General features: G+C 48.1%; 77 protein-coding genes and 4 pseudogenes (1 of these 81 only partly in view). 32 read left to right on the top strand and 49 right to left on the bottom strand.

Features of this window, described 5'->3' with window-relative positions; all coding sequences use genetic code 11:
* Nucleotides 1–524 carry the start of a methyl-accepting chemotaxis protein gene (locus C0Q44_RS16940; RefSeq protein WP_105408407.1) on the bottom strand. It extends 754 nt beyond the left edge of the window, so the window shows 524 of its 1,278 coding nt (coding positions 1–524); it begins with the start codon at nucleotides 522–524; its stop codon lies off the left edge, out of view.
* A 322-nt stretch (nucleotides 525–846) separates the two neighbouring features.
* Between C0Q44_RS16940 and C0Q44_RS16945 the strand changes: the two genes are divergently transcribed.
* Entirely contained in the window at nucleotides 847–2,280 is a 1,434-nt protein-coding gene (locus C0Q44_RS16945; protein WP_105408408.1) for an aspartate ammonia-lyase, read from the top strand.
* Between the two features lie 160 nt (nucleotides 2,281–2,440).
* Here the strand turns inward: C0Q44_RS16945 and rpoN are convergent, their stop codons facing one another.
* Both rpoN and pruA read right to left on the bottom strand, forming a co-directional pair.
* Complete coding sequence (gene rpoN, locus C0Q44_RS16950) at nucleotides 2,441–3,745, bottom strand: RNA polymerase factor sigma-54 (protein WP_105408409.1); 1,305 nt, start codon at nucleotides 3,743–3,745, stop codon at nucleotides 2,441–2,443.
* 177 nt (nucleotides 3,746–3,922) lie between these two features.
* Nucleotides 3,923–5,470, bottom strand: coding sequence for an L-glutamate gamma-semialdehyde dehydrogenase (pruA, locus tag C0Q44_RS16955; RefSeq protein WP_105408410.1), 1,548 nt, complete (start codon nucleotides 5,468–5,470; stop codon nucleotides 3,923–3,925).
* 245 nt (nucleotides 5,471–5,715) lie between these two features.
* Between pruA and C0Q44_RS16960 the strand changes: the two genes are divergently transcribed.
* The 3 genes from C0Q44_RS16960 to C0Q44_RS16970 all read left to right on the top strand — a co-directional run bounded on the left by C0Q44_RS16960 (nucleotide 5,716) and on the right by C0Q44_RS16970 (nucleotide 11,236).
* A complete protein-coding gene (locus tag C0Q44_RS16960) occupies nucleotides 5,716–6,639 on the top strand; it encodes a proline dehydrogenase family protein (protein ID WP_105408411.1) in 924 nt (307 codons plus the stop codon).
* 754 nt (nucleotides 6,640–7,393) lie between these two features.
* A complete protein-coding gene (locus C0Q44_RS16965) occupies nucleotides 7,394–9,184 on the top strand; it encodes a sigma-54 interaction domain-containing protein (RefSeq protein WP_105408533.1) in 1,791 nt (596 codons plus the stop codon).
* Between the two features lie 81 nt (nucleotides 9,185–9,265).
* On the top strand, nucleotides 9,266–11,236 hold the full coding sequence (locus C0Q44_RS16970) for an AraC family transcriptional regulator (protein WP_105408412.1): 1,971 nt from the start codon (nucleotides 9,266–9,268) through the stop codon (nucleotides 11,234–11,236).
* Between the two features lie 134 nt (nucleotides 11,237–11,370).
* Here the strand turns inward: C0Q44_RS16970 and C0Q44_RS16975 are convergent, their stop codons facing one another.
* Nucleotides 11,371–13,440: an ATP-binding protein gene (locus tag C0Q44_RS16975; protein ID WP_105408413.1), complete on the bottom strand. Its 2,070-nt coding sequence runs from the start codon at nucleotides 13,438–13,440 to the stop codon at nucleotides 11,371–11,373.
* A 316-nt stretch (nucleotides 13,441–13,756) separates the two neighbouring features.
* Between C0Q44_RS16975 and C0Q44_RS29870 the strand changes: the two genes are divergently transcribed.
* Complete coding sequence (locus C0Q44_RS29870; protein ID WP_146113466.1) at nucleotides 13,757–14,047, top strand: hypothetical protein; 291 nt, start codon at nucleotides 13,757–13,759, stop codon at nucleotides 14,045–14,047.
* Between the two features lie 59 nt (nucleotides 14,048–14,106).
* On the opposite strand, the gene C0Q44_RS16980 is transcribed toward C0Q44_RS29870, so the two are convergent.
* A complete protein-coding gene (locus tag C0Q44_RS16980) occupies nucleotides 14,107–15,762 on the bottom strand; it encodes a PucR family transcriptional regulator (RefSeq protein WP_258166377.1) in 1,656 nt (551 codons plus the stop codon).
* A 204-nt stretch (nucleotides 15,763–15,966) separates the two neighbouring features.
* Here C0Q44_RS16980 and ald point away from each other — a divergent pair, with 204 nt between their 5' ends.
* Nucleotides 15,967–17,100 (top strand): alanine dehydrogenase, encoded by a 1,134-nt coding sequence (ald, locus tag C0Q44_RS16985; protein ID WP_105408415.1) that lies wholly within the window; start codon nucleotides 15,967–15,969, stop codon nucleotides 17,098–17,100.
* 164 nt (nucleotides 17,101–17,264) lie between these two features.
* Here the strand turns inward: ald and C0Q44_RS16990 are convergent, their stop codons facing one another.
* A complete protein-coding gene (locus C0Q44_RS16990) occupies nucleotides 17,265–18,182 on the bottom strand; it encodes a PD-(D/E)XK nuclease family protein (RefSeq protein ID WP_105408534.1) in 918 nt (305 codons plus the stop codon).
* Between the two features lie 712 nt (nucleotides 18,183–18,894).
* On the opposite strand from C0Q44_RS16990, the gene C0Q44_RS16995 reads away from it, so the two are divergent.
* Entirely contained in the window at nucleotides 18,895–19,578 is a 684-nt protein-coding gene (locus C0Q44_RS16995; protein WP_105408416.1) for a serine/threonine protein kinase, read from the top strand.
* Between the two features lie 20 nt (nucleotides 19,579–19,598).
* On the opposite strand, the gene sigJ is transcribed toward C0Q44_RS16995, so the two are convergent.
* From sigJ to C0Q44_RS17010, 3 genes are read right to left on the bottom strand one after another with little or no spacing between them, the layout of a single operon-like run.
* Nucleotides 19,599–20,510, bottom strand: coding sequence for an RNA polymerase sigma factor SigJ (sigJ, locus tag C0Q44_RS17000; RefSeq protein ID WP_105408417.1), 912 nt, complete (start codon nucleotides 20,508–20,510; stop codon nucleotides 19,599–19,601).
* Nucleotides 20,500–21,819, bottom strand: a complete 1,320-nt coding sequence (locus tag C0Q44_RS17005; protein WP_181151038.1) for a phytoene desaturase family protein — start codon at nucleotides 21,817–21,819, stop codon at nucleotides 20,500–20,502. The genes sigJ and C0Q44_RS17005 overlap by 11 nt, the downstream gene beginning before the upstream one ends.
* 58 nt (nucleotides 21,820–21,877) lie before the next feature.
* The gene (locus tag C0Q44_RS17010) at nucleotides 21,878–22,774 is read right to left on the bottom strand and encodes a helix-turn-helix transcriptional regulator (RefSeq protein WP_105408419.1); all 897 of its coding nucleotides are present in this window, start codon (nucleotides 22,772–22,774) and stop codon (nucleotides 21,878–21,880) included.
* Nucleotides 22,775–22,903: 129 nt separating this feature from the next.
* On the opposite strand from C0Q44_RS17010, the gene C0Q44_RS17015 reads away from it, so the two are divergent.
* A complete protein-coding gene (locus C0Q44_RS17015) occupies nucleotides 22,904–23,791 on the top strand; it encodes a sugar phosphate isomerase/epimerase family protein (protein ID WP_105408420.1) in 888 nt (295 codons plus the stop codon).
* Between the two features lie 48 nt (nucleotides 23,792–23,839).
* Nucleotides 23,840–24,895, top strand: a complete 1,056-nt coding sequence (locus C0Q44_RS17020) for a Gfo/Idh/MocA family protein (protein WP_105408421.1) — start codon at nucleotides 23,840–23,842, stop codon at nucleotides 24,893–24,895.
* A gap of 350 nt (nucleotides 24,896–25,245) precedes the next feature.
* Here C0Q44_RS17020 and C0Q44_RS17025 read toward each other — a convergent pair.
* Nucleotides 25,246–26,564 (bottom strand): annotated as a pseudogene (locus tag C0Q44_RS17025) (glycoside hydrolase family 125 protein).
* A 380-nt stretch (nucleotides 26,565–26,944) separates the two neighbouring features.
* Here C0Q44_RS17025 and C0Q44_RS17030 point away from each other — a divergent pair.
* Nucleotides 26,945–27,289 (top strand): LacI family DNA-binding transcriptional regulator, encoded by a 345-nt coding sequence (locus C0Q44_RS17030; RefSeq protein WP_105408422.1) that lies wholly within the window; start codon nucleotides 26,945–26,947, stop codon nucleotides 27,287–27,289.
* Entirely contained in the window at nucleotides 27,253–28,005 is a 753-nt protein-coding gene (locus C0Q44_RS17035; RefSeq protein WP_146113467.1) for a substrate-binding domain-containing protein, read from the top strand. Before C0Q44_RS17030 ends, C0Q44_RS17035 begins: the two co-directional genes overlap by 37 nt.
* Before the next feature lie 805 nt (nucleotides 28,006–28,810).
* Here the strand turns inward: C0Q44_RS17035 and C0Q44_RS17040 are convergent.
* The 3 genes from C0Q44_RS17040 to C0Q44_RS17050 form a co-directional block, all read right to left on the bottom strand.
* Nucleotides 28,811–30,433, bottom strand: a complete 1,623-nt coding sequence (locus tag C0Q44_RS17040; RefSeq protein ID WP_105408424.1) for a hypothetical protein — start codon at nucleotides 30,431–30,433, stop codon at nucleotides 28,811–28,813.
* A complete protein-coding gene (locus tag C0Q44_RS17045; protein ID WP_105408535.1) occupies nucleotides 30,414–30,986 on the bottom strand; it encodes an RNA polymerase sigma factor in 573 nt (190 codons plus the stop codon). Before C0Q44_RS17045 ends, C0Q44_RS17040 begins: the two co-directional genes overlap by 20 nt.
* A gap of 258 nt (nucleotides 30,987–31,244) precedes the next feature.
* On the bottom strand, nucleotides 31,245–31,763 hold the full coding sequence (locus C0Q44_RS17050) for a mismatch-specific DNA-glycosylase (protein WP_105408425.1): 519 nt from the start codon (nucleotides 31,761–31,763) through the stop codon (nucleotides 31,245–31,247).
* 193 nt (nucleotides 31,764–31,956) lie between these two features.
* Between C0Q44_RS17050 and C0Q44_RS17055 the strand changes: the two genes are divergently transcribed.
* A complete protein-coding gene (locus tag C0Q44_RS17055; RefSeq protein WP_105408426.1) occupies nucleotides 31,957–32,877 on the top strand; it encodes an AEC family transporter in 921 nt (306 codons plus the stop codon).
* Between the two features lie 202 nt (nucleotides 32,878–33,079).
* Here the strand turns inward: C0Q44_RS17055 and C0Q44_RS17060 are convergent, their stop codons facing one another.
* On the bottom strand, nucleotides 33,080–33,331 hold the full coding sequence (locus C0Q44_RS17060) for an RNA-binding protein (protein ID WP_105408427.1): 252 nt from the start codon (nucleotides 33,329–33,331) through the stop codon (nucleotides 33,080–33,082).
* Between the two features lie 436 nt (nucleotides 33,332–33,767).
* Here C0Q44_RS17060 and C0Q44_RS17065 point away from each other — a divergent pair, with 436 nt between their 5' ends.
* Complete coding sequence (locus tag C0Q44_RS17065; protein ID WP_105408428.1) at nucleotides 33,768–34,160, top strand: RidA family protein; 393 nt, start codon at nucleotides 33,768–33,770, stop codon at nucleotides 34,158–34,160.
* A 128-nt stretch (nucleotides 34,161–34,288) separates the two neighbouring features.
* Here the strand turns inward: C0Q44_RS17065 and C0Q44_RS17070 are convergent, their stop codons facing one another.
* Together C0Q44_RS17070 and C0Q44_RS17075 are read right to left on the bottom strand one after the other, a co-directional pair.
* Complete coding sequence (locus tag C0Q44_RS17070) at nucleotides 34,289–34,924, bottom strand: copper amine oxidase N-terminal domain-containing protein (protein ID WP_105408429.1); 636 nt, start codon at nucleotides 34,922–34,924, stop codon at nucleotides 34,289–34,291.
* Between the two features lie 119 nt (nucleotides 34,925–35,043).
* Nucleotides 35,044–35,862, bottom strand: coding sequence for a nucleotidyltransferase domain-containing protein (locus tag C0Q44_RS17075; protein ID WP_105408430.1), 819 nt, complete (start codon nucleotides 35,860–35,862; stop codon nucleotides 35,044–35,046).
* Nucleotides 35,863–36,079: 217 nt separating this feature from the next.
* Here C0Q44_RS17075 and C0Q44_RS17080 point away from each other — a divergent pair, with 217 nt between their 5' ends.
* Complete coding sequence (locus C0Q44_RS17080; RefSeq protein ID WP_105408431.1) at nucleotides 36,080–37,435, top strand: helix-turn-helix transcriptional regulator; 1,356 nt, start codon at nucleotides 36,080–36,082, stop codon at nucleotides 37,433–37,435.
* A complete protein-coding gene (locus C0Q44_RS17085; RefSeq protein WP_105408432.1) occupies nucleotides 37,383–38,276 on the top strand; it encodes a WYL domain-containing protein in 894 nt (297 codons plus the stop codon). Before C0Q44_RS17080 ends, C0Q44_RS17085 begins: the two co-directional genes overlap by 53 nt.
* A 189-nt stretch (nucleotides 38,277–38,465) precedes the next feature.
* On the opposite strand, the gene C0Q44_RS17090 is transcribed toward C0Q44_RS17085, so the two are convergent.
* The 6 genes and pseudogenes from C0Q44_RS17090 to C0Q44_RS17115 form a co-directional block, all read right to left on the bottom strand.
* Complete coding sequence (locus C0Q44_RS17090; RefSeq protein WP_105408433.1) at nucleotides 38,466–38,966, bottom strand: LURP-one-related family protein; 501 nt, start codon at nucleotides 38,964–38,966, stop codon at nucleotides 38,466–38,468.
* Between the two features lie 98 nt (nucleotides 38,967–39,064).
* Nucleotides 39,065–39,805: a hypothetical protein gene (locus C0Q44_RS17095; protein WP_105408434.1), complete on the bottom strand. Its 741-nt coding sequence runs from the start codon at nucleotides 39,803–39,805 to the stop codon at nucleotides 39,065–39,067.
* A complete protein-coding gene (locus tag C0Q44_RS17100) occupies nucleotides 39,802–40,500 on the bottom strand; it encodes an ABC transporter ATP-binding protein (protein ID WP_105408435.1) in 699 nt (232 codons plus the stop codon). Before C0Q44_RS17100 ends, C0Q44_RS17095 begins: the two co-directional genes overlap by 4 nt.
* Complete coding sequence (locus C0Q44_RS17105; protein ID WP_105408436.1) at nucleotides 40,493–40,879, bottom strand: GntR family transcriptional regulator; 387 nt, start codon at nucleotides 40,877–40,879, stop codon at nucleotides 40,493–40,495. The genes C0Q44_RS17100 and C0Q44_RS17105 overlap by 8 nt, the downstream gene beginning before the upstream one ends.
* Before the next feature lie 207 nt (nucleotides 40,880–41,086).
* Nucleotides 41,087–41,952: pseudogene (locus tag C0Q44_RS17110) on the bottom strand (aldo/keto reductase).
* Nucleotides 41,953–41,996: 44 nt separating this feature from the next.
* On the bottom strand, nucleotides 41,997–42,554 hold the full coding sequence (locus C0Q44_RS17115; RefSeq protein ID WP_105408437.1) for an STM3941 family protein: 558 nt from the start codon (nucleotides 42,552–42,554) through the stop codon (nucleotides 41,997–41,999).
* A 337-nt stretch (nucleotides 42,555–42,891) separates the two neighbouring features.
* On the opposite strand from C0Q44_RS17115, the gene C0Q44_RS31545 reads away from it, so the two are divergent.
* Both C0Q44_RS31545 and C0Q44_RS17120 read left to right on the top strand, forming a co-directional pair.
* Nucleotides 42,892–43,464 (top strand): TolB family protein, encoded by a 573-nt coding sequence (locus C0Q44_RS31545; protein WP_308737435.1) that lies wholly within the window; start codon nucleotides 42,892–42,894, stop codon nucleotides 43,462–43,464.
* A gap of 119 nt (nucleotides 43,465–43,583) precedes the next feature.
* On the top strand, nucleotides 43,584–44,909 hold the full coding sequence (locus C0Q44_RS17120) for a S9 family peptidase (protein WP_308737436.1): 1,326 nt from the start codon (nucleotides 43,584–43,586) through the stop codon (nucleotides 44,907–44,909).
* A 223-nt stretch (nucleotides 44,910–45,132) separates the two neighbouring features.
* Here the strand turns inward: C0Q44_RS17120 and C0Q44_RS17125 are convergent, their stop codons facing one another.
* The 12 genes from C0Q44_RS17125 to C0Q44_RS17180 all read right to left on the bottom strand — a co-directional run bounded on the left by C0Q44_RS17125 (nucleotide 45,133) and on the right by C0Q44_RS17180 (nucleotide 58,252).
* Nucleotides 45,133–45,822, bottom strand: a complete 690-nt coding sequence (locus C0Q44_RS17125; RefSeq protein WP_105408438.1) for a stalk domain-containing protein — start codon at nucleotides 45,820–45,822, stop codon at nucleotides 45,133–45,135.
* 423 nt (nucleotides 45,823–46,245) lie between these two features.
* The gene (locus tag C0Q44_RS17130) at nucleotides 46,246–46,851 is read right to left on the bottom strand and encodes an ABC transporter ATP-binding protein (RefSeq protein ID WP_105408536.1); all 606 of its coding nucleotides are present in this window, start codon (nucleotides 46,849–46,851) and stop codon (nucleotides 46,246–46,248) included.
* Complete coding sequence (locus tag C0Q44_RS17135) at nucleotides 46,841–47,797, bottom strand: ABC transporter ATP-binding protein (protein ID WP_105408439.1); 957 nt, start codon at nucleotides 47,795–47,797, stop codon at nucleotides 46,841–46,843. Before C0Q44_RS17135 ends, C0Q44_RS17130 begins: the two co-directional genes overlap by 11 nt.
* A gap of 2 nt (nucleotides 47,798–47,799) precedes the next feature.
* On the bottom strand, nucleotides 47,800–48,801 hold the full coding sequence (locus C0Q44_RS17140) for an ABC transporter permease (protein ID WP_105408440.1): 1,002 nt from the start codon (nucleotides 48,799–48,801) through the stop codon (nucleotides 47,800–47,802).
* A complete protein-coding gene (locus tag C0Q44_RS17145) occupies nucleotides 48,798–49,793 on the bottom strand; it encodes an ABC transporter permease (protein ID WP_105408441.1) in 996 nt (331 codons plus the stop codon). The genes C0Q44_RS17140 and C0Q44_RS17145 overlap by 4 nt, the downstream gene beginning before the upstream one ends.
* 36 nt (nucleotides 49,794–49,829) lie before the next feature.
* Complete coding sequence (locus C0Q44_RS17150; protein ID WP_105408442.1) at nucleotides 49,830–51,488, bottom strand: ABC transporter substrate-binding protein; 1,659 nt, start codon at nucleotides 51,486–51,488, stop codon at nucleotides 49,830–49,832.
* 322 nt (nucleotides 51,489–51,810) lie between these two features.
* Nucleotides 51,811–52,326: a nickel-responsive transcriptional regulator NikR gene (nikR, locus tag C0Q44_RS17155; protein ID WP_258166379.1), complete on the bottom strand. Its 516-nt coding sequence runs from the start codon at nucleotides 52,324–52,326 to the stop codon at nucleotides 51,811–51,813.
* Between the two features lie 52 nt (nucleotides 52,327–52,378).
* Nucleotides 52,379–53,404 carry an alpha/beta hydrolase gene (locus C0Q44_RS17160; protein WP_181151039.1) on the bottom strand — a complete coding sequence of 342 codons (1,026 nt, stop codon included), beginning with the start codon at nucleotides 53,402–53,404 and terminating at the stop codon, nucleotides 52,379–52,381.
* Between the two features lie 82 nt (nucleotides 53,405–53,486).
* Nucleotides 53,487–54,503: a hypothetical protein gene (locus C0Q44_RS17165; RefSeq protein WP_146113469.1), complete on the bottom strand. Its 1,017-nt coding sequence runs from the start codon at nucleotides 54,501–54,503 to the stop codon at nucleotides 53,487–53,489.
* A 465-nt stretch (nucleotides 54,504–54,968) separates the two neighbouring features.
* Nucleotides 54,969–56,993 (bottom strand): hypothetical protein, encoded by a 2,025-nt coding sequence (locus C0Q44_RS17170; RefSeq protein ID WP_105408445.1) that lies wholly within the window; start codon nucleotides 56,991–56,993, stop codon nucleotides 54,969–54,971.
* Nucleotides 56,968–57,870 (bottom strand): ABC transporter ATP-binding protein, encoded by a 903-nt coding sequence (locus tag C0Q44_RS17175; RefSeq protein ID WP_105408446.1) that lies wholly within the window; start codon nucleotides 57,868–57,870, stop codon nucleotides 56,968–56,970. The genes C0Q44_RS17170 and C0Q44_RS17175 overlap by 26 nt, the downstream gene beginning before the upstream one ends.
* Complete coding sequence (locus C0Q44_RS17180; protein ID WP_036606399.1) at nucleotides 57,863–58,252, bottom strand: GntR family transcriptional regulator; 390 nt, start codon at nucleotides 58,250–58,252, stop codon at nucleotides 57,863–57,865. Before C0Q44_RS17180 ends, C0Q44_RS17175 begins: the two co-directional genes overlap by 8 nt.
* Nucleotides 58,253–59,262: 1,010 nt before the next feature.
* Between C0Q44_RS17180 and C0Q44_RS17185 the strand changes: the two are divergent.
* Both C0Q44_RS17185 and C0Q44_RS17190 read left to right on the top strand, forming a co-directional pair.
* Nucleotides 59,263–60,061: pseudogene (locus C0Q44_RS17185) on the top strand (futalosine hydrolase).
* Nucleotides 60,058–60,900: a 1,4-dihydroxy-6-naphtoate synthase gene (locus C0Q44_RS17190; RefSeq protein WP_105408447.1), complete on the top strand. Its 843-nt coding sequence runs from the start codon at nucleotides 60,058–60,060 to the stop codon at nucleotides 60,898–60,900. The pseudogene C0Q44_RS17185 and the gene C0Q44_RS17190 overlap by 4 nt, the downstream one beginning before the upstream one ends.
* 934 nt (nucleotides 60,901–61,834) lie before the next feature.
* Here C0Q44_RS17190 and C0Q44_RS17195 read toward each other — a convergent pair.
* Together C0Q44_RS17195 and C0Q44_RS17200 are read right to left on the bottom strand one after the other, a co-directional pair.
* Nucleotides 61,835–62,458 (bottom strand): pyroglutamyl-peptidase I, encoded by a 624-nt coding sequence (locus C0Q44_RS17195; RefSeq protein ID WP_181151040.1) that lies wholly within the window; start codon nucleotides 62,456–62,458, stop codon nucleotides 61,835–61,837.
* A gap of 21 nt (nucleotides 62,459–62,479) precedes the next feature.
* Nucleotides 62,480–63,481, bottom strand: a complete 1,002-nt coding sequence (locus C0Q44_RS17200; RefSeq protein WP_105408448.1) for a Gfo/Idh/MocA family protein — start codon at nucleotides 63,479–63,481, stop codon at nucleotides 62,480–62,482.
* 427 nt (nucleotides 63,482–63,908) lie between these two features.
* On the opposite strand from C0Q44_RS17200, the gene C0Q44_RS17205 reads away from it, so the two are divergent.
* The 4 genes from C0Q44_RS17205 (at nucleotide 63,909) to C0Q44_RS17220 (ending at nucleotide 68,915) form a co-directional block, all read left to right on the top strand.
* Nucleotides 63,909–65,636 carry an AraC family transcriptional regulator gene (locus tag C0Q44_RS17205; protein WP_181151041.1) on the top strand — a complete coding sequence of 576 codons (1,728 nt, stop codon included), beginning with the start codon at nucleotides 63,909–63,911 and terminating at the stop codon, nucleotides 65,634–65,636.
* Between the two features lie 270 nt (nucleotides 65,637–65,906).
* Nucleotides 65,907–66,878: a FecCD family ABC transporter permease gene (locus tag C0Q44_RS17210; RefSeq protein WP_258166402.1), complete on the top strand. Its 972-nt coding sequence runs from the start codon at nucleotides 65,907–65,909 to the stop codon at nucleotides 66,876–66,878.
* 2 nt (nucleotides 66,879–66,880) lie between these two features.
* Nucleotides 66,881–67,900, top strand: coding sequence for a FecCD family ABC transporter permease (locus C0Q44_RS17215; RefSeq protein WP_105408451.1), 1,020 nt, complete (start codon nucleotides 66,881–66,883; stop codon nucleotides 67,898–67,900).
* A 61-nt stretch (nucleotides 67,901–67,961) separates the two neighbouring features.
* Entirely contained in the window at nucleotides 67,962–68,915 is a 954-nt protein-coding gene (locus C0Q44_RS17220; protein WP_105408452.1) for an iron-hydroxamate ABC transporter substrate-binding protein, read from the top strand.
* A 202-nt stretch (nucleotides 68,916–69,117) separates the two neighbouring features.
* Here the strand turns inward: C0Q44_RS17220 and C0Q44_RS17225 are convergent, their stop codons facing one another.
* Nucleotides 69,118–69,600 (bottom strand): riboflavin biosynthesis intermediates N-glycosidase, encoded by a 483-nt coding sequence (locus tag C0Q44_RS17225; RefSeq protein WP_105408453.1) that lies wholly within the window; start codon nucleotides 69,598–69,600, stop codon nucleotides 69,118–69,120.
* Between the two features lie 91 nt (nucleotides 69,601–69,691).
* Complete coding sequence (locus tag C0Q44_RS17230; RefSeq protein ID WP_219845183.1) at nucleotides 69,692–70,630, bottom strand: NUDIX domain-containing protein; 939 nt, start codon at nucleotides 70,628–70,630, stop codon at nucleotides 69,692–69,694.
* Nucleotides 70,631–70,915: 285 nt separating this feature from the next.
* Here C0Q44_RS17230 and C0Q44_RS17235 point away from each other — a divergent pair, with 285 nt between their 5' ends.
* The 3 genes from C0Q44_RS17235 to C0Q44_RS17245 all read left to right on the top strand — a co-directional run bounded on the left by C0Q44_RS17235 (nucleotide 70,916) and on the right by C0Q44_RS17245 (nucleotide 74,929).
* Nucleotides 70,916–71,251 (top strand): MarR family transcriptional regulator, encoded by a 336-nt coding sequence (locus C0Q44_RS17235; RefSeq protein ID WP_105408454.1) that lies wholly within the window; start codon nucleotides 70,916–70,918, stop codon nucleotides 71,249–71,251.
* A 95-nt stretch (nucleotides 71,252–71,346) separates the two neighbouring features.
* On the top strand, nucleotides 71,347–73,122 hold the full coding sequence (locus tag C0Q44_RS17240; protein ID WP_105408455.1) for an ABC transporter ATP-binding protein: 1,776 nt from the start codon (nucleotides 71,347–71,349) through the stop codon (nucleotides 73,120–73,122).
* Nucleotides 73,106–74,929: an ABC transporter ATP-binding protein gene (locus tag C0Q44_RS17245; protein ID WP_374955107.1), complete on the top strand. Its 1,824-nt coding sequence runs from the start codon at nucleotides 73,106–73,108 to the stop codon at nucleotides 74,927–74,929. Before C0Q44_RS17240 ends, C0Q44_RS17245 begins: the two co-directional genes overlap by 17 nt.
* Nucleotides 74,930–75,194: 265 nt before the next feature.
* On the opposite strand, the gene C0Q44_RS17250 is transcribed toward C0Q44_RS17245, so the two are convergent.
* Nucleotides 75,195–76,766, bottom strand: a complete 1,572-nt coding sequence (locus C0Q44_RS17250; RefSeq protein WP_258166381.1) for an ATP-binding protein — start codon at nucleotides 76,764–76,766, stop codon at nucleotides 75,195–75,197.
* 261 nt (nucleotides 76,767–77,027) lie between these two features.
* Here C0Q44_RS17250 and C0Q44_RS17255 point away from each other — a divergent pair, with 261 nt between their 5' ends.
* Nucleotides 77,028–77,363, top strand: coding sequence for a hypothetical protein (locus C0Q44_RS17255; protein ID WP_105408457.1), 336 nt, complete (start codon nucleotides 77,028–77,030; stop codon nucleotides 77,361–77,363).
* Nucleotides 77,364–77,456: 93 nt separating this feature from the next.
* Here C0Q44_RS17255 and mglC read toward each other — a convergent pair whose 3' ends face one another.
* From mglC to C0Q44_RS17285, 6 genes and pseudogenes are all read right to left on the bottom strand, one after another.
* Nucleotides 77,457–78,476 (bottom strand): galactose/methyl galactoside ABC transporter permease MglC, encoded by a 1,020-nt coding sequence (mglC, locus tag C0Q44_RS17260; RefSeq protein WP_105408458.1) that lies wholly within the window; start codon nucleotides 78,474–78,476, stop codon nucleotides 77,457–77,459.
* A gap of 15 nt (nucleotides 78,477–78,491) precedes the next feature.
* Nucleotides 78,492–79,996, bottom strand: a pseudogene (locus tag C0Q44_RS17265) (sugar ABC transporter ATP-binding protein).
* A gap of 76 nt (nucleotides 79,997–80,072) precedes the next feature.
* The gene (locus tag C0Q44_RS17270; protein ID WP_105408459.1) at nucleotides 80,073–81,134 is read right to left on the bottom strand and encodes a galactose ABC transporter substrate-binding protein; all 1,062 of its coding nucleotides are present in this window, start codon (nucleotides 81,132–81,134) and stop codon (nucleotides 80,073–80,075) included.
* A gap of 109 nt (nucleotides 81,135–81,243) precedes the next feature.
* Entirely contained in the window at nucleotides 81,244–82,410 is a 1,167-nt protein-coding gene (locus C0Q44_RS17275) for a substrate-binding domain-containing protein (protein ID WP_181151042.1), read from the bottom strand.
* Nucleotides 82,391–84,214 (bottom strand): cache domain-containing sensor histidine kinase, encoded by a 1,824-nt coding sequence (locus C0Q44_RS17280; protein ID WP_105408461.1) that lies wholly within the window; start codon nucleotides 84,212–84,214, stop codon nucleotides 82,391–82,393. Before C0Q44_RS17280 ends, C0Q44_RS17275 begins: the two co-directional genes overlap by 20 nt.
* Nucleotides 84,211–85,941 (bottom strand): response regulator transcription factor, encoded by a 1,731-nt coding sequence (locus C0Q44_RS17285; RefSeq protein ID WP_105408462.1) that lies wholly within the window; start codon nucleotides 85,939–85,941, stop codon nucleotides 84,211–84,213. Before C0Q44_RS17285 ends, C0Q44_RS17280 begins: the two co-directional genes overlap by 4 nt.
* Nucleotides 85,942–86,381: 440 nt before the next feature.
* On the opposite strand from C0Q44_RS17285, the gene C0Q44_RS17290 reads away from it, so the two are divergent.
* A complete protein-coding gene (locus C0Q44_RS17290; RefSeq protein ID WP_017690333.1) occupies nucleotides 86,382–86,582 on the top strand; it encodes a cold-shock protein in 201 nt (66 codons plus the stop codon).
* 107 nt (nucleotides 86,583–86,689) lie between these two features.
* On the top strand, nucleotides 86,690–86,962 hold the full coding sequence (locus C0Q44_RS17295; RefSeq protein WP_105408463.1) for an HU family DNA-binding protein: 273 nt from the start codon (nucleotides 86,690–86,692) through the stop codon (nucleotides 86,960–86,962).
* 403 nt (nucleotides 86,963–87,365) lie between these two features.
* Here C0Q44_RS17295 and C0Q44_RS17300 read toward each other — a convergent pair whose 3' ends face one another.
* On the bottom strand, nucleotides 87,366–88,016 hold the full coding sequence (locus C0Q44_RS17300; RefSeq protein WP_181151053.1) for a Vat family streptogramin A O-acetyltransferase: 651 nt from the start codon (nucleotides 88,014–88,016) through the stop codon (nucleotides 87,366–87,368).
* A gap of 283 nt (nucleotides 88,017–88,299) precedes the next feature.
* Nucleotides 88,300–90,696: a glycoside hydrolase family 95 protein gene (locus C0Q44_RS17305; RefSeq protein WP_105408465.1), complete on the bottom strand. Its 2,397-nt coding sequence runs from the start codon at nucleotides 90,694–90,696 to the stop codon at nucleotides 88,300–88,302.
* Nucleotides 90,697–90,967: 271 nt separating this feature from the next.
* Here C0Q44_RS17305 and C0Q44_RS17310 point away from each other — a divergent pair, with 271 nt between their 5' ends.
* The 3 genes from C0Q44_RS17310 (at nucleotide 90,968) to C0Q44_RS17320 (ending at nucleotide 93,166) form a co-directional block, all read left to right on the top strand.
* A complete protein-coding gene (locus C0Q44_RS17310) occupies nucleotides 90,968–91,489 on the top strand; it encodes a hypothetical protein (protein ID WP_105408466.1) in 522 nt (173 codons plus the stop codon).
* Nucleotides 91,490–91,560: 71 nt separating this feature from the next.
* Nucleotides 91,561–92,238, top strand: a complete 678-nt coding sequence (locus tag C0Q44_RS17315; RefSeq protein ID WP_105408467.1) for an ATP-binding cassette domain-containing protein — start codon at nucleotides 91,561–91,563, stop codon at nucleotides 92,236–92,238.
* Nucleotides 92,210–93,166 carry an ABC transporter permease subunit gene (locus C0Q44_RS17320; protein WP_105408468.1) on the top strand — a complete coding sequence of 319 codons (957 nt, stop codon included), beginning with the start codon at nucleotides 92,210–92,212 and terminating at the stop codon, nucleotides 93,164–93,166. The genes C0Q44_RS17315 and C0Q44_RS17320 overlap by 29 nt, the downstream gene beginning before the upstream one ends.
* Nucleotides 93,167–93,275: 109 nt before the next feature.
* Here the strand turns inward: C0Q44_RS17320 and C0Q44_RS17325 are convergent, their stop codons facing one another.
* Nucleotides 93,276–93,446 carry a copper amine oxidase N-terminal domain-containing protein gene (locus C0Q44_RS17325; protein WP_374955112.1) on the bottom strand — a complete coding sequence of 57 codons (171 nt, stop codon included), beginning with the start codon at nucleotides 93,444–93,446 and terminating at the stop codon, nucleotides 93,276–93,278.
* Between the two features lies 1 nt (nucleotide 93,447).
* A partial coding sequence (locus tag C0Q44_RS17330) for a CBM96 family carbohydrate-binding protein (RefSeq protein ID WP_105408469.1) occupies nucleotides 93,448–97,497 on the bottom strand: 4,050 nt, incomplete at its 5' end.

A 97,497-nucleotide genomic window follows, 5' to 3' on the forward strand; every position in this document is an offset into this window, starting at 1 on the left:
TCATCCGCTGTGATCAGGGACTGGGAGGATGTGACCTTCTGCTCTTCAACACCCACAGCAATATGATCCACCGCTTCCGACATCATCTCGATCTGTTCGGCAGCTTGGGTAATTGCAGCACTTAGAGCCTGGGCGTTCTGTGATGTTGTCCGTGTACTGTCCGCAATATCGTTCACAATACTTCTCAGATTAGAAACCATTACACGAAAAGCATCATATAATACAGTAAGTTCATCCTGTGTACGCCGCTGTGGAATCTCGGTCGTCAGATCCCCGGATGAAACTTGTTGTGCCGCACGGGACAGATCAACAATCGGACGAGTCAGCCAGCGAGAGGCGAACCATCCCAGAATCCCGTTCCAACACACCCCCATCAGCAGAATGATGGAGATATATAACCAGCTTGGTATATCAAGTGAAATCCAGTCTTTTACAAAAAATATAAAAAGGCCGCTAGTTCCGTATGTAATAATTGAGATCAGTACCAAACCCGCGACAGTCTTTGCGCCTATAGTCCATTTCATATTTACACCCCGTAGTCCTTTTTTCCTATTTTACCAATCATTAACCAGATATCATGTGACATATATCACTGAAAACGCTCTATTTCCCAATGACCAGCGGTTCATGCATGACTTCTATACCATAAAGCTCATAATGAATAAGACAAGCTATGCCCCCTTGAATGATGAACTGCGTGTAAATTAAATCCCTAATTTTAATTATTATCGGCAAATCATGCAAAATGATTTAGCTTGGCATTCATTTTGCTTAAATGATATACTGAGTGCGTTTCAGCAACGCTGAAATTGACCTATTTATTGGATGCCACTGGAGGCGAACGAAATGTCTACAATGTCCACACGGACGGAGAAAGATTTTATCGGCGAAAAAGAAATCCCGGCTTATGCTTATTACGGAATTCAGACGGTGCGGGCCGTGGAGAACTTCCCCATTACCGGCGTTCCGGTACACCGGGAGCTGATCACAGCTCTGGCTGCGGTGAAAAAGGCTGCGGCAGTTACCAATATGGAGCTGAAGATGCTGCCAAGCAAGATTGGCGATGTGATTGTCATGGCGGCTGAAGAAATGATGAAAGGCCATCATCTGGATCATTTTATTGTGGACTCCATTCAGGGCGGTGCAGGCACCTCCATGAATATGAATATGAACGAAATTCTTGCCAATCGCGGACTGGAACTGTTATTGCATAACAAGGGAGATTACTTCCACTGTAACCCCAATAATCATGTGAATATGTCCCAATCAACCAATGATGTCGTGCCAACAGCACTGCGCATTGCGGCGTACCAACTGTCGGAGACGTTACTGTCTACCATGAAGAGACTGCAGGATGCGTACCGTAAAAAAGAAGTGGAATTCAACGATGTGGTCAAGGTTGGCCGTACCCATCTTCAGGATGCTGTGCCGATTCGTCTGGGACAAGAGTTCGGAGCTTATGCGCGAGTAATCGGACGGGATATCGAGCGTCTTGAATTCGCCAATCGCCGTCTGCTTACCATTAACATGGGCGCAACTGCTGTAGGTACAGGACTTAATGCCAAGCCTGAGTACATTATCAAGGTTACGGAGCATCTGTCTGATGTGACCGGGCTACCCTTGCAAACCGCTGAGGATCTCGTGGATGCCACGCAGAATACGGATGCCTATCTGGAACTTTCCGCAGCGCTGAAGGTATGTGCGGTCAGTCTGTCCAAAATCTGTAATGACATTCGCATGATGGCTTCAGGTCCGCGTGCTGGATTCAACGAATTACGCCTGCCACCACGTCAGCCAGGTTCTTCCATCATGCCAGGAAAGGTGAATCCGGTTATGGCGGAAGTGATTAACCAGGTTTCCTTCCAGGTGATGGGGAACGATCATACGATCTGCATGGCATGTGAAGCCGGACAATTCGAGCTGAATGTCATGGGTCCGGTTATTGCGTTCAACTTGCTGCAATCGCTGAAAATTATGAATAACGGCATCGACGTCTTCACGCGTTATGCGGTTGAAGAGATGGAAGCGAACCGCGAGCGCTGTGAATTAATCATGAAGCAGAGCTTCAGTGTTATTACCGCGCTGAATCCGCATCTGGGCTACGATGTGGCAGCCTCCATTGTGAAGGAAGCACTCAAGACAGGACTCACCTTGCAGGAAATCATTCTCGAACGCGGACTGCTGACACCGGAAGAACTGGAAGAAATTCTTCACCCGGAGCAGATGACCACACCAGGAATTGCAGGAGAACACTTCCTGCGTAATATGGAACGCTTGTAGACTATATCTGTTGTACAACATTCAATCTCAACATACACAATCAACTTCTTGACACGAGATCACACGACTCACGATATCCAAATAAATAACCCCCTTGAACCGTTCACCCGGTTCAAGGGGGTTATTGTGTTCTGATCTAATACGCCAGATACATCCTGCGTTAAATCCATCGTTTTCGCTCAAGGGACGGCAGAATCTGAAGCTCCTCCCTGTACTTGGCGACCGTTCTGCGCGAGATAACAATCCCCTCTTCGGCAAGCAGTGCAGCCAAATGACTGTCCGAGTGCGGCCTATGGGACTGTTCCTTACGAATTAATGCTTTCAATCTCCGTTTCACTGCCGACGCTGATGTTTGATCCCCCGAAGTTGTACCAATCCCCGAGTCAAAAAAAGCTCTGAGTTCATATACACCATACGGTGTGTGAATATATTTGCCACTGACGGCACGGCTTACCGTTGATTCATGCATGCCAATCTTCTCTGCAACAACAGACAGATTAAGCGGCCTTAGTGCGGATGGTCCTTCGACCAAAAAGGTATTCTGCTCTTCCATGACTGCCGCCAGCACACGCATTAGTGTTCTGCGCCGCAGGTGTACACTGCGAATGATGGCCCTCGCCTCTGCCGCTCGGGTAGACCAAATGTTGTCTGGAGCTGCATCCCTGATCCAGCGGGAGCACATTTGATTGATCGATATCCCGGGGTTCCCAGCAGCATGTAGCCTGAAACACGCCTCCCCGTTACGTAATTCAACAATAGCATCCGGAAGAATGTAATGCGGACGTTCGGTACATCCGAGCGATCGACAGGGTTTGGGATCAAGTCTCGTAATATAATCATAGGCCGCCTGAGCTTCCCGTGAAGTGATCGCTAACCGTGTTGCCGTTCTGCCTGGATGAAAAGGAACCAGTGCTTCCAGTCCCGCTTCCACCATCCGCTCCGCATACAGCATGGCCGATGGATCACGCCTGATCTGGAGTAACAAACATTCCCGCAGATTCCGCGCCCCTACACCTGCGGGGTCAAGAGACTGAAGAAGTTCCAGTCCTGCTGTAACCTCACACATAGACAGCCCCAGTGCTGCTTGCACCTCTGTCAGTTCAATCGTCAGATATCCATCATCATTGATGCATCCTGCCAGGTATACCGCTATATATTCCATTCCGTCCGGAAGGGTCATCACCCGAATCTGTGCAGCCAGTAATTGTTCTAATGTAGGCTCAGCACCTTGTGCCTGAAGCAGCGGATCATAGGAAGCATACCTTCGCTGATCCATTCGCCGCGGAATTCGGACCAGAGGTGCAACTTCTTCTTCCAGTTCAAGTACTGGATTCTCTTCCGCGGCATCCTGCAAGTAACGGGTGAGATCCTGTCCAGACAAGGTTAGCAAATGAAAGGATTGTTTCATCTCCGGCGTGATGGACAGCCGAATACGTTGTTCCTGTACCAACTGAACACCTAACATCCGTTTTCCTCCTTATACGCTGCTGGCGATAAACGTTAATGATTCTTATAGACAGTCTGGTACGCGCATTTGGATATAAACAAAAAGATTTGCAGAGATAATAACATACGAACCCGAACATGTCAGCAGAATATAGTTGAGTAAGAGCAAATCCCAGGAGTAACCCTTCGTATTTTCCTAGTATTTCTCCGATACCAGCTTCGCCTGTGTAAATAGCAATAGATAGTCTCTTCCACCTGCCTTGGAATCCGTGCCCGACATGTTAAATCCGCCAAATGGATGAGTGCCTACCAAGGCCCCGGTACATTTCCGGTTGAAGTATAGATTACCCGTGAAATACTCACGTCTTGCCTGTTCCAGATGTTCTCGATTACGCGAGATCACCGCACCAGTCAGACCATAATCGGTATTATTCGCAATATCCAGTGCGTCCTGGAAGGATTCAGCTTTGATAAAAGCAAGCACCGGTCCAAATATCTCATCCTGTGCAATCCGGGCCTTCGGGTCTACGTCAGCGATGATGGTTGGTTCAATGAAATAACCTTCGACGTTTCCGGTACCCCCACCGTGCACAAGACGCCCTTCCCCTTTGCCCAGTTCGATATATTCCGTGATCTTCTTATATGCCTTGTCATCGATGACGGGTCCCACCTGACTGCCGACCTCAAGCGGGCTACCCATCGTCAGCTTTTGCGTCCGTTCAATCACTTTTTGTAATACTTCATCATATACATCCCTATGAACAATGGCACGGGAACACGCAGAACATTTCTGTCCTGAGAAACCAAATGCTGAAGCCGTAATGGATTCGGCTGCCAGTTCCAGATCACTGTCGCTGTCTACAACGATGGAATCCTTGCCGCCCATCTCGGCAATAACCCGCTTGATCCATTTCTGACCTGGAGCGGTACGGGCTGCACGTTCATTGATTCGCAGTCCCACATCTCTGGAACCGGTGAAGCTGATAAACCGGGTAAGTGCATGATCCACAAGATAATCACCGACTTCACTGCCTGGTCCCGGTAGGAAGTTCACGACGCCATCCGGCAGACCCACTTCGGCAAGCAACTCCATGAATTTGGCGGCAATCACTGGTGTGGTGCTGGCAGGCTTCAATACCACCGTGTTTCCAGATACCAGTGCAGCCGAGGTCATACCTGCCATAATAGCCAGCGGGAAGTTCCAAGGTGGAATCACAACGCCAACGCCCAGTGGGATATAACTCAATTCATTATCTTCTCCTGCAACCCGGACGAGGGGCTGAGGTTCACTCAGACGTTGCATGTCTCGTGCATAAAACTCCATAAAATCAATGGCTTCGGCTGTATCCGCATCTGCTTCGGGCCAGGTCTTGCCTGCTTCATACACCATCCATGCCGAGAATTCATGCTTGCGTCGGCGCATAATCGCTGCGGCTTTGTACAGATAACGAGCCCGTTCATTCGGTTCGGTATGTTTCCAGGTGTGGAATGTTTCCGCTGCCATCTGAATGGCCTTTTCGGCCAGTTCCTGAGTAGCCTGATGGATCGTGCCGACCACCTGATTCTTCGCTGCCGGGTTCACGGACGTTACCGTGCGGTCACTTGTTATTTTTTGGCCCCCAATAATCATCGGGTATTCCTGCCCAAGTTCAGCTTCGACCTGACGAAGTGCGTCTTTGAATGCTTCCCGGTTCGCCGGGAGCGAAAAAGATGTGAATGGTTCGTTAACAAATGGGATATTCATGAATGATTCCTCCTTCAGGATGTGGGATTCACTGGCTGCTCGCCTGAATTGCCTTACATGTTACTCCTCATCCAATATATGAAGCAAAATCCGTGCCAACTCCGCTTGGAATTGAAATATTTTTTTGGAAAATAAAAAATGGGATCTCGACTGTGCTGGCACGCTTCTTGCTTCTATAAGGGATAAATAGCAAGATTCAACCGAGTTGGATTGAATGATGCACAATGCTGAAGGAGGAAACCAAGATGAGCGTGGGAACGGAGATATATCGTAAAACCTTGTTGACTGTGGCAGGCAACAAAGCTGTAGAGAACCTGTCCATCAAATACGGCAAAAAGCTGGCAGGCAAGTTTATTGCAGGAAACACTTTGGAAGAAGCTCTCGAAGAGATCCGCATACTCAACAACAAGGGCATCATGGCTACGCTCGATCATCTGGGCGAAGGCATCACCCGCCTGAGCGAGGCGGCATTATACAGAGATGAGTATGTGCGATTGGTAGAAGGCATTGCACGTGAGAAGGCAGATTCTAACGTCTCGTTGAAGCCTACCCAGATGGGCCTTGCCCTCGATCCCGAAGAGGGATATCAGAATATACGCACCGTTGCTGCACAAGCCAAACAACATGATCTATATGTCAGAATTGATATGGAGGATAGTCCTTTCACCCAAGCTACGCTGGACTTCGTGCGAAGACTGCACAAGGAGGGATTGGACAATACTGGTACGGTATTACAGGCTTATCTGCATCGTACCGAAGAAGATACACGGGATATGATTCGGGAAGGCATCAGGCTGCGTCTGGTCAAGGGGGCTTACAAAGAACCGGCATCTGTCGCTTATCAAAATACCTCCGAGGTCATTCATCAATTCAAAACGATGATTCGCAATCATCTCGATCAAGGCGTATACACGGCAATTGCCTCACATGACGACCAGATCATTAACTGGACGAAGCAATACGCCAAAGATCGTGGAATATCACCGGATGCATATGAATTTCAGATGTTATATGGTCTGCGGATGAATGAACAGGAACGCCTGGCCAAAGAAGGGTATCGCATTCGCTGTTATGTGCCCTACGGCACCATGTGGTATCCGTACTATACTCGTCGTTTGGCCGAAAAACCGGCGAATCTCTGGATGGTCGTCAAGAATATGTTCCGTTAATACTTCAGTGGAACACACATCTTACTCATGAAATAACCTTCCTAACAACCATGCTGTCCTGTTTCTTGGAGAGCATGGTTGTTCGAGATTGAGGAATTTTTGTGTTGGAGAGCTTTCAGGGCAAATATGTCTAAAAAATAAGAAACCTTAAATTAAAATGTCTAATATAATAGACACACCTGTTCTTTTAAAAGCCTACAATATAACCAAACTCCTCCTAATCCTCTTACTTTTCGGGTCTATATAAGTTGAACTAAAGATTATTCACACGGACACTACGATGACAGAATAACCTTCCAATCGCTGTTATCCCCAGATTTTTTTGATTCCCTTCTCGCAAGGGAAAATCCGGTGATAAAGGCGAACGCTTCGCTTTTTCAGGTTTTTTCTGTCCTCTCCGTTATCGTGTAAATGATTAGTTCAACTTATATAGTTGATCTTATTTGCTCTATTTCACAGAATTATAGACGTTATGTTTTATGACATAATTTCTACTTAAAACCTTTACATTTGTGATAATCTCAGTTGTTATACTCACTCCTACCCAATAAAAGCGTATACTAATTGCTATGTTCTCATATCCACAGATTCCAACCGTTAAACCTGAACAACTCATGTCTAAAAATATGTACACACCTTCGTCAGGGCGCTATAATATACATAATTTCACATCCTATGATTAGGATATGCTTCAACTGAGGTGATTCCGATAAAACATTTGCTTCCCGATCTATACTCTTTGTTACGAACAGATATGAGTATTCACGATGAAATCCTTCATACTGACCCTACACTTCAGTCTCTGCAACCAGAACTCCATTCAAGTGCGGACCAGCCTGTCTTTATACGCTGCAATACTGGATGCGCTTGGTTGTACAGCCAACCCAATAAAACAACATATGACGCTTGCTTGCTCGTGCCTGTCGTCTCTGCTTCAGTCGGACTCGTGGAAGTTATCCCCTTGTTCGCTAAGAGCCCTTTTCTTCTGATAGCTAATGATCACGGCGAATGGGAAGGGTACATCGCGGTATCCGATGTTCTCCATGCCGTACTGCATGCCCATCGATTAATGGAAGCTTATTTTGAGACCACACTGGAAACAGCGGGTTCCGCCCTGACCTTAATCAACGAAGAAGCTAAAGTGACCTACTGGACATCCGGGGCGGAGCATGTATTTTCAATCAGCAAAAACGACATCATCGGAAAGCCTGCCGCAGATTTTTTCCCACCTGACCGACTTCAGTCCCTCAAGACGTTACACACTGGCGAAACCGTCTATCGCAAACAACATCAGCCGAGACCGGATCTGTTCGCTCTGATCAACGCACGCCCGGTTCTGCTGGATGGACGCATTGTGGGCGCGGTTGCTGCGGAAGTCGATATTACAACGGAGATTCGATTGCATCAGGAATTATTACATATGACCTCCAAAGTCCAACATCTGGAGAAAGCCGTTGCAAGGCTGCGTCCTGATATGGACCCCTTTGCCCGCATCAAAGGCAGCAGTCCCGTAATTCATCAGTGTCTGGAAACGATCCGTAAGATCAGCACTACCTCAGCTACCGTACTTATTCTTGGGGAGAGCGGAACAGGCAAGGAGCTATTCGCCAAAGCCATTCACGACCTTCGTGAACCGCAGACTGCACCGTTTATCGCCATTAACTGTGGAGCCATTCCTGCTTCCCTGTTCGAGAGTGAATTATTCGGCTATGAGAAAGGTGCGTTCTCCGGAGCTGATCCCAAAGGCAAAAAGGGTAAGATTGAGCTTGCCGAAGGCGGTACTCTTTTTCTGGATGAGATTGGTGAGATGCCATTGGAACTGCAAGTGAAGCTACTTCGAGTATTGCAGGAGAAGAGTTACTTTCCCGTCGGGGGAACACGCATGAAACAGGCCGATTGCCGGATCATCGCAGCAACTAACCAAAATCTGCTTCGTATGATTGCTCGCAATCAATTCCGGGAAGATCTATATTATCGACTTAATGTCATTAATCTCGTCATTCCTCCCCTACGCATGCGAAAGGAAGATATATACGAACTAACCCAGACGTTCCTGCAAGAATTCTCATTGCTCTATAATCGTCATATTGAACTGGTTCCACCCGAAGTGTTCAAGCTGTTGTTTCAATATGACTGGCCAGGCAATGTACGTGAATTAAGAAATGTGATAGAACGCTTGACCATTCTGACCACGGATGGTGAGGTGAAACCGGAATACCTGCCTGATACGCTCACCCCCATCTCTCTTCAAGAACAGTCTGAAATTCAGCTGACATCGGGAATTCATTCATATCCCGGCAGCACAGATGAGCAACTTCAGCATTCGATGGGGACAGAGACGGATCAAGTTAATCCGGTAGCGGCAACGGTGGGTGATCCAGACCTTGCGCCTAGCGTTTCTTACCAGCAGCAACTAGACACCTATGAGGCTCAGCTTCTGCTTCAATATCTGGAAGCGGCAGGTGGCAACAAACGAACACTTGCGAAGCAACTCGGCATCTCAAGGGCAACACTCTATAATCGAATGAACAGGCTTGGTCTATGACCAGCCTCTTCTTGTCGTTATACTGAATGAAACGAACAACGAAATATCGTTAGCTACAATGAAGAAGGTGAGTTGCAGAGGATGGATATATTCAATCACATGTTGTTGTGGAATCACGCGTATTGCAAAATATATGACGTCCGCCGTGTGATGCTGAAATCAGGACAATCCGAACGTTCATACGTTGTGCCTGCCAGCCTCCTGATCCTGTCGGTACGCGGAAGCGCACAGGTCATGCTGAATGAGACAGCTTACAGCGCCCGACGTTTCCATATATTCCATACCGGCAAAGGCAGCGTACTGACGATGGAAGCAGGACCCGAAGGCTACGAATATTATGCCGTATACTATAAAGCAACACTGTCACCAGGGACAAGTCAGGAACTCAAGGAAGTTGAAGCTGACCTTCGCCCTTTTGACACCTCTTATAGCCTGCTGCCTTCCGAACCGGTCATGCTGTATCGGTTGATTACCGACATGTACAAGGAGTGGAAGATAACGGATCTACTCGGACCATTACGTGTCAAAAGCCTGATGTTCCAGTTGATCAGTGAGTTATTGAATCAGATGCAGACACAGGGCACGCGTTCACATAAGCGTGATTTGGCGGCGCAGATCATTTCGATCATTCAAACACGATACGCAGATGTCATAACACTGGAATCTCTCTCCGAGAGTCTGAATTATAGCGTTGCACATCTGTCTTCCTATTTCAAAAGCCGGACAGGCCTTAGTCCCATTGATTATCTTATTAAAGTGAGGATCGACAAGGCAGCAGCAATGCTGCTAGAGACGGATGCTACGTTAAAAGAAATCGCAGCCAGTGTCGGGTATCAGGACCCTTATTATTTGGGCAGGTTGTTTAAAAAATATAAAGGCGTCTCTCCCTCTCATTATCGGGCACAACAAGCAAGGCGTCCTGGACTGGAAGATTGTCCTTCTACAACCATGAGATTATCCATTGGCCCTCCCAAACCGCTCCGTTATACTGATATAGATGATAATGATTATCAGTCAGATCGTGATGGAGAGGACGAAATCAACATGTATAGCGGGTCAAAAACATCAACAGCCGTCGTATTATTATTCAGTCTCATGTTATTGCTCAGCGCTTGCGGAACGGGGAATGTAGCAAACAACTCTTCTACCACAGCAGAAAACGGGGCAGCTCCAAAGAGCACCAAACAAGAACAAGCCGCAGGTACGTCAACGTCCGAACAGCCACAGACCAAAACCGTATCCACCGTTACCGGAGATATTGAAGTACCTGTACAACCGAAACGAATTGTAGCTGGTGAATATCTGGGTAGCTTGATCGCTCTGGGGGTAACTCCTGTCGGAACGTCCAGTCACCATATTATTAATCCTTATTTGAACGATGTGTTGAAGAACGTTGAAGATCTAGGGGATGGAAACGGCAATCTGGAGAAGATTGCAGCCATGGAGCCGGATCTCATCATTATGGACGACACGTATGCCGAGATGAATGAGCAACTCGTTAAGATTGCCCCCACCGTCATCGTGCCGTATGCTTCGTTCAAAACGGTGCATGAGGAGATTACTTATTTTGGTGAACTGCTGGGCAAAGAAAAAGAAGCTGAAGCATGGCTTACCGAATATGATCGCCGCACCGCTGCGGCCAAAGAAAAGGTGCTGAAAGTCATTCCTGCAGACAGCACATTCTCCATACTGGAGTATTTGGGTAAAGATATCTCAACTGTTGGTTCCAACTACGGCAAAGGCGGTCAACCGATATATAACGTTCTTGGCTTCAAACCTCCAGCTGCGGTGATGGCTGAGTTACAAGATCCAGGCTGGGCAAGCCTCTCTACTGAGGTGCTGCCGCAATATGCCGGTGATTATATCGTTCTGACTACGGATAACCAAACGATGGAAACCCTGAAGGCAGATCCGATCTGGGGTGGTCTGGACGCCGTCAAAAATGATCGTGTGTATATCTGGGGGGCTGATCGTTCCTGGTATTGGGACCCTATCGCCATACTCACCCAAACCGAAGAACTGGCAGATTGGTTAGTGAAAACCAAGCAATAACTGTTGAACGTAACATGGGATTCACATTGGAGAGCGTGCCTAATGAATTCGGACAACTAAAATACGCAGTTTCGGACTAATCCGCTACTGCGTATTTTTTGTATCCGTATTTTGCATCATTCGATTTCTACTTGCTACAGAATTCGTGCCAAGCGGATCAGCGCTGTTCTGAGATGACGATAGAATGTCGCCCGACTCATGGAACAAGTCTGCGCTGCGGCAGTTGGATTGCCAGCATGTGTCCAATAGGCCGCGTACAACAGCATCTGATCCTGGGGAGACAGACCATGCACTCTGCCCTCCAGCAAATCCATGACGTATAGCTGTAACTGGATGCCATCCCTTACACCCTTAACCCTGTCAGCATATTCATGCAGTTCTCCTGGAGAACGAAGGTTTCCCAGCATTTTGCGAACATCCTGCTCCGTCCAGGCTGCATGGTCCTCTTCCTTAGTACCTGCCGGTACCTGACTCTCTTGCGATTCTGGATCAAGCAGGGACATGACCCACGCCCCGAATTGTCCGCTACGCAAATCCAAATCAAGTACATCTGCCTGATCCTCATATCTGTCACAGATACGAGTGCAGGTCCTCCGCATCCGGAAGCCAATGCTCTGCAAGAACAATTTCAAGTGAGGATTCGTTGCAACCAGTATCGCTCTCGCACCATCACCCAACAGAGACAGTCGATCCAGCGACATATACCCCACCAGTTCTTCTCGTGTGTAACCAGGCACATCATCTCTGGCCGCAGCCAGCAAGGCAAAGTGGGTATCACTCTGATCAGGGTCACTCCCCAGCTCCCGTGGTGTAAAACATTCATACATCTCATTCGGAAAATACTTCAGGAGCATCTCGCTACTATCCCTATGTACAAGTACTGTAATGAACATGGCAACCGTCTCTCCAACCTTGTCACGCATTAATACGATCCCTTCGGGATAACGATCAGCCAGTTCGTCCAGAAAAGGGCCATAGGATGCTGTCTGCCATGGTTCAACGCTATATTCACACCATTGCTGTAACACGCGGTGCATCGAAGGCAGATCCTCTCTTCTCATGGTTTCGAGTGGCGAGAACAAGGAGTCACGCGACACATCCGCGTATTTGCGATATTGAAGCATGGATTCCTGGCAGAGCAGCAGCATCTTCCGGGCGATCTGGCGACGCTCATGGCGCCCTGCCTGTTCATGTAGCGGTTTCAGCAACTTTGCAATCTTGATACGCATATTCTGCAACCGTTGTGGCTCACGTTGACGAAAATCCCGTAACAGATGGACTCTGGCTATGTCATGCAGAGCAAGACCATCCGGGCCGGAACGAATAAACGACATATTTCTCAGCATGTGGTACTCTTCTTGCGTCACAATCATATCCAATACAGCGGATAACAATTCCTGATTCGCTGTCTCAACCAGTGTTAATACTTCCACCATAGGGTGCAGACGGGGAATCGTAAGTTCCAACAGTAATCGGGCACTGATCATATGCGACAACTCCGCCCATTCGGTATGGGGAAAATTCCGTCTCTGATCCGCAGCTTCTACTGCAAGTGCCAGACCCAGCGGGTGTCCATCGGTCATTCTCGTAATGGTCCCTGCCATGCCCTGACTCAGGGAGCCTGCTACTGTGATATACTCCGTAATTTCATCGACTGTAAAATGTGGAAGCCGCATCTGCACGAACCGCTGATGCAAACGGGGATGTGTACGCCAGGCGGATGCCAGTTCCGGACGTGATGCAAGAATGACAAGTATTCCTCTTACAGGAAGTTTGGATACAAAGACCTCCATGAACCAGCTTTCCAGCAGAGCGAGCTCTTCGTAATTATCCACGGCCAAAACCATTCGTTTCTTGACCGAAGTATCTTTCAGAAGGCTCAGTGGTCGCGGGTTCCCTTCACTGTCCAATGTTTCCAGCCCCAATGTAGAAGATAGATAATCCATAAATACAGAAGGTGTTGTGCCGCATGACCGACCATCCATCCATATCGCCGTCGCACCTCGATCCCGAGACACGGATATCATCTCTGAAAGCAAGGAAGATTTGCCGATTCCACCCATGCCCGTAATTGAGAATATACTCAGTGGTGCTTCCGGGTGATCGAACCACCGCTCCAGTGTCATCAGCTCCTTGACTCGACCCACGAAACGTTTCCCACCGCCGACATATTTGTCGTATTGAGCCTCACTACTGTTTCCCATATATGTCCTCCGTACTAGATACTGGTACTTTTAATATATTTTATTTTCTCACAAATTGAGACTATATTGAGACGCGCAGATGCAGATGAAATGATAGAATCTTATTAAAAGCCCATTTAATAGTAAATATGCATAACAGCAGGTGCGCAAACGTTTAACATGGCATACATACCATCCTCCGCGCCGCTTCATACCATAATGAACCATTCCGCCGATCAATCACACCCAGCTTGTACATGAGTATTACCGATCTCGAATTCATGCTTCCCTTTCAAACCCTACTACCAGCCCGATATTCCAGGAAAGGCGGATTTGTGTGAGAATAAACCTCGATATCTGTAAGCTGAGCGGACAACTCGGAATCCATTCTGAGCGACTTAATGAATGGCTGCACCAAAGTGGTATTTCAGGGGCATCCATTGAGGTAAAACCGGCGGGTCGCTCCGACCGGACATCACCCCCGTATCGTCTGGCTTCTCCTTCTTCATTATCATTGGTACTACCCTCCGGTCAAACCAAACTGTATCGAGGGCGACGCCTCACTCCCAACCAACAGCACTTGTCTGCTTCATTACGACATACTCGGCGGGTTAGCAAAAAGGGTTAGACTGTGCACTTGTTAGAGAAAGATAGATGCACAGTCTGTCTTACATTCCATTCACCCCATCAAGAGGATTGCCACTGTCCATTCTCAATCATTGCATGAGCGAGCAGCGCCATTTCCAGACAGATTCTTCTCCCCTGTTCCATGTAATCTGGCCCTATCAGTTCTTCAAGCTTCTCCAGTCTGTTGTACAGCGTTTGCCGATGAATATACAACTGGGCAGCGGCATCCCGCTTGGAACCAAAGTTCTTCAAGTAAGCATCCAGTGTCTCCACCAGTCGCAGTTGATGGGTTCGATCATGTTCAATCAGCACACCCAAGTGATCCTGGACAAAGGGTTGCAGGAACGATTGGGGTAATGCTTTCAACATTTGATATATACCCATACGTTCGTAAAAGTGAACATGTTCCATTACATCTACGGATCTCGAAACTTCGATCACCTGATACGCCTCCTGAAGACTCTCCGACATGCTGGTCAAGCGGGTTCGAAACTTGCCAAATCCGGCATGAATCGTGACCTGCTTCAGGTTGCGGCTGGCAAACCGTTTCACATCCAGGGTGATCCCTTCCAGTGATCGAAACAAGTGATGGCGGGCAGCAATAGCCCCCTCCTCCTTCGCACAGCACAGATATACCTGATTGTTCTTCAGCATGATCAGGCTGGGCAGATTGTTCTTCTTGAGCAGAGAACGAAGCAAGACCAGAATATCCTGATGATTCGCCTCCATTCGCTCCCGACCGGTTCCTTTCAATCGATGTTCAATCTCCATGACCCCTCCTGCAAACCAGTACTGTCCCTTCACCAACAAACGGAGCCCCATTCGGGTCTGAGCCTGTTCCTCCTGATGGATGTTTCCATTCATCAGATCCTGGATCAGCTCATTCTGGCTGTGAACCATCTTCGCTTCAAGAAATTGAGAACGAAGCGTGAGCGCTGCCGCTGCCTTCGCCGTATAATCGAGCAACAGCTTGAGATACTCTACCGGGACGGAGTGATGCACGATCATGCCTATAGCAGAAAAGACTTGCCCGAAACAGACAACCGGCTGGCAGAGCAACGCCTTCTTTTCATCCATGTGGAACCATAATTCGGTATCCGAATCATTCAGATCCAGGTGCTCTACCTCCTGTTCATACCAGGTATAGATGGCCTGTTCCATCTCCGGAGCAAGTTCGGGAACAAAGCTGCCTGGCTCCATGGACGAGATGTACACTACCGGTTTTGCCGCATACTCATGCAGCTGGTGTAGCACAGCAGACATATCCGTACTCTGTAATGTTCGCTGTTGAAGCTGACGGGAGTACGCTTCCAGGCTTTTCAGCAATTGGTGCTGATGATTAATGAGTAGGGAGTGAATATCCTGTGTAATCTCGACAAAGCGGACAGGTTGCTCAAATACAATCAGCGGAAACTGGTGACTGTCCGCCAGTTCAATCAATTCTTCAGGGATTGCGTATATGCTGGTACCGAACTCCACACACAACCCTGCTGCCTCACTGCCAATTAGCTGAAGCAGGTACTCTTCACGGCCTTCTTCCGATTGAAGCCATAGTCCGGTGGATAAAATAAGATCATGAGGGCTAACAAAAGGTGATACATTCGTAATCTCAAGCACATGAACCCAGCCAACCTGACGGCTCACTCCATCCTTCCCAGCCGCTAATCGTGCTCTGCTGAATACCGGACGTGCAAGGATATCTTTAATTGTAAACACACGGTCATTTTGCAATATCGATCCCTCTTAGTGTTATTTTTTCTTACATTATAATCCATGGACATATGTCCTGAACAGACTTTTTCGACAATATGTTGAGTTATTTTCCTAAAGATTAGACATCAAGTAAGGTGCAAAACGATTATCCAAGTCATAAACTTGTAGTATAATCTAACAACCAATAAATGGACGAGGTGCATGGCGATGAGAATCGGAATTCCCAAAGAAATCAAAAATAATGAGAATCGTGTAGCAATGACTCCTGCCGGGGCTGCAGATTTCATCAAAGCCGGCCACCAAGTGATGTTCGAACAAGGTGCGGGCCTTGGCAGTGGATTCACAGACCAGGAGTATCAAGCTGCTGGCGCCGAAATTTCGAACCAGGCCACCAGCGTCTGGGAGAAAGCGGACCTCATTATTAAGGTTAAAGAGCCCCTTGCCAGTGAATACGGGTATTTTCGCCCTGGACTGATTCTGTTCACATACCTGCACCTCGCCGCGGAACCTGAGCTTGCCAAAGCTCTGATACAAAGTCAGGTAACCGCCATCGCATATGAGACACTGGAGGTCAACAATACCTTACCTCTGCTTACACCTATGAGCGAAGTCGCAGGACGCATGGCAGCCCAGATTGGGGCACAGTTGCTGGAGAAGACGGAAGGCGGCAAGGGCATTCTGTTGTCCGGTGTACCGGGTGTCAGTCGGGGAAAAGTGGTCATTATTGGTGGAGGTACGGTAGGCACGAATGCAGCCAAAATTGCCATTGGTCTTGGAGCAGATGTCACTATCCTTGATCTGAATCTGAATCGTCTGCGCCAGCTGGATGATATCTTCGGCAATCAGATCCACACGCTGGTATCCAGCCCATCCAACATTGCAGCGGCCGTTGCGGCAGCAGACTTGCTGATCTGTGCGGTGCTGATTCCAGGCGCCAAGGCGCCAACCCTTGTCAGCGAGCAGGTGGTTCAGACCATGGCACCGGGATCGGTCATTGTGGATGTCGCCATTGATCAGGGTGGGATCGTCGAGACCATTGATCATATCACGACCCACGATGAGCCTACTTATGTGAAACATGGCGTCGTGCATTACGCGGTGGCGAACATGCCGGGCGCCGTGCCGCGCACGTCTACGGTGGCGCTGACCAACGCCACCATGCCTTATGCGCTGCAACTGGCAAACCACGGTGCAGCCGCCGCGATTCGCGGCAGTTCGTCCATTCGCAGCGCGGTGAACGTGCTGAATGGACATATCACGTATGAGGCGGTTGCCCGGGATCTCGGGCATGCCTATGTTCCTGCGGGACAGGCGCTGGAGAATACCGCCGCTGTCCAGTGATTGGGATATGATCGTTCCACCCCGGCGCCTTGTCGCCAGGCCTGTGGAACGCAATAGAAGCGCAAGTCGGGCAGATGATGTCCCCGGCTTGCGCTTCTTGATTTTTTTAACATATAAGATAGCTCGTTCGTATAAGGCCTGATGTTTCCTCTGGATTTGATGCTCTAAACCGCCCGTTCGCTGCACACTTCACGGAAGTTACAATCCCGGCAGGCTCGGTGCGAAGGCATAGCGGTAAAATAGGTGACGTCCTTCGGACGGTTGTAGTACTCATCCTCCACACAGGATCGCATCTCCTCGATGTAACGACCCACATTCTCCTCCACCTTTCGGATATCCTCTTCCGTTGGCGTGAACTCTCGGTGCGTTCCGGTTAACAGATACTCCACTCGCAGCTCGATCTGCTCCAGCGGAACCCGATAGTGTTCTCTGACATAGGATGCGTACAGCATTAACTGATCGGAGAAGTCATCTTCCTTGCCCGTCTTCCAGTCCACGATGACAATGTTGCCGTTACTGCGACGATATAATAAGTCCATCTTCACATATACACGAGTATCGTGCAGCATCATGGTATCCCATTTCTCAATCTCCAGAATGTCCGTGCTCGCGCGGGACAAGTCCTCCCACGTGAGGGTATGGTACAGACTGCTGACACAAGCCGAAGCCCGCTCCTTGATCATGGCAATCCGGTCATTCAGCGTATCATCGCCATAATAAATCTCGGACAGCATCGTGCGATTCTTGGGGTCAAGCCGCCACTGATCCGGGTCCATCGATTCCACATATGCTTGATTCAGCAATTTGCGGATCGTCTGTTCCAGAAAATGTTCGCGTGGTTTATCCTTGCCCTCTTCCCTGCTGCGTACCGCCGATTCACACATCCGGTGCGCCAGGTCGCCGAATACGAGATACAGATTGCTCAGCTGCTTCAGACGGTACAGACGAACCTGCATCTCCTCAGCCGAGTCTGTCTTCCAGCCGTTATGGGCACCGTAATAATGATAAAAATATTTGCGCAGGCACTCATCGAACATACTCGCCCGCGACTGCGAATAAGACCACTGCGGGTACTGTGCCATAAAGTATTCTGCCTTTCTGTATGCCGGATCTGCATGAGATCCCTTAATGCTCACAGTATAAAGCCCGGGCAACATTGCCGCAAGCGCGCTTCCGTTATTTTCTTCTGACGCAACCGTTTCCGATTCGATCCGTATCGTTTATATAGTTACATCACCAAAAGATGAAATTGCGGAGCAGAACGCATAATATACTTCATAGAGGCAGAGAAACTGAAATGCAGAGCTACAACTTTTTGTGAAAAAGCTAAAGCGTCCTAAGCTTATTTTACGCCTCAGCACCGTTAGGAAAAGAGCCGTGTCCGAGTTGCAGCATACGTCATGGCCGATTTCCCTGTAATTAAGGGAACCCGGTGATACTGTGACTTGAAGATTAACGAAGCTAATGCGATCCATCCGACGCTAACGAATCTGATACACCTTATTGCATGGATAACACGGCTTTACACAATCTAACGAACTCCAGTCACGCTATCTAGTCTTATTTCGGCTGAATCACATGTTTATAGCATGTAAACGAGCCAATAGAGTGTCTCAGATTCGTTACATTTTCAGATCTGCCGATTTACGCGAAATAAGACTTATACGGTTCGTTAGAAAATTTCATACTTATCTTCATATGGCTGCGCACGGAGTGGTCCAGTGTACCATTCATTCACGATTTTAACTTATGCGCAAATTCTGTACAGGCATATCCCCAAAGGAGGCACTACCCATGAATCGACCGGATTGGTTCCAGGCGGAAGAAGCATTACAACAGATCCAAGTCATCGGAAGCGACCGGAATGAGCTCGTAAACATCATCGGCGATGTAGAAGGATTGAATTGCATTGGCACAGGTACGGATGCGGCTGTATTTACGTATGACGGTTTGCCGCAGTATGCCTTCAAGATGTACTCGGATCATGCCTTGGACAAGCTCGAAAATGAAAAGCAGGTATACGAGCAGCTCAAAGGCCTGTCATACTTCCCTACCTATTACGGCAGCGGCCGGAATGTTCTTGTGATTAGTTTTGAACCCGGGGATACCCTTCTGGAATGTTTGGAAAAAGGAATCCCCGTCCCCGAGCAGGTGATGCTCGATGTGGACGCCGCGCGAGAAGCTGTTCGCAGCCGCGGGCTGAACCCCCGCGACATCCATCTCAAAAATGTACTTCTTCAGAACGGACGCGGGAAAGTCATCGACGTATCCGAGTATATTCAAGACGGCAATGACAATCGCTGGGAGCATCTCGTATGGGCCTATCACAACATTTATCCACGGATCAAGGGCACGCCCATATCTCCTCGTATGCTGCAAACGATCAAATGGGGATACAATCAGTTCGATCATGCCAATGTCAAAATGGACGACCTCGCCAAGAAAGCCAATCGTCTGTTCTCGAAATTTATGAAATGAGTATCCAAATTCATTTCACTTTAACCTAAATTCAGATGTTGCAGCTTATCCGGATTACGCAAGATATAGATCCGCTCAACACAATCGTTTCTAAAAGCCAGGCTGACCACAGTCGGGAATGCCTCAGAGGGGCTGCTTAATACAAATCCTAGTTGTCCATTGACCTTGACGAGACGTACAATACCAGCGCTGTCCCCTTTGGATAATAGCCCTTGAATGAACGCCAGCACCCGCTGGCTTGATGTAACGGGTTTAATTGCTGCTACAACTTTACCACCACCATCACTGTACAAGGCGACATCGTGCGAAAGCATTTTCAAGAGTCCTTCCATATCTCCACTCGACGTGGCTTGGAGGAAACGAAGTGCAAGCTGCTCGGACTGAACGCTGGGAGTCAACTCGACTTCCGGCTCGTCCTGGATTTTACGTTTAAGACGACTGTATATTTTCCGGCATCCGACTTCCGTCTTGTTCAAGAAGTCTGCTATATCACCATAATCAAATTCAAAAGCTTCTCGCAGAATAAATACCGCGCGCTCAATTGGGGTTAGCCGTTCGAGCATGACCAGGAAGGCGTACGAAATCGTATCTTCCAGTTCAATCGTTTGAAGTGGATCATGTTCCACCGCTGAAACGGATTCTCGATCAGTCTTATAATTTTGCACCAGAGGTTCCGGCAGCCACGTCCCGACGTATAGTTCCCTTTTTTTACGTGTTGATTTCAAGTAATCGAGACAACGGTTAGTCACCATTTTGCATAAGTATGCTTTCAGATTCCGAACAGAGCTACTCTCTTTATGAATACCCTGCTGCTGTACTGTTACAAATGCGTCCTGAACCACATCCTCAGCATGAATGACAGATCCCAACATACGATATGCGATAGAAAGAAGAAGGGGTCTGTACGTCCTGTATACCAATTCAATCTCCATAATGTATTCCTTCCTTATTTTTTCCTCTACCTTCTATTATCATTTGAGCAGCCCGTTTTGCGCTCACCAGAGAGGCATTAATCAACATCCCCTCATCCCCTACCCAATCGCCAGCAACATAGAGCCCCGGTCTTCCTGTGATCTCAGATCCAGGTCTACCCGAGAAGCCTCCGTTCTCGGCTGTGACACTGCCATGTGAGACAAGCATTCGTGGAAGGAAACGCTGCTTAATGATATGCTCGCGCCACCCAGGCTGAATCAAATCGAGAAAGCCCTTTAGTTCGTCTTCATCCTGCCTTGGATCCGATTTAGACGATTCCGACAAATACTTCATCACATGCACAACCTCATGTGCCGGGTTCTCTGATAAAGAGGCCGCGGCGGAATGGTTCGAGTAGTACCAAGGATGATCTACGCCTAAAACAAATTTCGTTTTCGGTTGTGGCATCCCGGATACGACAAGATCCAGACATGCGGCGCGAACAGGAGTTAGCTTGTGATACAGTTTAGCTTCACTGGGTGAAAGAGCAGGATTAAGCAGAGCTAGGGTATCCAATGGGCCAGCCGTCGATAAGACGTGACGAGTCGTCAACTGTGAACCACCTTTTAAGGAAACGATCATTTGGGGATAACTCCCGGCAATTTCTCGCACGACCGAGCTCGTGCGGATGGATACACCTGCTTGCTGTGCTTGTTCTGTGAGCCGACTAACGAGGAATTGCCAGCCTCCATCTATATACAATACTTGGTCCTGTTTGAGTTGTTCAATGACGGCGCCAGCACTTACCTGATCAGGAGCATCGCAATAGGTGCTCAAACGAACGAGCGCAAACACGACACTACGTACACGGGGACTCGATATCAGGGTTTCCAGGTAATCCCGCAAACTAACGTTATGCAAAACGGATGTATCTACCTTTCGGAGAGAACTGTAGAACCTAAGGAGCTGGCACTTCTCCCTCCATTTCAAAAACGATCCGAGCAAGAGCTGTGCTAGGGAAATTGTCTTATTCCCTCTATTTCCTTCTTTAAACACCAATGTATCTGGTGGTTTCGGTACTGATCCGATAGGTGTGACGCCTACCTCATGAAGAATGGGTAACGCCGCTTTACTGAGAGCATGTGCCCCCAGGTTTACGCGTGCTCCCGCGATCTCATTTGAGATAGCGCGTCCTCCGAGCTGTACCCCTTTGTCGAGCAGCAGTACAGTCTTTCCTGCACGGGCCAGATAAATCGAGGCGGTTAATCCGGCAATGCCTGCTCCAATGATGACAACATCCCATACTGGCTCATTATGATGCTCTGTCATGTACATCAATCTCCTCCGCTTAATGCATACATGACGATGAACAGGGTACTTTTGTGACTCAAACTTGCTTCTTCATTCGCCCCCCGGAAGGAGTTACTCCCTTGTACTGTTTGTATAACTTCGTAAAATAGTTCGCATTGTCGCAGCCTACTCTGGCGGCGATCTCCGTAATGGTCAGACTACTGCCTTGCAATAGTTGTTCTGCCACACTCATCCTGCACCCGTTCACGTATTCCACGAAGGTACGTCCGGTCAGCTTTTTGAACATTTTGCAGAAGTGATACGCATTCAGTCCCACATGGCTTGCCGCTTCCGTAACAGACATCTTGCCTGTGGGGTCCGCTTCAATCTGTGCGATCAACTGTTTGAAACGTTCGCGGTTGGGAAAATACGATCCGACCGATTTATCCGGCAGCTGCTGCGGCATAAAGGTACGCGCAAGCAGGGTGAACAAAGCATGCAGTTTGGACTTCACCACGAGCTGATAAGCCGGGGGCTGTAACGCCATTTCCTCCACAGCCTCATTCAGCAAAGAATAATAGCCTGCGCAGGCTGCGTTTTCCTCTGCCGGTTTGACCGGAAACCTCACTCTTCCTTCCAGATACGGCGCAACGTATTGCTCATGCACGGGATCATGGGTGAAATCATGGAACAGGGCACGGTTGACCACAACGGAATCATAATACACATCCCCATCATCCAGGGCATACCCGACATGCAACGTGCCTCCGGGAATAATGATGACCTCTCCAGCTCGAACCACATAAGGTTTGCTATCAATATGGAACAGCGCACTGCCCTGGCGCATGACAATCAGTTCAAAATGTTCATGCCAATGCAAATACAGAATACATTCTTCCACTTTCATATCCGAACACCGATTTCGGAACAACTGAAATGGGTGTGATTTATGATCAATTCGGGTGTTTTCGTGAAGCGCTTTCAGATCCAGCACGACTTCTTCCCCCTCTTCACAAGATCCGACTAATATTACACAAGATTGTGTAGAGCCATCCCGTTAATGCACGGCTATAATGAGTGTGTCACGAAGTACTATAAGCCAATATTGGAGTGAAATACAACCATGAATAAATCATTACGCATCGGTACCCTTGTAGGCGGGCAGGACGCCGTCCGGGTGATCCCACAGATCATGCAACACGGCTTCGAATCATTTAACTTGACCTTCTGGCAAACGACAGGTGATCTGGACCTGGCTGAAACAGCCAAACGTGTCCGCGAAATCGTCGACGAACAGGGGATTGTCATCTCCGCAGTAAGTGTATTTGGTAACCCGCTCACTGGAGCCGGAGACAACGCCGATACACTGGCAAGCTGGGAACGAGTGATTGATCACGCCCAACTCTTCGGTGCAGATATCGTTTCCGGGTTCACCGGACGATTGACCGATCAACCCATTAACGAGTCCATCCCCCGGTTCAAGGAAGTATTTGGTGAATTGGCACGCCGGGCAGCCGACCGGGGTGTACGCATTGCTTTTGAAAACTGTGATATGGGTGGAACCTGGCAGACGGGCGATTGGAACATTGCGCATAATCCGACCGCTTGGGAGATGATGTTCGATGCTGTACCGGATGACAATATCGGTCTGGAGTGGGAGCCCTGCCATCAAATGTCCAGCCTGATCGACCCTATTCCCCAACTACGCAAATGGGCCCACAAAGTGTTCCACGTACATGGCAAGGATGCCACGATTGCCTGGGATATCGTCAAAGAATATGGTGTGCACGGCCCACGTGAATTTGTCTGGCACCGCACGCCCGGCTTCGGCGATAACAACTGGTCCGACATCATTACCATACTGCGTCAGAACGGATACCAAGGCACGATTGATATTGAAGGCTGGCATGATCCCGTCTACAAAGACGAACTCGAAATGACTGGTCAGGTACATGCATTACGATATTTGAAACAATGTCGTGGCGGGGATTTTGTACCGAATCCGGTGTAGAAAACCATACTAGCTGTAGAACACAATCCATACGAAGGAGATGAGAGGATGAACCATCCTTATCGGGTAATTATCGCTGGCTGCGGTGCCATGGCGAACACATGGGCCGATTACGCCTTGCAAAGGCCGGATACGACGATTGTCGCGCTGGTCGATCTGTATGAACATACGGCAACTGCATTTGCTGCACGCCACGGCCTCTCCTGTCCCACATTCACAGATATCCGTGAGGCCATTCAAGCTACCGATGCCAATATTGTATTTGATGTCACCATTCCGGCGAGTCACTACGCAATTGCGATGACAGCTCTCAAGGAAGGATGTCATGTATTCGGCGAAAAACCACTTGCGGAGTCCTTCTCCGATTGCTCCGATATTGTGCAAACGGCTCGCAGTACAGGACGAATTCAGGCTGTGATGCAGAATCGCCGTTTCGATCCGCGGATTCGAGCCTATCAGCAGCTCATTTCAGGCGGAGCGGTTGGGCAAGTGGGGTATGCAGGAGCAGACTTCTTCCTTGGGCCACATTTCGGCGGATTCCGGGATCTGATGGAGAGTCCTTTGCTACTGGATATGGCCATTCATACGTTTGATCAGGCCAGATATATTCTTGGAGCCAACCCCGTCTCGGTGTACTGCCACGAGTTCAATCCCCCAGGTTCCTGGTACCAGGGTAACGCTATGGCGTTATGTATATTTGAAATGTCGGACGGGTCCGTATTCAACTACCGCGGCTCTTGGTGCACAGAAGGCGTTCCGACGTCATGGGAAGCAAGTTGGCGCGTAACTGGCGAAAAGGGAACCGCCATCTGGGATGGTCATGATGACATCTATGCTGAGGTCGTTGCTGTGCAGAACCTGGATGTCGACGGCAAACCATCCTTCTTCCAGCCCGTTGAGCGGATTGAAGCCGAGCTACCTGTCATGGAGAAAACAGGACACCACGGCTGCCTGGAAGACATGTTCACAGCGCTGGAATCTGGACGACTGCCAGAAACCGATTGCAGCGATAACCAGTTCAGCATGGCTATGGTGCTCGCTTCCCTCGAAAGCGCACGCACAGGCCAGAAAGTATTCATCGCTGATCTGCTGAAAAACACATAGCGAAGCGCCTGAGTTTTTCACCATAAGCAAAGCCCAAACTGCAAAAGATTAGCAGCTTGGGCTTTCCTGGTTTTTATTTACTCTCCTATTCTAAAAATGATGTCGTTCAAAAAACAGTCGCGCTCGATAGTAAAAGTAGTGCAGGGAACGAAATCGATTCTGAAGAAACGAAGTGCTCGCCTAAAAGCTTTCTGAAAGAAAGCTGCATCGGAAGCATACGCTTATCCCCGGATTTCGACTTTACAAAAGTCGATCAAGAAATCCGGGGATAACAGCGATCAAAAGAACGATTCGTAACCGGAACGGCTGCTTCGCGAGCAGTGAGCAATTTTTTTTGAACTTACATCATTTTATAAAATTCCTTTTTTCATTGCCTTATACACCAGTTGCGAGAATAGGCTATTGGACCAAGCAAACCAGGGTCTGGTAAACGTGTTCGGATCATCGGCATGGAAACCTTCATGCATGTATCCGGTACCCGCATCCGTTTTTTCCAGCAGCTCAATCATCGCCAACATTTCCTCGTCATTATCTGCGGTTAGCCCCTGCATCGATAGCGCCATGTGCCAGATGTATCCCGGAGGGGTGTGCGGGCTACCAATACCTTTAGCTACCTGCCCTTCATAGTAGAACGGATTTTCTTTACTGAGAATAAATCGCCGTGTGTTCTGATACACGATGTCTTCAATCGAAGCATATTCCATATATGGAATAGACATCAGCCCAGGCGTACCTGCATCATCCATCAGACAAAAGTTACCGTAACCGTCCGTCTCATAGGCATAAATTTGCCCATACTCTGTATGACGGTAAGTACCGTACAAGGAGATGCCATGTCGTATTTCTTCTTCCAAACGAGACATCCGACTCACCAACTGTTCATCCCGGAACACCCACTTCGCGATCTCACCCATCTGACGCAAGGTCACCGCAGCGAACATGTTCGCCGGAATATTATAATGAAAATCGCACGCATCATCACTCGGACGAAATCCCGACCAGATCATTCCCGTATAATTCACCGGCATACCCAATCCTTTATTACGGAGCGTATCATGGGCTGGACAATTGCGACGCATAAATCGATAAGGTGATTGTTCTGTATGACACTGCTCCGTTTCCCATAAATCTAATACATTTCCCATCACTTTTTTGAAGCGCTCGTCAAATATATCTGTAAGTTCCGTCTCCCGCCAATATGTATAAGCCAGCTTCATGGAGAAACAAAGAGAATCCAGTTCAAACTTCCGTTCCCACACCCACGGTGACATCTCCGTCTCATCATTAGCATCCCAATGCCATCCATTCGCCGTTTCATTGAACGCATTGGCATAGATATCCATCTCAGCGTAGAACGTATGCCGTTTGATTAAGCCCCGATAATACGTTGCAACTGTATGTCTTCCTTCGCGAGCGGAACATAGTGCATGACCTGCTCTACGGAATCTCTCAGCCACATGGCGGGAATATCTCCTGTAATCACAAAGGTTGTCCCATCCTCTAGAAGCTTGGTCGTCGTTTCCAGTGTATTCGGAAAACAGTTGCGAAACTGTGCCAGCAATCTCGGTCTATGCTGCAAACGTTCGTCTGCCTCAATCAGAATATCCTGCACAGCTTGTGGCAATTCCAGATGCGGCATAGGGATTTTCGGTAATCTAAACTGTTCCATGGATGTCGTCTCCTTTGAATTGGTTTATGTAAGTTCAGCTAATAATTATTTACACCAGCACTCCGATTGCAGAATAACCTTCCGATCGCTGTTATCCCCAGATTTCTTGATTCCCATTTTAAAAGGGGAAATCCGGTGATAAGGGCGAAGTTTATCCTTCCGATGCAGCTTTCTTGCAGAAAGCTTTTAGCTTCGCTTCTTCAGGTTATTTCTGCCCTCTCCGTTATCGTGTAAATGTTTAGTTCAACTTATATAGATTGGTTTAGATTGACCCTAACACTCTTACACCATTGTTATTTTTGTTATGATAAATTATAATAACATTATTATTTGTAAGTGTACTGTGTCAGAAGATGATCGTCAAATGAAGGAGTAATGATATGTCACGCAAAGTATCCATCCAAACGCTGGCTGACCAGCTCGGATTATCCAAATACGCAGTTTCCCGCGCACTCAGTGGCAAGACGGGCGTCAGTGAAGCAACACGCGCACGTGTGCTGGAACTGGCTCGGGCTCTGGGATATCGCCAAAGCACTCCAGGTGCTACCAACAGTCCTGTTGCCGCAAACCATGCAGATCCGTCCGAGCCCCCATTTGCCCTTATCTGTATGAATCAGCTTAATCGGGGCGAACCGCACTACTGGCAGCGTGTTCTGTCAGGTATGATATCCGCTTGTAATGAGCGCGGGTGGCATCATGCCATTGTCTCCCTTCTCTGGGGTTAACGGACGAGAACACTCCTCCCGAAAAAGCCATTGCCCCTCATCTGGACTGGGCACGCTGTGCAGGAATTATTGTCATGGGTGCTTTTCCCCATGCCGTTCTGCAACGACTCGCTCAGACCGGCCGGCCCATTATTTTGGTAGATCATCAGGAGCCGTTACTGAATTGTGATACGATCAGCCATGATAATCAGGAAGCTGGCATCACGGTTGCAAGATATTTAATGTCGATGGAATGTCGGCGAATCGGCCTGATTACGGATGATGGTCGAGCAGCCAGCTTCGCACAACGCAAGATCGGGATCGAGCTTGCTTTGAACCATTTCAATATAGATAGTAATCGCACAACCAGCTTCAGGGAGTTTAATATTTCCTATGAAAACGGTGAATGGCACAACCAATTGGCTACTACCATTCAGAACATGTCAGATCATGAGCGACCGGATGCCTGGATCGGAGTTAATGACGATATCGCCTTGCAGTGGATGCACAAATTGCAGGAGATGGGCATCTCCACGCCCAAAGATTGTCTTGTCATCGGTATCGATAATGTACACTCTGCGGTTACGTCCTCCCCGCCCCTGACCACAGTTAATCTGTGCAAAGAGGAGCTTGGGCATCGTGCCGTTGAAGCTTTACAACGCCGGATTGAACGCCCAGGAACACCGAAAGAGACGGTTATGTTATCGACTACGTTGATTCCAAGAGAATCGGCATAAGTGCCGTTGGACAACATCTCTTCTGAGAGACGAATTAAATAGATACCTGCTCTACCTGTCGAATCTAGTTCAAAAAGAAGAAGGGGCTGTCTCAAAATTCCTTAAAACGAATATGGGTGAAAAACAATAACACCAACGCATGAAAAAGGGACTAAGCAGATATTTAATCTGCCTTGTCCCTTATATGTTTGGTTGTTGAAATTTTCGGAATATCCACTTTTTATTTTGAGCTCGACAACGCACTCCAGCAGACGATTCGACCACTGTGGCTAACGAACTGAGGTGACGCTATTTGGTGTATTTCAGCCCATTTGAAAACGTAACGAACCTGAGACGCGTTATCTTGGCGGTTTAGGCGTGTAATCGTAGTTTATCGCGAATTTCGGATGAAATAGCGTCGCTGAGATTCGTTACGTTTCCCACCTCTCCAAAATCATCAAAATAAGGTGTGTGAGATTCTTTAGAAAATGGAATGCCTCTCTGCCTTCACACTATACGGCACAACAGTGAAGGGTAAAGACGTTCCACCTGAGCTGCCTTAGAGCCCTCTTCTCTTCTCTTCTCTTCTCTTCTCTTCTCTTCTCTTCTCTTCTCTTCTCTTCTCTTCCGAGCTAACTTATATCTATCTTCTTCCACTCAAGCATATGGAGGAAGCCTTTTGAGACAGCCACCTTTTTTAGTATGTGATACCTTATATCCTTATATTTATCCAGGCTTATAACTTGTGTTGTCCATACATATCGCATCCATCCAGACATCATTTCCTTCTTGCCCTAGAATCAGGACGAAGGACGAACATTGGCATTTATTTTAACCATGGCAAGGTTTGGTAAGATGGAAGGTCCACTTCCCAATTGACATTACGATACTCTCTATTAACTACCACACGTTTTAAGGTGAACTTCGTACCGTTTTCTTTGTAAAAACCACGAATCTTCAATTGCAGATCATCTTCAACGTATTCACCGTTATTATTAGGCTGATCCGGATGACCGATCACTTCAACAGGATACTCTTTTCCATCCGAATCTACTGCCACCCAGCGATCACCCATGAACGCATTTCGGAACGTCCCACTCCCCTTTAGAACTAGCGAATACCCTTTCTTTACATCAATCTTAGGAGGATCATACGATTCCATTACTGGCTCGTACTCAAAATCATAAAATAATATTTTATCTCCAAGCTGTTCAAACTCTACAAATGTATAAAAATTGGTGTCCTTACGCCTCTTATCCAAATCAACTTCCACTGATTTCTCTTCCTTCACCGGGAGGGTGTAACCATCCAGAACAAAGCGAATGTTCTTAGCATCTACCGTAACAAATGCAGGGTCCCATGTCTCCGACAACTTCAACGGCCCACCATTCCTTAAATCACTCAGATCTTGGAGTCGAAACTTGGCTTGACGGGTATCTAGTCTTATCCCATTGAAAATTCGATATTCATTTGTTTCAGGGATTTCAAGATGGTAGATGATGCTCATATAGTTCGCCCAATCCTCATTAACTTTGGCACGAAGTTCATCATCTAGACTCACATTCAGGTCAAGTCGGGTTCCGTTTGGGGTGCGTACAAGCTGGGTCATATCGAGCTTCAGCCCTTCTGGCGTCGTATATGTGTCATCCATATAATTTTCAACAGCCAATGATTTGGCTTTGGTCATATCAATATTGAATTGGAAACTCCAATCCACCTTAACTTCTTTATCTTCGTAGGATTTCTTCTCGTAATCATAATAACTGCCCACATTCAAATTACGCAGTTCACCCCGCACGACCAGCTGATCTGGAATTTCATCATGCAACTGGAATAACAATCGTTCGGTTACGGAACCCTTTGTTCTGGTATCCCTCGCAAGAGTGGCAACCTGGCTCCCCTCTTCATCCGTAACATGAATTCTCCCCATCTCAGACAGTAACCGTGATAACCCTAATCCATCAGGAGTTGTTTGTTGCATGGTCATTACAATATGAGATCGGTCTACCAGCACGTCTTCAATTTTAAGCGTGTAGCCCTGGTCATTGATATTGATATTCGGATTCACCACAAGTCCGAGAGGCTTGAGACGTTTGTAATCATCTGCAAAATAGGAATATTTCAATTCTTCCGGTACAGGTATGTTGGGCAGTGGCAGATGATCCACAGCATTTACTGCGGGTTGCGCTGGCTTTGCTGTACGGTCAAAAACAAACCAGGCCCCTCCCGCAAGAATCACAACTGCCGCTGCGGCGATTCCAGTCCGGCGCATCCAATGGGTTCTTATGGATTTTTTTACAAATGGATGCTCGTCTTCGCCACTTTCCATGCTCATATCATCTAGCTTCTGCATGACCTTCAGCGTAAAATCGGAATCTGGTTCCTCACGGTACAGGTGCTCCTCCCACATCCGATCTTCTTTCTTTTGATCATTTGAAATAGGCTTCATACGTAGCTAAACCTCCTTTGCGTTCCATTTGCTTCCTCAGCGTTTTTTTCCCGCGATACAGGGCGTTACGCACTTTGGTTGAACTCATGCCTGTAATATCCGCAATCTCTTCATAGCTCAACTCATTCGTGTATTTCAGTAATAACACCAGCCTGTACGCTTCAGGTAACTGTTCGAGCTGTCGATATATTTCACGCTGCATCTCTTTATGCAGCACACGTTTTTCCGGTGTTTCATTACTGACAGGTTCGATCCCCTGATCGACTGGAGACATCACGGGTTTCTTTTCCCGTATATGATCCCGCATCCGATTCACTGCAATGGTATACACCCAGGACGAGAAACTGCTCCCTTCCCGCCGCGCGGGTAGATTGCGATAGATACGAATAAACGTATCCTGAGCGAGATCCTGTGCATCTGGATGACTCGCGCCCATTCCGCGCATCATGCCGTAGACTTTATTTTTATATCGATCCACAAGCACGGAGAATAACTGCTTATCCCCTGCAATTATGCGCTGAATAAGCTCCTCCTCCGGTATCTGTTGAGTCATGTAATCCCCCTTCTCTACAGCTTCCATGCATGGTTCTGTACTATATAGACGGGAGCCGTTCCCGAAACCTCTCACTTTATCCAAAAAAAAGAATTCGCCCTCATCGGCGAAGCCGACTGGGTGAACTCTGCTTACCAACATATGGTGATCGCCATTGCATATTCTCAACAGGTTTCGTAATGATTTTTTCAGCAACCCGAACCATACATTCCGTCGTAGCCTCTTCCTGCTGCCTCTTATTTCCCCTATCTTTCTTGCCTATTCATCTTCTCCATTCTTCTCCGTAACAAAATCAGCAAGCTGTGAATAGATCGCCACAATCTCATCCATCGACATGCGCACGAGTCCACTGGACGACGGAGCGACGAACTCCTGAATTTCCTTGACGACCGGGTCGTCTTGAAATCCCCATTGCACTTTGGCGCGCTTGCTGTACTGGGTGTACACTCCTTTTCCGACAAAGCAGGCGATGTCCGGTCGGTAGTCCTCCAGCTTTTTCCGTAAAATCTGGCGTCCTTCTGCGTACTCTTCCTTCGTAATATCTTCCATACCTCTAGTTGGCCTTGCCACAATATTAGTAAATCCGTACCCCAGCTTCAGCAACTCCCCATCCTCCTGTGCATCGTATAAACGCGGGGTTAACCCCGACCGTTCAAGGATGCGCCAGAAACGATTGCCCTTGTAGGCATAGTGGTGTCCGGTTTCACCTGACGTGATACTCGGATTAAATCCGATAAATAGAATGGATAAACCCACATCCAGATGATCTGGAATCATGATGCATAACCTCCTATCTTTTTTGACCGATTCACGCTTTCAACTGTGTCAGCATTTTTCATAATTCGAATATAATCGTTCCCGGGAAAGTCACTCTTTGGATTTATGCAAGATGCTCGCCTATAAAATGATATAATGAGCGAAGTGTTTTCCATACAGGATTGAAATTTTCATGAAAAAGGAAGCTGAACTAATGATTGCAGACATCATGCTAGAAGTCGTCCTGCCCGTCTTTCTCCTGATCGCCGTCGGGTCCTGGATGCAAAAGGTGTTCAAGCTGGACTTGTACACACTCGCCAAAATCAACTTCTATTGTATTACCCCCGCAGCCGTCTTTATGAGCATGTATCACTCGGATATGTCAGGCGAACTGCTCGGAACTGTGACATTATTTTACGCGATATATGTATTCATTCTCTATATTGTGGGTTCAATAGTTACCCGCTCGCTTCGGATGAATAAAGGCATGAAAGCGGCCTTCAACAACAGCATTATGCTAGATAACGCAGGCAACTATGGTCTGCCCATCAATGCACTGGTATTCCGCGGCGATCCACTGGCCTCATCCATTCAGGCACTGGTCATGTCTTTACAGGCGTTGCTGACATTCACCTATGGTGTGCTGTCCATTCAGGGTGCCAAGCTCAAGGGAAATTATCGTGCGGTCATTATCGGATTCCTAAAAATGCCGGTGCCATACGCGCTCCTGCTGGGCATTCTGTTCCAAGCCTGGAAGGTGCCCTTGCCTACGTTCCTGTCCATGCCGCTGACTTATGCGCAGCAAAGTATGGTTGCTGTGGCGTTGCTGACACTCGGTGCTCAAATTGTGAAATATCCCATCCGGCTGTACCGTCTTGATGTGTATATTAGCACATTTTTGCGTCTTTTGATCGGCCCCGCCATCGGGATTTCGATTGTGCTCATGTTAGGGCTGGAAGGCATCGCTGCACAGGCACTCATTATCGCTTCAGGTATGCCTACCGGTGTCAACGCATCTATCCTGGCGGAAGAATACGATAACGAACCCGATTTTGCAGCCCAGACGGTGCTAATTTCAACGCTCTTGAACATCATTACGATTACGGCACTGATCTCTTATGCCAAAACGTTCTGAAATTTAGATATGTAACGAATATACACATCATTCTTGGAAAGACCTGTCTTCAGCAGAAGCAGCAACTATTCTTCACAGGTTATATCTCGATCTAAAAGCAGATGGTACGCTTAAAAAAATTCAAGCAAATAGAACGTAAAAAAACACTCTGTATCCAGTCTACAACATGGGATACAGAGTGTTTTAGTTTATCGCGTGTATACTATGATTCAAACGTCGTTCGTTCCGGGAACTTGCCGCCTTCCCTGAATAAACATCGTACCAGTCGCTGCGCGGCTCGGTTAAAGAAAAAACTCGGACTTACCCCATCCACCTGAACAGGTTCCAGTTCCCTCACACTTTCCTTAATCTTATTCATCTCTATGAGCCCCATCTTTCGCTCATTCGGTCCGAATCGATAAATAACCTTCTCATCGTCTTCCGTCTGTTTTACCAGCAGAATCAAGGATGCCATACAGGTTACCCCCTATCGTTACGTTATGAGATTCCATTAATCACTTGCCTATTATAATTATTACCCAGATTCTAGTGGAAGGATATAGGACTTAAGTTAGTTATACCGAAGTTAAACATCCTGATTTAAAGATTCTCTCAAGTGAGTCGTTAGGCTCACAAACACCGTGTTCACGCTATCCTTCTGGATACCACTATCATGAAAGTGCGTACTGCCCAAGTCGTTTTTCTCCGTTTATACTAGGGCGTGTCTGAAAACTCCGAAGGAAGCAGATTTTGCCGAATTTTCGTTCCAAGCAAGGAAGTTTTTCGCAGGCGTGCCGGGGCACGTCAAGGGAAAGTGACGCAGGAGGGGGCGAAAAGGCAGTAAAAGATGCACTTCAGCGAGTTTTGAGACACGTCCTCACTCTATACTGAATTGCAAAGGAGAGAAACATATGTCAACAGCTCAAATCTATAGCCACGGTGTCCCGTGGGAAGAAGCATTCAGCGTTGCTCAGGGATACAGCGTTAACGGTACGATCTACATTGCAGGACAATTTTCGCATGATATGCAGGGGACGTTTATTGGGGTGGATGATATTGAAGCACAAGTGCGTCAGACACTCGATAACCTGGATCGCGTGCTCGCCGGATTCAATGTCACCAAGTCGAATATTGCTGAACTGGAGATTTTTCTGGTTCACCCGCAGGAGCATCTTGAGTCATGTGTGGCCGTGTACAAAGAGTACATTGGTACGCATCGTCCGGCGGTCACAATGGTCGGCACATCGGGACTGGCCTTCCCTCATCAACTCATTGAGATTCGCGCCGTTGCACATACGAACTGATCCGAGTTACCTCAAACGTCCCAGCACCAAGCAAAACGCCTAATAAGTTACTCACTTTAACGAAGTCCGTCACAAAACAGAAGCAGGTTAGGATTCGATCCAACCTGCTTCTGTATGATTTCTTATTTTTATTCTTTCACTTTCACTGTCAACGTATTGCCGGACGAGGTGAGAGAAGCCCCAAGCCCTTCTACCAAAACTCTGAGCGGAATGTACGTTGTACCCTTAATTTCTTTGGGAGCGGCCTGTAAATGGACATCTTTCCCGTTCACCTTCACCTTTTTGCTGCCCAAGGTAAAGATTAGCTTGTACTTATCTTTGGTAACGGTAATAGTTTGGGCCTTGCTGTCCCAAAACGTTTTGGCTTTCATCGCTTTAGCCACCTCACGCAGGGGTACAAGATTCGTGTTATTCATTACAATCGGAGATTCGGTGAAAATAACCTTGGAACCATTCACCTTTACCTGAACAGAAGACTTGATATATTCTGGTTTGGGAGTGGCTTTCTTTTGGGTTGCAGTTGAAGAAGATTTGTTACTTTTCTTAGTACTTCCCGAACTGGATGAACTTGAAGATGAAGACTTGGAACTTGAAGAGGAACCTCCGTTATGATAGTGATATTCCCCTTGTTTCAACCCCCACTTTGCACAGTTGGTACGACAGGTGTGTCCTCCACTCGCATCTGTTCTTCCCGGGTGAGCAGACGCAACGGTTGCAAAAATCATGAAAATGACAAGTAAACTGCTCATTACTTTGATGCGCATATAGATAACCTCCAGCAATTAGTATGGCCAGAGTATCATACCATAATTACCCATACAATATAGGTGGATACTTAAAATTATTTTCACTTAACAATTTACAAACGCGGGTCTATCTTCACCTATTTCAGTAGAAGCGTACCAGTACCCGCCCATACCTCTTGCAAAGCCAAACGAAAGATACGGTCCAATTCCTCCACCTCAACAGCATCCTCATTCGTCATCTGGGCGGCCAGTTGTTCTACATGCTCAATCGTCTCCGCCAAAAATGTCTGTATCGCAGGCAGCTGCGGCTCCAGATCCAGTTCCTCGCCCGCCTTTTTCCGGCGCAACAATTCATGAATCTCCGTATAAAGTGGTGCATTCACAGGCACAAGTTCCTGGACCAATTCCTCAAATGCCATCGGCGGCATCGTATCATAACGTTCGATCCAGCCGCAGGCCAGTAACGGACGCAGCACATAGAAATACTTCTTGATCTTCACTTGCTCACCTTGCAGATAATCCCGAAAATTACCCTTCGCCATATTGAGATAATGATACATGCAGGACTTCGGCGAGAACGTAAGCGGCGATAGTGCCCGAATATGTTCTGCCACGCTATACGGCTCATCATACTGGATGGGGGATTGCAACCATTCCAGCAGCGGCGGGTTTGATTTGCGAAACAGCTTCAGTGCCTTGCGCAGATCCCAACCGTTGATGTCGAGCTGATCACTGATCGGACGTTCGATAACATCCCTTCGATCCTCAATCGACAAGTACCATTCCAAAGGTCTTACATATAAGAAACGCACATCATAATCACTATCCTGTGAAGGAAACCCCCACGCCCGGCTGCCCGATTCACAGGCATAGATGATCCGCACCTGCTCCTCCTGTTCAATCTGCTTCAGCTGCTGTCTGATCGTATCCCTCATATCTTCATGAACATAAGTCATGTCCGCTCTCCTCCTTCAAAAAACAATCCATATCTCTTATTATGCCTCTCAAATGACCTGCACGAACACGGTAAAAGTATGACGACCTTGCTAATCATAAGTTTAAAATGAAACCAGCTTCTCATCCTGATACAATACAGGGATACGAGAAGTACGAAAGAGCGAATGATATCGCTCACCATTCGCCTGACTCCAGGCCACCAAGGAGTGAATATGTATGGCAAGAGAGAGTTTTGACAAAGAAATTCAGTTTCTGCGTATGTTATCGCTGACAAGCGGTGCATATAATCGCAAACAGTATGCTGAGCGCCTTGGCATATCCGTACATACCTTTGACAAAACCCAGCGCCGATTAAAAGAAATCATGCAGACTGTCGCTGACCAGCGACTCGGTGCAGAAGCAAGCCGGGAGATGGCTGACCTTGTTCGTTTTCAGTACGGAGAATCCGCTGAACCCATGCTGCTCTTCCTCTACCGCGCCAAGTCGATGAAAGAGACTGAAGTCCAGCGACTTTCCGTCCTTTTGAAAATTTTACAAGATAACGCCGCCACCGCAATGGAACTGCTAGACGCCTGTTGTGCCGATCTGCCAGAAGAGCTGGCATTGCCTGACGAGAAGACCATTCGCTCGGATCTGAAGTATCTGGAAGAAGTCGGCGTTATTCGTAAGGAGCCGGGTGGCAGACCCTATCGGTATGCCTTGCAACAAGATATGCTTACCAAATTAACGGTAGAAGAACAGCTGGAGTTGTATGATTTTGTAGATATCATGGCGAACACTCAGGTTCCATCCGTACAGGGGTATTTATTGCGGGATAGTCTGAAGAAGGCTATTACAGCGAACTTTCCACAGGAAGAGGCTACCGAACCTTATATCTATAAGTATCACTATTATTCTCGCATCCTGGACGAAGCTCACCTGTACACCCTGCTTGGTGCAATTCGCCAGCGCAAACGTGTGCAATTTCTGTACTTCTCACCGAAAAAACCATCCAGCTATAGCTCACAGAATACAAATCCACGATTCGAGCGCGAAGCCAGTGGACAATCCAACCGGATCGTTCCGCTCGAAGTGATCTATGACCATCAGTATGGTCGCTGGTATGTCATTGGATATCAGGGTCGCCGCGGATATGTGAAGTTCCGCATGGAAGGTATAACACAACTGGAAGAACAGGATTCAGTGGAAGAGGAATACATGCTTGAATTGAAGCAACAGTGGACCGAAATCAGTCGCTACAGTTGGCTGGTGGATACAGGGAATACCATGACGGTTCAAGCCCGCTTTTTCCATCCCGGGCATGGTCAGCGCAACTTCATTCTGGATCGGGTTCGTCTACAAGGCCAATGGGGAACGATTACACCCGAAACGGACCACACCTTTCTATATGAGATTCAAGTGAACGGCATCACCGAGATCAAACCATGGCTAAGGAGTTTTGGCTCAAGCTGCGAGGTTATTGCACCCCTTAGGCTGCGTCAGGAAATGATCAAGGAATGGAAGGAGATTGCGGCGTATTATGAACCTGTTCGAGAAGATGTTCAACTACCAGATGATGACGAGGCTGAATGAGACCGGACTGTTCACCTGGACCTCACAGGAACGGGCCTGGCTTCGTATGATGCTGCATCACCCCGCTGCACGAGAAGCGCTGAGCCCGGTTACGCTGGACAAAATGCACCATATGCTCGATGGGGAACATGACCTGAACCTGCAGGATTACCTGACAGAAAAAGCCAAGAGTGAAGAAAACAGTGTTTCTCATCCACTACTTCAACCGTTACGGCAGATCATTCTGCACCATCAGGGATTTCGACTAACGGGTCGCGTCCGCAATGGACGCACGAGCCAAGACCAATTCGGCTTCCCGTACAAACTGGAATATTCCATGGTCAAAAAAGAATGGTACGTGCTCTGGTACGCCCCTCGCTTCGACAAACTCATGTCCACCAAGCTGCACAGCATCGTTACGGCGGAAGCCCAGCATGTCGAACCGGAGAGCGCTTCGGTGTACACTGCCAACATTGCTGCGTTGACCGAGAAGCGCAAGACGACCGTCACCATCGAGGTACTGCCCGAATTCAATCAGGAGCTGTCACGAATTCTGTATGCCTTCTCCTGCTTCGAGAAACAAGTCGAGTATATAGAGGATCAGCAAATGTACAGAATTGAGCTGACCGTTCCACGGAATGAGATCGATTACGTCTTATCCAAAATGCGTTTTCTGGGCAAACGGGTTCGGATTGCTGACCATGCCGTTCTCCAACAGCGCATGTCCGAGACTGCCGCCAAAGTATTGGCACGTTACGCTGAATCTGAACCCGACCGAAATATCGAACACCCATTGGGAGGCCGGCACCTCCAGCATGAGGAAGAACCTCATGCTAAGGCTGATGGTCAAGATTTGGCATGAGGTTGCATTCTTATTCATTAAGCAAAAGCAAACCTGTAACCCAGCAAAAAAGGGTTGTCTCCAAAGGCTTCCTCCATAGGCCTAAACATGAAAATAGCGCGTCTCCGATTCGTTACATTTTCAAATGGACTGAAATGCACCCAATCGTTTTTTGAAGGGCTTTCGAGACAGCCCCCTTTTGTTATATCTCTACGTACTGCTACTGCCGGCAGCCGAATTCCGTCTTTTATTAATCGCATGTACGCCCATAACGACCGCAATTAATTCATACGTATCCAGCTGTTCCGACTGGTTGTCTAATACAAATGCGGCTGTACTAAACCAGCCACTGGTACGACGGAAACTGGCTACGATGCGGCCACTACTGCCGGTTATATCATATTCCTGTGAAAATGCTGGAGCAGACACCTCATACGTCCCGCGTGATCCTGCGTCATATTCATATTTCTTGCTGAAGAAACTGAATCTCGCCCGCAATACACCCAGATGTCTCCCATCTGCTGAAGTGATATCCCAACGATTGGTTAACATGCGGAATTTGCCGCTGCAGACCAATCCCGCGTGATCCGATACATCGAGCGAAGCTCCAAAAACACTTTTCAAATCCAGATGTCCGGCCTGTTCTTGATTCGGATTCATAATTTCGGTATAACCTGCATTGAAAAAGTTATCCCTGAAGTAAAGTTCCATAACGATCTCTCCTTTCACTCACATTTCAGTATATAAAAAAAGACGAGCAACTCTCGTCGCCCGTGTCATTTTATCCCGATATATTCATAACGTGTTCATTATACTTCAACTTTTTTGTTATTCAGGTAAATGGTAGCCCACACCAGTATGACTGCCACGATCAATTCAAATATAATGCTTCCAAACATGCCATCCGACCATATCAAGCCATTGGCCGTAATTGAAATTCCTGTACTTTCTTCTGTGTATTGAAACAACTCATTCGGATTAAAACGTCCAGCCAAGACAATATTTTCGAGCCAACTAATCAGATTGACCAGGACAAGAAATGCAACAATTCCGATCCACGGCCCTGTTTTCCAGCGGAAGCTGCCTGCAATACTAATGGATAGAAAGATGATAAAGAGACTGAATAAGATAATCCAAGCCAAAAACAGCAACAGTGAGATCATATCCGATACTTGCATACCTGAAAGATTGATATAGGTGGATAGGTCTATCCCAAGCTTCATGGTAGTGTAGAGGTAAACGTGTATGCTACCTATAATCAACAACCCCAATCCGCAAAGGGCTCCAAAGATTAATGGAGACAACACATGTGACAGACCCGTTACGGGTAATAGGCGGCGATTATACGAGCGAATATTGGACGTGTAGGTTTTAATCATTTTCACATAGATCGCCACACCTGCTCCAATATATACCATAATGCCAAGTATATTCCCTGTGACTCCAGACAGGAACAGGGTCTGCCCAATCTGAGCGATAATCAATATGACTAGCCCGGCGAGCAGTGTATTCCAGTTCTTTCTAAAGTCATACTTCAACAATGTCATCATTCCGCATAGACCTCCTTGAACATCTCATCCACACTTTTTCCATACTTCAGACGGAGCGTTTCCACTTCTTCACGCATCACCAGTTCGCCCTCGCGAATAAAGACCACTTCATCAAAAATCCGTTCAATGTCATTCACAAGATGTGTGGAGATGACCAAACTGCTGTCCTCATCATAGAATCTGACGATCGCGTCCAGAATCTTGCCTCGCGCAACCGGATCTACTCCGCCAATAGGTTCATCCAGCAGATATAGACGAGCTTTGCGAGAAAGGGCCAGTGTTAGTTGTAGTCGTTCATTCATGCCTTTCGACAGATGCCGTACCCGATCACTCTCGACAAGGTTCATGAAATCCAGCATCTCCCGCGCCTTCTCTTCATCAAAATCAGCATAAAAATCACGATAGTATGCAATCGCATCTCGTACTTTCATCCAATTCTCCGTCAACGGACGATCCGGCATAAAGGATACAAGCGACTTCGTCTCCAATCCGACAGGCTTACCGGTGACCTGAATCGTTCCACTGCTGGGATGTAACAAACCTGCAACCAGCTTCATCAAGGTACTCTTTCCGCTACCATTGCTCCCCAGCAGACCTACGATTCGGCCTGGAGCGATATCCAGTGTAATATTGCTTAATGCTTTCTTGTTACCATATATTTTGTTCACCTGATTCAGTTCAAGGATATTACTCATGCGTTGTTCCTCCCTTTCCTTCCGCAACGGCATCGGCCACGATCGATAAGATATCCTGCTCTTCGATCCCCAGTTCCTTCATTCCGGTCAGAAAACGTTCCAGTAATTCACCGGCCATTTCTTTTTTGATCGTCATAATCTTCCGCTCCTCACTGGTCACGTATCTGCCCAAGCCCCGTTTGGTTTCGACCACTTCTTCCCGCTCAAGCTCCTGAAATGTCCGTTGTACTGTATTTGGATTGATCTGCAATTCAGCGGCCAATTCTCGAACCGAAGGAATCTTGTCGCCTGCCTTTAGTGTTCCGGTCACAATCTGTCTCTTGATGTACTGCATAATCTGCAGATAGATCGGTAAGTTATTATCAAATTCCATAGTCACAAAGCGCTCACTCCTCTCTGTATTGGTGTGTTAGTTACATAGTACACTAGTGATTTGGTATTGTAAAGCCCATTTATTTAATATTTTCATAACGGATGGGGAAATAGAAAAGGGAACGGGAATGAGGATATGGATACCACGGCAAAAAGAGCAGATCATGAAGATCTGCTCTTTTTGCCGTGGTATCCTCATCTATTCATCCGGTGGTTATACGATATCCAAAGGTACTTTGCCTTCTGGTGCAGGAAAAGCCTCACTCAACCGGGTCAACTCGTCTTGTGTCAAGACGATGCTCAACGCCGCCGCATTATCTGCCACATGATGTAGCTGCACTGCTTTGGGAATCGCCAGTACATCTCCATCCCTGATCACCCAAGCCAGCGCAATCTGTGAAGTAGTTACCCCTCGATCCTGTGCAATTTCACGAATGACCGGGTGCTCCAACAATTCACCGCGAAGTGTGCCACCTTGAGCCAGCGGACAATAAGCCATGATCGGAACACGCCGTTCACGCATCCAGGGGAGCAGATCTCGTTCAATGCCACGAGAAGCCGCATGGTATAGCACCTGATTGACCATACAGTGAGAGCCATCCGGCAAACTCCATAACTCCCTCATATCCCCTGTATCCAGATTTGATACACCCCAGCGCAGAATTTTACCGGACTGCTTCAGTTGCTCCAGAGCCTGAACCGTCTCTTCGAGCGGGACTCCCCCACGCCAATGGAGCAAATACAGATCCAGGCGATCGGTGCCGAGACGCGCGAGACTGCGATCACAGGCGTTAATCATCTGCTTGCGATCCGCATGATGGGGGTACACTTTAGACACGAGAAATACATCATCACGATATCCCGCGATCGCTTTTCCCGTAACCTCTTCTGCTCCACCTTCTGCATACATCTCAGCTGTATCAATAACGTTCATCCCCGTTCAATTCCGAAACGAAGTGCCCGTACTTCTTCTTCCCGGCTGGATGGATTCTCACCCAAGTTCCATGTGCCCTGCCCAATCGCAGGCAACAACGTTCCATCCGGAAGTTCAATCGTTCGTGCTTGATCACCATGCTTCATCTGTATTCCTCCATTCTGAAGAATCTATTTCCGTTGTGACCTCTCTATCTACGACTTAACGAAGGATGAACCAGGCTATCATTCTCATGTCTCCAGTGGCACACCATCATGATATACAATTGGTCCAACGGCAATGTGAGGCTGCTCTGGGCAATACTAAGGGTCGCATCGACCATATTGCTGTTCACCGTCATCAGCTTGCGCTTCATTCCGTTCTGGCGATCCAGGAAGGCCTTCTCGTCCCGCATTTTGATCCCAATCATTTTCTGACCCATGAGTTCATACATAAAAATTTTCTCAACATCTTTCCAGGCCACTGCACCACCCGCCGTGTAGGAAGATGAATCGACAAACCCTCGTTCATTGATTACGAATGAGGGTTCCTTCTTAATCATCTTGACCAGACTGTAGCAGAAACATAGCCCAAAAAACAGAATGGAAAGCAGTCCAATCACCTCCGAAATGATAGACCCGTTCGCCCCTGATGACCCATCAATAATCAAAAAAAATCCGGTTGCCACAAAAAGTGCCGCCCCTGCTGTAAGCCACGCCATTCGTTTCCGGTTCGGATATTCTACATGCTGCTCATAGGATACGCTCAACGTGACGTTCCTCCTTCATTACGACTGAATATAAGTGTTATATATAAACGAAGTTCAATGAATCAACTAATCTGTGTTCCCAACAGGAATTGCATTGTACATTAAACCAAATGAACGTGCATTAAACATGATATTCATACCATTTTTCGTCTTTTCCGAGTTTATTCAACATTAGGATTCGTCATCCTTTGAGCAAATCCTTTTTCATTTCCCATACAATCATAAAAAGTCCTAAGCCTACATTCAGTACGATATTGTCCTGTCCTTCGCTTTCCGTTAGTATAAATGGAAAGGTTAGGAAATTAACCGATTCTGAATCAGGGTGGGAGGATACACAATGAACAGTCTACGCGGCATAACATCGGAAGATCTGTATCAGATTACATGGGTTAATGATCCAACTCCGTCTCCTCAAGATGGACAGCTGGTATACGTAAGCCGGCAAACGAATGAAGCACGTGACGGTTATTGTTCTCACCTGAGACTACTGCATCTGGGGAGTCAAAAGGACAGGCCCTTCACCTTTGGGGACAAGGATCATTCCCCGGCCTGGTCGCCGGATGGATCTCAGCTTGCCTTTATACGAGAGGTTGATAGGAAATCGCAAGTGTGGCTAATCCCTTCGGATGGCGGAGAAGCACAGCAGATTAGTCACCTGGAACATGGAGTCAGTTCCCTGCTGTGGTCACCCGACGGCCGGACCATACTTGTGAAGTCATCCGTGGATATGACAAACCAAGAAGAATCGCATTCTACGAATTCCAAACCGGATACAACGGATGACAACAAACTGCCCCAAGAACTCGTTGTAAACCGGATTCGCATGAAATCAGATGGCAGCGGGCTATGGGATGGAAAACGTACTCATCTTTTTGCAATTGTGCCCCTGAGCGCTGAAGCCACCCTGTAACTACAGGTCATTACGATGTTGGAGATTACGCCTGGTCGCCGGATGGGACATCCATCGTATGGATTGCCCAACCGCCCGAAGAAGGTAAAGAACATAACGATTATACGCTGACCAACCATGTGTATCGTGCCAAGGCAGACGGATCGGATGTGCAGCAACTGACCCCGGAAGGATATACGTTCAGCAGACTGAGCTTCGCACCGGATGGAAAATCCTTGGCACTGCTCGCCAGTGACCGTTCCTATGGAAATGCCACGCTTGTGAAGTTGTATACCCTTCCGATATCAGGTGGTAAACTCGTATGTCTGAGCACAGATTGGGACGTACAGTTGAATCACAGCATTGTCGGCGACATGCGATCACATCTGACAACCACGGGGCCTGTATTCAGTCGGGATGGTTCATCCATCCTCTGTCTTGCCACCATTCATGGCAGCGTACGCGTTGCGAGATTTGCAAGAGACGGCAGCAGTGCCGATTATATACTGCCTGACGAGCAGGAGATTTATCAATTTGCCGAGCTGGAGAATGGGCAGTTCGTTGCTGCTGTAGCCGATACGCAAAGTCCTGGTGATCTTTATCTGTATGAACAGCCAGAAGATACCGACGCAGAACCGATTCAACTCACCCGCAGCAACCCACAGTTGGAGGATGAGATCCACCTCAGCACACCGGAAACCTTCTGGTTCGATTCCTCGGATGGATTACGCTTGCAAGGATGGATATTGAAACCTCACGGTATGGTGGATGGGGTCAAAATCCCGACCATTCTTGAGATTCACGGTGGACCGCATATGATGTATGGCTTTACATTTATGCATGAGTTTCAGATCCTCGCGGCCCAGGGCTACGCCGTCGTGTATATTAATCCACGCGGGGGGCTCGGGTATGGACAGCAATTCGTCAATGCCTGTCGCGAGGACTACGGTGGTGGGGACTATCGTGACCTCATGGAAAGCGTGGATTACGCCCTGTCTCAATATACGTTTATTGATGAATCCAGGCTGGGCGTAACCGGCGGCAGTTATGGAGGCTTCATGACCAACTGGATTGTGGGACACACCAATCGTTTCAAGGCTGCTGTTACCCAGCGTTCCATCTCCAATTGGCTATCGTTCTACGGCGTAAGTGACATTGGATATTTCTTCACGGAAGATCAGATTGGCGGCAATGCGTGGGACGACACCGAAAAACTGTGGAAGCACTCCCCACTCGCGTATGTAGGCAACGTCAACACACCACTGCTTATTTTGCATGGCGAACAGGACTTGCGGTGTCCAATGGAACAGGCCGAGCAATTATACGTCGCCCTGAAACGTCGCAAACAGACGACTCGGCTCGTTCGTTTCCCGGGAGCCAACCATGAGTTGTCCCGTGGAGGTCACCCTCACTTGAGGGTACGCCGTCTGGAGCATATCGCCGGATGGTTTAACGAGTACCTGTAACGGAATTTTATTTCATATCTATTAAATATGTAAGAATTCTCCCTATACATGATGTCTGAATAGAACACGGGTATAGATTAACAATTAAAAGCCGTCCATTGAAATGAGTATCCATTCCATGGGCGGCTTTTGCTGTTTACCTTTTATACAATACAAGATTACGGTTATACAATTCCTTGTGATTTCAATCGGGATGGATATGGAAAACTGTTGTTATTCCCGCTTACTCTTCTCCCCACACCACAGTGATTTCGTTCAGATCCTTGTTACTTGTGGAAACAGAACCCGTGATGGTTACAGCATACTTCCCGTCTTCACGACCCACGATGCTGAAGCCATCTGCCTGAATATCCTGAGTGTTCTGGCTCAGGTTTTTGGTCTGGTAATAGTCTTTGTAGGACGTTCCAACCGTTAACAACGTTTCTTTCGTTGTGTACGTGAGAACGACCTTTTTGTTACCATCTACTGTACTCTCAATGAGACTTGTCGCCTTCGCATCCTTAGGTAATGGGAAATCCACTGGCAGAACCTTGGACTTTACGCCTTCAGCCTGTGTGTTCGTACCGGTTGACGGCGATGTCGAACCACTGTTGCCCATGGATGTAGACCCACCGGATGAACTTGAGGAACCGATGCTCACTTTATTATTTCTAGCATCATACTTCACTTCGGTCTTCAAAGCATCTGCAATCGACCGCACTGGTAAATATGTACTGCCTTGATACGTGATAGGTGCAAGCTTCTTGCCCTGGTCACCTGTCGGTGTGAATTTCTGCCCGTTCACTTCGATGCCAAGTCCATGGTTCAGATACGCCTTGATCGTCTCCAGTTGTGTGCCTGCATACACACCGGCCGAACCTGTGAACACCATGCCGAATACACCCGCAGTTATCAACCACTTTTTGCTTTTCATTCTAATACGCCTCCTGAATTCAAATGTAAGCATGCAAAGCTTGTTCGGGGACGAGCTTCTTCTGATAACCGCCCGTTGTTCCACCAAATGTTAGAAATATAATAGCATCTGACCAGAGGTTGTATACGATATGTGAACAAAACAGGACCAAGGGCGTACAAAAATAGTCTTTATCGTATGTCCACGGTTCTCTAGCTCGTTACGTTGTTCTTATATGAATAAAGTCCCGAATTTCGGACCATATCCCAAAGCGACCTATCTGCTATGGAGGATTTCCGAGAGTACAATATCCACCATGCACAGTTATGCAACAGGTTACTTCACGAAGCAGGGCTCGCTTTCAATGACGGCAGCTTCTTAGGAACGGAGGGAACAGGATTCATGCGCATTAATGTAGCCTGTCCACATTATATACTGGAAAAACTACAATGATGTTGGCATTACGGTGATTCTGTCGCATAGCCTGTTCAGCAACTCCCGATCATGGCTTATGATCAGTAATCCCAGATTACGCTGGCGAGCCACATCCATTACGGTATGCCAGATCTGTGCCTGAGTGATCGCATCCAGCATGGTTGTCATCTCATCTGCGATCACGTACCGTGTCGCTGATCCGAGCGCTCGCGCCACACAGAAGCGTTGCAATTCTCCACCAGACAATTCACTTGGCCTGCGGTCCAGCCAGTTCGCCTGAATACCCAAAGCTTCGAACAACGGCTCATCCTGCACAGCCGCCTCCTGAAGCACGCGGCGCATTCGCCAGCGCGGATTCACGGCCTTCTCCGGGTGCTGGAATACCAGCTGAACCGGACAAGCTCCTGTATGCGGGAGTGGCTTCCCATCCAGAAATACGTGTCCTGCTACGGGCTCGGCATACCCTGCAAGGATGCGACCCAGACTTGTTTTGCCACAACCGCTAGGACCCCACAAGCCAATCACTTCTCCCTGCTGTATCTGTATGTTCAGTTGCTGGAACACCCACGTGTTTCGATCGTAACGGTAACTTGTATTCCGTGCTTCAAGTGACATGAACACACCTCACTTCTCCACCTCGTACCTTACGCAGCTCTGGACGTTCGCGATTACATACTTCTGTTGCAGCGCTGCATCGGGGAGCAAAGGAACATCCCGCAGCAATCTGTTGTCCCGCCAATGGCTGGGAGCCTGGAAGTGGTTCAAATCCGTTCTGCGGCAACGCATTCCAGAGCGCTCTTGTATACGGATGGCGCAGACGTTCTCCATTCTCTGTGAAATCATGCACCTGTGCCGTTTCTACATTTGAACCTGCGTAGAATACAGCGATGCGATCGGCTGCCGTCAGGGCAGTTGTGATATCATGGGTGATCCACAGGATGCCTACGCCTTCATTCGCGAGCTGGCGAAATTGCTTCATCGTCTCGGCCAGCACTTCGGGATGGATACCAGGGGTGGGCTCATCCGCTATGATCAGCTTGGGCTGTCCCGAGGTTGCTGTCGCCATCAGCACCCTTCTCGCCATACCGCCTGACAACTCAAACGGGTATTTCCCTGCGGTTCCCCGAGGTAGATGATACTGCTCCATCAGCTCCTGCTCCGCTTTTTTCAAGGGGGTGCGAGTCATGGATCGTCGCTTCTGTCCCCGTAGCCTACTTACCGGCTGAACTTGTCTTCCCACCTTCATGAGTGGGTCCAGGTAACTGACGGATTGCGGAATCAACACAAGCTCATCTCCACGCAGTTCAAGCTGCCGTTCCATAGTCAGCGGCTTCTCCGCATAGCTAATTCTTCCTTCGAGCCTGGCATGGGAAGGCAGAATTCCCATAATGGCTTGCGCCAGCACACTTTTGCCCGAACCACTTGCACCTACAACAGCGACGATTTCCCCCTCGTTTATAGTAAGATCCAGACCCTGAATGACATAAGTCTGTTCGTACCCCAACCATCCACGAGCACGCCGAAACGACACCGATACGCCCTCGATTTCGAGAAGAGCCATGCTTACCTCACCTCCCTTGAACTACCCGTACCTGTTAATGTCTTCAGACTGTTGCCCAATACATCAAACGCGCGAACAACCAGTAATAACGCGAGTCCCGGGAAAAAGGCGAGCCACCACATACCAGCAGATAAATATCTCATCGACTCCGACAAAATAATTCCGATTGCCGGTTGTTGCGGGGATAACCCTAGCCCCAGAAACGTAATTGCTGCCTCATGTAGAATCGCATGGGGGAAGATTAATAGCACACCCACGAACAGCTGTGGGACCAGATGTGGCAACATATGCTGCACCGCAATTTGTAATCGCGACTTTCCCAGTCTGCGTGAAATCTGAATATATTCTGCAGATTTCAGTTGAATCATCTCTGCTCGCACAATTCGGGCCAGATTCGGCCAATGAGTCAGCGCGATAGCAATCGCCACCCCCATCAAACCTCCACCGAATACAAAGGCCAGCATCACCAGTGATACGAGATGAGGTACACTCAGGAACAGATCAATGATCCATGAGATCACCCTGTCAGCAGCCTTGCCTGAAGCCGCAGCCAGACCCAGCACCAGTGCGATAAGTCCACCACCACACGCAGCAAGTAAGCCAACTTGAATGCTTGTTGCCAATCCTTTTACCGTGCGCATGAACATATCTCTTCCCAACCAGTCTGTGCCAAATGGATGTGCCCAGGTTGGAGCCAGATTCCGGTCCATTAAAGACGTAAGCGTAGAACCCGCTGGAAGCATTCTGCCTGTTAACCACACGAGAGCAATCCAGATCACCGCGAAACTCCCCCAGATCAAAGCCCTTTGGCGAGGATTACGAAAACGTTGGTTCCCGGTAGCCGCATAACCATTTCTTGTTTGGTTTGTTGTTCCTGTTCTTGTTCCAGCTTGCAGTAACCCCGGATGAATGTTGTACCTTACCTCTTGAGTTGCAGTGTTCACTTTCTGCACTTCGGCTGTTTCAGGAGTCTGCTCAGAGGAGCGCTCTACCGTCTGCTTCATGACATCAGCTCCTCCTTCATTCGTGGATCAATCAAGCGATACAGAATGTCAGCTACCATATTGCCTGTAAAAACAAAGATTGCGCTGCACATTACGAGTCCAAGCAGCAGTGGCACATCACCACGCAACCCCGCCTGGACCGTTGCCTGTCCCAGTCCGGGGTATGAAAACACCTGTTCCGCAAGTACTGCTCCGCCGAACAGTTCACCGAAAGAAGCAAACTGCAGCGTGATCGCAGGCAACACAACATGTCTGAACCCATGTCGACGAAACAGTTGAATCCCCCACTCCCCTCGTGCTCTAGCGAACAAAATATAATCCGACTCCAGTACATCCGTAAGCTTCTGCCGGGTATGCAGCGCGATCGAAGCAACTCCCGTTAGACTCAGGGTCAAGGCTGGCAGAATCATATGAATCGCCCGATCTCCCCACGTCACCTGATCAGCCGACATGCCTGCCGGGACTCCAAGTCCAACCGGAAGCCACCCCAGCCATACACCGAATACCATGAGCAACAACAGCGCAATCCAGAATACCGGAGTGGAGGCCAGCGTATAACAATACCAGCAGATCAGGCGATCCAGCTTCGAATCCTGTCTCATCGCAGAGACTACACCGAGAGCGAACCCAATGATGCCTGACAGTATCCAGGCTACAGCCATAAGTGTGACTGAGTTCATGAATCGTTCCTGGATAATATCCGCTACCGGCTGTCTGTAGATCATCGATGTTCCCAGATCTCCCTGAATAAGCACTTGCCCCCATGTTAACAATCGTTCAGCAGGGGATGCATTCAATCCCCAACGTTCTTCAATCAGACTGCGCTGTTCGGCGCTTACCCTGATCATATCCCCACCTATATAGGCTTCAATCGGGTCAACAGGTGACCACTGCATCAGAATAAAGGACACCACACTAACACCAACAAGCAAAGATAAGAGGCGCAGCACTTTAAGCCCTAGAAATTTGACCCACCTACGGTTACCTGTCATATGGTTCCCCTCCGTATCAGGATAAGCTCACATTTCCTAGTTCGTGCGCTCATCCCAGGACCATTCTTCCAGATTGGATGTCACAGGCCAGCCGTGACCATGGGGATGGATCTGCTGCTCGCCAATATTCAAACCATTCTTGACCAGATAAAGGTGATCGATATTCACAAGCCACGCCCATGGTGCATCCCCCTGATAACTGAACCCTGTTGTTCCATCCCATTCCGCTCTCTGCCAGAACGGCAGTGCTTCTTCTTCACTGGTTGCCTGAAGGGCCCTCTCCATCCACGAGTCGACGATAGGGTTGCTATACAGTCCTACATTATAATAGCCTTCTCCTTTGTGGGTACTGCTGTAGAGATTGTATGTCTCCAATGGATCATGGCTGCCCCAGCCGAACAACACCGCGTTGGAGTAAGCCATCTTTTTCGTTTCTTCACGACTTTTACCTTCGACATTGATTTGGACGCCCGCCTGGGCAACCATATCCGCAGCCGCCAGTGCCAGCGATTGTCTTGTCAGATCACCTGCAAAATAAATCAGGTTGAATTCGGCCTTTACGCCGTTCTTCTCAACTACACCGTCCCCGTCTGTATCTATCCAGCCGCCTGCCGCCAGAATCTGCTTCGCTTCATGGAGACTAGCATCCGTGAACACAGCTTCCGAATTGCCCCAAGGCAGATCATCACTGACAGAATAGGCCGGACGACCATACCCCTCCAGCACACCTTCAACCAGAGCATTACGATCAATCACGACATTCACCGCTTTGCGAATGGCGAGGTCGGATGTAACATCGTTACCTGCGGGAAGACCCTCCCCAGACTCGGCACCCGCAGGCTGCATAGGGAACATGATTCCCCGGTTGTCTACGGTTTTCACAGCCTCTAATCGCATGCCGTTCACCTCTTGCTTGCTAAATGCTGCCGGGATGGCAGCCATATCCACCGTACCTGCCTGCGCAGCGGCATAAGCCGCATCTTCATCCAGATAGAGGAAAGTGAGCTTCTGGAACATGGACTTGTTTCCATAGTATTCATCGTTGGCCTCAACGATAGCCTGTTGTCCCTGATCCCACTGGACCAGCTTGTACGGTCCTGATCCAACCGGATGTTCCGAATAATCAGCACCATAGGCGTGTTCAGGTACAATGCCAAGTGTAGTCAGAAGGCTGATAAACGTGGACTGCGGTGACTTTAATGTGAATATCACCGTACTTGCATCAGGAGCCTGTACCTCGGACATATTGGTCAAATCAATAACAGAACCACTCTTGGCAGCCGTTTCGAATGTAAACTGAACATCTTCTGCCGTAAGCAGCTCTCCATCCGAGAACTTCACATCATCTCGGATCGTAACGGTCCAGGTCAGACCATCCTCACTAATCGAATGTGCGGTCGCCAGATCATTCACCAGTTGCAGCTTGGCATCTCTCTTTAGCAAGGTACTCTGGAAAAGTGGTGAACCATATTGCCCCCAACCGGTTGTCGGATCAAAGCCTCCTTCAGGCTCGGTACCCACGGCCAGTACCAATTCTTTTTTTGCATGGCCAGCTTCCTGTTGTACGCTCTCCGTTGTTAATGCTGTTGATGTTGTGCCCTGTGAACAACCAGATAGACCCATGGAACATACTAGCAAGATGCCTACACCTGCTCTAAGCGATGGTTGTCCCCATCTCCCTGAAAATAAACTCATGTTCACCGTTCCCCCTCCAAATTCTGTTATACCAATTTCATATCGTGTTACTTTTTACGGAAATTGTAGCACAAAACACAAATTATATGTCAATAAACTTAACTTCAAAATCCATATATTATCATTTATCAGGTTTGAATTTGTAGTAAGTCACTAATAAGATTGCTATGTACGCAATACAAGTCAGGTATTGTTACAAGAATCAAAAAAAACAGACGATTGGCACGTAACCAATGGTCTGTTTTCGTTGAAGCGACAATTTTCTTTTGCAAAATGTACTTCTATCCGTTGCTAATTCGCGCTCATATTCCTTTGATGACCTTCACTGTGCCTCTGGCTTGAGCTGATCCTGATTGTGAATTCCTTCATCATCGTGACTATGTCCCTGACCATGCGCCTGAGAGCTCGCCAGTTTGTTAAGTTCATCCACATAAGTCACGGACAGCTCCGCGTATAATACCCCTTTTTGCACCTGAATCTGCTGATGCAGATGACGCAGCCGTCCCAGGTTCCCCCGAACGGCGATCACTTCCAGGCACTGGTCATGGTTCAGATGCACATGCATATTGGAGATAATATCATGATGCGCCTCATGCTGAAGTTCCATCAAGCGAACAGGAAGATCACTGACATGATGATCATAGACCATCACGATGGTCCCGGCTACATCCTGTTCCGATTGCAGTGCGGAGGGTTGTAGCAACGTTTTACGAACCAGATCACGAAAAGCTTCAGACCGATTTTTGTAACCCTGTTCTTCAATGTACTGGTCAAACTGCGCAATCAGAGGTGTCGGAAACGCCACCCCGAACCGGGTCAAATCTTCTCTGTCTGCCATGCTTCTCCTCCTGCACCCTCATTTGCTTCGAGTGTACCACAGACTTGTCTGCTCATCGACTATACTGTTGCAAAAAGAGTACTGCCGAATGCATCGCATGTTGCCCAGCCTCACTCTCCAGATCAAATTGATAATCATGCCCAAGCTTCTCCGGGGAGTTCGAGAAAAACAACGTCTCTGTATCAACATCAAGGCGCTTCAAGACTTGTGCAAGTTCAATCGATTGACTCGTCAACGGGTCATTATTACCTGAGGTGATAAATGCAGGTGGATACGCTGCTGTAGCCTGAAGCACAGTCGACATTTCATTCAAACGGGGATATTCTTCAAATGTTTTGGTTCCCGTATATGACCAGAGAAATGTACTTATGAACGGGAATCCCGTTTTCTCTACCGTGCTCAGGTTGTAAGGACCACAGAACAGAAGGACACCCCGTAACTCTTCCGGCTCAACGGTTGGAGTAATATGCATTAGCTTGGCCAGGTCGGGATTCGTCACCACTGCCGCAGCCTGGCTTGCAATCTGGGCACCAGCGGAATTACCTGCGAGAAATATCTTTTTCCGATCACCCTTGAACTCAATGGCATGGTTCTTCATGTACGTCAAAGCCTGATCCGTCTGGACTACGGGAATCGGATATTTCGTGTCTGGTGCGAGCGCATAATTCATACTGGCAACAACATAACCCTGTTTGGCTAATTTCACTGCATAATCTGCTATGTCGTCTTTGTCACCCAAGACCCATCCACCACCATGAACCCACAGCACAATCGGCAATGATTCCGTTGTTACGGAAGGATAATAGATATCTAGCGTACTATCGTGATACCCTTCGTCCGCATAAGGTATATCTACAACACGAGTTACCCCTTCCGAGATGACATTATACCGGCCGTTCGTGTCTGCACTAGCAAGCCCAATTCCTGATTTCAGCAAAAATATCGTTATTTGGGGTGTTAATTGTGTACCGATTCCAACCAAACCTATAATCAAGAATAATAAACCGATGGGAATCCAGTACCGTTTACGTTTAAAGCTTTTTTTCCTCACACGTTTCGTTTCCAACTTTGACTGCAACAGCTTCACCTCGTTCCATCATCATTGAAGCGTCTTAACATATCTAAAGTGGTGTACGTTAGCGGAGAGAATCGGGTTCCTCTTATTTGAGTCTCTTGGTGAGTTCTTGTCTGACTTTGACGTACGTTGCGGATACTTTTTGCTCCAGGGTGTGAATATTTTGTTTCGAGCCGGACCATCTCTCAGCCGAGGAAGCCAGTGAATTCAATGAACTTAGTACACGAGACGTTTGGCCTTTCTTCGTGCTCTGTTTGAAGTGTTGTAGTGCGTTGGAATATCGCTCTTTCGCCAGGCTCACCTGTTTCTTCGCCGTTTGAATCTGTTTCTTCACCGAATCGGCTCCTGCCAGCATAGCGCGTAAACGTTTTACTTCTGTGCTCTTCCGTTTACGCGCTTCGGCAAGTTCCTTTTTCTTGATCCGAATATCTTCTCTGGCAAGCTGTACAACGGGTCTCAACGTCTCGGCCTGGGTGCGAATTGCTGTACTCCATTCCTTATTTTTGATGGCTTTGGCTGCATCCAGCTGTCTGTTGACTGAACTGTACAGGGCGAATAGCGGTTCATACCGAGCTTGGGTTTGCTTTACCTTTTCAGCTAGAGCTGCGATCTTCGCCTCATCGGTTTGTCTTATTCCCACGCGCAATCGTTCTAATTCCTCGGTATTGGCGGCATGAAGTGTCTTTATTTTTTGTTCCCAGACCTGCTCTTGTGTCTTCCAGTTCCCCACTTTCTCGTACGCTTGCTGCAACGTTAACTTGGTTTGTGCATCAGCCTTGTTCAGTACGGAATCCCATGATTTCTGTGCCGTCACACCAAGATCAATGCTCGCAGCCTCGGCTGCCGGAGCAAAGTAGATCGTACCCACACTGAACAGAATTACAAGTCCTATAAGTAGGCGTGACCTGCATATAACATGAGCGAACGCTGGCAATTGACCACGTTGGACTTTCCTTTGATCCGTCATGTGACTATGGCTACTTGCTATTGGAGAGAAGGAGGGACTTACGCTTGTCTCCATCGGAGCTATATCTTCTATAGCTATATCTTCGATATGCTGTCGTCCCTTCTTTCCTTCCACTAAGCCGTGATGTTCTATCAAGTCACGTCCTCCTGCTCGTTCCAATAGGGAAGAACAACATGCCATTGCCTCCTGATTATCTATCATTTCCTTCCACGCTTCTGTTTGCATGCATTTCTACACCCTTTCTTCTAAAATATTTGGCAGATATTTTGCTGTACCCGATCCTCTGAGCTGTGCATTTCGAGCAACTCCACCCCCATCTCCTCTCAGCAGAAAATAGCTCTAACAGTAATCAGCGAACGACAAAAAAGCACCCGCAAGTCAGGCATTTGCCTGCTCTTACGGGTGCTTCCCTTATAAGCCGTTCCATATGAGATTCGATTGAACGAGTCGCTCGAACCTTTCCTGTTCCTAATATATTCCATATGCTGTATCTGGTCAAGCAGATTTAGCGCAATCTGATCTGGTCTGACTGAATTCCAGCACATGTTCAACAGGAACGCCCATCTCATCCTCTCCTGTCTCATCTCAATTTGTGCTTCACTATTCAGCCAGCATAGCTTTCATATCTTCGGTCAGATCTTCTTCTTTGAGCATCATGTAGATGTTCTCACCACGAGTTACATTCAACTTGATCTGATAGACGGTGTCTCTCTCTGATTGATAACTGGACCGTTGACGCTGAAGCAGATCGCTAATGATTTTTTTGTTTTTGGTCGCTATCTGCTTGTTGATGCTTAGACTGCCATCAATATATTCCGGCTGCGTAGTCACCCACTGAGGCGAACCCGGACTATTGATCTCCTGCTTTACAAACTGGGCAGAGATAATTTCATCAACTTGGACAAGCAACTGATCGTATAATTTGTTCTCCTTCAGCCAAGTTATTAGCCGGTCATAGCTAGGTTTGATATTTATATTCCACATCGTTCTCGGTTGATATGGATCTTTCGAAGACGAATCCTGATTCATTTCTACGTCTGCAAAAGACTGCCACGGTGAACGTTGTTCCTCATAGGTTTGATCCAGAATATCCTGTTTTAACAGGTCTTTGAATTCACGAACTTGCTCTGGATTGCTAATATACACCTTCCGGTATGAACCAAGGGTGGAACGAATTCCAAAACTTAGTGCATCCTCTTCCAACTTATACGTACTGAATGCGACTCTTTTGTAATCCTCGAACTGTTTCAGAGCCATTAATTCCTGCCGGAATTGGGCTTCCGGAATATCGTATTTGCGCTTCATGACCTTCCCGTTATCCAGCTTGTAATTTATAAATATATACTCATCATTACGAATATTTGGATGTATCGGGTCATTCAGCAAAGGCAGATCGGAATCCACGATCTTTTGATGAAGGGCGATAACAGCTCCCATATATTCCGGATCATTTGAATAGAGCGGGCCATCATCAACCTTCTCGGAGATACCATTAATATAGGAATATTGCTCCCCGCCAAGCTTGATACTGTTAATCTTGTTCTGTTCAGGCACTTTGACTGCATAGCCATTCCAATCGGCAACTGGTATGTACAGAACCAATCCAGCTACGATACTATACAGGGCAAATCGGGGCAACAACGTATTCCTCCAGATCAGCCATGTTTTGCGAATAATCATCTCGGCAACGATGTAGCCCACAACTCCACCAAGAATATATCCGAAGATTCCCCATCCGGATGATTCTCTTGGAGCGATAATCGTGAAGTAAGCTCCGCCGATCAGAACCAGCGTAAACATTAAACCAAATCTGAATATAGGTTTCACTAGAGTGAATGTAACTGCTTGAGTAGCGGATTCAACCTGTCTCTTCGCATAGAGCACATAAGTCAGTGGGATAAACAGGATTGTGAATATTGAATAGATTATTAGTTCTTCGCCAATCACAGGAGAGTCACTAATTGAAGCCATGCGAAGAACAAGCGATATTTCCTCCTCATTGCGCCCCGATTCATCGTACGGATACCCGAGCAAATAATGCTGGAGATGAAGTGACATAATGAACCACACGACAACAGGTAATAAGAGGAGAGCGTACACGGTGAGCCCCTGCAATACAGATTGCCCGATACATATACCGATCACCACAGTGAGCATGAACATAAACAGCGAGTAGATGCTCATGCTCAATCCCCACATCCATATCGTACTACCATCGAACATAAAAGCCGGTTGATCCAGTACCACCCATACCCAGCCAGTAATCGCAGTTGTAATCCAGATTGGAAGCAGGATCATGGCATATCCGGTCAACAGATTAACCGTTAATAGATGTTTACGACGTAACGGCAAACTATGAAAAAGATCAGAAGGTGCACCGGATTGAATATACCGAAAAAGAAAGATTCCAGCCGCTACGGGCAATGTAATGGCGAATAGAATCTGCACTTCACCATTAGCTTGAAACAGACTTGTAATCTGTTGTGGCACGTCCCTGTATTCGGTAGCGATATATAACGGAAGTGAGAACAACAATGTGATCAGATACAAAATGCCTATCCATCCATGCTGTCTGAAATTTTGGATCAGGATGCCCCGGTTACAGAACAATCGGTTGAATATCATACCCTGCGTCCTCCATTTCATAGATAAAGATTTCTTCCAGTGTTAGTGGCAATACATCGAGCAGATACGGATCGTGGACACGAAATTGATCGGTTACCTGTTGTCGGGTGCCTTTGACAATGAACAGGGATACGCTTCCCCGTTTCTCTTCATGCAAAATATCAATCTGCTCATCCATGGCTTTAGCATGGTCCGGGTGGCGGAAAGCGACTTGGATTTTATGCGTATCTGCCTTCAGATCATCGAGATCCTTCTCTACAATAATTCGCCCTTTGTGCATAATCGCCACATGGTCACACAGATCTTCAATCTCTCGCAAGTTGTGGGACGAGATGACGATGGTTACCTGACGCTCAGCTGCTTCCTGGAACAGCAAGTTTTTGATCTGCTGACGCATGACCGGGTCGAGGCCGTCAATCGGCTCATCCATCAGCAGCACTTCAGGCATACAGCTAAGTCCCAGCCATACGGCTGCCTGACGGCGCATGCCTTTGGACATGCGATGCAGCTTGCGTTTTACATCCAGTTTGAACACGGTGGCCAGTTGCTTGAATCGATCCTCATTCCAGCGCGGATATACGGAACGATAAAATGATGCCATCTGAGTAATTGAAGATTGCGGGAAAAAGTAGGGCGAATCTGCCATGAAAATCGTGCGGCCTTTGAGATCCAGATTTTCATAAATCTCAGTATCCTCGATACGAACAGTCCCGCTGTCCTGACGGTAAATGCCAGCCATCATTTTGAGCAGCGATGTTTTGCCCGCCCCGTTGGAACCGAGCAAACCATAGATCGATCCCTTATGTATGTGCATGGTTACGCCATCCACTGCCTTTTCCTGTTCAAACGCTTTGACGACTTGATTCAGCTCAATCATGAGGCTCCTCCTTCTCTATACGGGCCATCGCTTCCTCAAACAAAAGCGTCATATCCGCTTTGGTTAACCCGGAATACGAAGCTTCTGCGATCAACTTCACCAGAGACTCTCTGATCTCATCTCTCATGGCTTCATTCGGATGTTCCACAGACGATGATACGAAGCTCCCTTTTCCCTGCAAAGAATAAATGTAACCTTCACGCTCAAGCTCGCGATAAGCCTTTTGAATCGTATTCGGATTCACAGTCAATTGCGTGGATAATGCACGAACGGAAGGTAGTTGCTCGTCGGGCTTTAGAATACCGTATACGATCATTTCTTTGACTTTGTCCACCAGTTGCTCGTAGATCGCCTTACGGCTACGTACATCTAATTCGAACATCCCGCACCTCCTTTCGAAAAATGTGTGAATAACATGTGCGTTTAATATGACTGTATCTGAGGTGTATGTGTGGTTATCTGGGGTGTGAGTGTTAACACTAAAATGAAAGTAACGTGTTATCTAAGGTGTATGTGTTCAAAACTAAGGTGTATTAACTGTACTACTATTATTAATACAGTTAAACCAGATTGTCAACCATTGACTTTGACTTCTTGTTTTATTCGGAGTACGTTAAAGAGATATATACATATGGTTAATTAGACATATCGAACTTTGGGGGCAGGTTCATTTCCGCCTAGGACGGGGCAGGATCAGGGTGGTATTCACATGAGATGAGGCAAAACGGGTTATTTGAAGTGATGCGGTGACTTGAAGTGATACGTCTACCCGAAACATTTGCTTTACCGCTTTTGACAGAATTACATGCAAAGGTTGTTCAGGCCTTCCCCCTTCCGTTATGATGGAGATGAAATATTGTTCGATAATCACTGTATCTTGATAGGTGTTACGTTATAGAACTATGGTCTGCACAGGGGTTGGCTGCTCAGCAGGCAGCTGTATTAGAGTTAGCGAGACTGTGTATTTGCTTTAAGTTCGGGTTTGCACAAATGAGCTACTATGTAGGGATCGGTGAAGACCCGGCCCCGTTATGCAAGCTCTTACTGTCCGCACTGAGCATACATATTGTAGATATGTCCACTTTTTGAAAGACAAAATCGAGAGAAATGTCCTTTTTAAGAGGACAAACATACTCTCAAATCTAATTTATATAAGTCGCTATTTATTTACACGTAATCGTCTAAGATAGAGCTAACCATAAGATGCGGAGCAACAGCTTTCTTCAAACCAGATGCTTCGGAAGCATCCGCTATGCCTCTAATACCTCATAAGGAGAATCCGAGATGAATGAACATAGACAGGATGCAGATCAGAATAATAATAAACCCAACGCATCACTTGAACCCCGTGGACAACAGAGGGAGTTAACCGGGAAAACGACCACTACAGATATAAGTCTCGTCCAAGCAAATTCATCACAGCGTGTGTTAATTGTAACCGCGGTTGATGCGGAGAAAGAAGCGGTCCTTCGTGGCTTGGGAGATTCAGCCGCAGAACGATTTGACGTCATCGCTGCGGGCGTTGGTCCAGCCTCGGCCGCAGCGGGAACTGCCGCTACATTGGCCTATGCCGTAGCGGCTGCAAGCACGAGTGCGTTGGCGCAGGGTTCCACCGCGCCAAGACAATCCGATGTGGCACAGACATCTGCCACATCTTCAAGGCCGGGGCCCCTTGCCGGGCCGGATGCTCACCAGCTTACACGCTGGTGATCAGTGCCGGCATCGGCGGCGGGTTCCCCGGCCGCGCCCCGTCGGCTCCCTCGTGGTAGCCGACGCCATGATTGCAGCCGATCTGGGCTCGCAGACGCCAGACGGCTTCCTATGTGTGGACGAGCTCGGATTCGGCTCGTCCCGTGTGGCGGCGGATGCGAAGCTTTCCGCTCGCCTGCGCCATGAGCTGCAGCGGGCCGGGCTCGCTGTCAGCGGAGGCACTGCGGTCACCGTATCCACGGCGACCGGAACAGCGGAGACGGCCGCGGAGCTATTGCGCCGCGTGCCGGATGCCGCCGCCGAAGGCATGGAAGGCTTCGGCGTGGCAACAGCGGCCCAGCAGTTCGGCGTGCCTGCACTCGAACTGCGGGCCATATCCAACGCGGTCGGTCCACGCGACCGCGACGCTTGGCGCATCAAGGATGCCCTCGATGCGCTTCAGGCAGCAAGTTCCATTTTACGGGAGGTTATTACATCATGAAAATTGCATTTTCCCCTTGTCCTAATGATACTTTTATCTTTCATGCCTGGGTGCACGGACTGATTCCGGGCGCACCTGAGCTGGATGTTCGTTATGCGGATATCGATATAACTAATGGTCTGGCGGCGAGTCCAATCGGACCTGACGTACCGGAAGTCATGAAAATCTCTTATGCTGCATTGCCTTACGTACTGTCGGAATATGCTTTGTTACCCGCGGGTGGCGCACTCGGCAGGGGATGCGGACCGCTGGTTCTGACTGCAAATGGCACAACCGATCCAGCTTATCTGTCTGGACGTCGGGTTGCTGTGCCGAGCGAGCGTTCGACAGCTTACCTGTTATTCCGTCTGTGGGCAGCGCAAAATGTTCCCGGTGGTGTGGGCGAGATTGTCGTCATGCCATTCGATCAGATTATGCCTGCTGTTCGGGACGGCAAGATCGATGCAGGACTGGTCATCCATGAAGCACGCTTCACCTACCAGAATTATGATCTCAAACTGATGACTGATCTCGGTAACTGGTGGGAAAGCGATACCGGACTTCCGATCCCGCTTGGGGCCATCATTGCGCGTCGCAATATGGATGCTCATGCACTCGCTGGATGGGCACGAGCCTCGGTTGAATATGCATGGGCACACCCCGATGAGTCGAGAGCATACGTGATGGAACATGCACAAGAGATGGACCCTGATGTTGCTGCACAGCATATCGGCCTGTATGTTAACGAGTTTAGCGCCAACTTGGGCGACGATGGCTACGGTGCAATAACTGCACTGCTTGGGCGTGCCATGAAAGAAGGACTCGTTCCCGAATTCGATCTAGATCTATTGCGAATTTAATGCGGCATATCTAACGTTCTATATAAGTTGAACTAAAGATTATTTACACGGACACTACAATGACAGAATCACCCCCCAATCGCTGTTATCCCCAGATTTTTTCGATTCCCTTTTCTCAAGGGAAAATCCGGGGATAAAGGCGAACGCTTCGCTTTTCCAGGTTTTTTCTGTCCTCTCCGTTATCGTGTAAATGATTAGTTCAACTTATATAGCTCTACCGTTCTAATTCTAACGAACCCACCACACCCTATTTGACCGAATTTCATGGTTTAAAAATCCTAACGAATCTCTGACACGCTATTCAGCTGGATATCGGTTATATTACCGAAAATCTCGTATGATCTCGCGTAATAGCGTTTCTCTGATTCGTTAGAATTCCAGATGTGCTTCTTTTCGGCTAATAGCGTGTCCTCAGTTCGTTAAAGTTCAACTTATGGAACCTCGGGAGTTCATGCTCAACCCATTGCTTTCGCAAATTTAAGTATGATATGTAAGCCACATTGTGCCGTATTCACTTAACCCTTTCCATTTACATTCACATTCCATAGTTAGCGATCGGGGGAGAATGGAGCCGGATTACAACCACCAGACTACTTCTGGCTCACATCACACAAAAAAGAGCGGTCCCTGCTGATATACTTGCTCATACAGCAACAGGTTTTAAATTCACCAGTCTACTCCATAAGCAAGCATATGAACGATGGGACAGCCCTTTATTCATTTCTTCATATTTGTACCTTTATATTCATTTTTTCACTGATCCAAAATCGATGCAGTAAATAGTTACTCCACACCTTACTCTTACTCTTACTCTTACTCTTCACTATCTACTCTTCACTCTTCACTCTTTACTCTTCATTCCTCACTTCATCCTGAGCCCAACTATATACAACACTCCGTCCCACCCTGCTTCTCTTCCTCTCGCAACCGTCGTCTACGATTCAGCCACTACCGTGCGAACCATGACACGTAGCGCATCCAGCATCACGGGAATAGGCAGCGAAGGGACAGAAGGCTGCAATACAGCCATCTCCGTAGAGGCTGGAAAGTGAACGAATCCGGCGCGGATGGGCAGCTGCCCATCTCGAATATGATCCAGCACTCGGTACATCGTATTGTTGCATATATATGTGCCCGCCGTATTGGAGACCGCAGCCGGAATACCTGCTGCTGACATCTCATTCACCATGGTACGGATCGGCAAGGTGGAGAACAGCCCGTCCGGGCTGCCTTCCCTAATCAGCTCATCCACAGGATGCTGTCCCTCGTTATCCGCGTAGGAAGCAGGGGGAATGTCTTTGACATTAACGGCAATACGCTCCGGTGTTATAGCCGTTCTGCCCTTCGCCAGCCCACAAGCGATGACAACATCAGGCTGATAGGCTTCCATCTCTGCGATCAGCAGATCTGCACATTCATTGAAGTGAACGGGCAACAGCATTGTTTTTAGCTCAGCACCCTCGATCACTTCATGCGCCAGTGCCTCCATCAACGCTCCCGTCGGATTCAACGTATCCCCGCCGAAAGGTTCAAACCCGGATAGCAGTATTTTCACCATGTTACATACACTCCTGTCCTTCTACTCCGATTTGTACCGTAATCCCCACTGGCCCCGAATCGTATCCATTAGCTTCATGATTTCCAGGGACTCGTCCAGCTTCATGGTATTGCTCTCCGTCCGACCTTTCAGGATACAGCGCCCTGCTTCCTCTGCCTCAAAAGCATAGCCAATACATATTCGCTCATCCGTGAATTTCTCGGGTTCATCCTGACCGTTCACATGCAGATAGGCTTCTTTTCCCGCCAGGAATAAAGGCAGGCGAATCTTACCCTCCGTACCGTATATGACCGCTTCATTGCTGAGGTTAAGACGAATGGCACCACTCAGCGATGCAGAGCGTCCCTCGGAATAGGACAACAATACCGAAAACTGCTCGTCCACACCCGTCTCACCGATATTGGCCGTGCTCCATACATGCTGGGGCTGTTCGCCAAAGATCATCGACGCAAACGAGATTGGGTATACCCCTGCATCCAACAGCGCGCCCCCACCCAGATTCGGATTAAGCAACCTTCCTTCCGGCTCCCAACCTGCACGGAATCCAAAGTCTGCCTGGAGCAACCGAACTTCACCAATTCTACCTTCCGCAATCCAGGCTCTGGCTTGTTCAATGGGTGGCAAAAAGCGTGTCCACATGCCTTCCATCATGAAAAGGTTGCGCTCTCGCGCGGTCTCTACCAATTGTTCCAACTGACGCGAATTCATCGTAAACGGCTTTTCACATAGAACGGCTTTCCCTGCCTCCAGACAAGCCATCACATTCTCCTTATGTACAGGATGAGGAGTTGCCACATAGATAATATCCAGCTCAGGGTCTTGAAGCATTTCCTCATACGAAGCGTAAGCGTGTGCAAAACCATATTCAGCTGCGAACTTCTCCGCACTTCCCGCTGTCCGTGAACCTACCGCCGCTTTCACTGCGTTCCCGGCATGCTCCAGATCCCTGGCGAACTGGGATGCAATCCATCCTGTGCCCATAATGCCCCAACGTACTGTGTCCCGTCCCACTATTTCTGTCATATTAAAGCCTCCCTACTTCGAATTGAGTTAAAAAGGTTCATGATTCAGATCAGGCCAACATGTATCTCCTTTATTTTACCAAAAAGAACCGCTCACGTCAGAAAGCGATTTCGATATCTTGATATCACCATACTTCAACCAGCTTCACCAAGCTCATCAGCGCCTCAACCGTATCTGCGCGCATTTCATTTCCTCAGTAGATTTGCTAAGATTATCAGCAGATCACGGATGAAAGGACGATCCCACGTTGTCCACACTAGTAACCATAGATCGCGTGTTAAACGTATTGGTTCAACAGAGCAGCGTATTTTATTGAAACATGTTAACGCAGCAATCTGAACATTGCGGAGCCCACTCCCCAATACATCGTTCCATTAAACGGGATGACAATGGGAAGTTAAAGCCATTCAAGAGAGGAGGTTACACGATGATAAGCAATCCAGGCGCTAGCCAGAACAGAATAATCCCGAACGTATTAAACCAGCAGCCCCATGTCAATCCTGAGACTGAATCTACTGCTCGGACGGAACTGCATGCTTTTCTGAACGATGCCCTACTTGAACTTCATCATGCGCAGCTCGTGACCGGCAATGGGGAATGGCACTGGAATGAACCGGAGCTTGCGCATCATACCTTCATCTATATGCACAAATTCACTGGCAAGCTGATTGTAAACGGGACTGAATTCCAAGTCTTCCGCAAGTCTGCCTTTCTCTGTGCACCCGACACTTCTTTGGAGCTTTCCTCTGACGCAGGTCACGAGATGGAAATATATATTATCCATTACGATCTTTTCCGGGTTGCTGAGAAAACCCAATCAAGGCGAATCTATGAACGAGAACTCGGCTCACCCGTTACAGGCTGGATTCAGGGACCGTTTTACGGCATACAGCGAATTGTCGCACAGCTGGCACAACAGACCAGCGAAGCCTCGCACACCCCTTTAAAAACACAACTCCTCCTGACGGACCTGCTACATATGCTCTGGCCTCAAGTAGACCCGTCTGATTCAGCAGGGCAGGAAGAACCCGAGCAGTGGCTCAAGTCAACCCTGCAATACATGCGTGAACATTATATGCACGAGATCAAGCTCGAAAAGTTGGCTGAACTGGCAGGCATGCACCCGTCCTATTACTCGCAGCTGTTCAAGAGCCGTATGCAGAAGAATCCGATTGAATATATCACCCACTTGCGCATGAATCGGGCCAAGGAATTACTGCTGACTTCCGACCTGCGCATTCGTGATGTGGCCCGTGAGGTTGGTTATCGCGACGAGTTCTATTTCAGCCGACGGTTTCGGAACCACGCCGGATATGCCCCCACGTCCTATGCGAAGCAGGTCCATCGGAATATTGTGTCACTTTCCTATCCCTATACCGACCACCTGATGACACTTGGCATCACTCCATGTGCAGCTCAGATTCAGGGCCACCTGCCTCATATGCCCAAGTCGCTGTCACTGCCATTTCATGCTTATGAACCATGGGAACAGGGTCGTCAAGCTTTCCTGGATGTGAATCCCGAGATGATTCTAACCAAGGATAATGCAGCAGCGAAGGCCATGGAGCATATTGGCGATGTCGCGCCCATCATCACCATTCCCTGGAACCAGACAGACATCTTTGGTCATCTGGAGAAGATTGCATCCATTGTGGATCGCACCCAAGCGGCGACAGATTGGTTGGATCGACACGAGCGTAAAGCGGAACGTGCACGCAAAAAAATCAGAGAACTGGTAGGAGATATTACGGTTGCTGTCGGTACGTTAACGCCCAAGGGTCCACGGATGTACAGCCATCGTAACTTCGGGCACGTCTTTTACCGAACCTTGCAACTGACTGCGCCCCAGCGAATTCGGACCGAACTGGCTGGCAAAGTTCCCGGCGTTGGCTTCAACTGGATGCCCTTCACCCCGGGGGAATGGGACGGCTTGGAGGCAGATGTGCTGGTGCTCGCGGTTAATTCCATGCAAGAACGGGCAACACTGTTGCAAGAGATGGCTTCGAATCCGCTATGGAACAGCCATCCAGCCGTACAAAACGGACGTGTGCACTTTGTCGAATGGAACTCATGGGTGGTATATGCCCCACATTCCATTAATATTCAGCTCGATGAAGCGATCCATATGTTGACGAATAAACGCTCACATTTGTAATCTGAGCATTTGGCATAAATCCAATGAGCGTCTTCCAATCAGCACAATCAAATTATGCAAAATGCTGAATCTAAAGAATGTCCATTCCTCAAAATCTTAATATATGCCATGTACGGACCTGAATTAAGATTTTATAATGATCACTAATTGATAATGATAATCAATAACAATGAATACGTTGTTGGTACTAAAGGAGTGACCCGTATTCCACATCCGGGACTGCCACATCGTCCGTCCAATTCAAGAAAATCTGCAGTGACGGTTGGCCTGATGTTTCTGTCTGCCATTGCCGTACTGTTGCTAAGTATGTTTATTGCCATTTCTTTAGGTGCCAAAGGATTGACACTGGAAACGGTATGGACTGCCATCTTCCAGTACAACCCGGCTCTGACGCCTCATCAGATTATTCATGAGCTTCGGCTGCCTCGTGTACTTGCTGCGGCTGTGATTGGTGCTGCCTTTGCGGTTGCCGGAGCCTTAATGCAAGGCATTACGCGTAATCCGCTTGCAGACACCGGCATTCTGGGCATCAATGCAGGCGCCACTTTTGTTGTGGCACTGAGCTTCGCCTTTTGGCCCGGATTGCCATACGGCTGGATTATGTTTTTGTCATTCATTGGAGCTGTTCTGGGCACATTGCTTATCTTCCTGCTCGGAAGGGCAGCACCCGGTGGTCTAAGCTCCATCAGGCTCACCGTTGCAGGGGCGGTTATCGCTGCTATGCTAAGCTCGCTCAGCACAGGGGTTGCCATTTATTTTGATCTGAGTCAGGATCTGGCCTTCTGGTACGCCGGTGGATTTGGAGGGATTGAATGGCGGCATCTGAAGCTGATTTTGCCCGTGCTGCTCGTGACACTGGTACTAACCATGCCACTTGCCCGGCGCATATCCCTGATGTCACTCGGCGAAGAAGTAGCGATTAATCTGGGGATCAACCTGCGCTGGACGAGGTTTCTCGCTCTGACAGCGGTCGTTGTTCTGGCTGGCGTGTCCGTGTCCGCTGTAGGTTCGATCGGATTTGTCGGGCTGGTCATCCCCCATATCTCCCGCAAACTGGTAGGCGTGGATTATCGGATTATCATTCCGATGTCTTCCTTGCTGGGAGCTGTCTTGCTGGTGCTCGCCGATCTGGGTGCCCGTATTGTGAATCCACCCGAGGAGCTTGCAGTAGGTATTATGGTCGCCTTTGTCGGAGTGCCGTTCTTCCTCTATCTGGCCCGTAAAGAAAGGAGGGCCCTGTAGCGATGAAATCGACTAGTGCACTTTCACGAGGCAGGCGTTCGATCACCGTAAGTGCAGTGCTAATCTGCATCGCCATTGCCGTTATCATCATCAGCCTGAACACCGGTACCATTCGCCTGTCTCCCGCAGCCGTGCTTCACACCCTGCTTGGCAATGGGACGCCAGATGATCAGATCGTATTGTTCGATTACCGACTGCCTCGCATCCTGGTAACGGTACTTGCCGGAGCAGGACTAGGCATTGCTGGTGCTGCACTGCAAGGGATCACTCGCAATTCCCTTGCCGATCCGGGCATTCTGGGATTGCATGCAGGGGCCGCTTTCGGACTAATGGTGTTTGTAAGTCTTTCCTTTACGATGAATGGCTCTGTTGCCTTGCTCATCCCTTTGTTTGCTTTTGCAGGCAGTGTTGCCGCGGCCTTAATCATCATGCTCCTATCCTATGACAAGAATAACGGCGTCTCGCCCATCAAGCTTATTCTGGTGGGGATCGCCGTAGCCGCCGGGTTCCATGCGTTGACCCTGTATCTGTCCTTACGTCTGGATGAAGACACCTATTCCTTCGCCGCGCGCTGGCTGGCAGGTAGCGTCTGGGGCAGGGACTGGATCCATGTGCAGGCTATGCTTCCCTGGGTGGTGCTATGTATCTCCTATATCTGGAGTCGCTCCAAAACGCTCGATGCCTTCAATTTGGGAGATGCTGCTGCAACCAGTATAGGTACGCCGGTCCGATCCCAACGTGTTACCTTGCTGCTGTGTACCGTGGCCTTGTCTGCCGTCAGTGTATCCATGGCGGGCGGGATCGGCTTTATCGGTCTGGCAGCTCCACATTTGGCCCGTAGACTGGTTGGTCCGATGCATCGGCATTTAATCCCTGCCGCCGGACTCATCGGCATGGTCATTCTGGTGACTGCCGATACGGTCGGGCGAACCATCTTCCAGCCCAATGCGATTCCGGCAGGCGTGGTGGTCGCTGCGATTGGTGCACCTTACTTTTTGTATTTACTGGTACGAAGCAAGTGATCTGTTATTCACAAAAACAATAAAGACATCCAAGAGATGTTCAAGGAGAATGTGACTACCCATGTTAAAGAAAAATTTGATGCTTGTCATGAGTATCTGTCTGGTGCTTGTGCTCGCAGCCTGCGGAAGCGGAACTGCGAATAATTCCTCTTCTGCTTCTGGTGATTCTGCCTCAAATACCTCAACGGACAACAAGGACAGCGGTTCTGCTTCAGGCGAACCACGCATCGCTTCCATGTCGATCCATCTGACCAATGACCTGCTCTCCCTCGGCATTACGCCTGTAGGTTCCGTGATTGGCGGCGAAGCCAAAGCCTTCCTGTCCCATGTTGCTGATCGTCTGCAAAACACAACGCCGCTTGGTCCCGTCAAAGACCCGGATATGGAAGCTTTGCTTGCCCTGAAGCCAGATGTAATCTATCTGGATGAAGAATTCTCCGGTGATGACATTGCCAAATTCGAGAAAATTGCCCCTGTGCATGTATTCAACCTGAACAAAGGTACATGGCGCGACCATTTGAAAGATATCGGCAAGCTCGTGAATCGTGAGAAAGAAGCCGAGCAGTACATTCAGGACTATGCAACCGAAACGGAAGAAGTGAAATCCCTGATTCATGACACCATTGGTGATGGCACGGTCATGGCGATCCGGGTCACTGCCAAAGAATTGCGTGTGTTCAGTACACGCCGCCCCATGGGTCCCATTTTGTATGAGGATCTCGGTCTGACTCCGGCCAAAGGCATTACAGATATCGATTCGACCAAACCGTATCAAGTCGTCTCCCGTGAAGTTTTGCCAGACTATGATGCAGATGCGATCTTTGTGGTTGTGAATTCAGATGATGAAGCTCAGACCATGTTCAAGGAGCTGGAAAGCAATCCGATCTGGCAAGGCCTGAAAGCAGTCAAAGCCGGTCACGTCTACCCGATCGGTGCACAGCCTTGGCTGGATTATTCCTCTATTGGAAACAAAATGGCCCTGGATGAGGCCAAAGAAATGTTCTCCAAGAAGTAAGTTTCTGTACACACCACACTTAATGTGCGACCACCAAAAAACCTCTCTTTAGAGACCGGAACAGAGTCCATTATCATACTCTCTTCCGCCCAAAGCAGAGGTTTTTGTTTTTTTATTATCTATTTGACTCTGTTTATATGCCAGCCAAGCGATCCTGAAATCCCTTTAACGTTTTTCAATGCGACCCAATACAGCTTCAACTTCAGATGATGGGGTTTCCTATATCTTCTCTTAGACGGGTAAGGATCTCACCCAGCCAGTTGGTTCCCCGCCATGTTCTTCTATTACGAATACGCGGATCTTCCTCCGCCAGTCCCACACCCCAGATCCGGTCATCCGGGCTTGCTTCCACAAGGGTCGTTCCGCGAGTGGCGTGCAGTGCGGTCAGCAGTTCTTCGTTTTGTGTAAATTTGGCTAGATTCCCCTCGTAAACTATACGCTGGCATTCAGCTTCCCATAACGTCTGGTCGAAGCCTGTGACCTGTCTGCCCAGCTTTTTTTGTACCGAAGCAGAGCTTGCCTTCAGAATCTTGTCTGCGATGGTCTGATCGCCGAACAGCAGCGCTTTCTGGTGCATCATGTATTGCTCCGCACTCGTGTAGTGAACTCCACCGACATTAAAATCTGCCGGGTGCCACTGCGAGAATGGAGATGCGGTACGCCAGAAAAATGTGAATTTTCCCATCCTTATCCCCTCTTTACTTGTTCCTTATGGTTGTAGCAATCCCGCCCCTGGCTTGAATCACTTCTGCCTACTTCATTGATGCTTACCACTTCTACGGAGTCTGCCTCTCCGGATTCAGTCTGTACAAGCGGGAAGGTCGATGACCGGCACTGCTCGCATATTCTCCTGTTTCGATAACCCAATCGGCGATTTTGCGCCGGAAAGCGGCAGCCAGCAGCTTTTTGCCAGTGATGATCTCATGTACTTTCTGAAGCGCAGTCAGCGTAAATGTCTCCGGCATCAGATTGAATGCAATATCCGTATACTCCATCTTGGATCGCAGACGCTCAAGCGCATAATGAATGATTTTGGCATGATCAAAGGCAATCCCCTGAACCTCACCTAATGTCATGCTATGGCTCTGTACTCGTCCTTCCACCGTTTCCTTCGTCTCAATGACCGCCGATAATTCCTCTGTTCCATTGGTCAAAATCAACTGCAGCCTGCGTTCCGTCACACGTCCACGCTCATGGATATGGCGCTTCTCTTCCAGAAGCCGCTGCTCCACCCGAAACCAGTTGGCCTCGCTGGCATCATCGCCAGCCTGAAGCTGCAGCTCGCTGCTATCAACCAGCGCCATATAGGAACTGCTGATGACCCGTGTACGCGGATCGCGTTCCACATCCCCCCACGTATACAGTTGCTCCAGATAGATCTCATCCAGCCCCGTCTCCGTCAGCAGTTCCCGCCGAGCAGCATCCTCCAGCGATTCCTGCATAGAGACAAATCCACCCGGTAACGCCCACTGACCCAGATAGGGATGGCCGCCCCGCCGGATTAGCAGCAACTGGAGTTCAGGTTCCGCAAGCTTGCGATAGTTCTCCTGAGCTTCACTGCGGATCGTAAATACTAACATGTCCACGGTGACGGAAGGACGTTCGTAATCGCCAGCATTATACGTTTCCAAAAACTGTTGTTCACTGATATGTACATGGTCCTGATGCTCCTGGTAATCGGGGTCTTTTCCACCAGAGGAACCTTCGTAAGTCATCGTATACAAACTCCATTCTGTTACTAACATTATGTTATTAACAATTTGATAATATCAATTTATCACATCATTTTGTCTCAGGTCAATATTTCCAGTTCGACAGAAATGTAATGGATTGGCTTGACGATATGTCAGATCAAACTTATGATTTAGTTAGTCGACTAACTAACGGATAGGAGCAGTATATATGAATCCAGTCCAGAATGAACGGTTAATGGAGCAATTGTCCGAACTCGTGAAGCTGAAACGTTACAAGGTTCATGAGAAACTTGTGAACCACCCGAGTTGTACCCGGGACAGCCTCCTTTGCTGTTCCAGCTTGAACGGGAAGATGGTAAGTCCCAGAAAAATCTGGCCGAACAACTTCAGCGCAGTCCCGCAACGGTAACGGTGATGCTCAAGCGCATGGAGATATCCGGTTATGTGAGACGTGAAGCGGACCCGAAGGATCTGCGCAGTTTGCGAGTATTCCTGACGGATCAGGGGCGCTCTGCACTACGAGAATTGAGAGAAGTGGTTCAGGAGTTGGAACAGCAGGCCCAGAAAGATTTTACACCGGAAGAATCCCGGCTGATGTCTGCACTCGCGCAGCGTATGCTCCAAAACCTGCGTGAAGCTTGAGGTGATACATACTTGCGATATCGTTTAAAACAATATACTTGCAGGTATTATGAAATTGATTCACTTATGAAATGAAGATTGAGGTGATTTCCTAATTGTGGACGTTAAAACGATTCTTAACCCCTTATAAGTCGGCGGCGATTCTCGCCCCGCTGCTCATGGTACTTGAGGTTGCCATGGACCTGCTCCAACCCAAGCTGATGTCCAGCATCGTGGATGATGGTGTACTTGCAGGGAACCTGTCCCATATCGTCACTACAGGCCTGTTCATGTTGCTCGTTGCGTTAATCGGCTGGATTGGCGGCGCAGGCTGCACACTTTATTCAAGCAGAGCTGCCGTTGGGTACGGTACGGATCTGCGCCAGGAGTTATTTGACCATATTCAGACCTTCTCCTTCCGCAATCTGGATACGTTCCAGGAAGGATCTCTGATTACCCGTCTGACCAGTGATATAACCCAGATGCAAACGTTCGTGCAGATGCTGCTGCGGATGTTTATCCGTTCGCCGATGCTGATTATCGGCAGTATTATTATGGCATTTACGATCAGTGTGAAGCTGGCTTTGATTCTTATTGCCACTGTGCCGGTACTGTTTATTATTTTATTTATCCTGATAAAAGCCTCCTACCCGCTGTTCGCCAGTGTTCAGGATAAGCTCGATAAGGTCAACGGCGTTCTTCAGGAGAACCTTGCCGGTATCCGTGTCGTCAAAGCCTTTGCACGTGCACGTCTGGAGAGAAAGCGGTTCAAGCAATCCAATGAAGATTACACCACAACGGCCGTGAAGGCCTGGCGTATCGTAACACTGAATGCACCCGTACTTGGCTTGATGCTGAACGCTACCATTGTGGCCGTGCTATGGTTTGGCGGTTTTCAGGTGGTAGGCGGCGATATTGCTGCCGGGGATCTGATTGCTTTTATCAACTATGTCACGGTTGTACTCTCGTCTCTCACTTCAATCGGCATGATGATGATGAGCTTCTCCCGTGCCAAGGTCTCGGCTGCGCGAATCAACGAGGTACTTCATACACAGCCCGATATTCAGTCGGGAACCGATGTCTCCGACACGATGCGGCCAACCCGTGACGCGGGCCACCAGCAACCGTCTCCCCTTTCCTCGGGTTCAGCGGGTCAAGTGGAATTCAGAGATGTGTCCTTCCGTTATGACGGAGAACATACACTCACAGGCATTAATCTGATGGCTCGCCCCGGTGAAAAAGTAGCGTTACTTGGTTCAACAGGTTCAGGTAAAACCTCGCTGGTGCAGCTGATCCCTCGTCTGTATGATGCTTCGCAGGGTGAAGTTCTCGTGAATGGAGTGAACGTTCGCCACTGGGATCTTCAGGATCTTCGCAGTCGCGTGTCCATTGTGTTGCAGGAATCCATCCTGTTCAGTGGCAGCATTCGGGATAATATATGCTTCGGTCGGCCCCATGCGACGGATGCCGAGATGCGCGTTGCAGCACAGGCTGCGGCAGCCGACGATTTTATTATGAAACTGACGGATGGATATGACACGGAGCTGGGTCAGCGCGGGGTCAACCTCTCAGGTGGACAAAAACAGCGTATATCCATTGCACGCGCTCTGCTTATGCAACCGGAAGTGTTGATTCTGGATGACAGTACAAGTGCTGTCGATCTGCGTACAGAAGCGAGCATTCAGAGGGCTTTGCAGTCCCTGATGAAAGACAGTACGACCTTTTTGATCGCACAACGGATCTCTTCCGTGAAGGATGCAGACTGCATATATGTGCTGGATGAAGGCCAGATCGTTGCTCAAGGTACACATGATCATCTCATGGCTCATTCGTCACATTACCAATCCATCTATTATTCACAGCAACGGAAGGAGGATGCTCAATTTGGCTAAACATACAACTCCCTCCAACCATCAAACCGTCGTACCCCCGATTGGAAGATTCGGTCCACCAGGCAGAGAACCTGTCCCCAAAGTCAGAGCCCATAATGCCCGTCATGCTCTAATCCGGGTGTGGTCCTATATGGGACGTCATCGCAAAGGGGTTATTGTAGCTCTCATACTTACAGCTCTGGGTACGTTGCTGAATCTGGCAGGACCCTACCTTCTCGGCCGTGCTGTTAATGAACATATCGTTCCCAAAGTAACGGACGGTCTGCTGAAGGAATGTCTTCTCTTGCTTAGTGTTTATGTCCTTGGATCGCTCCTGATGTGGGCTCAATCCTATGTCATGATTGGCGTGTCCCAACTGACCGTCAAGGATCTTAGGCATGCATTGTTCTCGCGTCTACAACAGCTGCCTATCCACTTCTTTGATAAAAATCAAAGCGGGGATCTCATGAGCCGGGCTACCAATGATATCGATAACGTGTCCACCACGCTGAATCAAAGTGTAACCCAATTGATGTCCAGTGCCATTTTGCTCGTTGGCTCCTTGTCGATTATGCTTGCGCTGGATGTTCGGCTTACCCTGCTCAGTCTGGTTACGGTACCCTTAATCACCATCGCCACTCGACTGATTGCTTCGAAGACGCGCAAACACTTTACAGCCCAGCAGAGATTACTTGGTGAGCTTAACGGATATGCTCAAGAAACGATTGCCGGACAGAAAGTCTTAGCGGCCTATAACCGTCAGGATCAGGCACACCACCATTTCAAGAGCATGAATGAGAAACTACGCACGTCCAGCACTCAGGCTCAAAGCGTTTCGGGTCTGGTTGGGCCTACAATGAACGTGTTTAATAACATCGGATTTGCCATACTGGCTTCGGTTGGTGGATGGATGGCCTATCATGATCTGACCTCCATCGGACTGATTGTCAGCTTTCTCGCATACTCCCGACAGATTGAACGGCCGATCAACGATCTGGCCAATCAATACAATCTGATTCAGGCAGCGATTGCAGGTGCCGAACGCGTATTTCAGATTATGGATACGCCGTCTGAGTATGTGGAGGAACAGAAGAAACAACTGGATCACATTCAGGGTGACGTTGTATTTGAGGATGTCTCCTTCGGATACAGTGCAGAGAGAGACATTCTGAAGAAGCTGAGCTTCACCGCTAAGGCTGGCGAGATGATCGCACTTGTGGGACCCACCGGAGCAGGCAAAACGACCATCATTAACTTGTTGCCCCGATTCTACGAGCTTACAGGTGGACGAATTACCATCGATGGACAGGACATCTCTGAACTGGAGAAGGATCAGCTGCGACGGCAACTCGGCATCGTGCTTCAGGATGCTTATCTGTTCTCCGGCACCATCCGTGATAATCTCGCCTATGGCAAGCCGGATGCAACCGATGAAATGATCCGGCAAGCGGCCATACTTGCGAATGCACATTCGTTCATCCGCAAACTGTCGCAGGGCTACGACACTCCGATTATTTCTGGAGGAAGCAACTTGAGTCAGGGCCAGCGACAGTTGTTAACGATCGCCCGAGCCATTCTCGCTGACCCTGCCATTCTGATCCTGGATGAAGCAACGAGCAGCATTGATACACGTACCGAAATGCAGATCCAGCAAGCCATGCGCACCTTGATGAAGGATCGTACCAGCTTCGTTATCGCCCACAGGTTGAGCACCATTCGCGAAGCCGATCAGATTCTGGTCATTGATGATGGACAGATTGCTGAGCGAGGAAGCCATGACGAGTTAATGCAGCAACAGGGATTCTACTATCAATTACATCAGGGATAGCTCAGTTCATTGGTTACACGGGGGACTTGTCGTGTCATGTGGATTCAGCCCTAGCTATGCATAAACCAAACGCCGCATGGAGTTCTCTTGAACCCCGTGCGGCGTTTTCACTTTATTTTTTTCTGTTACTCTACTCTTCTGCTATCATAGTACTCCTCCGTTCCTTTATGCTGGGTGACTACATTTCGCTGATCTTGTTCTGCCGTTGTTCTGTTTGGGTTCTGTTTTAGTTGAGACGTTGCTGCTTCTGGCTCTTCGGAACATACTACATATCCACAGGCAGATGAAGCGTGAAGGTGGAGCCAATGCCCATTTCGCTATGGACGGTAATTTTCCCGTTATGGTCCTGCACAATTTTCTGACAGAGCGCCAATCCGAGTCCGGTGCCTTCTTCTTTTGTCGTATAGAACGGATTGAATATGGAAGTTAAAGAATTCTCCGGAATCCCGCTGCCCGTATCTGTAATTGAGATAAGCACCTTGTCCCCCTCCTGCAACAAATTCATATGTACCTCACCGGGGTCTGTCATCGCTTCAAATGCATTACGAATAAGGTTTATCAATACCTGCACAATTTTGTCCCGATCCATGTTGATCACGACCGGTCCACCATTCATTTCGAGTGTAATTCGATGCCCGCGGGATGCCGCATCCGACTCGGTCAGAGACATGACCCGTTCGAGGCAGTTTCCCAACTGCTCTGGCTTCATATGATTGACATGCGGCTTGGAAAACTGTAAGAATTCAGCCGTCAGATCCGTTACTCTGGTCACCTCACCCATAATGACTTCATACCATGGTGCGATATTGAAGGCTTGTCCACGTGACAGTTGCAGGAATCCCCGAATCGCCGTAAGCGGGTTCCGGATTTCGTGAGCCATACCAGCGGCCAGTTCACCTACGGCCCTTAGTCTTTCGGAACGAAAGACTTCTTCTTCATTCTTCAGCCACTTACTGTGCTGGTGTTGAAGTAGCCTGTCCTCGGCAATCGTCATAAATTGCTCCAATGGCTCCGACGTTTCCGAGAATAGCGAGATACTATAGCTAACCTGCAGCCTTTGGAGCTGAACAGACAGCAATGATGCCAAGCGTTCTTCAATATCTTGCATTTTCGGCAAAACGACTGCAAACCGATCTCCCGCATATCGGGATACACCATACGCCTCCGGGAATTGATTGGTAATCATCTTGCCTGTACCCGTGATTACCGAACACCAGGGATCATCCGATTCTTTCTTAAATCCGCTATAATTATTGACGTTCAAAAGAACAAGTACAAAGGACCGTTGCGCTTCTACGGTCTTATTTAACACCTCCATATAACCCGCATAGTTCAACAGTCCCGTTAACTGATCATGAAGGGTGAGGAATCGATTTTTCTCACGAAGTCTGCGTTTCTCGGTCTCGCTGTTAATCAGGGTGTGATACAAAAAAACGATGACCACCGAGGTTAACAGGTCAAACAGGGAAACCAGCAACGCGTACGTATCAATAGGTATATAGGAAAGACGAATCACCGTATATTGCAACATGAGCAGCAGTGAAATGGGTATGGTCTGCGCTACACGTTGTTTGTCCTGGATCATCGAAATAATGAGCACATAATACAACATGTTGCACCAGTTCAGTCCACTGAAATAATGGAATATCCCGAGAATGATCCAATGAAACTTCCGCAACACAGGATATCGTCTTTCTCCATAGATACTCGCTATTAACACAGCGCCTGCAAGCAACATTATTGACAGATTAGGGGTAAGCCTTAGGACATAAGAGGACAGAATGACAAGCAGACAGCCCAGTGGGAATATCACCATTTTCAACGTGTAACTTAGCAAATAGCCTCGCCCCCTTTGACATTTAACTCACATCTAACAACTTATGTACATGTATTATATCGATAATGATTAGCTGATGTTGTCGATTAGTGGAGGATCGTCAAATTCGCAAGAATGTATAATTTATAAAGATAATAGGACATGTAATGTAATTGAAATTCATTAATATTACAAATAATCCCTTTTCAAGCCGTGTTATTGTGTTACTATATATATGTATGGATTAATTTAGGAAAATCTCTTGGTTATGGAGGAATTTTCATGATAACACAACGAAAACCACTGGGTCTCGGAACCCTCTCACTACTTGTTCTCGCGATGGGTCTCGCTTTTAACTTTCCATGGGGAGCAACGAAGTTTATGTTCAGTCATTACCTTTTCGACTTCATACATTTGCCTATTTATAGCAACGGAACTCAAGGACTTCACATCCCCTTTGTAATCGCAGCCCTCTTCTGGATTCCGACCTTTCTGATCGCCAGAAAATATCGCGCCCATTGGGGCACCGGTGTATCTTATAACGTCGCCGGATTTATGTTGCTCTTATGCATCATTGGACCGTTTATCCACGTCATCGATTGGATGGTCAACGGTTAAACAATGAAAGCCAGCTCTCTATATCCCGAGGGCTGGCTTCTTTGCTGCTTTTCCATATAAATTTTTACGCCACAACGGAGAGTGCAGAACCATTTATTTCTTCGCCATATATTTACGGATGTCAAAAGCCACCGCAGCGACAATAATCAATCCTTTGATAATCAACTGCCAGTATGGATTCACGCCGATAAAGGTCAGGCCGTAGTTAATAACCCCAAAGATCAGCACACCCGCCATCACTCCAGGCACTGTTCCGATACCGCCAGCCGTTGACACACCGCCTACCACACATGCGGCAATCGCATCCAGCTCATACATGTTACCGTAATTGTTCGTGGCCCCACCGGTTCGTGCTGCCTCCAGCACACCACCCAGACCATACAATGCACCCGCAATGGCATACAGGGCAACCAGGTTGCGTGCCACATGTATTCCGGATACATGTGCTGCCTGAATGTTGCCGCCGATCGCGTACATGTTTTTGCCGAGACGTGTCTTGTTAAAAACAACCCAGCAGATCATGGCTACCGCAATCGCAATCAGTACAATATACGGGATGGAGTACCCACCGCCGAGATCAATGTAACCAGAACCAATGGCGGTGAAGTCCGGTCTTAGTCCGCCAATCGGCTGCGATTGATTCGGTTCCGTGTCAAAATAAATAGAGTTCAGTCCGTACACGGCCACCATGGTACCCAGCGTAGCGATAAAAGGAGGCACATGTAATTTGGCAATGATCAGTCCATTCACGAGTCCCACGAACAGACCCGCTGTAATGCCAACAAGGATAGGCACAATCACCCATAACTGAGGCAGATCGGGGAAGAAGCGGTTCGCATACTCGTCAATTTGCAGCATGGATGCCGATACCACAGCCGTCAGACCAACCACCCGTCCAGCCGACAGATCGACACCACCCGTGACAAGGATAAAGGCTGCCCCGAGTGCAATAATGGCCCGAGTGGAGGACTGCTGTAATATATCCCGTAGTGTGGAGAAAGCGAGAAAGTTCGGATCGGCAATAGCTATGCCAATGATGAGCAGAATCAGTACGATAAAGATGGCTCGCTGTGTTACATATTGCTTCACTTGATTGATCATCTGTGGGTTCATCTGTTTCCCTCCTGACTAAGCCATCCGCTGCTGCGCGGCCAGCCTCATAATATCCTGCTCGGTAGCCTCGGCTCCGTCTACAATTCCGGTTAGACGTCCTTCGCTCATGACCATAATGCGATCCGACATACCTAACAGTTCCGGCATCTCGGAGCTAATCATAATAATACTTTTACCTTGACGGACCAGCTCGGTAATAATGGTGTAGATCTCGAACTTGGCTCCCACATCAATTCCACGCGTTGGTTCGTCGAGTAGTAGAATCTCCGGGTCGGTCAGCAACCAGCGGGCGAGTAGAACCTTCTGCTGATTACCACCCGAAAGGTTTCGAATCAGCGTGTTAACCGAAGGCGTTTTGGTTCTGAATTTCTGCATCTGCTCTCGTGCTTCCTCGCGTCCCTTTTTCTCGTCCAGCAATCCCACGCGATTACGGTAACGCCCCAGACTCGCGATGATTGTATTCTCATACACCGACAACACCGGGAATATTCCCGTAACCCTTCGCTCTTCGGTCAACAGCGCGATGTTGTGACGCTTCGCAGCAGCGGGCGAATTAATCTTCACCTTGCGCCCATGAATCGATATGCTGCCTGAAGCGAGTCCCTCAATCCAAACAGCGATTCAATTAACTCCGTCCGCTGTGCTCCAACCAGACCGCCAATCCCAAGCACTTCACCCTTGCGCAGCTCAAAAGATACCTCACGAAACGAGTTGGACTGATTCGAAGTCAGTCCTTCGGCCTTCAATATTACTTCACCCGGTACGTTCGTCCGTTCCGGGAACCGCTCATTCATATCACGGCCAACCATACGTGTAATGATCAGATCTGTCGTTAGATCGGCAGCATCCCATGTCCCGACAACAAAGCCGTCGCGCATAATCGTGACCTCATCCGAGATCGTCAGAATTTCCTCCATCTTGTGCGAAATATAGATAATGGATACCCCGCGACTGCGCAGCTCATTAATGATGGCGAAGAGCTGTTCCACTTCCTTGCCTGTCAGGGAAGAGGTGGGTTCATCCATGACGATGACTTTGGAATTAAACGAGACCGCCTTGGCAATTTCCATCGATTGAATTTTGGACACGGACAGCGTTCTGGCCTGAGCCTTCGGATCAATATCCAGATTCAAATCCTGGAACAGGGACAGTGTATCGGTGTACATCCGTTTCTCATCTACCAGCCAGGCTCTCATTGGAAAACGCCCCAGCCATATATTCTCCATCACCGGACGATGAGGGACCGGATTCAACTCCTGATGAATCATGGATATGCCATGCTGAAGGGCTGCCTTCGAATTCGGTATATCCACGTCCTCTCCATCGATGCGTACCGTTCCTTCATCTGGCCGATACATGCCGAACAAGCATTTCATGAGCGTGGATTTGCCCGCTCCATTTTCTCCCATCAACGCATGAACTGTTCCCGGCTTCACCTTCAACGTGACTTGACTTAGTGCCTGCACACCGGGAAAAGCTTTGGAGATTCCGTTCATCTCCAGCAGGTAAGGTGATTCCATCTTGTATGCTCCCCTTCCTTATGACCGGCAGAAAAAGGGACGCTACCCGAATGACGGACGTCCCTGTCTGCTGCTGTTATTGGGCGTCGGCGATGTTGTCTTTCGTAATTTTTTTGTATGCAATCCAGACGTATTTCCCATCTGTAATGTCGAATTGGGTGTTTTCCTTCGTTGGTGTCTCGCCTTTGGCAAGAACAGCAGCCAGTGCCACCGTTGCTGCGCCCTGATTCTTGGCGTCATTCAGAACTGTACCGAGCATCGTACCATCTTGCAGAGCCTGAATGGCAGGTGCCGTTGCATCCACACCAACGACTGGCATGGATTTGCCATCCTTGAAGTACCCCGCTGCTTTCAGCGCTTCAATGGCGCCCAAGGCCATATCGTCATTATTCGCAAGCACGGCTTCAATCTTTTCACCATGGGAAGCAAGGAATGCCTGCATTTTCTCCTGCCCTTTCACCCTGTCCCACATGGCTGTGTCTTCCGCCAGTGCTTCCACTTCGATACCGGCATCCTGGATCGCTTGAACGGAATATTTGGTCCGCAGTTCCGCATCCTGGTGACCCGGTTCCCCTTTCAGCATGACGTATTGCAGCTTGCCATCCCCGTTTTTGTCTGCTTCCGGATGTGCCTTCCAGTAATCCACAATCAGCTGCCCGGAGATCGTGCCTGATTCCTCCGCTTTCGCTCCTACGTAGTACACTTTATCCCACTTGTTCATGTCTTCTGCCACCGGCTCGCGGTTGAGAAATACGACTGGAATGTTGGCTGCCTTGGCCTTGTCAATGATGACGCCAGCTGCCGTCCGGTCTACCGGGTTCACAGCCATCGCATTGTATTTCTTGGATACGAACAGATCAACTTTCTCATTCTGAGTCGGCTGTGCATTCTGGCTGTCCACGATATCCAGGGTCGCCACGCCTTCTGCTGCTGCGGTCATCGCATTACGCACACCCGTCATGAATGTATCATCGAATTTGTAGATGGCGACGCCAATCTTGGGCGTTTCTGTTCCACCTGCCGCCTGACCACCTGTCTCTGTTCCTGTATTGCCACCTGCGCTGTCTCCACCACTGCTGCACCCCGCCGCCACAACCATAAAAGCTGTAAGTAACAATGTCATCCACGTCTTCTTCATATCCTAATGACCTCCCCCAAGTTCATTCGGCTTCACCGATATCTTTATTATGAAAGGGTTTACAATACATTCAAATACAATATCTTCACCTGTTCTATCGAAATCTTCCTCATTGTACAAAAGGAAACAGCAACTTCTGGTTATCCATCCAGAACATATTGTCGGTACTAACCACCTTCGTCTCCAGAGTCACTCTCGCCTGCACCTGTTGATTATTCAGCCTTGCAACAGCCTGATTCAGGCCCAGATACCCTGCACTGTACCCATTCTGCACGATGAGATGTTCAAAGACACCTTCCTGCAATTGCTCCAGTTGCTCCTGCTCGCTGCCAAACCCAACAATTCTGACCTTGTCCGCAGATTTGCGTCGGTTCAGTTCATCCGCTGCTCCAAGGGAAGCAGGTTCCTGTAGTGCAATGAAGCCATTCACTTGCTGCTGGTCCAGCAACTGCTTGGCGGCCTGCCAACAACCATCCCGCGTATTGCATACCGATTTGAGTTCCACTTGAATCCCGGGATACTGTGCCAAGGCTTCCATAACTCCCTGCTCCCTGTGAACCAAACCCGCGTTGAGCGGATCAGGCCCCATTAACGCAACATGTCCTCGTCCTTCCAGAAGTTCCGCCATGGCCTGCCCCGCCTGCCTGCCCGCTTCCAGATTATCCATGGAGATTACGCTGGTTATGCCCTTCACGGGAAACTCATCATTAAGCACGATGACGGGAATAATGGCTCCATCGGAATTCGTTGTCTTTGCCTTCTGAATGATGTCGCTAAGTGCCTTCACACTCAGGGGATCGACCAATAGAGCCGAGGCCCCCTGCTTCAGAGCCAAAGCTGCGGCTTCCACCTGAGCATACTCTCGCGCACTACGAGATAGTGTTCTTCTATCTGCATTGGCTGGCTTGACCTGGATCTGGCTCTCGGTAGTGTCCGGGATGGAGAGCGTGTACATATTGCCGTCGGAAGGGTAGGCTTCGACCGTAATCAGTTCCGCCCCGTTCTCCTTGGCAGCCGCTTCGGCACCAAGCCGAATGGCTTCCGCAAGTTCCCCTGTTCCAGCAGGGGTGATCAGCGCAATACGTGGCGGTAACGCCGTTGCATCAGGACTTGATATGCCACAGGCTGCACACAATAGCAGCAGACAGCCGCTTCCGGCTATTCGATGTACTGATCGCCATCTCAGGAATGTAGATAAGGGTACATCAATTCGTTTTAGCATGTTTAGAAATGTACGGATTGTTCCACTGCCCCTGTTAACCATGATGTCCATCATTGGGCTCGCCCTCCTTCTGCTCTGATTGAACGGGAATCCGAATCCAAACGGTGGTACCCTCTTCCAGCTCACTTGTGAATTCAAGACCATAGCTCTCGCCGTAATAGAGACGTATACGGTCATGTACATTGCGTACAGCGACACCTGATCCTGCACCGCTTTTGACTACAGGACGACCACTTATTAATCCCGACATCTGCTCCTCCGTCATACCCACACCATTATCCGTGATGCGAAACACCAGCTTGTTGTCCTCACGATATACATCAATCTCGATACATCCCTCGTCCATGTGATACTCGATGCCATGAACAATAGCGTTTTCAATCAGGGGTTGAAGCACCAGCTTCAATGTCAAGCAATCCAGCAGCGTCTCATCTGCCATGATCCTGAAGTTGAATTTGCGCTTGAATCTCATCTGTTGAATTGTCAGATAATGCTGGGCATGCTCCAGTTCTTCCCTGATGGTGATAATCGTTTTTCCCTGACTGAGACTGATGCGAAACAAGCGTGAGAGTGACGTAATCATCGTAATCACTTCCTCATTGCGGCTCATGCCTACCATGCGCACCACGGAATTCAGGGTGTTATATAGAAAATGCGGATTGATCTGAGCCTGCAAGGCTTCCAGCTCCAGACGTCGCTTCTGCTCCTGTTCATGAATGATCTCATCCATCAAGGTGCGAATTTTATTAACCATGAGGTTAAAGCGACGGGATAGACGTTCCACTTCAAGCGGTCCTTCAATAGGCAACTCCACGTTGAAATCCCCGCGCTCCACAGCCTTCATCTTCCGTTCCATTCGCCGAATCGGACGAGTCAGACTGGAGGACAGGAACAGGGATACCAGGATGCCCAGTACCAGCACAACCACCAATACACGAACCAGATAGCCAGTGACTTCCTGGCGAGTTGTCATAATCTCATCCAGATAGGCGACACCGACAATTTTCCATCCGATATTGGCGACGGACTTCACGGTATTCAGCCTTTTCTGTCCCTCTGCTTCATCTTCATAACTGCCGGTTGCCACCAGAGCCTGTTCAATATTCTCGCTTTTGAGTCCCATATACATTAATTGTTGCTGCGGATGATACACGATATTGCCCGCACTCTCATCAATAATATAGACGTATCCCCGTTGCCCCAGACTGACTCGGCGGCTCAGTTCATCCATCTGTTTGAAGTTGATATCGACCAGCAGGATCACCTGCAGATCCTGTCCATTTTCCCTTATCGTAATGCCTTTGCTCATGGAAACGACCCATCTGTATGGGCCTGTGTACATATTCTGAATATGAGGCAATGAGAAACTAAGATGATCTGGCACGCGAAGGGCAGACTGAAACCACCCTTGCTGTGTCACATGGGCACTCGGTTTTAATTCGGCCGAAGGTCTGTTCTTGAGCAAATGTCCAGTAGAGTCAAGAAGGGTAATCGAGATGATATCCTCACGGCTGCTGAGCAGTATATCGAGTTGTTTGTCCACCTGATCCCCTTCCCATATCCCGTCACGCAGCATGTGTTCCTCAATCGCACGGTACAGATGAGACATACTGCGTACGTAATCCTCCAGGTTATAACTGACCTGATCTACAATCTGTCTCGTCGTCAGTTCCGCACTTCGCTCGGCAGCCTGCGTGAATTTGTCGTGCAGAAGCATCGCCATAATGGTCAACACCAATACAATGAAGACAGAGAAGGACCACGTTATGATAGAACGGATACTGCTGACCCTGGATGAACGCAGACGAGAGCGCAAGCGACATCCTATGGACTTCACCCATCTGATCAAGGATCTCATCGTACTGAACCTTCGCTTGCCGCCTGGGGAGCCTGTTTACGATACTCTTTGGGCGAGACACCGATGTGTTTTTTGAAACAAAAGCTGAAATAATTCGGTTCGGCGAAGCCGACCTGTTCCGCAATCTGAAACGACTTCAGCTCGGTCGAGCGAAGCAGTTCGCGGGCTGCCTCCATGCGAATCTGCATCAGATATTGCAGGAAGGTGAGCTGTACTTCTTTTTTGAAAATGCCACAAAAATAACCGGAGCTGATATGCAGATGTCCGCATACCTTCTGAATGGACAGGTCAGGATCGGCATAGTGCTCTTTGGTGAAGGTTAACGCCTGTTCCACAATATCCTTGTATACGTGCTGGCGACCGCTCGCAATGCGATGTTGTACGAGCAGACAGACCTCCCGTACCTTCTCCTGTGCCTCGGACAATCCGGGCAGTCGGAACAGATCCGCATACAACTGGAATCCTGCACCAAAGATATCTTCCATGGCTTCTCCTGATGCTTGTGCAGCCTTCCATACCATCGTTAACACTTCTATTAGATACAGCTGAATGTCACTTCGCCCATGCTCCACCGTAATTTCCCTGAAAATGATCGCAAGCGTCTCCTCCAGCTCCACCTGTGTGCCCGCCTTCAGACAACGCGTCAGCGTCTGCTGCTTCAACTCGTCAAATCGCAGTTTGCCCGCTGTCTGGCGCTCCACATCCGCAATATATATGATCGAATCAGTCCCGGGAACTAGCCGGTAATCCAGTGCCAGCAGGGCATCTTCATAGGCATGATTCACATCCGCAAGGGTATCCACAATCTGACCAGATCCCACTGTGGCCGGGATGCGCAAATAGTGGTTGATACTACGCATGACATTTTCCAGCGCCTTCTGTTGCCGCTTCGCCCCATCTGTCCCACCCCACCGATCCACGTAGAGCAGTACAACGGCCTCCTGATGCATAAATGCATGACCAGCCCCATGTTCCGACCAGACTTCTGCCGCAATATTAAGTGCAGCGAACTGTTTCAGTTCAGCATCTTCCGATTGACGCAAGGAACCTCCAGGTACAATGACCTCTGGCTGATCTGCTTGCTCTGATGCTGTTTTCATATGTCGCTGTGGATCATTAGATATTCCTTCGTGCTTCTCCTTCTTCGTGTCTCCATCCATATGAAGTGTTAATACGGATACACCGTATCTTTCCCCTGCCAGATCCAATCCGCATTGTTTGGCTTTGCTATGAATATAGGTCGAGGATTTCTGACGATGGAGCAGCGTTGCCATGAGATCTGCCTGCAATAACGGCAAACTGGCATGATAGTGCTCACGTAGCTGCTGTACATCTTCACGCTCGGCCACTTCAGCCGCCATCTGGGCACGCAGTCTTGTAAGCAGCTCGGTCAGGTGCCCTGCCGAGAACGGCTTCAGCAGATATTCATCCACACTCAGCGAGACGGCTTGCCTGGCATAATCAAATTCATCATATCCGGTCAAAATAACGACTTTCACCAGTGGATTCCGCATCCGCAATCTTCGTGCCAATTCCAATCCATCCATAAAAGGCATGCTGATATCCGTAACCACAATATCCGGCTCTACCCGTTCCGCCATCTCCAGCGCTTCCCGCCCATTCTCTGCCAAACCGACAATCCGCAGATCGAGTGCTTCCCAATCGACCTCTACCACTAACCCTTCGCGTACATCTTCTTCATCATCCACCAGCAGCACCCGGTACACGTTCATATCCCTCCCTTTTATCTGACGGGCATAAGCCCGAGCAATTATAGATAAGTAAACTTGTCGCATCATTTAATAATGGTTATGTAGAGAAGCTCTAATGTTGCCATCATAATATACAATATTATCGGAAATATGTAATCGCTTTCTTCATTAGGAGTGAGGCAGCCCTAACGATGTTCTCCTTGTTAATCTTCCTGATTGGCAAGCATATGTATAACTTCCTCGATCGTCGATTTCCGCTCAACCAAAACGGTCGATGACTGACTCAATATTAAAAACCTCCAAATCTTGACTTATATTCGCGGACATGGTATTATCATATCAATCGATACATTAGTGGACATCAAGTCTGCGGTTTACAAGGAACCTGGTGAGTGTTAACTTAATTTATACTCGTCGTAATGTTCGGCAAAAACTTATTTTTTTGGAGGAATCACATGCAAACAGGTACAGTTAAATGGTTCAACGCGGATAAAGGCTTCGGCTTTATCGAAACTGAAGAAGGAACAGACGTATTCGTTCATTTCAGTGCAATTCAAGGTGAAGGTTACAAATCATTGGACGAAGGACAACGCGTTCAATTTGAAGTAACTCAAGGCAACCGTGGACCACAAGCTGAGAACGTTACTAAACTTTAATTATATGAAGGCTGCCTTTTAACAAGGCAGCTTTTTATTTATAACCATATTGCACACGTTAAACTGTTATCCACCATTGAATCTACATTGAAAGTGAGGTATTACCCATGGACAAAGAACAATTGATCGTAGAAGTTGCCAAGGCTGGCGGTTTCTCTAAGAAGAACGCTGAAAAAGCTGTAACCGTTGTACTCGATTCCATTCTCGAAGCTCTAAAAGAAGGTAAAGAAGTTCAATTGGTTGGATTCGGGAAGTTCGAAGTGCGTGACCGTGAGGCAAGAACGGGAAGAAGCCGCAAAACAGGTAAAGAAATACAACTCCCTGCAGGTAAAGTTCCTGTGTTCACAGCAGGAATAAGCATGAAGGAAGCTTTAAATTAAGCAATGCAACACCCATTGAAAAGAGGTTTTTATTCAAACACACAATGATAATATGGATTTAAATGTCGTGTTTTCTACCGTTGATGATATCATTAACTTTTATTCCGGCAAGCAGACGAACCCGAATAATACAGAAAATCACTCCCATGGTAAACCCTCATCAGCGGATTCTGAACATCCCCTGCGACCATCCACTCGCTAAACGTATATACTCATCTTGGACAACAAGAGGTCCTGTTCCGCTCCAAACGGTCCAGGGCCTGATTTGTTTTAAGCACGAGTATTTGTATCCTCACTTTCTTCATATCTTTGTCGAAGTACATTCAGAGTAACCAAGTGCCTGGTCAAATAAAGCTGGCTCCGTCAGGAACCAGCCGTTTTCTCGTTTCTTTGTCAACCCATCCTACTTGCTATTAAGCAATTCGCGTAATGTCTGTGAATCGTATCCGGAGACCAATCGTTCCAGATGAGCATCCAGCCACGTCTCATCCTGATCCCACCATTTCAGTTCCAGCAGCATTGCAATGGTTTCTTCGTCAAAACGCTTTTTGATAAACTTCGCTGGATTACCACCAACGATCGTATAAGGCTCGATATCCTTAACAACTGTCGAATTGGAGGCAACAATGGCACCATCTCCGATGGTAACACCAGGCATGATCGTCACATTTTGCCCAAGCCAGACATCGTTCCCAAGGTTGGTATCGCCCTTATAAGGGAGCTGCTCAAGCGTTGGTGTCACACGCTCCCACCCTCCGCCGAAAATGTTGAACGGATAGGTTGTCACGCCCTCCATTCGGTGATTCGCACCATTCATAATGAATGTCACACCTTCTGCAATCGCACAGAAATTGCCGATCACGAGACGATCACCTATGAAGTCATAATGATGCTGGATCCGGTCATAGAATTGCTCCGGCGAATTCGTATTATCGCTATAATACGTATAATCACCGATGTCTACATTGGAACGCGGTGGCAAGTTTTGAATGTAACAGACCGTGCGGATATTCTCATTCGGGAAAAGTTTTGTTTTATCAGGGGCCACAGGTATTCCCTCCTTTCCCCTTATTGTAACAGATATTAGATTTTGAACGGCCGACAGCACGCTCCCCTTCATAATTACACTTACTGCCACAGCTGAAGAGAAGACGATAAATATACTGATAACAACCAAACTAATTTTGGTACCGATGCTCATGCTTCGGATAACAGCACATACTGGAATATTAAACCAGACCAAAAAGGTCACACCTTCTCTGTTAACCAGAAAAAGTGTGACCCATAACTATATAGATATACAGTTGTAATTCTGCTATTCCCAATCCATGACCCTGTTACGCTGGATCAGGTACGATTCGATATCGCTCATCAGGAGAGGTCTGGAAGGTGTATACGCCCTTCTCCACATTCGCCGAGTCAACTTTCACTGTCGAACCATCCACTGTAAATATGCCGAATGGACGTGACCCGTGAATTCGGATTGTACATGTATTCCCCTGCTCAGATAAGACCTCGGCCTCCATTAACTGACCCTGGGCCCAATGCATGTTTACTTCGAATCCGCCTCGGGCGCGCACGCCTTTCACATTCCCGTCCGGCCAAGCATCCGGTAGTGCCGGCAACAACTCCAACTGATCTTCGTGGGATTGCAGCAACATCTCCAGTATGCCCGCAGTTGCCGCGAAATTACCATCGATCTGGAACGGCGGATGTGCATCAAACAAGTTCGGGTACACCCCGCCCTTCTGAGATGGACGCTTCTCATCTTCTCTCACCAGATTCAGTAAATTGTGGATCAATTGGAGTGAACGATTGCCGTCACGGAAACGAGCCCATAATCCAATCTTCCAGCCCAGACTCCAGCCGGTGCCTCCATCCCCGCGCAGCTCTAATGAACGCCGGGCAGCCTCAAATAATTCTGGTGTCTTCTCAGCAGTCAACTGACGTCCCGGGAATACACCAAACAGATGGGATACATGACGATGATGCACATCCTCATCTTCGAAGTCCACGGACCATTCCTGCAATTGACCACGGTTACCAATCTGGAGCGGCAACAAGCGTTCACGCGCCTGGACAAGCTCCTGCCTGAATTCTTCGTCCATCTCCAGAATGGCTATGGCATCGATACAATTCGTGAATACATCCCACATAAGTTCAAGGTCCATAGAAGCCGCCGCACTTACGGCTGCCATACCATCTGCAGTACGGAATTTGTGCTCAGGAGACGTTGAAGGAGATGTGATCAGATGTCCATCCTTGTTCTCATGTAACCAATCCAGCCCGAACCGTGCAGCTTCTTTCATAATCGGATAAGCCTGTTCCCTCAGATAATATTCATCTTGTCCGAAGGTGTAATGCTCCCACATATGCTGGGCAAGCCATACGCCACCCAACGGCCACATGACCCACGACGGATCACCGTCACCAAAGTCCCCAACAGGGCAGGTCTGGGCCCAGATATCCGTATTATGGTGGGCTGTCCAACCGCGCGCTCCATAATTGACTGCTGCGGTTGTCTTTCCGTTCTCCGCCAATTGACCAATCAGTTTCAGCAGTGGTTCATGGCATTCTGCCAGATTACTTGTCTCCGCAGGCCAGTAGTTCATCTCGGCATTAATATTCAAAGTATAATTGCTGCTCCATGGTGCCCGTGTCTCCTTGTTCCATATGCCCTGCAGGTTGGCTGCCTGCGAGCCGGGCCGTGAACTGGAGATTAACAAATACCGTCCATACTGGAACAAAAGTTCAACAAGTCCACGGTCACTGCCGCCGTATTGTTCAATCCGTTGATCGGTTGACAGCTCTTCAGGGGCACGATCCCCTTCCAGATGCAGTTCAACCCGGTGATATAGATTCTGGTAGTCTTCCACGTGAGCTTGACGCAGCTCTTCGTAATCTAGTAAGGAAGCTTGGCGAATAGTCTCCTGTGTGATCGGGGCTGGGTCTTGTCCGTTTTTCCCCGGTGAACGATCATATCCGCTGAAGCTGGTTGCCGCACTCACCCACAGTGTAGCCGTTGTAGCATTGGTAACATGCAGGCCGCTTCCATCCACCCGGCTGCTGCCTCCCTCCAGACTGACGTGAATTCTCGCTTCAAATGACATCGCCTCCGTATTGCCCTCTTCTCCATATACAATAGGATGGTCTACGTTGGTATACGATGGTGCAACATGCTCAGGAGCAATTCCGCGCATAACCGTCTGATGTTCAGATACGGAGAGGGATGCACGCAACGGGCTGTCCATCTGCGTACGGAAACTAAGCAGTCCCGGTGTGCTCGAAGTCAGACGGATCACAATCACCTGATGTGGATGCGAAGCAAATACTTCACGTGTGTACCGGGTTTCCCCAACCTTGTATGTTGTACGTGCGATGGCTTCATCGAGATCCAGCTCTCTGCTATAGGCTTGATGGCTGTTCCCATGTTCCATGCGAATATGCAAATAACCAAGCGGCAGATAGGATTCGGTGTAAGCTCCCATCATTTGTTTGCTCAATGCATCAGCTTCGACATAACGCTGTTCCTGAATCAGTTTACGAATCTCAGGCAAATGCTCCAGGGCTCCCGGATTATTGTTGTCTCGGGGAAAACCGGACCATAACGTATCCTCATTTAACTGGATCGTTTCCTGTTCTACCGTGCCGTATACCATTCCACCCAGTCTGCCGTTCCCGACTGGAAGCGCTTCCGTCCAAACTCGTGCGGGTCTGCCGTATTGGAGCTTCATCAAGATATTCCTCCTTCATTTATGCTAATGACGTTTATAATGATCTGCTTTGTATTATAGCTTATTTGCCGGGAGATTGAAGTATATAATCCATCTTTTATTATGGGCGCAGGAATTATTCAGAAATCACATGAGAAATGCTAGAGACAAACCTTTAATGAATCTTAGATAAACAAATTACAAAAATTATTTTTTTTACAAATAAATGTATACTTTTGTCATTTTATTTGGTAATGTTTAAAAGTATTATAATTATATAGGATGTTTTTGAATGAAATTATCGCGCATTTTACCAAAATTTGCATCAGGTGCTTTGGCTTTAAGTTTATTATTCTCTGTTTCCCCAATTTTCGCTTCGGGTGTTCAGGACCTCACTCCGGATCAACTTGAAGTAATTGAAGCAGCAAACAATGCTACACTTAGTCAAGTAATTAAGAAGAATATTAGTGGTGACAATGTTAGCTCATTAGCGGCAGCTGCTTCCCCTTATTCAGTAAAATTATCTAGAGGTAGTTTTCTCGCTTGGTCCGATGCGGTGGTAGATTGGACTGCAAACGCAACTCAAATTACATCGAGTAGTGGTAGCCAAGATTCAGGGTTTGTATTTCCAAATACTGTTAAAAAAGGAGGGATAACCAAGCAATCTTCGTCTGCTGCTTCTTACCATATCTATCTTTCTAAAACTACCATCGGAGCCGGAGTAGTCACTCCTTGGGGAGATGTAAATGTCTACGAGTCTGACTTTTCTGATTACATTAAAGTGTTCAAAGATGGAACAGCTACTAACTACTAAAATACTTATAACAACTGAAAACAACGACCATTTACAATGGTCGTTGTTTTCAGTTATGAGAGGTGACAACTATGATAACTATATCTAAACTATCAAAAGAATATAAAAAACAAGTTGTTTTCAATAATATAGAATTACAAATTCCCGAAAATAAAATTACATTTATTTCAGGGCCTAATGGTTCTGGAAAAAGCACTTTACTAAAATGTCTTTTAAATCTCGAAAATTATCATGGTGAAATTAAATATAATGATCAACCTTTAGAAAAAGTTAGAGAACAGGTCTTGGTTGTTTATGATAATAGTCCTCTTTATCACAATTTAACGGGGCTTCAAAATTTAGAATTATTATCTAATCAAACATCTAACAAAATACATGAAAAAAATCATAATATATTAATGCCACATTTTCTTAAACCGGAAATTCTAAAAAATAAAGTTAAATCTTATTCTCTGGGACAAAGAAAAAAATTAAGTCTAATGATCGCTTTGGTAACTAAGCCAAAATACTTATTTCTAGATGAAGCTTCCAATGGATTAGATCATGATACGCTGATCGACCTCAAAATTATATTAGAAACATTGTCAGGAGATACCACAATTGTAGCAATAGGACATCATTTTGAGTATTACACTTCCATCATAGACGATCTAATCTTAATTCATGATCAATCTGCGATCCAAATCAAAGATTTCAAACTTCAAGAGGGGGAAGGATTGAATGACATCTACAAACGTTACATTAAATAGTACAAAAAAAGAATTGAAATACCAATGGTATTCTCACATAATATGGATCGTTGTAATTATTTCTGTCTTCATTTCTTTACTCAATATATATAACTTAAAATCAAAGGCTGCGAGTTCTTATGAGCTATATGTTAAAACTTATAATTTGTATAAAGAAGAAGGTATGGACGTTGATAAAATGCTAGATATGCCAATAAATATCAGTGGCACTGGTTCCGAACAAGTTGTGGATAATCCTGTACGTTATCGTTTAGCTGAGGCAGGTGATGCTATAGGATTACTCAAAAATAGTTCAATTATCACAAATACTTTAGAATGGATGACATTTGTTTTTTTCCCAATTATTTTTGTGATTTATTCTATATATATAGCTTCTTATGATTATAAATATAAAACGATTAGAATAAAAGCAACTCAAATGTCTTCATCAAAATTAATTACATCAAAATTACTCTCCTTATATTTAGGAGTTTTAATTATTTTTGTTACGACAACACTCGTTTCATTCATGGCAGGATATTTGTTCCACCAACAACTTATCAATGAAATTCCTAATGACATTTTAGCAAGATTCAATACTAGCCTAGATCATAACAACTTAATTGTTCAACTTTTATTCAGTTTAATGATAAGCCTCATCTTTGCATCAATCGGTTTTCTACTGGGTATTTTATTTAAATCTGCTCTTATACCTGTCATTCTATTTTTTGTATACGATTTTATAGTTCCCGTGCTTGGAAAATATGATATTCGTAACATTATTTCCGTAATAGCCCATGACATTTTTGATTTTAAAGGTAGATTTCAATTATTCAAACCTACCCCTGTTTCTGAAATAACCTCTTTTAGTATTCTAATTATTGTTTTTGTATTATCTATTTTGTTATCATACGTATGCTTTTCTCGGCAAAGTAAATATAGCATGTGAAATTTATGATTCCTTCTGCCGGAAAAGCGAAGCAAAAAGGGATTCGATCTGACCATCGAATCCCTTTTCTCATTCTCCATAGAACAACGTTGCTCGACCGGAAATACTTTTATTTGGATATAAGACTCATTTGTGCAGCGGATTGATTCCAATCCACGGTCAGCCCCAGTCCTTCAAAGATAAAACGTACCGGCACAAGTGTGCGACTGTTTTGGATCATGGCTGGGGCATCAATTTCAAGTGTCTCACCATTCACTGTTGCCGTGCTGCTTTTCCGAATTTCACAACTCCGTTTCCGTCACACCCGCCGCCTTGTAATAATCCTCATTCAAGTTACTCAGTATATTGTCCTTCAGCACAATGCCAACCCCGGCGAAGAGTCCGATTCCGTTCGTATTACCTTCGATACGGTTATTTTCAATCCGCACATTCTCGGGGTTTCCTTCGCCAACATTACCTGCTCCAGCGTCGCCTTTGTCACGCTCAAGCCGCACACCCCAGTAATTGCTGCCGGTATTGTTCTGGATCACATTACCGCGAATCATCGTGCCTGGTCCGTTCAGTACTTTAATTCCTGCCGCATCTGCAATCGTGGTTGTATTCTCGATGAGATTATCCTCGATTACTGTATCAGGGGTGCCCATAATTACCGAAATGCCAATTTGGCTATTCGTGATTGTGTTGTCATGAATGTAGTTTCCTTTGCCTGACTTGCTATGGTTGCTAGGTGCTGAACCTCCGGTATTGCCGAGTCCAATCCCTGCACCTGTCAGCACATCCGTAATCACATTGCCGGAGATTTCATTCAAATACTCCAGTTCACCATGAAGATCGATGGCATCCAGCTTCGTTCCGTTAAATGTATTGCCACGCAGCACGTTATTATGAGCCACAAACTGGATCAATGCTCCATGTCTGAGATAAGGACCCTTAAATGTGCTGTCCTCCACCACATTCCATAACGTATCATTGTCAAAGCCTAGTCGATCCGTCTTGGCCGTCCCTTGAATGGAAATTCCGTATCCTGAACCCCCCGGGCCCAGATCTGTCGCATTGCGGAATGTTGCATCCTTCACCACGACATCACGGCTATGTTCGATGCGGATAGCCATTCGTTTGAATTTCTCCACAATCACGCTGTCGATTGTAATGTCATAGGATGGAGCCTCACCATAGCTTGCGATGTGAATCATGCTATCCGGCCCGCCTGCGGAGGGATTATTGGATTGGTGATCGGTCGTGTAGCTGCCTGACCAGGATGAAGTTAGGGTCATGTTGGATACGAGAATACTGTGCTGAGCCGCTGCTTTCAGGACGGTGCTGCCGGTCACCTGATCCAGCGATGTCTTGAGCAGGGTTCCTTCACGGCTCTCACCTCGCAGGTTTACCCCGGATTTAAGCATCAGATTGGTGGTTCCATCCGGCCCGGATAACAAATTGTATACTCCATTGGGTAAAAACACTTCATCACCGACGTTGGCCTCATCCATGGCAGCCTGTATAGCGGGGCGGTCATCGCTCGTATTGTCAGCCGAATCTGCTCCATAATCCCGTACATCAATTGTACGTCCAGTCACGGCATGTGGAGCATGGACAACATGTGGTGTGCCATCTGTTTCCGTCAGACCTGGGGCAATAAATGGCATCGTCCCCTCAGGTGGTTGTGGCACGATGTATGGAATCAGGGCAACCGGCGTTCCTCCCCCTGCAAAAGGCGCATACAGATGCACATCGGTCAGACTCGTATAAATACTAGCATCGGAATTGCCATGCCCGGTGATCCGTACATAACGTGCAAAAGTGTCCGGGATATCAAGAGCCTGCATTTCTGTTGTATCCCCACTACTTTCTCCGCTGAATACCTGGGTCCAATGCTCACCGTCAACAGACGTTTCTATCTCTAAGAAGGTCTTTCGGACATCCCCTTTGTACAAACTAATCCCAACATAGCCAACTTGCAATACCTGCTCGAGATCAAATGTGATCCATTGCCCCTCTCCGGCAACAGACCAGCGTGTATAGCTGTTATTGTCGATGGTATTGATCGGCAGGTTGCCGTCGCTGCCGCTTGCCGAGACGGAAGCCACAGGCAGAGACGTTACCGGAACGACAAGAGTGGCTATATCGGTGGATAGATCACTGCTGACGTTGCCTGCCTCGTCAATCGCTCTCACTTGAAACGTGTACGATGTTCCGGCTGTAAGTCCGCTGTCCCGGAATGACTGCTTACCTTGTTCAGCCAGCAAAACTCCATCCCGATAAATTCGGTAGGCAGATACAGCCGTATCATCGCTGGCAGCAGGCCATCTCAGTTCTGCAAAATTCATTCCCCAGTTGCGAATCTCAAGTTCCGCTCCCTGCTCCCACTCCGGTGACTGGGTATCACTACCCTCTTCTATTAAAGCAACGACAGATAACTGCGGACGTGGATTGCTCGTTCCGTTGGCTTCTTTGGTATATACGTTCACGGAGACACCTGTTGCCCCCGCATCCGCGAGCAGAAATGCAAACTGCCCCGCATTTGGACGACTTTTCACATAATTGGTTACATCCACTTCATAGACAGACGGGCTTCCACTACGATCTGCTGTGACCTGGAATGTGCCAACCAGCGAACTTTCGTTGAGAATTTGGACTGGCGCATTCGACCAGGTTAGTGATGATTCGCTCCAGTTCGTTGCATCCAAACCGTACAGGGACAATTCCGTATCCGTATTCGCCGTGCCTTTCTTCGCGGCAATCCGCAATCGATACCGATCTGTCTCAGGCTCATTTCCGGTCATGTCAAACTTGAAATACACATATTTCTTGGTGGATGAAGTGGAGGAAATGCTCAGTAATCCGGTGCTAGATCCCGTAGCCTGATTGAAATTCAGATCAGGCTTGCCGCTGTCAATCGCCGCATCATCACTTGGCAGCTTGCTGGCTATGACCTTCTCAAGCAACGCTCGTTTTTCTTTACCTTCTTCATCTTCAGGTGAAGTATCTTCTCCATTGCTTTTGAATATAATTGGCTCGGTAACGACCCGGTTCTTCACATGTTCATCCAGGAAGGCCCACGCCTCTGCATTAGCCGTCTCGGATGCCGTTCCTGTAAACCCATGGCCCTGACCCGGTACGATCTTCAGATCCACAATCGGCACACCCGCGGATTGAAGCTGTCCCGCAAAAGTAACGCTGTCCGTGTAGGGAATAGTGGCGTCAGCATTGCCATGCCGAATCCAGAACGGCGGATCATCTGGTGAAGCATACGTGCCCGGCATGGCAAGTCTGGCCTGTTCCGGAACATCGAATGCGCGATGTCCGCCAAAGAGAGACGTTACCGAGCTATAGTTATTGGCAAATGTCGTCGTAAAATCAGCAGGTCCGTACCAGTCGGCTACAGCCTGCACTTTATCCGAATACTCAGGCCATCCGCCAGAACCTTCAAGATCAGGTACCTCTACCGTTGCTCCTGTATCGAGCACTACCGTATCACCGGCGACCACGTCCCCTGTTGTCCCGAGTAATGCAGCCAGATGGCCGCCCGCAGATGAGCCCCAGACGCCGATACGACTCGGGTCCAGATTGTACTGGGCTGCATTCGCTCGCAAATATCGGATAGCAAGCTTCACATCCTGAATCTGGGCAGGGAAAGCAGCCTCAGATGTCAGCCGGTAGTCCAGAGATACACCGATGTAACCGCGTTTGAGTACATAATTGCATATGGAGTTCAATGCCTGCTTCCGATCCCCGTGATTCCACCCACCTCCATGGATATAGATCATAACTGGCATCGGTTCAGATGCCGCTGTCTCGGAAACCGCAATGGATGAATACATTGCCCGCCCACCAGCCATGCCAATCTCTACATCCTCATATAAAGTTACTCCTGACGGTGGCGTAAATTCAGTAGTTTCTTCTCCAGGCTGCACAGGGGATGGGGCAGGCGTTATGCCTGGGATGGCCTGACCGTAAATGGCAACATTGTCGATATACATATTAGCCTGCATCACACCTCCTGTCCGAAAACGAATGTTCACTGTACTGTTATTGTTCGCTTCCGCACCCAGTGACCAGCTTTTAAGTGTATTGCCCTCTTTGTTCTTCACATCCGGAGTACCTGGAGGAAGTTCATACGTCTCCAGCGTTGCCCAGGAAATACCTCCGTCCTTCGACCACTCAATCATCACGCTTCCACTTATATAGGAGGAAGCACGCGTGTAGTAGCTTAGTCGGATATTTCCATATCCGGTCAGATTTAGCGGCAGCGCGAGGGCATCGGTTCCGTCCATCTTGACCATGTTGGGCAGCGACGGAGCGGTTGTGGAAGAAGACGTTTTGGCCTTGCT

The sequence above is a fragment of the Paenibacillus sp. PCH8 genome (genome assembly GCF_002968835.1).
Classification (GTDB): domain Bacteria; phylum Bacillota; class Bacilli; order Paenibacillales; family Paenibacillaceae; genus Paenibacillus.

Bases quoted from the DNA above. Each gene is read 5' to 3' on its own strand.
- C0Q44_RS17210 (WP_258166402.1), top strand. From the start codon at position 65,907: ATGTTTCTGTCTGCCATTGCCGTACTGTTGCTAAGTATGTTTATTGCC.
- C0Q44_RS17295 (WP_105408463.1), top strand. From the start codon at position 86,690: ATGGACAAAGAACAATTGATCGTAGAAGTTGCCAAGGCTGGCGGTTTC.
- C0Q44_RS17070 (WP_105408429.1), bottom strand. From the start codon at position 34,924: ATGCGCATCAAAGTAATGAGCAGTTTACTTGTCATTTTCATGATTTTT.
- C0Q44_RS16970 (WP_105408412.1), top strand. From the start codon at position 9,266: ATGGATATATTCAATCACATGTTGTTGTGGAATCACGCGTATTGCAAA.
- C0Q44_RS17170 (WP_105408445.1), bottom strand. From the start codon at position 56,993: ATGATATTCAACCGATTGTTCTGTAACCGGGGCATCCTGATCCAAAAT.
- rpoN (WP_105408409.1), bottom strand. From the start codon at position 3,745: ATGTTAGGTGTTCAGTTGGTACAGGAACAACGTATTCGGCTGTCCATC.
- C0Q44_RS17310 (WP_105408466.1), top strand. From the start codon at position 90,968: ATGAAATTATCGCGCATTTTACCAAAATTTGCATCAGGTGCTTTGGCT.
- C0Q44_RS16945 (WP_105408408.1), top strand. From the start codon at position 847: ATGTCTACAATGTCCACACGGACGGAGAAAGATTTTATCGGCGAAAAA.
- ald (WP_105408415.1), top strand. From the start codon at position 15,967: ATGAGAATCGGAATTCCCAAAGAAATCAAAAATAATGAGAATCGTGTA.
- C0Q44_RS16965 (WP_105408533.1), top strand. From the start codon at position 7,394: ATGAGTATTCACGATGAAATCCTTCATACTGACCCTACACTTCAGTCT.
- C0Q44_RS17270 (WP_105408459.1), bottom strand. From the start codon at position 81,134: ATGAAGAAGACGTGGATGACATTGTTACTTACAGCTTTTATGGTTGTG.
- C0Q44_RS17230 (WP_219845183.1), bottom strand. From the start codon at position 70,630: ATGACTTACGAAGGTTCCTCTGGTGGAAAAGACCCCGATTACCAGGAG.
- C0Q44_RS17040 (WP_105408424.1), bottom strand. From the start codon at position 30,433: ATGAAGCCTATTTCAAATGATCAAAAGAAAGAAGATCGGATGTGGGAG.
- C0Q44_RS17275 (WP_181151042.1), bottom strand. From the start codon at position 82,410: ATGATGGACATCATGGTTAACAGGGGCAGTGGAACAATCCGTACATTT.
- C0Q44_RS17305 (WP_105408465.1), bottom strand. From the start codon at position 90,696: ATGAAGCTCCAATACGGCAGACCCGCACGAGTTTGGACGGAAGCGCTT.
- C0Q44_RS17140 (WP_105408440.1), bottom strand. From the start codon at position 48,801: ATGAAGCAGACGGTAGAGCGCTCCTCTGAGCAGACTCCTGAAACAGCC.
- C0Q44_RS17050 (WP_105408425.1), bottom strand. From the start codon at position 31,763: ATGATTCCAGATCATCTGGATGTGGGTTTATCCATTCTATTTATCGGA.
- C0Q44_RS17200 (WP_105408448.1), bottom strand. From the start codon at position 63,481: ATGACAGAAATAGTGGGACGGGACACAGTACGTTGGGGCATTATGGGC.
- C0Q44_RS17030 (WP_105408422.1), top strand. From the start codon at position 26,945: ATGTCACGCAAAGTATCCATCCAAACGCTGGCTGACCAGCTCGGATTA.
- C0Q44_RS17130 (WP_105408536.1), bottom strand. From the start codon at position 46,851: ATGTCACTTGAAGCACGGAATACAAGTTACCGTTACGATCGAAACACG.
- C0Q44_RS17015 (WP_105408420.1), top strand. From the start codon at position 22,904: ATGAATAAATCATTACGCATCGGTACCCTTGTAGGCGGGCAGGACGCC.
- C0Q44_RS17180 (WP_036606399.1), bottom strand. From the start codon at position 58,252: ATGTTCGAATTAGATGTACGTAGCCGTAAGGCGATCTACGAGCAACTG.
- C0Q44_RS17220 (WP_105408452.1), top strand. From the start codon at position 67,962: ATGTTAAAGAAAAATTTGATGCTTGTCATGAGTATCTGTCTGGTGCTT.
- C0Q44_RS17100 (WP_105408435.1), bottom strand. From the start codon at position 40,500: ATGAGTAATATCCTTGAACTGAATCAGGTGAACAAAATATATGGTAAC.
- C0Q44_RS17280 (WP_105408461.1), bottom strand. From the start codon at position 84,214: ATGAGATCCTTGATCAGATGGGTGAAGTCCATAGGATGTCGCTTGCGC.
- C0Q44_RS17145 (WP_105408441.1), bottom strand. From the start codon at position 49,793: ATGACAGGTAACCGTAGGTGGGTCAAATTTCTAGGGCTTAAAGTGCTG.
- C0Q44_RS17315 (WP_105408467.1), top strand. From the start codon at position 91,561: ATGATAACTATATCTAAACTATCAAAAGAATATAAAAAACAAGTTGTT.
- C0Q44_RS16990 (WP_105408534.1), bottom strand. From the start codon at position 18,182: ATGGCACAGTACCCGCAGTGGTCTTATTCGCAGTCGCGGGCGAGTATG.
- C0Q44_RS17290 (WP_017690333.1), top strand. From the start codon at position 86,382: ATGCAAACAGGTACAGTTAAATGGTTCAACGCGGATAAAGGCTTCGGC.
- C0Q44_RS31545 (WP_308737435.1), top strand. From the start codon at position 42,892: ATGAACAGTCTACGCGGCATAACATCGGAAGATCTGTATCAGATTACA.
- C0Q44_RS17215 (WP_105408451.1), top strand. From the start codon at position 66,881: ATGAAATCGACTAGTGCACTTTCACGAGGCAGGCGTTCGATCACCGTA.
- C0Q44_RS17195 (WP_181151040.1), bottom strand. From the start codon at position 62,458: ATGGTGAAAATACTGCTATCCGGGTTTGAACCTTTCGGCGGGGATACG.
- C0Q44_RS16975 (WP_105408413.1), bottom strand. From the start codon at position 13,440: ATGGGAAACAGTAGTGAGGCTCAATACGACAAATATGTCGGCGGTGGG.
- C0Q44_RS17150 (WP_105408442.1), bottom strand. From the start codon at position 51,488: ATGAGTTTATTTTCAGGGAGATGGGGACAACCATCGCTTAGAGCAGGT.
- C0Q44_RS17135 (WP_105408439.1), bottom strand. From the start codon at position 47,797: ATGGCTCTTCTCGAAATCGAGGGCGTATCGGTGTCGTTTCGGCGTGCT.
- C0Q44_RS17190 (WP_105408447.1), top strand. From the start codon at position 60,058: ATGAAAATTGCATTTTCCCCTTGTCCTAATGATACTTTTATCTTTCAT.
- C0Q44_RS16960 (WP_105408411.1), top strand. From the start codon at position 5,716: ATGAGCGTGGGAACGGAGATATATCGTAAAACCTTGTTGACTGTGGCA.
- C0Q44_RS17005 (WP_181151038.1), bottom strand. From the start codon at position 21,819: ATGACAGAGCATCATAATGAGCCAGTATGGGATGTTGTCATCATTGGA.
- C0Q44_RS17125 (WP_105408438.1), bottom strand. From the start codon at position 45,822: ATGAAAAGCAAAAAGTGGTTGATAACTGCGGGTGTATTCGGCATGGTG.
- sigJ (WP_105408417.1), bottom strand. From the start codon at position 20,510: ATGGAGATTGAATTGGTATACAGGACGTACAGACCCCTTCTTCTTTCT.
- C0Q44_RS17255 (WP_105408457.1), top strand. From the start codon at position 77,028: ATGATAACACAACGAAAACCACTGGGTCTCGGAACCCTCTCACTACTT.
- C0Q44_RS17060 (WP_105408427.1), bottom strand. From the start codon at position 33,331: ATGGCATCCTTGATTCTGCTGGTAAAACAGACGGAAGACGATGAGAAG.
- C0Q44_RS17320 (WP_105408468.1), top strand. From the start codon at position 92,210: ATGACATCTACAAACGTTACATTAAATAGTACAAAAAAAGAATTGAAA.
- C0Q44_RS17020 (WP_105408421.1), top strand. From the start codon at position 23,840: ATGAACCATCCTTATCGGGTAATTATCGCTGGCTGCGGTGCCATGGCG.
- C0Q44_RS17205 (WP_181151041.1), top strand. From the start codon at position 63,909: ATGATAAGCAATCCAGGCGCTAGCCAGAACAGAATAATCCCGAACGTA.
- pruA (WP_105408410.1), bottom strand. From the start codon at position 5,470: ATGAATATCCCATTTGTTAACGAACCATTCACATCTTTTTCGCTCCCG.
- C0Q44_RS17055 (WP_105408426.1), top strand. From the start codon at position 31,957: ATGATTGCAGACATCATGCTAGAAGTCGTCCTGCCCGTCTTTCTCCTG.
- nikR (WP_258166379.1), bottom strand. From the start codon at position 52,326: ATGGCAGACAGAGAAGATTTGACCCGGTTCGGGGTGGCGTTTCCGACA.
- C0Q44_RS17225 (WP_105408453.1), bottom strand. From the start codon at position 69,600: ATGGGAAAATTCACATTTTTCTGGCGTACCGCATCTCCATTCTCGCAG.
- C0Q44_RS17245 (WP_374955107.1), top strand. From the start codon at position 73,106: ATGCTCAATTTGGCTAAACATACAACTCCCTCCAACCATCAAACCGTC.
- C0Q44_RS16995 (WP_105408416.1), top strand. From the start codon at position 18,895: ATGAATCGACCGGATTGGTTCCAGGCGGAAGAAGCATTACAACAGATC.
- C0Q44_RS17175 (WP_105408446.1), bottom strand. From the start codon at position 57,870: ATGATTGAGCTGAATCAAGTCGTCAAAGCGTTTGAACAGGAAAAGGCA.
- C0Q44_RS17085 (WP_105408432.1), top strand. From the start codon at position 37,383: ATGAACCTGTTCGAGAAGATGTTCAACTACCAGATGATGACGAGGCTG.
- C0Q44_RS17065 (WP_105408428.1), top strand. From the start codon at position 33,768: ATGTCAACAGCTCAAATCTATAGCCACGGTGTCCCGTGGGAAGAAGCA.
- C0Q44_RS17075 (WP_105408430.1), bottom strand. From the start codon at position 35,862: ATGACTTATGTTCATGAAGATATGAGGGATACGATCAGACAGCAGCTG.
- mglC (WP_105408458.1), bottom strand. From the start codon at position 78,476: ATGAACCCACAGATGATCAATCAAGTGAAGCAATATGTAACACAGCGA.
- C0Q44_RS17090 (WP_105408433.1), bottom strand. From the start codon at position 38,966: ATGGAACTTTACTTCAGGGATAACTTTTTCAATGCAGGTTATACCGAA.
- C0Q44_RS17080 (WP_105408431.1), top strand. From the start codon at position 36,080: ATGGCAAGAGAGAGTTTTGACAAAGAAATTCAGTTTCTGCGTATGTTA.
- C0Q44_RS17095 (WP_105408434.1), bottom strand. From the start codon at position 39,805: ATGATGACATTGTTGAAGTATGACTTTAGAAAGAACTGGAATACACTG.
- C0Q44_RS17045 (WP_105408535.1), bottom strand. From the start codon at position 30,986: ATGACTCAACAGATACCGGAGGAGGAGCTTATTCAGCGCATAATTGCA.